A 114,555-nucleotide genomic window follows, 5' to 3' on the forward strand; every position below is an offset into this window, starting at 1 on the left:
CCCGGCCGCCACTGACATGGTCGACCGACGCGAGCCGGCGGGCGAGGTTGTACGGCTCGTTGTACGTCGACGACACGGTCGCGATGAGGCCGATCCTGCTGGTCGCCTGGGACAGCGCGGTCAGCAGTGTCAGCGGCTCGAGCTGACCCGGGGGCCGGAACTCGCCGGTGCCGATGAGGGCCGGGCCGTCCGCGAGGAACAGCGAGTCGAACTTGGCGCTCTCGGCCAGCTGTGCCAGCTCGATCCAGTGCCGTAGGTCGAAGTCCGCCCGGGGGTTGCTGTGCGGGAGCCGCCACGCCGCCTCGTGGTGGCCCGCCTCCATGAGGAAGGCGTTGAGGTGGAGCCGCCGCCGTCCCGCGCTCATGACGTGACCTTCAGCTTCGAGCTGTCGTAACCGGCCGGGAGGAGGTTGTCCGTGATCGACTTGACGTCGACCGTCTTGGTGATCTGGCCTGCCTCCAGGAAGGCGTCGGCGAGCTTCTGCTCCAGTTCGATGTCCGGCTGCTCCACCGGAGTCACCCGGTTCGAGTAGGCGGCCAGGGACGCCTTGGCGTCGGCCAGCGGGATGCCCTGCTCCTTCGAGAGCGCCTGCGCGTACTTGTCGGGGTTCTTGACGGCCCAGGCGAACTCTCGCGACAGCCTCTTCAGAACGTCCGTGAGAGCCGCACGCTTGGTCTTGTCCTTCAGTGACGTGTCACTGGCGACGTAGTAGCTGCTCGTCTGGTCGATCGGGGGTAGCCCCTTCACCAGGATCCGCGCGCCGTTCTTGACGGCGATCGCCGACTGGGGGTTCCAGATCGACCAGGCGTCCACCTTGCCGGTGTTGAACGCCGTGGCGCCGGCCGCCGGGTCGAGGAAGACCAGCTTCGCGTCCTTGGGCGTGAGACCGACGCTTTTCAGCGCGTTCAGGGCCAGACCGTGGGCCGAACTGCCCTGCGGGACAGCGATCCTCTTGCCCTTGAGGTCGGCGGCCGTCTTCAGCTTCGAGCCCTTCGGCACGATGATGTTCTCCACCGCCTGGTCGGGCGTGAGCGAGCGGTTGACGGCGACGACCTTGAAGCCGTACTCCTTCGCGGCGCCGGTGATCGGCGGTACGTCGCCGACGCTGCCGAGGTCGATGTCGCCCGAGGCCGCGGCCTGCACGAGCGGCGGGCCGTAGGTGAACCGGGCGAACTTCACCTTGTAGGGCGCGTTGTCGAACACGCCGGTGATCTTCGCCAGTTCCTGGCTGCCGTCACCGCCGTTGTCGCCGATGGTGAAGGTGTACTTGCTCCACTCGGGGTGCTTGGCGTCGCTTGCGTCGGCGGCGTTGCTCAGCGGCGCGGCGGTGTCCGACGATGATCCGCAGGCTGCGAGGGTGCCCGCCAGGGCGAGCGAGCCGACTGCGCCGATGAGTCTGGTGGTTCTCTTTCGCATGGGTTGTCGTGCTTTCTGTGCTGGGTGAGGGTGTTCGAGCAGGTCAGTGCTGGCCGGCGAGACCGAGGTCCGCCAGGAGCGTGGCGCGCAGTTCCTCGCGTGCGACGCTCGCCTCGCGGTCCGCGGCGGAGAGGTCCACCTGGTGCGAGGTGCCGATGCGGCCGTTGCTCATGACGACGATGCGGTCCGCCATGGCGATCGCTTCGTCGACGTCATGGGTGACGAGCAGCATGGCGGCGTGGTGCTTGGTCCGCAGCGCGCGTACGAGGTCGTGCATGCGCAGCCGGGTGATGGCGTCGAGGGCCGCGAACGGCTCGTCGAGCAGCACGAGTTCGGGCTCCGAGACCAGGGCCCGCGCGAGCGACACCCGCTGGGCCTCGCCGCCGGAGAGCTCCTTGGGCCATGCCTTCTCGCGGCCCGCGAGGCCGACCTCGGCGAGCACGTCACGGGCCCGCTGGTCCGCGTCGGGTCCGTGCAGGCCGAGCGTGACGTTGCGCAGGACGCGCTGCCACGGCAGCAGCCGGTCGGCCTGGAAGACGATCGCCCGCCGCGCCGGGACCTCCACGCGCCCGCCGTCGGGCCGGTCGAGGCCGGCGAGCAGCCGCAGAAGGGTGCTCTTGCCGCAGCCCGAAGGGCCGAGCAGGACCACCAACTCCTCGTCAGCGATGGTGAGGTCGAGGTGGTCGAGCACGACCCGGTCACCGAACCGACGGACCACCTGCTCGACGACGGCCCCGGTCTGACGGCGGGGCTCCGTCGCAATCGTGCTGCTCATGACGCCTCATAACTGGGTCGCCACCGCAGCAGCACCCGCTCGAGAGCCCGGACGAACTGGTCGGCGAGCAGACCGAGGAGCGAGTAGATCACCAGCCCCACGAAGACCTGGTTGGTCTGGAGATACGTCTGCCCCTGAGTGATGAGAAAGCCAAGTCCCTTGTCGGCGTTGACCGTTTCGGCGGCGACCAGGCCCAGGACGCTGTACGCGAGGGAGAACCGGAGGCCGACGAGGAACCCCGGCAGGGCTCCGGGCACCAGCACGCGCGTCACCAGTCGCCAGGTGCCCGCGCCCGTCGTGCGCGCCATCTCGATCAGCCGCTGGTCGACACCCCGGATCGCGGCGAACAGGTTGAGATACATGGGGACGCCGGCACCGAAGGAGATCAGCAGCACCTTCGTGAGCTCGTCGATACCGAACCACACGATCATCAGCGGCAGCACCGCGAGGAGGGGGATGGTGTTGAGCACCTGCACGACGCCGTTGAACAGGTACTCACCGCTGCGCAGCAGCCCACCGAGTACCCCCGTGACGATGCCCACTGTCAGACCGATCGCGAGACCGATGCCGGCCCGCTGCAGCGAGATGGCCACGTCCGGCCCGAGGACGCCCTGTTGCCAAAGATCGGCGGCGGAGTTCACGATCGACGTCGGCGCGGGGGCGTAGGTCTTCGACACCACTCCGGCCTGTGCGAGCGCCTCCCAGGCGAGGAGGATCGCGACCGGGGTCGTGTAGATGCCCAGCGGCCAGCGCAGGCGCTCGCGGAGTGTGCTGAGTGGCGCCCGGCGACGGGCGTCGCGCGGCAGGAACACCTCGCGTTCCCGCGCGCCCGTCGTCGCGGCGGCCGGCCCCTCGGTGACGGCAGGCGCCTTCAGGCTGAGCTCGGTCATGCCGCCACCGCCAGCACGCTGCTGTAGTGCGAGGCGTCGCCGACCAGTTGCTCGCTGCGGCGGCCGTCGACACCGGTCGGCACCTCTCCCGCGACAGTCACCCGGTTGAGGCGGCGCGGGTGGTCGTCGTAGTTGTCCACCGCGTAGTGCTGGGTGATCCGGTTGTCGAAGATCAGCAGCTGGTTCGGGGACCAGGTCCAGCTCAGGATGTTCTCCGGACGGGTCACGTACGACTGGAGGACCCGCAGCAGATCGGCCGAGTCGCTGCTCGACAGGCCGACGATCCGCTTGGCGAACCCGCCGATGAACAGCCCGCGTTCGCCAGTGAGCGGATGGACTCGCACGACCGGGTGCTCGGCCTCGTAGGGCGTCGAGACGAAGGCCCGGTCGTACTCCTGTCGCTGCGCCGTCGTGGCTGCGGAGCGGGCGTAGTCGTACTGGTTGGTGTGCACGACGCGCAGCGAGTCAGCGAGGGCGCGCAGCGGTTCGGGCAGGTCGCGGTAGGCCGTGGCCGCGTTCGCGATGAGCGTCTGGCCGCCGTACGGCGTGGTCACGATGGACCGGAGCGTGGTGAGCTGCGGCGGGTTGACCACGAAGGTGACGTCCGTGTGCCACTCGTTGGCCTTGGACGTCTCACTGTCGACGGCGAGGACATTGGTCGTGCCGTCGGCGGCCGGCACGTTGGGGTGGGCGGTGGTGAGTTCACCGAACCACCCGGCCACACGCTCCTGACCGGCGCTGTCGAGGTTCACGTGGTCGAACACGATCGCCTTGTGCTCGTTGAGGGCGTCACGCAGCGCCGTGACCGTCGAGTAATCGGGTGGCGCCGCGAGGTCGACCCCCTCGACGACCGCGCCGATGCGGCCGGTGAGCTTACGGATGGATACAGGCATGAGGGGATCCCTCCCGGACAGATGGGCACACCAAGGGGTGCCGGGGAACGGGGAGTCGAGTGAAGGGGGTTGGGTACTGCGCGGGGCTGATCGACCACGCGGAACACCGGACTGGGCCGGCCGGAGAGAAGACGCGTGGTCGCAGGACCGCTACAGCCGCGTTCTCAGCGACCGCGTCGGCGTGCGCGAACAGGCTCCCGGCTCATACGAGAAGGAGATGAGCGGAGAGGGGAGCCCTCAGGAGGTGGATACGACGATCCCTTGCCGCGTCAGCGACAACAAAACGCGCTGGAGACGTGCGCCAGATCGATGTGGCGCCGCCGAGTGAGGTCCACGCGCGGGTTCATAAGACGGGAGTTCAGCAGAGGTCCACCACGTCGGTCAATGGCTTTCCGGACAGGTCTTGCATTGCGGACACAAAGAACTTCTCCGCGTGTTCGTGGAGGTCGCACAGGCCGCGGCGCTTGCCCCTGACACCGGTTGGCGGCCATCGACGCCGAGATCGACCGCCTCACCGGCCTGCGCACCCGCCTCGCACGGCAGACGGGACGGACCTGAGCCTTGGTACGAGGCATTCTCGCGGCTCGATCCCACCGGGGGCCGGACTCACCAGCAGCCGTGGCCCAGGCCCGGCGCGACACGGCGGCATTCCAATGAGCCCCGCCCACCGAGGCCCCACACGACGGCGGGGCCTCGATACGGTTATGGCCTGCGGTGCGTCGGCACTACGCAGTGGGCGCCGCGCTGCCGGTGAGCGCTCGCAGGGTCAGCGTGGGGCGAGGAGCCGTCCCGCGTTCTGCAGGACGTACCGTGCCACGTTCGTGCCGAGCGTGATCCCCGCCTCGTCGGCCGACCTCGTGTGGATGCCGGAGAAGACCCGGGCGTCCACGTTCTCGTCCGAGAGCTGCTTCCAGATGGTGTAGGTCCGGGTCACCCCGGGCGCGGTGGGGCTGGTCAGGTCGAACGGGGCGGTACGGGGCCCGACCAGCACCGACAGCACGGTCTGTGCGGCGCCCGCGTAGGTGTTGTGACCGCTCGGATAGTCCGGATGTGCGGGCGTGGTGTGCAGCGGCGTCCAGTCCGGGTCGGGGTCGATGGTGCCGGTGCGGATCGCGGTGACGGGACGCCAGCGTTCGTAGGCGTACTTGCTGTCGGAGGTGGCGATCTGTGTGTCCACCAGCGCCACGTGGAAAAGCGCGACCAGCCGCGCCTGCCCGGCGATCCCCTGGTCCGTGCGCGAGAGCGCCACCCGCAGCGGCTCGGTGTAGAGGGTGAGGGAGGAGCCCAGCCAGAAGGTGGCCGTCTCGGTCTGGTGGGCGCTGCGCACCGCGCTGTCCGCGGCGCCGTACGCCCGCACCTCCGCGAGGTCGGCGGCGTAGCGCTCGGAGTCCAATGCGGGCGGCGGGCCGAGCCGGAACTGGCTCTGAGTTCTGAGCAGGAACGGCTTGGCCAGACGATTGCCGTACTGGGCCGCCGGTGCGTACGCGGGCGGCGTCGGCTGCCACACGCCCGGCGCCGCGGGCTTCACGGGATAGGGCGCGTTGACCGAGGCAGAGTCCAGGCCGTCGCCCTCCCTCGACTTCAGGACAAGATCGGCCTGCTTCTCCCCCGCCGCGACACCCCGCTCCTCAGCCGGGCCATCGGGGATGGCGTCGAGGGTCTCCTTGTACGTCGCGTCGAGCTGCTCCGCACGGCTCGGGACCAGCGTCACCAGCGCACGGTGTACGGCCCCGGCGAGCGCCGCCTCCTGATACGCGCCGCGCTCGACGCCCGTCGGTACGCTCCGGGTGGCCCTGGCGGCCGCGAGCCAACTGACGGCCCACGTACGGCTGTTGGTGATCTGGGTAGATGCCCCGGCCGTCGCGATGGTCTCGGCGGTGGCGTCGTACCAGGCGAGGGACGTGGACGTACGGCCGGCCGCCGAGGCCTGGGGAACGGCGACGGACGCGGTCAACAGCGCCGCCGCACCCAGGACTACGAGGGCGGGCCGCAATCTGGTCGAACTCACGTGATCTCCTTCGGTTGAGCCCACCTCGTGGGCGGCGGAGCGGAGTTCGGCGACAAAGGCGTCACGGTCCGCGTCCGGGGCACGGAAGCCGGAGATGTCGATGACGGGCAGGGCTGCGGATTGGGCCATGGGAGGTTCCTTCACGGCAGGGCGGACGCGCGCGCCTCACAACCAGGCCCGAGTGAGGGCTGGTTGCGGGCGAAGGAAAGCAGCAGGCAGAAAGAGAAGAGCGAGATCGCGAGCCGTCGAACGGCGATCAGCAACAGACCTGGTCGAACTGGTCGGCGCGGCGGCTCGCCCAGAACGGGTCGAGCAGCACCGTGCGTGCCGTGCCAGTGGTCTCCATGGCCGGATCAAAGCACACCCAAAAAGATGCGTCCACCATGCGTCCCAGCGGGCGAGACGCTCCAGCGCCCATGGTCGACCTTGACATTCACAGGGGCGGACGACACACGTTGAACGGGAAAGTTGCTGACAGGCGGAGGGTCTGATGCACGTACTGGGCGCGGCACCGCAAGGTGCGTGCACTGGTGCGCGGCTGATCACCCGGCGGCACGTCGACTACTGCCGCACCTCCTCCGCCGCTTCCGTACACACCTGACCGTTCCTAAAGACTGAGTGGGAGTGATACACCGGCACCACCCTGCGCGAGAACCTCGGCCTGCGCGCACCGTTCCTAAAGACTGAGCGGGAGTGAGTCCTGTTGCCAGGATTCATGCTCAGCCGAACGCTCCGAACGGTGTTGGGCGTTCTGGTTGCCCGCGTTCACTCCGCAGTCCGGCGGCACGGATCGTGTCCGTGGTCCGGGAACGGGAGGGCGGGGTCCCTCACGCCCACAGACACGCCGGTCGGCCTGGACGGTCCGATGCCCGTGCACATCGCTCTGGTGTGCACGGGGCGGTGCCGTCCGTCGCCGGATCGGGTGTCCTTGGGCGCGCCGTCCGATCGCCACGGCGGCAGCCTCGTGGCGAGTCGTCTTCCTGTGGTCGTGGGTGAGGGGTTTCTGCCAGTGCTGGGCGCCCCACTTCGAGGTGTAGGCCGGGTCGACCGCGATGGTGGCGATTCCGGTCTCGTCGGTCATGGAGGTCAGCCGGGCGCGGAGCCTGCCGGTGGGCATGCCGGAGATCAGCTGCCGGAACCGTTTGCGGCGGCCGTGTTTCTCGCGGGTCTTCTCCGCGCTGAAGTCGAGGTCCTCCACCGCGATGGCCTTCACGCCGCAGGTCCTGGCCCAGTGCAGCAGCCGGGTGAGGGCATGGCGGACCTGGGCGTCACGGTGCTGGGCGGTACCCGTAAGGTCGAAGAAGTAGCGGCGCGGGTGACCGATGGGGTTGCCGTGGACATCGAGGCGCCAGGCGGCCAGGTGGTCGGCGTTCATGTCGACGCCGATCACACCGGTGGCGAGGGCGGTGGCCATCGGGATGGTCCGGGCTGCCGGGATCTGCCAGGAGGCCGTCAGGTACCAGCGGCCACGGGCCACATCCAGGTGGATGCGGTAGGCCACCGCCCGGTTCGCCTCGACCCGGTCCGCCCACTCCTGGCCCCGGTGCGGGAAGCCGACCCGGCAGGCGAGCACGTACCGGCCGTGTGGCGCGTTGGCCAGCTCGGCGAGCGGAGCCGGGAGTTTGATGCTGACCTCGCCGTCCGGGCTGACACGGATCGTCTCGTTCCCGTACCGCTTCCCGGACTCGCCGTCGGCCTGCAGGAACCACCGCTCAGCTTCCCACCGCTGACGCCACTGGGCCTCGGTGAGCTGGGCTGCGGGCAGATGGTGCCGGGTGCGGGCCAGCTGTTTGCCGCCCCGCACCACGTGCACGATCCCGGCCTCACGGTCGGCCCGCTCGCGCTCCAACCGCTCCTCCAGCGCGTGCAGACGGCGGGACTTGGCGTGCCACTCCCGCTGACTGCGGTAGCCGCCCGGCGCCCTCTTCGAACCCTTCTCCCCCACCGGCAGCGACAGCCGGTGCGCGATCGTACGGACCCCCGCATCAAGAGACTGGATGTGGGCGAACTGGCAGCGGCGGGCGAGCGCCCACTGATCATGCGTGGCCTTGGTGATCGACCCGGCCCAGCGAGACGACGACACCGGCGTCAGACCCCGCTTACGGGCCGCCCACGTGTCCGCGGAGTGCTCCAGCCCATCCGCGCACCGCGCCCTCAGATCACCGGAGGCGAGCGAGCCGAGGTGCGCGCCCACCAGCGCGAGCACCTTCTCATCGGCGGGCGCGAGCTGCTTCAGCCGGGTGCGGACCGCCACCCCCGAGGGGCCGGGCACGACAAACGACTCCGCAAGCTCACGCAACCCGCCCACCCCACATCCCCCATGCAGCCGCTCGGAAACCCGCTCATCACAACCAACGAGCGCCACCCGGAAAGGTCACACATTCGACGGACGAACTCTGATTCCCCTCCCGGGACAGCATCACCCAGCCGCCGAACAGGACCCTCCGTGCTCACTCCCACACGTCAGAACGCACTCGTGCTCAGTTACACCCCAGCAGTTCTCAACCCCTCACCCACCGGTCCGCACCGGACCGACGACAGGCGGGCTGAGCCCCCGGGACGGCCCTTGTACACATGACTGACAAGAAGCTGTCACACACGGACCGGAATGCGGGTTGGACCGACGCCCGTTCTGAACTGACATGACTGTTGGAGTAGCGCTCAACGCGTCCGACGCGCCGAACCAGGTCGACGCCACCGTACAACTGGCTCAGGAGGCCGCGGAGTCCGGTCTCACGTCGGCCTGGTTCGGGCAGACCTTCGGCGCCGACTCGCCCCAGCTCGCGGCGATCGCCGGGCGAGCCGTACCCGGACTGCAGGTCGGCACCTCCGCGATCCCCGTCTTCGGCCGCCACCCGCTGTTGGTCTCCAGCCAGGCCCAGACCGCCCAGGCCGCGACCCACGGCCGCTATCACCTCGGTCTGGCTCTGGGCACGAAACTGCTGACGGAGACGGGCTTCGGCCTGCCTTTCGAACGACCCATCGCCCGGCTGCGCGAATTCCTCACCGCGCTGCGGCAGTTGACGGAGACCGGCACGGCCGACTTCCACGGTGAGCTGCTCACCGCGACCACCCCGATCCCTGCGCGGGTACCGGGTGCCGAGAGCGGTGTCCCCCTGCTGGTCGCCGCGATGGGGCCGCAGGCGCTGCGGGTCAGCGGCGAACTGGCCGACGGGATCCTGCCCTACCTGGCGGGACCGCGCGCTCTGGCGGACCACATCGTGCCCGCCCTGACCGCTGCCGCCGAGGCAGCCGGCCGCCCCGCGCCCAGGATCGTGGCCCTGGTGCCCGGCGTGGTCACGGACGACGTCGACGCGGTGCGGGCCAAGGCCACCGAGAACCTCGCGTTCTACGAACAGATCCCGTCCTACGCGCGGGTCATCGAACTCTCCGGTGGCCGGCGGGCCGCCGACCTGGCCGTGATCGGTGACGAGAAGACGGTCGAGGCCGAGGTGCGCCGTTACCGCGAAGCCGGCGTCACCGAGGTCGTGTTCTCGGGCACCGAGATCGCGGGAGAGGCCGACCGCCGACGCACCTGGCGGCTCCTCGGCGAAGTGGCCCGCTGAGCACGCCTGTCGAACCGATGGCCCGACCAGCCCCCTGAACCCGTGACGAAGGAGAACCCATGACCACCGAGGTCACCACAACAGACCTCCACGCCTTCACCGAGACCTGGCTGGAGTGGCACCGCGCCCAGGAGGCCCGGCTCGCCGCCCCGCACGGGTTCCTGGCGATCACCGGCCTGCACTGGCTCGAAGACCGGCCACAGCGCTTCCCGGACGCGCCCGGCGCGTGGCGCACCGGCCCCGAGGGCGTCGTCGTAGACCTCGACGACGGCGAGGAACTGGCCGTCGACGGGACGCCGGTGCGCGGTGAACACCGCTTCGGCGTACTTCCCGAGCGCGGCGGCGTCGACGCCGTCTGGGGAGACGCCGTCATCGAGGTCGCCAGGCGCGGCGGCCACGACATCGTGCGCCCCCGGCACCCGGACGCGCCGCTGCGCACGGCCTTCACCGGCACGCCCGCCTACGCCCCCGACCCGCGCTGGGCCGTGACGGGCCGTTACATCCCCTTCGACACACCGCGGCCGACCACCGTGGGCGCCGCGGTCGAGGGCCTTGAGCATGTCTACGACGCTCCGGGCAGGGTCGAGTTCGAGCTGGACGGGCGCCGGCTGTCGCTGACCGCGTTCCCGGGACATGGCCCGGGCCGGCTGATGGTGCTGTTCACCGACGCGACCTCCGGAGTCACCACCTACGCCGCCAACCGGAGCCTGGTCCTCGAACCGCCCGCCGCCGACGGCACGGTCGTCCTGGACTTCAACCGCGCCGGGAACCTGCCGTGCGCGTACACGGACCTGGCCACCTGCCCGCTGCCTCCGGCCGAGAACCGGCTGCCGGTGGCCATCGAGGCCGGTCAGAAGATCCCCCGCGAGCGCGGCGGCTCCTGAAGCCGGACGCACTCTCGCCCCGGACTCCTCTGAAAAGGCGTCCTTTTGCGCCATTGACGTACGACAAGACCGCTCCGTACGATCACGAACGGCATTGAGTGTCAGCGTCAAGCCCTGGCTCGCTGATCGGCAACCCTCCCACGCGGTGGGGTGCTCCAGGTGAAAGCCCGGCGGGATCACCGACGATCTCCGCAAGCGCGTGGCCCCGTGACCGGGGCCGGACATGTGGAGGACCGATATGCGGCACGGTGGTGACCTCAGCGCCCGCTTCGTCGGCGCCACCGTGTTCTCCCGGCTCTCGCGTCGGCGCCACATCGACCTCAAGCGCTCGACCAGCTGTCTCTGTCAGGCCTGACGAGCCTTCCCGCCGCTGGTCGCGGTACGGCATCTGCCGTCGCCGCACCCGCCTGCGCCTGCGCCTGATCTCCGTTTCCCCCTGATCCCCGTCTGCACAGCGCTCCCCGGCACCGGCGTCGCGCCGACCGGGGCCGCACACCCACGCACGGCCGTGCCCTGCACCACACCCGTGCCTGGTGACACGAGTAGGAGAAGCCCTCCGTGACTGCACTTGTCGATGTCAGAACCTCCCGGTGGGCGGCATTGACCGCCCTGGTGACCACCAGTGTTCTGCTGACCGCCTGCGGCTCCGGCGGCGGCGATTCCGGCAGCGGCACCGGACAGCCCAAGTCCGGCGGCACCCTGAGCTTCGCGGTGGGTTCGGACGCCGGCTGCGTGGATCCGCAGCAGGTCGCCAGCAACGAGACCATCTACTCGGTGCGCCAGATCGTGGACTCACTGACGGACCAGGATCCCAAGACCGGCAAGATCGTGCCGTGGCTGGCGAAGAGCTGGGACATCAGCTCCGACGCCACGACGTTCACCTTCCATCTGAGGTCGGGCGTCACCTTCAGCGACGGCTCGAAGCTGACCGCGCAGGTGGTCAAGGACAACTTCGACGCGGTGCCGGAACTCGGCGCCCTGGGGACGCTCGCCGAGGGCTATCTGAGCGGCGTCAAGAGCACCACGGTGGTCGACCCGCTCACCGTCAAGGTGACCTTCAGCCAGCCCAACGCCCAGTTCCTGCAGGCCACTTCGACCCACTCGCTGGGGATCGAGTCGTCGGCGAGCGTGAAGAAGACCCCGCAGCAGAAGTGCAGCGACGGGGTGATCGGGTCCGGGCCCTTCGTGCTGAAGCAGTACGTGCAGAACCAGTCGGTCACCCTGGCCAAGCGCGCGGGATACGCGTGGGGTTCCTCGCGGTGGAGCAAGAAGGGCGAGGCGTACCTGGACAAGCTGGTGTTCAAGGTCGTACCGGAGGCGGGTGTACGGGCGGGCAGTCTCCAGTCCGGTCAGGTGGACGCGATCAGCAGCGTCGGCAAGGCCAACGAGGCGGCCCTCAAGGGCGGTCAGGTCAGCCTCCAGCGACGGGCCAACCCCGGCGTCGTGTTCGGCCTCGGGCTCAACAACTCGCGGCCGCTCCTGCAGGACGCGAGGGTGCGCCAGGCGATCCTGTTGGCCGTCGACCGTCAGCAGATCGCCGACACCGTCTTCCCCACCGGCACCCAGGCGGCGACCAGCGTCCTCGCGCACACCACGCCCGACTACACCGACCTCGCGTCCGGTCTGACCTTCGACGCGGCCAAGGCCAAGTCCCTGCTGGATGTGGCGGGTTGGAAGACCGGCAGCGGCGGCATCCGCGCCAAGGACGGCAAGAAGCTGAGCCTGACCATCAAGTGGTTTCCCAACGCGGCCACCAACCAGCCCGCGCTGGAGCTGATCCAGCAACAGCTCAAGGCCGTCGGTGTTGACGTGGTCCTCAAGCAGCTCCAGGTCACACAGTTCGCCCCGACACTCCAGTCGGGTGACTACGACGCGGTGTGGGGGAACGTGACCCGTGCTGACCCGGACATCCTGCGCAGCTCCTTCTCCACCAAGCTGGCCAACTTCTACCGCGTGCCGGCGAGCTCCCTCGACACGGCGCTGTCCGAGCAGGCCGCAACCGTCGACGCAGCCAAGCGCAAGCAACTGGTCACCCAGGCCGAGCAGTTGCTGGTAAAGAACGCCTACTACGTGCCGGTCGTCGAGCTCCAGACCCAGCTGGGCGTGGCGAAGAAGGTGCACGACCTGAACTTCGACGCCTCAAGCCGGATCCAGCTGCACGACACCTGGATCGGGTAGCGCATGCGCCGCTATGTGATCAAACGACTCGCCCAGGCGGTCGGAGTGCTGTGGGCGGCGTACACCGTCTCGTTCCTGGTGCTGGACTATCTGCCGGGTGACCCGGTCACGGCGATGGCCAGTGCCGGAATGGACTCGGGGCAGGTCGACCCGCAGCAGATCGCCGCCCTGCGGCACGAGTACGGCTTCGACAAGCCGGTGCTGGCGCAGTACGCCGAGTACCTCGGCCGGGCGGTGCGCGGGGACTTCGGCGACTCGGTGTCCACCGGCCGCCCGGTCACCTCGACGCTGGCCGACGCGCTGCCGCAGACCTTGCAGTTGACCGGCGCGGCCCTGCTGCTCGCGGTGCTCCTCGGCGGCGGTCTGGCGGTGCTGGCGACCTACACCGCTCAGCGCTGGCTGCGGCAGCTGCTGCTGTCGCTGCCGCCGCTGGGGGTGTCCGTCCCGACGTTCTGGGTGGGGCTGCTGCTCGTCGAGACGTTCTCCTTCCGGCTGCACTGGTTCCCCGCGTTCGGCAACGACGGCTTCAAGGGGCTGGTGTTGCCGGCGCTGACTCTGGCGGTGCCGACCGGTGCGCAGATCGCCCAGGTGCTCGCCAAGAGCCTGCTCACCGCACTGGACCAGGCGTATGTGGAGACCGCGCGGGCCAAGGGTGCCGGCCGGTGGCGGGTCCATCTGCGGCACGCGCTGCGCAACGCGTCCCTGCCCGCGCTGACAGTCGTCGGCCTGCTGGTGGGGCAGCTGATCGCCGGTTCGGTCGTCGTCGAGACGGTGTTCTCCCGCGACGGCCTCGGCCGCGTCACCGCGGCGGCGGTCACGGCCCAGGACATCCCGCTGGTCCAAGGGGTGGTGGTGTTCGGGGCGCTGATCTTCGTGACGACGAACCTGGTCATCGACCTGGTCTATCCACTCCTCGACCCGCGGATCGTCGTGTCCTCGGGCAGAAGGGCGGCACTCGCATGAGCCAGAGCCTCGTCGACGACCCCACCGAGGCGGCACTGGGACTGGCCCGCCCGGTCGAGACGGGGCCAGGGCCGGAGCCGGGACGCCGCGTGGACGTACGGCGGCTGCTGCGCTTCGTGGTGCGCCGCCCGGGCCTGCTGCTGTCGGTGGCCGTCCTCGTGCTGGTGGTGCTGGCCTCGTTCCGGCCCGGCCTGTTCACCTCGCAGGACCCGCTGAAGGGCGTGCCGTCGCAGAACTTCCGCGCTCCGAGCGGCAGTCACTGGTTCGGCACCGACGAGCTGGGCCGCGATGTGTTCTCCCGGGTCGTCCACGGCGCCCAACTGTCCCTGAAGGCAACGCTGATCGCCGTGCTGGTCGCCTTCGTGGTCGGCGGGCTGCTCGGGGTGGTCGCCGGGTTCGTGGGCCGCTGGGTGGACGACGTGCTGATGCGCTTCGTCGACGTGCTGCTGTCCATCCCCGCGCTGTTCCTGTCCCTGGCCCTGGTCACCGCGCTCGGCTACGGCACGGTGAAGGTGGCGGTCGCGGTCGGCATCGCCAGCGTCGCCGCGTTCGCCCGGGTGGCGCGCTCGGAGGTGCTGCGGGTACGGCAGGCGGTGTTCGTGGAGGCGTCGCGCGCGAGCGGGGCCCGCTGGTACTCGGTGCTGGGCCGGCATGTGCTGCCCAACGCGGCGGGCCCGGTGATCGTCCTGGCCACCCTCGACTTCGGCTCCTCCATCCTGGCCGTGTCGGCCCTGAGCTTCCTCGGTTACGGCGCTCCCCCGCCGGCCCCGGAGTGGGGCACGTTGATCTCCGACGGCCGCAACTACCTCGCCAACGCCTGGTGGCTGACCGCGCTGCCCGGACTGGCGATCGCCACGACCGTACTGGCCACCAACCGCATCGCCCGGGCCCTGGACGGCGAATGGTCCCGGCAGCGATGACCGACGAACGCGAGAGGGGTGAGGATGTGACCACACCACTGCTGGAGATACGCGGCCTGTCGGTGTCGTACCGCACCCGGGGAGGCACGGTCGAGGCCGTCCGGGGCGTGGATCTCGACGTGTGGCCGGGACAGGTGACGGCGGTGGTCGGCGAGTCCGGCTCCGGCAAGAGCACGACCGCGCACGCGATCACCCGGCTCCTGTCGGCGAACGGCCGTATCGACGCGGGCACGGTCCGCTTCGGCCGGCACGACCTGGCCAGCCTGTCGGAGGCGGAACTGCGCACCGTACGGGGAGCGCGGATCGGACTGGTCCCGCAGGATCCAACGGTCTCCCTCAACCCGGTCAAGCGGATCGGCGACCAGGTCGCCGAGGTGCTGCGCATCCACGGTCTGGCAACTCGCCGATCGGCTCCCGCCGAGGCGGTCGCCGTGCTGGACCGGGCCGGGCTGCCCGACGCGGCCGTCCGGGCCCGGCAGTACCCGCACGAACTGTCCGGCGGCATGCGGCAACGCGCCCTGATCGCCATCGCCATCGCCGCCCAGCCCGAGCTGATCATCGCCGACGAACTCACCAGCGCGCTCGACGTCACCGTCCAGCGGGTCATCCTCGACCATCTCCAGCGCCTCACTGAGGAGTCGGGTACCGCGGTCCTGCTCGTCACCCACGACCTCGGGGTCGCCGCCGACCGGTCCCAGCGGCTGGTGGTGATGTCCCAGGGCAAGGTCGTCGAGGCGGGCCCCACCCGCGACATCCTGGCCGACCCGCAGGACGCCTACACCCGGCACCTGCTGGCCAGCGCCCCGAGCCTGACCACCGCCCGGCCCCGCACCCCGGCCGCCGTCCCCAAGCCGGATACGGCGCCCCTGGTCGAAGTCCGCAACCTGGTCAAGGAGTTCAGGCTGCCCCGCACCGGGGACGGGCCCCGTACCCTGCGCGCGGTCGACGACGTGAGCTTCACCCTTCACCGGGGCCAGACCCTCGCCCTGGTCGGCGAGTCGGGCTCGGGCAAGTCCACCACCGCCCGCCTGGTGCTCCGCCTCGCCGACGCGACCGCCGGACAGATCCTCTTCGACGGCACCGACGTCACCACTGCCAAGGGCGCCCAGGCCAGGCAGCTGCGCCGCCGCGCCCAGCTCGTCTACCAGAACCCCTACGCCTCGCTCGACCCCCGCTTCTCCATCGCCGAGGTGATCACCGAACCGCTGCGCGCCTTCAAGGTCGGCGACCGTACCTCGCGGCTCGCCCGGGCCCGCGAACTCCTCGACCGGGTGGCCCTGCCCGCCGCGACGCTGGAGCGCCGCCCGGCGGAACTGTCCGGCGGGCAGCGGCAGCGCGTGGCCATCGCCCGCGCCCTCGCCCTCTCCCCCGACCTGGTGGTCTGCGACGAGCCGGTCTCCGCGCTCGACGTGTCCGTGCAGGCCCAAGTCCTGGACCTACTCGCCGAGTTGCAGGCCGACACGGGGGTGGCATACCTGTTCATCTCCCACGACCTGGCCGTCGTACGGCAGATCGCGCACCAGGTCGCCGTCATGCGGGCCGGCCGCGTCGTCGAGACAGGCCCGCCGGAGGAACTGTTCACCCGCCCCCGCCACGAGTACACCCGCGAACTGCTCGCGGCGATTCCCGGAGGCCGCGTCCCCACCCCCGCCGCCGAGACCACCACGAGCTGAGGACCACGGTCGCATGAGCACACCCACCATCACCTCACTGGCCTTTCTCACCCCGGGCAACTTCGCCGACGACGACCCCTACACCGGCCTGGAGGAGACCCTCCAGCTGTTTGAATACGGCGAACGGCTCGGCTACGACGGTGCCTGGATCCGCCAGCGCCACCTCGAACACGGCGTCGGCTCGGCGGCGGTGTTCCTCGCCGCGGCCGGCCAGCGCACCGAGCGGATCGAGCTCGGCACCGCGGTCATCCCCATCGGCTACGAGAGCCCCTTCCGCCTCGCCGAGGACCTGGCACTTGCCGACGTACTGTCCCGGGGCCGCCTCCAGTCGGCTTCAGCACCGGCATGCCGCACGCCGAACTGAGCTGGGACAAAAGCCAACTTCCTCACCCTTGGCCGTCCAGCCGTCACCACGTGCGTTGACTTCGACTCGCACAAGTCTGCCTTTCGAAGACTGATCGAGGGTCCGAGTCGAGTCAGACGGATTCAAGTAGGGCCAACCGGCATGGAACTTGAACTTGAGAATGGGCAGGTCAGCTGATCAGAAACACACTCCAACGGGCGGAGCTGCATCCAGGTTGCGTGCCTCCTGCTCGGCCATCAGGCCGCGCGGGAGGCACGCTTTCGAGTGGCCGGCTTGTGGGCGGGGCACGCTGAGCGGCCGCCGTGGTGACGATCGGTTGACCGCTCATTCCGGAGGCGACCGAGCCTCCGACGGTTTCGCGAAGGCAGGCCACAGTGATCAACAGACGAGACGTATTGCGGGCAGGCACCCTCAGCGCCCTCGGCGCCGGGGCGGTGGCTCTGAAGGCGTCGCCCGATGCGGCTGCGGCAACCGAGGCAGCAAAGTCGGTCAGCCGTCGGGACTGGGAGCGGCTGGCTGCGTCACTCTCCCCCGGCGCCACCCTCTACCGGCCGCGAAACCCGGACTACCCTCCGCTGGCGATCCCGTTCAACCACCGGTACGCCGGGATCCACCCCGCCGGAATCGTCGCCTGCGCCACCACAAGGGACGTACGCGAGGCGATCCGCTGGGCCCGCGCGGTGGGGCTGCCCGCCGTGCCTCGCACCGGGCTGGGACACAACTACGCCGGCCACTCCACCACCACGGGCCTGCTGCTCAACATGAGCCGGATGAAGAGCATCGTGTCCACTCCGCAGCGGAGAGCCGCCCGTGCTCGGGCATACGGGCCGATCAAGGTCGTCCACGACGCGGGCACCGTCACCGTCGGGGCCGGGGTCACCAACGGCGACCTGCACCCGCTGCTCGAGGACCAGGGCACCTTCGTACCGACCGGCCGCTGCCCCTCGGTCGGGGTCGCGGGACTGGTGCTGGGCGGAGGTATCGGCTTCAGCGACAAGATGTTCGGCCTGACCTGCGACCGGCTGGTCGCCACGACCGTCGTGCTGGCGGACGGCCGGGTGGTCAAGGCCAGTGAGGATTCGGAGCCCGATCTGTTCTGGGCCTGCCGGGGCGGCGCGGGCAACAACTTCGGGGTGCACACCTCGTTCACGCTCCGGTACGAGCAGTTCCAGGGCAACGTGGGGTTCTACCACTTCCGCTGGAGCCTGGACTCCGTATTGCCGGTGTTGGCGACCACACAACAGATCGTCCAGGACACCTTGGACAACAAGCGGTTCCACTGCCGCCTCGGAATCGGCACCCACGGGCGAACCCGGGACCAGATCCGCACGAACGCCAACGTCAATGTGATCGGCCAGCACTACGGAACCATCGATGAGTTGCGGGCGATCCTCGCCCCGCTGCTTGCCATCGGCACAGCCGACGAGCGTGCCCGGAACCGCGCCGCCATCCGGGAGGTCACCCCGGCCCGGGCGACTACGCTGCTGAGCGCCACTACTCCCGTGGAGAAGTTCGCCTCCAAGTCAGGGATCCTGACCTCCCGGACACTCCTCACCGACGAGCAGGTCAGCGCCGCAGCCGAACAGCTGCTCGCCTGGCCGGGCAGCGGCAACGAGGAAGGAGCCGGGTTCGCGATGTTCGCGCTCGGCGGGGAGATCAACCAGGTGCCACCGGAGGCGACCGCGTTCGTGCACCGAGACAGCGCGTTCATCCTGGCCGCCGAGACCAACTGGGCGGACTACGACCACCCCGATGTCGCCGCCGTGAATCTGCGCTGGCTCCAGGACTTCTACGACGCCATCTTTGACGGCGCGCCCCCTGAGCGCTCGTACCAGAATTTTCCCGATCCAGAGCTGAAGGACTGGCGCCAGGCGTACTACGGTGCGAACTACCCCCGGCTGGTCCACGTGAAGCGGCAGTACGACCCGAGCGGCTTCTTCGACTACCCACAGGCAATCGGCTCCTGACGCTCTCCCCGGGCCCGCTTGGGGGATGCTCGATGCTCTCCCGGCGGCGGCCTCTTCGTCCCGGCGGCCCTCCCGGCTGATCTACCGGCCGAGCACCGACGCCCGACCGGACGGCCGCAAGAGCTTCGCCTGGACCGATTACCGCGACCCTGGTCCAGGCCGCGCACCAGCAGCTCGGCGGCCCGATCGTGCTGGTCTGACGGCGGCCGTGGCAAGCGGCTCTGATCCACTTGTTGTGGTGCCGGATCCCGGGTCGGACCCGCGGACCGGCCCGGCGGCGGTGACGACGGCCCTTGCCCGCCTTTCGCCCTGGCGCCACCCGGACGGGGGATGGCTCGTGCGCCACGCCGACCTCTGAGACCTGGTGGGCGCCGGCCGGGTGACCTGGCAGGTCAGCCGGGTCACCCGGCAGCTCGGTTCTCCGCCCGGACAGTCGACGACGCCCCGGTCGGCTTCGGCCTCCAGCGGGGACCGTCCACGTACTTGCTCTGGATCAAGCTCCCGCGGGAGTCTCCCGGCTTCGAGTTGACACCCGGGATCCAGGCGATAAAAGTACTAATTGTTCATGTTTGAGCACGTTTCGTATTCGAGAGTGCTTCCATTGCCGGTCCATCCACCTCAGCCCCGGTTATGTGCGGGCTGCCCTTCCTGCCTACATGCCGCAGGGAGTTGTTCCGCGATGCTGCCTCCAGCCTGCGCCCGGCGAGCCCGCGCCCACCCGGCCGGTTCTCGCTCATCCAGGAACACGAGCAACGGCCTGCCCGACATGCCCACGGCGTGGTGATGCGGCACACGTCGGCCGTAGCGGTCGGGCCTCGCGGCCACGGACGGCCGACGTGCCATAGCGGTCGGGCCTCCCGGCTCTCGCTTCACCCAGAAGGGAACAGACGCCCATGGACAACACCAAAACCGACCTCTGGAAGAACCGCGTGCGCTGGGAGACCTGTCTGCAGCTGGCGCGCGAGCTGCTTCTGGTCGGCCCCGAGCCGAAGAACGAGGACCTGAAGCTGCGCTTCCTCGACGTCCTCATCGACCGGGGGCTGGCTCCCGTACGGCCGCCCAGGCGGCCGAAGGAGGTACTGATCGTCGGGGCCGGGATTTCCGGTCTGGTGGCCGCGACGCTGCTCAAGCAGGCCGGCCACAAGGTCACGATTCTGGAGGCCAACGCCAGCCGGGTGGGCGGACGTATCAAGACCTTCCGCCGCCGGAAGGGCGAGAAACAGGGGCCGTTCACCGATCCGGCCCAGTACGCGGAGGCGGGAGCCATGCGGCTGCCCGACTTCCACCCCCTCACCCTGGCCCTGATCGACAAGCTCGGACTGAAGCGCCGGCTGTTCTACAACGTCGACGTCGACCCCCGTACGGGCTTCCAGAAGGCGCCCGTACCCCCGGTGGTCTACAAGTCCTTCGCCGGTCAGGAGTGGAGGTACGGACAGGACAGCCCCGACTTCCGGCAGCCCCACAAGCGGAACGACACCTGGATCCAGATGAACTCCGTCCAGGCCCGCCGGTCCGAGTACGCGGACGACCCCACGCTGATCAACGAGGGCTTCCACCTGACGGGGGACGAAGCACGGCTGACCACCAGCCAGATGATCAACGATGCTCTGGAAGAGGTCAGGGACTACTATTCCGACTCCGTGACCGGCCAGGACGGCACGCAGCAACGGGTGAACAAGCCGTTCAAGGAGTGGCTCGAAGGCTGGGCGAGGGTGGTCCACGACTTCGACGGCTGCTCGATGGGCGACTTCCTGCGCGACCACGCCGGTCTGAGCGACGAGGCCATCGAGGCCGCCGGCTCGATCGAGAACCTCACCTCGCGGCTCCACCTGTCGTTCTTCCACAGCTTCCTGGGCCGCAGCGACATCAACCCGAACGTCACCTACTGGGAGATCGAGGGCGGCACAGAGATGCTGCCCGACAAGCTCGCCGAAGGGCTTCAGGACGAGCTGGTGATGGGGCACCGGATGGTCCGCCTGGAGTACTGGGACCCGCGCCGGGACGGTGAGCGGCACGAAGACGTGGGCCCGGAGCCGGGGCGCACCGTCGCGATCCACACCGAGCCCGAGGACTCCCTGAGCGGACCGCCCCGGGTGTGGAGGGGTGACATGGCGATCGTCACGATCCCCTTCTCGAGCTTCCGCTTCGTCGAGGTGTCGCCGCCGTTCTCGTACAAGAAGCGGCGGGCCGTCATCGAGACGCACTACGACCAGGCGACGAAGGTGCTGCTGGAGTTCTCCAAGCGGTGGTGGGAGTTCACCGAGGAGGACTGGCGCCGGGAGCTGGAGTCCATCGATCCGGGCCTGTACGACTTCTACCAGCAGTCCGCCAAGGCCCCCGCGGAGCCCGCGGACGACCTGCCGTCCCAGCTGAGTTCACAGCCGACGGGGCTGCTCGGTGCCCACGGCAGCGTCCAGGAGCAGCTCATCGACCCCAGGCAGCTCGAGTACTACCGCCAGGAGCCGCTGCGCGGGGCACCGCTTCGGCCGACGACCAATGTGTTCGGGGGCGGTTCGACCACCGACAACCCCAACCGGTACATGTACTACCCCTCCCATCCGGTGCCGGGCAGCAAGGGCGGCGGGGTGGTCCTGGCCACCTACTCCTGGTCCGACGACGCGGCACGCTGGGACTCGATGGAGGACGCGCAGCGCTACGTCCACGCCCTGCGGAACCTGCAACTGGTCCACGGCCGCCGCATCGAGGTGTTCTACACGGGCGCCGGGCAGACCCAGAGCTGGCTGCGCAACCCGTACGCCTTCGGTGAGGCCGCGATCTACACGCCGCACCAGATGACCAGCTTCCACCTGGACGCCGTCAAGCCCGAAGGGCCGGTGTACTTCGCGGGCGAGCACACCTCGCTGAAGCACGCCTGGATCGAGGGCGCCGTGGAGACGGCGGTCCGCGCCGCCATCGAGGTGCACGAGAAGGCGTCGCCTCCGTCGTACACGGTGCCCGTGGAACGCGAGGCGGGACGCGAAGCGGTGGACGAGCGACAGCTCACGGAGGTGAAGGCACAGTGACGGAGCAGCCCTCGACATGGAACGTGGCGCGGTACCTGGCCACTCGACTCGAACAGCTCGGAATCGAGCACCTGTTCGGCGTACCCGGCAACCACCTGGGCCCGTTCCTGTCCATCATGAAGCAGCACAACCCGCAGGTGACGTGGGTGGGCACCCCGACCGAGGTCGGGGCCGGGTATGCGGCCGACGCCTATGCGCGGGCCCGCCACGCCGACGCCCCTGACGGCGGCTTCGGCGTCGGCGCCGTCGCCGTCACCTACAGCGTCGGAGCGTTCAACCTGCTCAACCCCATCGGGGGCGCCTACGTCGAGTATGTTCCGCTCATCGCGATCAACGCCTGCCCGACCTACGAGCAGTGGCTGAACTACCAGGCCATCGGCCTGCTCACCTCCCACATGAGCCAGCGCCGGGAGAGCAACCTCGACGTGTACCGCCAGGTCACGGTCGACGCGCAGGTGATCTCCAACCCGGGACTGGCCCCCGTGCAGATCGACAGCGCCATCGTCGCCTGCCTGTCCGAGCGCCGGCCGGTGTATCTGGAGGTCATGGAGGACGTCTGGGCCGCGGAATGCGATGCGCCCCAGGGCCATCTGACTCCCAGGCAGCGCCCGTTCACCCCCAAGAACCGGACCATGCTGGCCAAGGCGGTCGCCGCCGCCGTCGACCTCGTCAAACAGAAGGGGGGAGTACAGGGCTCGCCCATCCTGTGGGCGGGCGAGGAGATCGACCGGTTCCGTCTCTCCCAGCCCCTCACCGAGCTCGTGCAGGACACCGGGATGCCGTTCTGCACGACCGTCGGAGGCAAGTCCGTGGTCTCGGAGAACACCCCGGGATTCGTCGGCGTCTACAACGGCAAGGCCAGTGATCCGTACGTACGGGAGGTGTTCCAGCGGGCCAAGTGCCGCATCGGGCTGGGTACCTGGTCGACGTCGAAGAACCTCGGCGGCGAGCAGGACATCGGCGACGACTGGTGCGTGGCCGCCCGCGAAGGAGTGAGCGTCGGCGCCTCCTACTACCCCGACGTCCAGCTGGAACGGTTCATCCCGGCACTGCGCGAGGCGCTGGTGACCGAGTTCGGCCCGGGCGCCTTCGCCGCCGACTACTTCGCCCAGGCGCACGCCGAAGGGGCGCCGGTGCCCGAGAGCACGGACGCCTACCAGGCCCAGCTCAGCGCCACCGACATCCAGGCGGAGCTGACGTACGACAGCTTCTTCCAGCACATCAGCGGCTTCCTCGACAGCCAGGCGACGGGCACGGGCACTGAGGTCACCTCACCGTTCACCCTCCTGTCCGACGCGGCGTTCGCCCTCCTGGGCTCGATGAACCTGCACAGCGTCGAGCGCGCCGGATACCTGGCGCAGAACGCGTGGCTGTCCATCGGCTACTCGGTCGGCGCGGCCACCGGCGTCGCGATGGCCCGGAAGGCCGCGGGCAAACGGCCGATGGTGTTCGTCGGCGACGGCGCGTTCCAGGAGACGTGCCAGGAACTGTCCACACACACCCGGCACCGACTGAACTCGGTGATCTTCGTGCTGGACAACGAGGGCTTCTACGGCATCGAGCAGATGCTGGTCAACCCGTGCTATTACCAGCAGAAGCCGTCCGACGGCGCCGACTTCTACAACAATCTGCACCAGTGGCACTACGACCAGCTGGCCAAGGTCTTCGGCTCGACCAAGAGCCCGATGACCGGCATGACGGTCGCCACCCACACGGAACTGGAATCCGTACTGAAGCGCATCAGCGAGCCGAACGACTCGATCAACCAGGGACCGCTGCTGGTCCAGGTCCGCCTCAGCCGTCACGACTACCCCCGCGCCCTCGAGTACAAGATCAACGAGAACTGTCCCTGACGAGGCGCCGCACAGCTGACGGGCGCCTGTGCCAGAAGGCCAAGGCCTTCTGGCACAGGCGCCCGTAGCGTGTGGTTGCCGATGGCTACGCGGGGCGGATCACCACGCGTCGCAGGGCACCGCGATCTCAGAGGGCATCTGTTTGATCAACATCGATGAGTTTCGACGTCCCTCCGCTGACCCGGCGATGTCGAGGAGCTCGCGATAGCGAGGCATTTCGAGCCCCCCAGAAGTCGCAGGCATGACAGATGCGGGCGACTCGGCGGGAGAAGTTGCAGACATGACGAGCGGCGGACGAGTCGGGCTGTACGCCGGGGCGAATCACCGAAACGCTATGACCTGCGTAAACGTGCAAGGAGGGCGCTTCCGTGGCTACCTCGATGGCTACGTAAGGAGGCGCCCCCGCGCCGGAGCGGCCCGGACGGGGGCTTCGTCGTTCTCGGAGTTCAGACGGTCTGCTCGATGCACTCGAAGATGTCCGAGTCCGTCTCCTGCTGCCAGGTCGTCCGTCCAGCTTCTTGCCGATGACTCCCGAGTTCGGCCGGTCGGCCAGACCAAGCACCGTCTCCGCGTAGTGCGATAGCAGGCCCCCGTTCCTCGGGGAGGCGGGAACCGTCGAAGCGGAGCCAGCCGCCGTTGTGGGAGTGGCCGTCGAGGGAGTGCACCTTCTCGGCTTCGTCGAGGGCCCGGGCGCAGCCGTCGATGTCGCCCATGGCCGCGCACACCTGCAGATGCTGGGGCCACCGGCTCCATCGAGGCCGAGGGGCTCCACGCCTCCGAGGCATCCGACCACGACACCGAGGCGTACGTGAAGGGCGACCTCGACGCGGACACCCTTGTCGCCCGCGCGATCGCCCGCCACCGACAGACTTCGGAGCGGCGGGCAGGGTGAACGATCCGTACGCCATGCCCAACGGGATGCTGCGCAACAAGCTCGGCATCACCGACCATCAGCTGCTCGCGGCAGCGGAGGCGAACATCACCCGGGCGCGCCTCGTCATGCTCGCCGAACGCCCCCCTACCCGGCGCGTACGACCTCGGCCACCTCCAAGCGTTCCATGCCGCGATCTTCGGTGACATCTATCCGTGGGCAGGCGAGTTACGCAGCGTGAACATCGCCAAGCGCACACCGTTCTGTCCGGCGAGAAACCTGGTGCCCTACGCCGGAGAGGTCTTCGGTCGTCTCGCCTCCTCCGGTCATCTGCGGGATCTCCCCCGGCAGGAATTCGTCATCCAACTCGCCGCGCTGTACGGCGACATGAACGTCCTCCCTCCGTTCCGCGAGGGCAACGGCCGTGCCCAGCGGGCGTTTCTGGCCCAACTCGGCCACGATGTGGGATACGACCTGAACTGGTCGGGCATAGGCCCCCAGCGCAACGAGGACGCCTCGGTGAAGAGCTTCCTCGGTGACAACAATCTGTTGGAGCAGCTACTCGACGAGCTGGTCACCGCGAGTTGACGCCCGTCACTCCGGCTGCCGCGCAAGGTGAGTTCGCGGAAGGTCGCGACCCACGCCGCGTGATGGAGCTACGGCTTCAGGAGACGGTGCGCCGGGGCGGGTTCCTCGCCCTGACCGTCAGGGCCATCGAACTGCCCAGCACGGCACAGCGCCTCGCCACCCACTTCGACGTGCTGCCGGTCGACGTGGACGAGCTGTTCCTGACCGCCCTGCGCGTGCTGGCCGACGAGCAGCAGGTGAAGTGGGAAGCCCTGCTGAAGGCGGACGCCAAATTCGCCACCACGGGCCGGATCAGCGCCGCGCTGGCTTCGTACACCCGGCTCGCCGCCGAGCGCGTCGCCGCCCGGTGCACGACACTCGCCACGAAGGCGGGCCCTCGTACGGTGCTCCTGGCGCACCGGGCCTCGCTCGCAGCCCGCTACTGGGAACCGCTACGCGATCCCGTACCGGATCCAAGACGCCAAGAAGGCCGAGACCCGGGCGCGCCGGATCGAAAAGTACGTGGCGAAGGGTGAGAAGCTGCACCCGTAGTCACGGAGAGGGACCGTGGCCGTGTGCTGCCCTGACTCCCGGCGCCTGCGGCCCCGGCAGCAGCCACCAACCGCCGTCGCTGCGTAACGAAACCCTCGCCGGGTAGGCGCGCGGCCAGATTGGTCACTGGCCATGTCCACACCCGGCCAAAGATCATTACGGGACGGCCCTTCGTCTGGTCGCGTCAGCCAGCAAAGAACTCCGGATTGCGCTGGACAAGCGACGCGAGTGACAGCTTGAGCACCATCGCGGCGTCCCTCACCTCCCGCCAGGTTTCCCCATTGTTGACCTCTGCTCGCGTATAGGAACGGGGATCCTCGTCGATGACGTCGGCGAGTGACAGAATGCGACGGAAAATCGCCTCCTCCTCATCGCGAAGGTCACCGCTCTCTTTCATGTCCTCAATGAGACCTTCATAGCCCTGCAGATCTTCGAACAACTCCCCGAGTGCAGCCAGCGGGTCAGGGAAGTTGCGCCACTCCAGATAACGGACCTGGAAAGCGGGTTCCGCCGACATCACATCGAGCAGTCGCATCAGGTTCAAAAACCTCTGCACGGTCAGACTGTACATGGCACTTCCTCGTCGTCTGTCAATAAGCCGCACGGCAGCGAAGGACCGCAACAGCCCCGGCCCGCCGGGGCATTCTAATGCCCCGGCGGGCACGGGCCCACATCACGCGCACCTAGGTTCAGGCGCAGTTTCCGGACGTCGGATTACATATTGATCCGTCATCGTTTACGCCGATGTACTCGGAGTATCCGGGCTCCGATTGCTGCGGGAACAGCCAGGAATTCTGGATCTGCACGGCATTCCAGAACCCGTACTTGTACGCCAGGACACCGAAGTCCGCCGCCTGCAGTACGCCAAGCGCTCCAGATGCCATGTTGATACGCGGCTTCGGGATGGACGGCGAAGACCTCTGGATCGTCCCCAGGTTCTTCTCGAGTGGATCACTCTCGACCCATACCCTTGAATCCGGAGCGCTCAGATGTTCCGAACGGCCGCCACCCACCTGGTTGACTCGCCATCCGGTACCGTGGCGTCCCCCGGGCTGCCACTTGATCATCCCGTTTCCGATGACCTCCTTTTCGCCGCCAGTTCGGGTCTTCTTCGTTATGTACTGCTGGAACTTGAAGCCGGTTTGACGCTGCCCCTTGGTGGGAGCTTCGATTTTCCACCCGTCAGACAACACTCCGTCCCAGCGGGAAAAGAATTCCTCCGGCGTCATTCCCTTGAGCATGTCCGGATTGTTCAGGACGCTCTGGAGCGAGAAGCTCCCCTTCGCCGGAATCTGCGAGTCTGTAAGGGCTGCCATGGGCGGGTGCCAATCTGTGGCGCCCCCATTGACGCAGACCAGGAGAATCAGAGGACAGCTCGAGGTGGACCCGCCGGTGCTGCCCGAGTCGCTGGAGCTGGAGGAGGTGTGGGATGTGTCGAGCCAGTCACAGACGTCGCGTGGGCAGTGCCCGTCGAGTTCTATGAAACTCGTGGGGTTGCCACCGCCGAAGGCGTATCGATTGCCCGTGAATGGGTCCGCGCCGAGGTCCATGTCTGCCAGCGCCCCGACGTACATGTCCCGAGTCGTAAAGCGGTTCAGGCCGGGGTTGTAGTCGCGGAAACCCATGTCGTAGGTGCCGGACTGGGCGTCCCAGCGTTTGGCGTTGTAGCGGTAGGGGTTGTAGGCCTCCTTCGTCGGATCGGCGGCGTCGGGCTTGTCGACGCCGGTGAACTCGGAGGTGTCGTCGGAGCCGTAGGCGGTGTAGCCGTATGTCGCCTTCGTGTCGCCGTTCTTGTCGGTCAGCGTTTCGACGTCGGTGTGACTGTCGTAGCCGTAGTAGCCGTCCTCGGTCGTGCCGTCGCTGTTGTGCTTGACCTGCGACAGGCGCTCGCCCCACGGGCTGTACTGGTACGACTTGGTCAGCGTGCCGGCGACCTTCTCGTCCAGGACCTCGTTCGAAAGGCCCAGGTACTCGAAGTCCGTCGTCTTGCCGTCCGCGGTCTTCGAGGTGGTGCGGTCGAGCGGGTCGAAGGTGTACGTGGTGGTCTTCATCGCACCCGAGGAGTCCATCTTCTGGGACTCGACGATGTGGTCGAAGCCGTCGTACACGCTCCGGGAGATTATTTTTCCGTCGGACGCCGACGTCACCGATTCCTGGCGGCCGAACGGGTCGTAGTTGTACTTGGCAGTGGCGCCACCGACAGTGGCGCTCAGCAGCCGGTTGCGGTCGTAGTTGTAGGTGGTTGTGGTGTTGTTGACCGTCTGGCTGATGACGTTGGCGTTGTCGTCGTGGACGTACTTCTCCGTGTTCGAGCCGTTGCCTGACTTCACCGCCTCCTTCAGCCGGTCGGCCGGGTCGTAGGTGTAGTCCGTCGTCGAGGAGAGGTACGCCGAGTGGTCGTCGGCGTTCATCTTCTTCGCCACGTCCTGCGCCTTGTTGCCGTTGGGGTCGTAGGCGTAGGTGTGCGAGTCGACGAGTGTGCCGTTGGGCTTCTTCTCCGTTGTCGACTTCAGCGCCGCGTCCAGGTAGTACGTGTAGTCGACCGTGTTGCCGTTGGCCTTGGTCTCCTGGAGTTTCTGGCCGCGGTCGGTGTACGTGTAGGACGTAACCTTCGGTGACGCGTCCGTGGCGCTCTTGCCGACCGAGACCGTCTTCACCAGCTCACGCAGGTCGTACGTGTACTTGGAGAACTGGTCCGGGTGTGTGACCGTGTCCGGCTGGCCGTCCGCGTCGTAGGTGTACGACGTGGACTTCTTCTCCGTGCCGGACAGCGACTCGGTCACCTTCTGGATCTGGTTGAGGCCCGTGTAGGTGATCGCGTACGCGTCGATCTTGGCGGTCGACGAGGTGTCGTCGATCGACGTGAGGTTGCCGTTGAGGTCGTAGGAGTAGGCGAAGTTTGCTTTCTCCGTGTCAGCCGGGTCGCCGCTGGTGTCCCGGACGAGCTTCACACCGTCCGCGACGACCACGCCGCCGCTGTTCTGGAACAGCTGCAGTTTGGCCGCGTTGCCCTGCTTGAAGGAGTAGGAGCCCAGCGAGACCCAGGTGCTCTGGTTCGCGGTGGCGTTCTGGTCGATCGTCTTGTCGACCGTCCCGGTCGCATGGGTGAGCGTGTACTTCGCCGTCGTCGCGGCGCCCGTCACCTTCGGGAACTTCACATACGCCGTGTATGTGCCGTCCTTGGGGATGTTGAGCGTCCACGTGAAGGCGTCGGTGCCCGTGCCCGCGGTGTGGGTCTCGTGGTTGTAGCCCTGCTGGCCGGCGATGTCGCCCTTGGTCCAGGTGCCGGTCTTGGCGGTGTTCTGGGTGTCCGAGTTGTCCACCAGGACGACCGACTTGCCCACCGGGACACCGTCGTCCGACCGGGACTTCAGCGAGCCGTCAGGGTAGAACGACCACGTCATCGTGCGGTCCGAGGAGCCGCCCGCCGAGGTCAGGGTCCGCTTGGTCTGCTGACCCAGGTCGTTGTAGTCGTAGGTCGTCGCGATGTCCCACGGGTCCGTCGACGACTTCACCCAGCCGTTGTCGAAATAGCTGTAGGTGGTGTCGTTGCGGACCGTCTCGCCGTCCGACGGCGGCAGCGAGGTCTTCGCCACCCGGCCCACCTTGTCGTAGGTGGTCTCCGTGTAGACGTTGGGGTTGTTGTAGCGGGTGTCCGCCGGGTCGTACGGCTGGTACTGCTTGACCGGGCGGTTCAGCGCGTCGTACTCGGTACGGGCGGTGAAGGCGGTGGTCGTACCGGCCGCGACGGCACGCGGGGTGATCACCTTGGTGGTGTTGCCGACCTGGTCGTACTCGTACTTCGTCGTGCGGTACGTGATGGTCGACGTGCCGTCGCGCGGGGCCTTGACCTCGGTCTGCTTGCCGCGCTCGTCGTAGGTGATGAGCGTGGTGTTGTTCTCGGCGTCCGTGGCCGAGGTGACCAGGCCGTCCTTGTCGTAGCCCTTCTTCGTCGTCTTGCCGGCCGCATCCGTGACGACCGTGACCCGGTGGTCCAGGTCGTAGTCGGTCTTGGCGGTGTAGTCGGTCGTGTCGGCCGTCGCGTTCTTCTTCGGGTCGATGACCTTGGTGACGTTGCCGACGTTGTCGTACTCGTACGAGACCTTGTCGGTGTTCGCGTTGACCACGGACGTGAGCTGGTAGATCTCGTCGTAGTTGTTCGTCGTGACGTAGTCGGTCGCATCCGTCGTCGTCGCCGTGCCCTTGGGCTCGGTCGTCGTCTTCAGGTCGCCAGCCTTGTCGTACGTGTACGACGTGGTGCGCGGGGCGGTCTGGTTGTTCGCCGGGGCGGTCGCCGAACTGACCTCGTCCGCGTTGTCGTACACCGCTGTGGAGACCGCGCCGTTCGGCGACGTCGACTTGGTGACGTTGTCGTTGGCGTCGTACTCCGGTGCCGGAGTGGTGATCACGACGCCTGTGTCCTTGGGCACGGCGTTGACCAGCGGACGGCCGAAGGTGTCGTACGTCTGCGTGGTGACCTTCTGGTTGGCGTCGGTGACCTGGGTGACCTGGCCGCGCTCGTCGTAGGCGAACGTCGTCGCGTTCGACTTGGCGTCGGTGATCGTGTTCGGGTAACCGGTCGGTTGGAAGCCGCTGTACGTCGTCGGATTGCCGTTGGCGTCCGTTGCCTTGATCAGCTCACCGTACGCGTCGTAGTCGTACTTCGTGGTGTAGTCGTCCGGCACCGTCGTGGTCGCGATGCCCTTCGGGTCCGTGACCGTCTTGACGTTGCCGAAGCTGTCGTACCCGAACTGCCAGACGCGGCCCCCAGGCGACGTCTTGCGGAACAGATCCGCCGAGTAGCCGTCCGCCCGCGTCTGGTACTCGTACTTCGCCGCGTTCGCCGGCCACTTGGTGGTGTCGGAGACGCAGGTGGCCGTCTGGTCCGGCACGCCCGACTTGTTGTTCTCCGCGTCGCGCTGCCAAAGCGGGTAGCCCGTCTTCTGGTCGTAGCAGTACGCGGTCTTGGCGCCGTTGTCCTCCTCCAGGTAGGTGACGTTGTTGTCGGCGTCCCAGCTCATCTTCGTGGTCTGGGACTTGGCGTTGGTCGTCTGGACCGGGCGGCCGAAGTCGTCCAGGACGTACTTCGTGGCGTGCGACTCGGCGTCGGTCACCGTGGTGTCGGTGAACTTGGTGTTCGCCGTGTCGGCCGTGTACGCGAAGCCCGTGTCACCGCCGAGACGATCGGTGATCGTCTTCGTCCACCAGTGGTACTTCGGATCGTCACCTGTCTGCGGCGCGTAGTACACCAGCTTGGTGTCGTGGCCCCGCGGGTCGGTGGCCGTCACCAGCTTGACGTTCTTGTTGCCCTGGGTGGCGTCGTAGGTGAACTTGAAGACCTTCGGCTGGGACGAGCCGTCACCGTCGGTGAACCGGCCCAGCAGACCCTGGACCGTGTAGGAGAAGGCGACCTTGCGACCGGAGATGTCCGTGATGGACTTCACGTGGTCGTAGATGTCCGGGTCGGTCAGGTTGGTGCCGGTGACCTTGGCGCCCGTGCCGTCAATGTAGTCGTACGACGCGTCGCCCTTCTTGTAGTAGTCGACCGTCAGCGACTGACGCCCGGCCGGGTCGGTGATGTAGGCGAGGAACTTCGCCGCCTTGCCCTGGGTCTTGTGCTGCTCGTAGGTATAGGTCTGCGTGTTGCCGTTCTTGTCGACGGCGGACGTCAGATAACCGTCGCAGCCGAAGTAGAACCGCGTGCCGTCCGGGCGCAGCAGCGTCCACGCGTCCGGCACCGGGTCCTTGTCCGGCGTGCAGTCCAGTCCCGCCTTCATGGTGATGCGGTAGTGCACGCCCGCCGGGGCCTTCCAGCTTCCGTCGGCCTGTTTGGTGAAGACGTGGGTGGTGCCGTCACCGTCGGGCAGACGGATCTCCGTCGCGTTCGCAACCGGGTTGGGGTGGAAGTCCAGTGCCGCACCGAGCCGGATGGGCCCGCTCAGCTGTGCCGACCAGCCCGCACCCGCGCCGCCTGTTGTGTTGTCGGTGTCCAGCGAGTTGTACGCGAACCGCGCGAACGTTGTCAGCCCACGCCCTGGGTTGCTGAACGCGTTGTACGACCACACGGTGTTGCCGGAGGCGAGGTTGTTCATCACCGTCGAGCCGGCGCCCGTGTTCTTACCTGTGTAGCTGTAGAACTTCTCCAGGCCCAGCGCGTTGGAGGTGGGGTCTTCCACCGCCACGTTCTGCTTCAGCGGCTGGATCGAAGTGTTCGTCGCCGACAGCCAGCTGCCGTCGGAGACCTTCTTGACGTCCCAGCCCAGCACGTATTGGGTGCGCTTGCTGCCCGAGTCCGAGTTGATCGGTGTGTTGACCTGCGCCTGTATGGTCGCCGACTGGCCCGGGTTCAGCGCCGGGATCGCCGTGGAGGCCTGGTTGCCGCCGGTCGTCACGTCCGTGCCGTCCGGGAGCTTCCAGGTGTACGACAGGACCCGCTCACCGCTCGCCCAGGCGCTCGATGTGGTGTTGGTGACCGTGAAGTTGACCGTGTACGTCGAGTTGGGGGTCATGCGGGCCGGGGTGGTCGGCGCGTAGTACGTGTCGTCCGTGGTGGAGTCGACGTAGATGACCCGCAGCAGCGGGCCGAGCTGCGGGTCGGCGGCCTCCGAGGCCAGGAACAGGGTGCGCTCCTGGGGACCGGTGGAGGTCTCGTCCTTCAGCTTGACCAGCGCGCCGTGGTTGGACGTCGGGGTCTTGGTCCAGCCCTGGGTCAGGGACGTGGCGTCCCACCAGTGGCGGCCCACCTCCGACACCGAACCGACGGTGTCCGAGACCGTGCCGGAGTAGTCACCGCCCGCCGTGGTCCACGCGGTGGTGGAGGTGGCGTTGTTCCAGGTGGCCTGCGTTTCGTTGAAGTCCTTGTTCAGGCCGTGGAGTTCGTAGATGGCGCCGTTGGTGCCGGTGGTGGTCTCCGCGCCCCACATGAACAGGCGCGACTCCAGCACCGTGGCGGTGGTCGGGATGGCGGCGGTGTCGAACTTCATCGCCGCACGGGCCTTGCCGTAGGTGGTGGAGTTGTTGCCCACCTCCAGCCACTTCTGGCCGACGCCGAACGAGGCGATGGTGTCCTCGTTCGTGGTCGGCTGCCCGGAGGACAACGTCGTGTCCGTCACCCCGGTGGTGCCCTGGACCAGCCGCATGGTGCGGCCCGCCTTCGGGACGCCGACGATGCGGGTCGGTGAGCCCAACAGCTGGCCGTCCTTGGTCTTCACCGCCAGCTGGTAGTAGTACGACCGGCCGATCTCCACCGAGGAGGAGTCCGGGGTCGGGGTCGCGGTGGTGTCCGTGTACGCCGTGACCGCCTTGTCGACCGGCGCCACCAGGGTGGCCGCGGACGGCGTGAACACCTGCTGCGTGGAGCGGTGCAGCTGGTACTCGGCGATGTCCAGACCGCTGTCACCGGTGGTGTTGGAGTACGCCTTCCACGACAGCTCCGGACCCGTGCCGTGCACCACAGTCGGCGAGTTCAGCGTCGTGCCGACCTTGCCGTAGGTGACCGTCAGGCGCGGGATGGTCGACGTCTCGCCACCGTAGTCGCCGTCACCGGACTCGTAGCGCGGGCCGCCGGTCGGGGCGGTGGACGACTCGTCCGTGGCCTTCAGGATGAAGCCGTTGTTGGCGTTGGTGCCGCTGACCCACTGCTGGACGGTGTCGGTCACCGGGAACTTGTGCCACTGGTTGTACTCGCCGGTGTTCTTCACGATCGACGCCGGGTTCACCCAGCGCACCGCGTCCGCGACGACCGCGGTGGACGTCGAGGCCGGGCCGTCGCCCAGGACGACCTTGCCCGTCGTACCGGCGGAGAAGTTGATCTGCGAGCCGCCGTTCAGGGACGACCACACGCCGCCCGTGCCCGACTGCTGGTTGACCGTGTAGGTGGCCGTGGGGTCCTTGGACGTGACCGTGTACGGCGCGTTCGACGCCCGGTCCGCGCCCGCCACGTAGTGCGCGTCCACCCGGTACGAAGCCGTCTCCGGGAGCTTCGGCTGCCAGGTGTAGGCGTCCCCGGCCACCGAGTCCTTGTTGGAGCGGTAGTCGGAGCCGATCCCGGACGAGGACGACGTCGTCGGCCAGGTGCCGACGGACGCCGTGGTGCCCGTGTCCCCGTCGTCCACCTGCACGCTGGTGCCGGACAGCTCACCGACGTACGAGCTGGTGCTGTTCCAGGTCGCCGACGTCTCGTCCCACGCCCCGGTCGCCCGGTAGGCGCCGATGGTGACATCGTTGGCGTTGGTGGTGTGCGCCTGGTCGAAGTACATCTCCAGGCGCGCCGAGTCGACCTTCGTGCCCGAGGGGATCTCACTCAGCGGGAACTTGATCAGCGAGCGGGCGATGCCCGTGTCGGTCTTGCCCGCCGACAGCTTCCAGGTGGTGTTGAAGTTCGTCGACGCCTGGTCCGAGAGGACCATCGTGTCCTGGGAGTCGGTCGGCGAGGGCGCGATGGTGATCGTCGGGTCGATGACCACCGGGTACTGGCGCCCCTTGGCCGCCAGCCACTTCGCGTCCGGAGCGACCGTCAGCTTCCAGGACGTGCCGTCCCGGGTGAGCTTCTGAGTGACCTTGGTGCTGTAGGTCTTCCCGAAGACCGACTTGTCGGCCTTCTTCGCGTCCGTCATGTACGGTGCGGGGATGACGAGTTCGGGCGTGTGCGGCAGTTCGCCGTACAGGGCGATCGAGCCGTCCTTGCGGGCCTTCGGGGTGAGGCCGTCGGTGTCCAGCGTGAAGGTGAACTTCAGCGGGGAGTCCGGGCGCTTCGCGAGGGTGATGTTCTCCTTCACCCGGCCCGGACCGACGGCGTACTGCAGGTCGGCGCCCTGTGCCGCGTCCTTGTACGTGACGGTCGAGCCCTTGGCCGTCGGCTTCAGGTCGCGGCTCGCGCCGTCCAGGCCCAGGGTAACCGAGCGACCGTCCGGCGACTGGAAGCGGACCAGCCTGTCACTGTCCCCGCCGAACCAACTGCGGCCGTTGTTCGTCGTGTTGGCGAACTCGTAGCCCTTGGTCTCCGACTCCCGGACCGAGGTGTCGATGGACTTCCAGGACTTGGTCTTCGTGTCCCGGTAGGAGGTCGGCAGCGCGGAGAGCTCCGCCTCGACGCGGCCGTCGGAGAGCTCCCAGAAGCGAGCGGTCGAAGTGCGCCTGCTCTTCAACTCCTTGACCCGGTGGGCTTTCGGAGCGTTCTTCCCCTTCGGCAGTTTCTGCCGGTCGGCCACCCCCAGTTCATCATGTGATGGGGGTTTGTCCAATTCCCTGCTACTGTCCGAGTCGTCATCCGCGAACCAGCTCTTGACGGTGTCGACAATCCCTTTTCCGCCACCGTCATCGGCGGACGCGGCATAGGCGGCCTGGGGCAGCGCGGTACTCGTCACCGCAGCCACCACAAGGCACGCCATAAACCTGCCCAGTCTGGGTCTCACGCCAAACCTTTCCTCGTACGTCACGGACCAAACATGCCGCCCCAAACCGGCCTCACCTGCATAGAGGAGAGGCCACAGGCAGCGGCCCGGATTCTTATTCATTCCGGTGACGTGGTGTCAAGTGTCAAGACTTAGCGGACAGTTGACCTCAAACAGGGGCAGCCGAGTGTCCGATATTTCCGCTCGCTGGCCATCGACGAACGGCATCGTGTATAAGCACCCGACGGACAATGTTCTGAATGTCGAGGGGGTTCGCCTATGAGCACCAAAACCCAGGAACTCGAAGCGGCGGAAACGGATATCGAAAAACTGAGAAAACCGACCGGCGACCACACCGCGCTCCTCATCGCCGGCGCCGCCCTGGCCGCCTGCGGCGGCCTCGTCCTCTACGGCGTGCTCAACCCGGGCGAGGGCGACAAAAAACCGGAACACCGCACCCCCACCGCCGCGGTGACGTACGAAGTGACAGGCAAGGGCACCGCCGACATCACCTACCAGGCCCGCAGCACTTCAGGAGAGGCCGTCGTCGTCACGGCGGCCACCCTGCCATGGCGCAAGACGGTCAACGTCCCGCTCGGCAAGGACCCGGTCGTCAGCATCGTCCTCGGCGAGAAGGGCGGCCAGGCCCGCTGCGCCCTAGCCATCCGCGGCAAGCACGTCCAAAGCGCCACCGCCACCGGCACGTTCGGCCGCGCCACCTGCTCGGGCACCCTGCCCCGAACGTGAGCAGTCCCGTTGGGGCGACTTGCTCCTGACGGCCCCCTTTATGGCTTTGGTTGACGCTGGTTTGGCCACGTTACAACCCAGGGCCGGTTCCACGTGGCATCTCCCAGGCCGTGCGGCACGCGTCCGCACGGTCCCGCCGCCGCGCCATGACACGCGGCGAGCCTCGCCACCGTGGCCACCTCACCCGACCCGCCCCCTCTGCAAGGGGCTCAGCGTGCGCGCTGTCCCCCGCCAGGTCCTGATCGCCACCGCCACCCTCGGTGTGCTGGCGGTGACGTCCGCCTGTGGCGGGCCCGACGACCGACAGGCGGCGGCCGCGGACTCGGTCGAGGTGCCCCCAACGCCGGAGGGGAGGCTTACCGGTGCCTCCGGCTCCGCGTCGCCCAGTGCCTCCGCATCCGTCAGTCCGTCCGCCTCACACCACGGTTCGGCGTCGGACCCGGCGTCCACCTCCGCGTCGGTCGGTGCCGCGAAGGAGACCAGCGGCTCGGACAGCGCCGCAGGGAGCGGATCCGGCGGCGCGGACGCGGCCCCCGCCGCGCCCGACTTCCCGGTGCCGGTCGAGGTGGGCGACGCCACCCAGCTGATCACCGTGAAGGCCAGCGGCTCCTAGGCCACCGTCACCGCCTGGGCCAAGCAATCCTCAGGCTGGAAGGCGCAGTTCAGCACCGCCGCGGCCCGCGTCGGGTCCAACGGGGCGACCCGCCGGCAGGCCACCTACACCACCCCCACCGGCACCTACACGATCACCGAGGGCTTCGGCGTCGAGGCGGGCGGCACCGCCATGCCGTACCACGTCGTCACGGGCGACGACTGGTGGGTGGAGGACCCCGAGTCGAAGTTCTACAACTCCATGCACGGCGAGCAGGTAGCGGACTTCCCGCTCACCGAGGCCGGCGACCGCGGCAGCGAGCACCTGGTCAACTACCCCACGCAGTACGCCAAGGCGCTCGTCATCAACTTCAACCGGTGGCCCGCCACTCCCGGCCGCGGCGCCGGTATCTTCCTCCACGTCAACGGCAGCGGTGCCACGGCGGGCTGCGTCTCCGTGCCCCGGGCCACCATGGACCGGATCATGGGCTGGATCACCCCGTCCGCCCACCCCCGCATCGCCATCGGCTGACCCGCATCCCCGGGACCTGCCACCGCGCTGGGCATCACGGCGGGACGCATGGGGCTGCTGAACCGGGTGCGGGCGATGCCCGGCCCGTCGTACGACACACCCCGCACGTCGACGACCCGGTGCGTCTCCCCGTCGGGCCCGGGTGCGAACCGCGGCTGTCACTCTCTCCGTGATCAGGCCGGGGCAGCCTCTCAACTGGACCGGGAGATGCGGGCATTGCGAGCGCTCCCGCGCGATTGCGGGCGAGCGTCTTCGGCGTTCGCGGGCCATCTGGCGGTCTTCGCCTGTGGCCCGGCGGTTCTCGTACATCGATATCTCGTCTCGGGAGCCGGACGGGGGCATGGTTCGCCGATGAGGGTCGGAGCTCGCTGCGTCGCAGTGGACATGCAGATCGCGGCAGCAGAGTGCGAGGGGAACGACGGACACGGTGCGGCGCGCGGTGTAGATGGGCGGGGGTTGCCGGGGCGGACCTTGGTGGTTCTGGTGCGGCCGGCGGACTCGTGGTGGCCGGGGCAGACACCCGCCCAGGAGGCGAGATGTTTGGCGGAGGTGAACCGGCTCATGTCGCCGCCGGTCTCCGCGATGATCACCTCGGCGACTGCCTGGTTGAGCCCGGGGATGGTGTCGAGCAGGTCGAGGGCTGGGCGAAAGGGGGCCATCGCCTCCTCGATCCGCGCGGTGAGCCGGTCGATCGCACACTGGTCCAGATAAGCCGGGCCAGGAACGCGTGCCTTCCGCAGGGTCTCAGCCGATGCGGGCCTCTGATGCACTTCCCGATGCCGGGCATCAATCGTGTGAGCCCGCGCCAGCAACGGATCCTCGACTACGTTCCGGCGCCTACTTTTCCCGGTACCGCTCCCCCCTCCCAGGTCGTCAGCAGCCTCCACGATCCGGTCAACCGGCCGGTGCACCAAAAGCTCCACCGACAACAGCAGCGCCACCGGAGGCCACCCCGCGACCAGCACCGGCTTCCATGCCAGAGCCGGCGCCGCCGCGATGTTCGCGGCCAGCGAGACCACGATCCCCAGCAGAAACGCCGACCACACGGAGCCCCGCGCCCGGCGTGAGCTGGATCCAGGGGGCTTCAGCAGGCCGACCGTGGCCAGGAGCAGGAGGCCGTCCACGGACAGCGGCCACAACGACGCGCTGATCTCGTCCGCCCCACCCTGCAGCGCGAACTCCCGCTGGTGAACATACGACGCGTAGGCAGCGACCCCGGCCACGATCAGAGCGCAGAGAGGCCGGATCCACGCATCCAGATCGAAACCCCGGCTCCCCGCAGTTCCCTCCTGAGGCCCGGTGACATCACTCATCGAGTCCACCGCCCGGCACCCCGTCCCAGTGCACAACGCGTGCACACTTCCACGGGAACTCCCAGGAACTCCCAGGTAGAAGCGGGATGTGCCCAGACACGACAAAGGGCCCCGACCGGGCCATAAGACCAGGTCAGAGCCCCGATGGCAGACGAGTCGGGCTGTACGCCGGGTTCTGTCGCCCAGTCGCCTCGCGGCGGCCGGGGAGACGGCCATCCATCTAGGGCCGGCGTTGCCGCCGGCCTCGTGCGGTCTACCCGCGGACTCGGGCGGGCAGCCCTCGAACGTCCGCGCAGAGCCGCTTTTTACGGCGGCTCCTTTTGACCTTGCTCCGGGTGGGGTTTACCTAGCTGCCCAGGTCGCCCTGGGCACTGGTGGTCTCTTACACCACCGTTTCACCCTTACCGAGGGCCTTGCGGTCCCCGGCGGTTTGTTTTCTGTGGCACTTTCCCGCGGGTCACCCCGGGTGGCCGTTAGCCATCACCCTGCCCTGTGGAGCCCGGACGTTCCTCGGGAAGCCCCTTGAGGGACTTCACGCGGCCGTCCGCCCGACTCGTCTGCCGTGTCGACCATGTTACCGGGCGGGTGCCGGGGGACGGACCAGAGGCCGTCGCCAGTACCGAGCCCGCCAGGATCAGCGTGAACGCCGCCACGATGCCCGCCGTCAGCCGCTCGTCCAGGAAGATCGCGCCCGCTGCCACCGCTACCGCCGGATTGACGTAGGTGAAGACCGTCGCCCTGGTCGGGCCCGCCTCCTTGATCAGCTCCAGGAAGGCCACGAAGGCGACCGCGGTGCAGACCGCACCCAGGGCGGCCAGCGCGGCCAGGACCTCGCCGGAGGGCAGCTCGGCCGGCCAGGTCACGGCCGCCGCGGGGGCGTAGACCAGGGCCGCGAGGACCAGGCAGGGGGCGATGAGCTGGAGAGTCGGGATGTTCTTCAGGTAGCGCGCGGCGATCAGGGGGGCCGTTGCGTAGCCGATCACCGTCACCAACACCTCGGCCAGGGAGCGGGCATCCCCGCCCGTCAGGTGCGGGACCGTGAGGACTCCGACGCCGGCCAGGCCCAGGCCCAGGCCGGTCATCCGGCGTATCCCCAAGCGCTCCGTGTCGCCGAAGGAGCGGGCCAGGGCCACTCCTACGATCGGGACGCCGGCGATGAGGAGGCCCGCCGTGGAGCTGGACAGGTGGCGTTCCGCGTCGGTCAGGGTCCACCAGGGGCCGATGATCTCGATGCACGCGAAGGCCAGCATCGGGCGCCAGTGGGTCCGAACGGTGGCGGGCAGGCCGCCCTGCCGTATCGCGAAGGGCATCAGCAGTACGGCGCCCAGCGCGCAGCGGGTGAACACCACCATCGATGGGGAGAGCGGGGCGTCCACCGCCACCTTGATCAGCAGGTAGGGGATGCCCCAGACCACTCCCATCAGGGAGAACAAGAACCAGCCGCGTGCAGTCATGCGGCCATGTTCGCCACGTCAGCGGCGGCCGTCTTGAACGCTGTTGCGGTACGCCGCCGGGGTGACCCCGAGGACCCGCCGGAACCAGCGGGTCAGGTGCGCCTGGTCGGCGAAGCCCACCAGGCTCGCGACCTCGGCCGGCTTCAGTCCGGAGTCCAGCAGTCCGCGGGCCCGGTGCACCCGGTGCTGCGCCAGCCAGGCGTACGGGGGTATCCCCATCGTCGTACGGAAGGCTCGGAGGAGTTGGTAGCGGGACAGGCCCAGCTCGTCGGCGAGAAGGGCGAGGGAGGGGGGCTCCAGGAGCTCGTCGGCGAGGCGGTCGCGTACCGCGTGGGCGATGTGGGCGGCACCGGGAACCGTGTCGCTTGCCGCGCGGGCCGTGGAGTGGCGGCGGGCGAGGGCCGTCAGTAGCCACGGGAGGCGGGACTCGGCCTCCAACGGGTCGGGGCAGGCGCTGAGTTCGGTGTGGGCGCGGCGGAGCGCGGTGGCGAGTTCGGGGTCGTCGAGGAGCGGCTCGCGGAAGTACGGGAGGCCGCCGCCGAGGCTGCCTTCGGTGAGGAGGGCGGGGTCGGGGTACAGGGCGCGGTAGGCGTAGCCGCCGTCGGAGGCTGCGGGGCGGCCGGTGTGCATTTCGCCGGGGGCCAGTACGACGATGGAGCCCGGGCCGGGGCGGAGGTGGTCGCCCCGGTAGTCGATGACCTCGGAGCCGCCGACGCAGACGCCGATGGTGAACTGCTCGTGCGTGTGCGAGGCGTAGACGTGTCGGTCGAAGCGGGCGGTGAGCAGGTCGAGCGGGGGGCCGCAGCGGCCGAGGCGTGCCCTGGTCCACAGTGCCTGTTCTCTTACGCCCACCTCGCACCCCCTTCTGCTCTGAGGGTGTAACGCCGGGCGGCTCAGAGAAAATCCGTCGTTTCCAGCTCGAAGGCGAAGGGGTCGGGGAGGGCAAGGGGTTTACCGAAGGGGAGGGTGCAGTGCTGGCGGTAGTCGTCCTTCTCCGGATCGCTGAAGAGCGTGACCTGGGAGGTGTCGCGGTCGGCCAGCAGGTAGAGAGGGATGCCGCCGCGGGCGTAGCAGCGGCGTTTGGCCTCGCGGTCGGCCTGGGGCTTGGTGGACGTCACCTCCAATACCATGGCGACGCCGTCGCAGGGCATCCAGGGATCGGCGCCCCGGTAGAGCCTCAGCTCCCTGGGCGCGAAGGTACCGTCGGGGATCACATGGTTCTTGGGGCAGCCGCCTCCACTCGGTAGCTTCAGCCCCTTGTTCCCGGAGAACTGCATACGGATTCGCGACTTCCTGATCACCTCGTCCACGATCAGGCCGATGTAGTCCTCGTGATCCCCGTCCGGCGGCGGCGTCACAACGATCTCCCCTTCGATCAGCTCCGCCCGGAAGCCCTCCGGGGTGTCCAAGGCGAGGAACCCCTCCAGCAGGACCTCTTCCTGCGTGAGCGGCTCATGGGCCATGGCAGTCATGTCACGCCCCTCCTTCGGTCGCTCGCCAGACTGGGGCATCGGCTGATCACCTGTCCGTGAGATCGGGAACCGTTCCCTCGATCGTGGCACAGGACCGCCGCCCACGTCAGGCACCGGCCCGCGTCCTTGACCCTGCCGCAGCGTCAGCGTTTGTACTGGTCCCATGCGGATCGGAGAACTCGCCGCGGCCGTGGGCGTCACGACGCGGACCGTGCGGCACTACCACCACCTGGGCCTGCTGCCGGAGCCCGAGCGGCTCGGCAACGGCTATCGGGACTACACGCTGCGGCATGCCGTCGTGCTCGCCCGGATCCGGCGGCTGACCGAACTGGGGCTGGGGCTCGCAGAGGTGCGGGACGTGCTCGCCGAGGACGCGGGGAAGGATCTCGTGGAGGTGCTCACCGAGCTCGACGAGGACCTTGCTCGGCAGGAGGCGGCGATCCGGGAGCAGCGAGCCCGGCTGCGCGGTCTCATCCAGCAGGGCTCGCTGCCCGCCGAAGGCCCTGTCTCGCCCGAGCTCGCTGCGCTGTTCAGCGCGGTGGGGCAGGTGTCCGACTCGCCCATGGCCGCCAAGGACCGCGAGATCCTCGCGCTGATCGACACCTCGGCGACTCCGGAGGCGCGGGAGCAGCTGATCGGGCTGGTCGGCAGCGCCTTCGCCACCCCGGACGGGGCCGAGCGGGCGCATGCCGCCTACGCGCTGCTCGACGCGCTCGCCGACGCCGACCCGGCCGACCCACGAGTGGACGAGGCCGCCCGCGCCCTCGCCGACTGCCTGCCCCGCGAACTGATGCCGACGGCCGGCATCGATCCGGACGACAGTTTCCTGCGCGCCCTTTACGCGGACTTCGCGCCCGCGCAGGCCGAGGCGATCCGACGGACGCTCCGGATCCTGACCGAGGGGGAGAAAGAGGGGGACAAAAGATGAGGACCGCGCGCGTGCTCGTCCTGCACGAGCTGCGCATGCTCGCGAGTCTTGCCCTGTGGGCGGCGAGAAGAACCCACGGCACCGCTGACGGCGGGCGGGCCTTCGGGTACGCCCGCGGGCAGGGCGCGACGATGTTCGGGTTCGCGTTCGTGTGCGTGGTCGAGACGCTGACGATGTCCGTGCTGCTGCGTGACTACCCGGCCGTGCACCGGGTGGTGCTGGTACTGGACGTGTACACCGTCTTCTTCGTCGTCGCGCTGCACGCCGCGAACGTGGTCCGTCCGCATGTGCTGGAGGCCGGCTCGTTGCGGATCCGCCGGGCCGTGCATGTGGATCTACGCATACCGCTGGAGAAGATCTCGGTGGTACGCCGTGAGCTGCGGGCCACCCCCCAGCGCGCCGACGGCGAACTCGACCTCGCCGTGGGCGCGCAGACCTCCGTCACGCTCGCACTCCGCGAGCCTGTACCGCACTTGACCTTCCTCGGCCGGAACCGCGACATCCACCTCGTCCGCTTCCACGCCGACGAAGCCGATGACCTCGTGCGAGCGATCAGGCAGGCGCGAAGAGCACTTTCGTGCCCTGGGCGCCCGCTCCCGGATCCGCCTGCGTGAGCCGTACCCGCAGCCGCTCCCCCAGCGGCAGCGGGGCTCCGTCGCCCTCGATGCGGGCGATGATCGCCGGGGACTCCAACTGCACGGTTCCGATGGTGGGTTGGTGCTCCTCGATGTCCACCACGCAGCCGTCGAACACCTCCCCCACCCGGTCCTTGAGCAGCGCGGCCTCGACGATGTCGACGCACCCGCGCTCTACGGCCCCTGCGCGCCGACCCCCGTCGGCCATCTCCTTGCGCAGCACGTCGAGCGAGGCGAGCACCCAGCCGGGCGGGGCGTGGCCGGCAACGGTCGCCAGGCAGATCTCCGACGTGTACCGGTCGACGAGGCGGCGCAAGGGGGCCGTGCAGTGGGCGTAGGGGGCGGCGACGGCGGCGTGCGTGGTGATGTCCGGCAGCGCACCGTCCCGGAAGGGTGTGTAGCCGGCGCCGCGCAGGAGGGTCGTGCACTCCTGGAGGAAGGCGGCGTGGTGCGGGCTGTCCGGGTCCAGGGAGCGGACGAGCTGGGCGTACGAGACGTGGTGCGGCCAGTCGATGTGCAGGGCGTGGGCGGTGCGGCGGAGGCGGCCGACGGCGCCGTCGGGGGCGGCGGGGAGGGTGCGGAGGATTCCCGTGCCGTTCGCGATCATCAGGTCCGCCGCCGCCATCCCGGTGAGCAGGGAGATCTGCGCGTTCCAGCCGTCGGCGGGGAGCGGGGCGCGGAACGTCAGCTCGTACGTGTGGTCCCGGTCGACGATCTCCTGCTCGGGCACGTTGAGCGAGATCCCGCCGCGCGCGACCTCCAGCGCCTCCCTGAGCTCGCCGATCTCCTTGAGGAGCGCGAGCGGCTCCTCGGCCGTGCCGGAGTCGATCCGCTTCTGTACGCCCGCGTAGTCGAGCTTGGCCCGGCTGCGGACGAGGGCCCGGCGGACGTCGACGGCGAGCGTACGGCCGTCCGCGTCGAGGTCGATCGTCCACAGCGCGGCCGGGCGGACCTGGCCGGGGAGGAGGCTGGCGGCGCCCTCGCCGAGCACGGGCGGGTGCAGCGGCACGTTCTCGTCGGGGAAGTAGAGCGTGGTCACCCGACGGTGGGCCTCCGCGTCCAGGGCACCGCCTGGTACGACGAAGGCGGCGACGTCGGCGATGGCGTACCGGACGCGGTAGCCGGTGCCCTGCCGGGACAGGTGCATCGCCTGGTCCAGGTCGATGGAGGCGGGCGGGTCGATGGTGAACAGGGGGAGGTCGGTGGCGTCGTACGAAGGCAGGGCGGGTGCCTTCGCCGACTGCTCGGCCTCGGCGAGCACCTCGGGCGGGAAGCTCTCGGGCACGCCGAGCTCGGTGCGCAGTGCGGTGAGGGCGGCCCGGAGGGGGGCTTCGGGGGCGCCGGACACGCGGATGTGGCGGCGGGGCATACAGCGAGCGTAGGGCGATGGTCGCCTGGTGGCACGCCGTACGCTGTCTCGGAGCTCAACCGAAGGAGATCGATCCCGTGCTTGTCCTGCTGCCGCCCTCCGAAGGCAAGGCGTCCTCCGGCCGCGGCGCCCCCTTGAAGCTGGAGTCGCTGTCGCTGCCGGGGCTCACCGAGGCCCGTGCGGCCGTGCTCGACGAGCTGGTCGAGCTGTGTGTCGGCGACGAGGACAAGGCGTGCGCGGTGCTCGGGCTGAGCGAGGGGCTGCGGGGCGAGGTCGCGAAGAACGCGGAGCTGCGGACGGCGGGGGCGCGGCCCGCCGGGGAGATCTACACGGGTGTGCTGTACGACGCGCTCGGCCTGGCGTCCCTGGACGCTGCCGCGAAGAGGCGCGCCGCGCGATCGTTGCTCGTCTTCTCCGGGCTGTGGGGCGCGGTTCGCGTGACCGACCGTATCCCTTCGTACCGCTGCTCGATGGGCGTGAGGCTGCCGGGGATCGGGGCGCTGGGCGCGCACTGGCGTACGCCGATGGCGTCGGCGCTTCCCGAGGCGGCCGGGGGCGGGCTGGTGCTGGACCTGCGGTCCTCGGCGTATGCGGCCGCGTGGAAGCCGAAGGGCGAGGTCGCCGGGCGGACGGCGACGGTACGGGTGCTGCACGCGCCGACCCGGAAGGTCGTCAGCCACTTCAACAAGGCGACGAAGGGCCGGATCGTCCGGAGTCTGTTGTCGGCCGGGATCGCGCCCAAGGGTCCGGCGGAGCTGGTGACGGCGCTGCGGGACCTCGGGTACGAGGTGGAGGCGGTGGCGCCCGCCAAGGCGGGGACGGCTTGGGCGCTGGATGTGCTGGTGGACGAGGTTCACTGAGCCGCTCCAAGATGTATTGCAGCATGTGCAACGAGCTTTGCGCATGCTGCATGACGAGGGCAGGATGAGGCCATGGCCCCCTCGCTCCTGGACCTTGCCCCCGTCGTGCCCGTCGTCGTCATCGAGGACGCCTCCGACGCCGTGCCGCTCGCCCGGGCGCTGGTCGCCGGCGGGCTGCCCGCGATCGAGGTGACGCTGCGGACGCCCGCCGGGCTGGACGCGATCCGGGCGATCGCCGGGGAGGTACCGGACGCGGTGGTCGGCGCGGGGACGGTGCTGACGCCGGAGCAGGTGACGGAGTCGGTGGCGGCGGGGGCGCGTTTTCTGGTCAGCCCGGGCTGGACGGACGTACTGCTGGAGGCGATGCGCACGTCCGGGGTGCCGTTTCTGCCGGGGGTGTCGACCACGTCCGAGGTGGTGGCGCTGTTGGAGCGTGGCGTGCGGGAGATGAAGTTCTTCCCGGCGCAGGCGGCGGGCGGGACGGCGTATCTGCGGTCGCTGGCGGGGCCGTTGCCGCAGGCCCGGTTCTGTCCGACGGGCGGGATCGGTCCGGCCAACGCGCCCGAGTACCTGGCGCTTCCCAACGTGGGCTGTGTGGGCGGTACGTGGATGCTCCCGGACGACGCGATCGCCGACCGGGACTGGGCCCGGATCGAGGCGCTGGCCCGCGCGGCGGCGGGCCTCCGCGTCAGCGCAGGTGGGACGTGTCGTTGAGGAGCCGGACGCTGGCGTTGCCGTCGGCGTAGTACGCCACCGCCGACAGGGAGGCCGCCGACAGTTCCATGCGGAACAGGGACTCGGGCGGGGCGCCGAGGGCGAGCCGTACGAACGTCTTGATCGGCGTGACGTGGGTCACCAGCAGGACCGTGCGGCCCGCGTACGCCGCGACGAGCTTGTCCCGGGTGGCGGCGATCCGGGTGGCGGTGGCCGCGAAGCTCTCGCCGCCGCCGGTGGGTTCGGCCTCCGGGTCGGCCAGCCACTTGGTCAGGTCGTCCGGGAAGCGCTCGCGCACCTCGCCGAAGGTGAGGCCCTCCCAGGCACCGAAGTCGGTCTCGCGCAGCCCGTCCTCGACGGTCACCTCGAGGCCGAGGCGTGCGGCGACCGCGGCCGCGGTCTCCCGGGTGCGGGTGAGGGGCGAGACGACGATGTCCTGAATCGTGCCGCGCCGGGCGAGCGCCGCGGCGACCCTCTCGGCCTGCTCCCGCCCGACGTCGGAGAGGGACGGATCGCTGCCGCCGCTGCCGGAGAACCGCTTCTGGGGGGTCAGGGGCGTCTCCCCGTGCCTCAGGAGAACGAAGGTCGCGGGCGCTCCCATGTCGGCCGCCCCCCACCCCGGCGACGCCACGGCCCGCGCGGCGCGCACATCGGCGTCGGCCTTCGCGGCTCCGCCGCCGACAGACTCCGCCGTAGGCTCCGCCGCTCCGCGGCGGGAAGAACCGGGCGTAGGAGAAGAAGAAGGAGAAGAAGAAGCCTCAGCGGACGCCGCCGTCCCGACCGCAGTGGACGCCGCCGTCCCAGCCGCAGCGGTCGCCGCCGCCCCACCCACGCCGGTCGCCGCCGTGTCCCGCCCGCCCGCCATGGCCGCACGCGCACGCGCCGCACCCGCAGCCGCGTCCCCCGGCGGGCCCGTCGGCTCAGGAGCCGCCGCACGCGCCGCCCTCGCCGCGCGCGCGTCCAGCTCGGCCGTGGATGCCGCGGCCGACCACTGCTCCCCCCGCTTGCCCGCGTCCATCGCCTCGTTGGCCAGCCGGTCCGCGTGCTTGTTCTGCTCCCGGGGGATCCACTCGTACGTCACCTGGGAAGCCGGAAACACCTGCGCCGCCTCCGCCGCCAGTGGCTTCATGCCGGGGTGCTTGATCTTCCAGCGGCCGGACATCTGCTCGACGACGAGCTTGGAGTCCATGCGGACGTGGATCCGGGCGGTCGGGTCGAGTTCGTGGGCGGCACGGAGGCCCGCCACGAGGCCGCGGTACTCGGCCACGTTGTTCGTGGTGATGCCGAGGTACTCGGCCGCCTCGGCGAGGGTCTCCCCCGTCGCCGCGTCGACCACCACGGATCCGTAGCCCGCGGGCCCCGGGTTGCCCCGTGACCCGCCGTCCGCCTCGACGATGAACTCCCGCACGCCCAAAGCCCCTTACCGAATTACCGTGGCCCTAGAGACCCGACTCGGACGTCCGCACCAGGATGCGGCCGCAGTTCTCGCAGCGGACGACCGTGTCGGGCGCCGCCGCACGGACCTCGTTGAAGTCGGTGATCGCCAGCTCCTGGCGGCAGCCCTGGCAGGTGCGCTGGTACAGCTTGGCCGCGCCGACGCCGCCCTGCTGGGCGCGCAGCTTGTCGTAGAGCTTCAGGAGATCCGCGGGGATGGAGCCGGCGATGACCTCGCGCTCCTTCGTCGCCGTCGCCGCCTCGGCGTCGAGGGACTCGAAGGCCGCGTCCCGGCGGGCGGTGGCGTCGTCGATCTTCGACTCGACGGAGGCGACCCGCTCGGTCAGCTCGGCGGCCCGCTCCTGCGCGGACTCCCGGCGCTCCATGATTTCGAGGACGACGTCCTCCAGGTCGCCCTGGCGCTTGGCGAGGGAGACGATCTCCCGCTGGAGGTTCTCCAGGTCCTTCGGCGAGGTGACCGCGCCGGAGTCCAGGCGCTGCTGGTCGCGGGAGGCGCGCTGGCGCACCTGGTCCACGTCCTGCTCGGCCTTGATCTGCTCGCGGGCGGTGTCGCTCTCCTCGGTCTGCGCGGCGACGAGGAGGTCGCGCAGCTGGGTCAGGTCCTTGGTCAGCGACTCGATCTCGGCGTGCTCGGGCAGCGACCTCCGCTTGTGCGCGAGCTGCTGGAGACGGACGTCGAGGTCCTGGAGGTCGAGCAGGCGAATCTGGTCGGCGGGCGCGGCGTTCAGTTGGGGGCTCCCAGTGTTTCGGTGGAAGAAGAGGGGGCGCGCGAAGCGCTCGTTGGAGGGGTGGTGGCGGGCGACGGGTGGGCGGGCGCCGCGTGGGCGGTCCAGGGGTCGGTGACCGTCTTGGAGACGTGGACGCGGAGGTCCCATCCCTTGCGGTCGGAAATCTCGTCGAGCTGGGCGGCGGCCAGCTCGCACCAGGGCCATTCGGTGGCCCAGTGCGCCGCGTCGAGCAGCGCGAGGGGACTGTGGGCGTGATCCGCCATGAACTCGGACGCCGGGTGGTGGCGCAGGTCCGCGGTGAGGAAGGCGTCGACGCCGGCCGCGCGGACGTCGTCGAACAGGCTGTCGCCGGAGCCGCCGCTCACGGCGACCGTGCGGACCACGGCCTCGGGGTCGCCGGCCACGCGGATGCCCTGCGCGGTCGCGGGCAGGCGTTCGGCGGCGCGGGCGGCGAAGTCCCGCAAGGACAGCGGGTGGTCGAGTTCGCAGATCCGGCCGAGGCCCCGGCGGCCGTCGGGGTCGGTGGGGTCCGGCACCAGGGGGCGTACGACGCGAAGGTCGAGCGCGCCGGCGAGGGCGTCGGAGACGCCCGGGTCCGCCTTGTCCGCGTTGGTGTGGGCGACGTGCAGCGCGATGTCGTTCTTGATCAGCGTGTGCACGACGCGGCCCTTGAAGGTGGAGGCCGCGACCGTCGTCGTGCCGCGCAGATAGAGGGGGTGGTGGGTGACCAGCAGGTCGGCGCCCAGCTTCAGCGCCTCGTCGACGATCCCCTGGACCGGGTCGACGGCGAAGAGGACCCGCGTGACCTCCTGGTCGGGGTCGCCCACGACGGTGCCGACCGCGTCCCAGGACTCGGCCCGCGCGGCGGGCCACAGGTTCTCCAGCGCGGTGATGACTTCAGACAGACGGGGCACGGGGAAAGGCTACCTGGCTGTTCTCCCCTGCTGAACCGGCGACCGCACCAGCGACGGCACCGGACACCGCACCAGGCAGGCACCGGGCACCGGGCCGGACACCGGGCCGCGTCTCGCCGCTCGCCCCGCCAGCACAGTCGCCCCGGATTCCTCAGGAGAATCGTTCCTGGGCCATCCCTTTGTGTGAAGTGACCGCCTGCCGGTCCCACGTTCGTGCGTATAAAAACTAGCTTCGTCGCTGGAGGTGACCAGACGATGACGGTCTGTGCGATCGAGCCCGCGGCGGACGACTCGGATGGTGCCGCGCGGCCGGAGTGCACCATCACGGCGGACGGCGCCTATGCGGCCCGCCTCACGCTGGACGGCGACTCCTGGTACCCGGAGCGCTGGACGCTGGACGGCCCCGAACCGTACGCGGTGCCGCTGCCCGGCAACCAGCCCGAGGAGCCCGGCACCGAGGTGCAGCCGATGGGCGACGGACGGGTCCTCATCCGGCGGTCGGCGGACGGACGGCATTTCTTCTCGCTGCTGTACCCGACCGACCCCGGCACCGGCGAGCTGCCGCTGGGCGCGGTGGAGTGCCCGGGCGAGGGCACCCGTCTGCGGCTGCTGCCCCCCGCGCCGGGGGGCGACAAGGCGTACGCCCTCGCCGTGGCCCGGCACTCCAGCGCGGTGTGGCTGGTGGCGGGCGGCGCCTTCGGTCCCGAGCACCTCGCCGAGATCCCGGGGCGCTGTGCGGGCGGGGTGTGGCTGGACGCTGCGGGACGGATGCTGGCCCTTGACCGGGAGGTCGGCGGCCGGACGAAGGCCGTCGTGGTCGACCTGGAGCGCGGCGGCGAGGTCTCGCCGCTGCTCCAGATCGCCGCGGACAGCGACGACCGGCTGCTGCTCGCCGACCCGGACAGCGGACTGCTGCTGATCCGCTCCGATGCGCCCTCCCCGGGGCAGGACCGGCTGGGCTGGGGGGTGCTGGGCAGCACGCTTCCGGTGCGCTTCCCGGAGTGCCTGCGGGTGCCCGACTGCACGGTCACGCCGTTCGCGATCCAGCCCGGGCAGATGCTGATGCCGGAGAGCTGCGCGGTGGCGCTGCGGCTCGACGGTCAGGTCGGCAGCTGGGTCGGCGTGTGGCGGCCCGCCCAGCGCCGGATGGACCATCTCCCGGCACCCGAGGGGTGGTTGGCGGGGGCGGGCCGGTGGACCGGGGACGGGGTGCTCCACCTGCCGTACTCGACGGCCGAGGCGCCGTGCGGGGTGGCGCGGGTGACGGCGCCCTCGGGGGACGCGGGGGACGCGGGGGACGCGGGGGCGGCGGGCCCGGTCCGGGACGGAACGGCTACGGGGCCCGGGTCGGACACGGCGTCGGACGAGCCGGAGGAACCGGACCCGGATCCTGCGGCCCTCGGCGCGCCCCGTCCTGTGCCGCTTCAGGAAGCGCCGTTGGGGCGTCTTGTAACGAAGTAGTGGCGGTTCGCGTGGCCGCCTGGATTCGGGCCGCGGGCGCCCGGTTAAACTCGCCCGGCTGTGAGCAAAAGATCATGTTGACGGGGTGAGTTCCTTCCGATGAGTGACGCCAGCAAGAACCAGCACACTGCCGACGTCCAGGAGTCCACCGGCCACGGCCGGCACCGGGGTCCGGTCTCGGTACAGCACGACAGCGAAACGGCTCAGACGGTCCCCCGCGGCCGTCACCGCAAGCCGGTCGAGCAGACCGAGTCGGCAGCCTGAGCTACGACCTGAACGACGTACGGCCCCGCCCCTCGCGTGAACGTGAAGGGGCGGGGCCGTTCCGCGTCTACTCCCGTTTCAGGCCCAGCACTTCGGCCGCCGCGAACGTCTCCCCGTCCGGCCGTTCCGTGTAGTGCGGCGTGAGCAGCGCGTCCAACTCGTCGTACGTGAAAGTCTCCTGCTTGCTGTCGAACTTCGCGGCCACACGCGGTCGTTCGACGATCGCCACCATGCCGCCGTGTACGACGATCAGCTGGCCGTTGACCCGGGCGGCAGCAGGCGAGGCCAAGTACCCGACGAGCGGGGCGACATGCTCGGGGGCGAGCGGGTCCAGGGCGTCGGCGGGGCGCTCGAGACCGGCGAAGACGTCCTCGGTCATCCGGGTGCGGGCGCGCGGGCAGATGGCGTTGGCGGTGACGCCGTACTTGGCGAGTGCGAGGGCCGTCGACGTGGTGAGACCGACGATTCCCCCTTTCGCCGCCGCGTAGTTGGGCTGTCCGGCGGATCCCGCGAGGAACGCCTCCGACGACGTGTTCACGATCCGCCCGTACACCGGCCGACCGGCCGCCTTGGACCGCTCGCGCCAGTGCACGGCCGCGAAGTGGGTGGTGTTGAAGTGGCCCTTGAGGTGGACGCGGATCACCGCGTCCCACTCGTCCTCGGTCATGGAGAAGATCATGCGGTCGCGCAGGATGCCGGCGTTGTTGACCAGGATGTCCAGTCGGCCGAACTCGCCGGTCGCCGACTCGACCAGTTCCCCGGCCTGTCGGAAGTCGGAGACGTCCCCGGTGTGGGCGAGCGCCCTGCCGCCCGCCGCGCGGATCTCGGCGGCGACCTCCTCGGCGGGACCGGCCGACGCCTCGCCCGAGCCGTCCCGGCCGGGCTGCCCGTAGTCGTTGACGACGACGGCCGCGCCGAGCCGGGCCAGTTCCAGCGCCTCGGCCCGGCCGAGGCCGCGACCCGCGCCGGTGACGATCGCGGAGAGTCCCTCGAGAGGCAGTGGCATCAGGGGGCCTCAGATCTCGATGCAGGTGCGGAGGGCCGTCCCCGTCCGCATCTGGTCGAGTGCCTCGTTGATCTCGCTCAGCGGCACCCGGTGGGTGATCAGGCCGTCCAGGTCGACGCGGCCGGCCCGCCACAGGGCGATGGTCCGCTCGTAGGAACGCAGGACGTCCCCGCCGCCGTACATGGACGGCAGGATCCGCTTCTCGTCGAAGAACAGCTCGAACATGTTGAGCTGGAGGAAGTCGTCCATGGCGCCCGCGCCGACGACGACCAGGGTGCCACCGCGCCGGGTCGTGTCGTACGCCGTGCGGGCGGTGGCGGAACGGCCGACGACCTCGAAGACGTAGTCGAAGCCCTCACCGGCGGTGACCTGCTGTTTGGCGTCGGCCAGCTCGTCGGGCGAGACGGCCCTGGTCGCGCCGAACTTGAGCGCGGACTCGCGGCGCGAGGCGACCGGGTCGACCGCGACGATCTCGGCGGCGCCCTTGAGGCGCGCGCCCTGGATGGCGGAGATGCCGACCCCGCCGCAGCCGATGACGGCGACCGACGAACCGGCCTCCACGTCCGCGGTGTTGAGGGCGGCGCCCAGGCCCGTGGTCACCCCGCAGCCGATGAGCGCGGCGATGTCGAAGGGAACGTCGTCGGGTATCGGCACCGCGCAGCCGGCGTCGACCACGACCTCCTCGGCGAAGGTGCCGGTACCGGCGAAGCCGAAGAGATCACCGCCGGGGCGCCGGAAGTTGGGGGTGCCCGCGTTCATGAACCCGGCCAGGCACAGTTCGGTCTGGCCGCGCTTGCAGGCGGGACAGACGCCGCAGGCGGGCAGCCAGCAGACGACGACCCGGTCGCCGGGCTTCAAGTGGCTGACACCCTCGCCCACTTCGAGGATCTCCCCCGCGCCCTCGTGCCCGGGCACGAACGGCGCCGGCTGCGGCAGTACGCCGCCCATCGCGGACAGGTCCGAGTGGCACAGCCCGGTGGCCCGCACCCGGATCCTCGCCCTGCCGGGGCCGAAACCCACCGCCTCGACGTCGTCGAGGACCTCCAGCTTGTCCTGGCCGATCTCGTGCAGTACGGCTGCGCGCATGGTGCGGCTCCCCTCAAAGCTGGCTGACTCAGGAGTGGCTGACTCAGGAGTGTTGGACGATGGTGTCGGCGAGGACGGGCGCGTCATCCCGCTCGACGGCACTCACGGCCACGCGGATCTCGCCGTCCCGTCGCCACATGCGGATCCGCAGCGTCTCCCCCGGGTACACGACCCCGGCGAACCGGGTGGCGTACCCGCGCACCCGGGTCACGTCCCCGCCCAGGAGCGTGTCGACGACCGCCTTGAGCGTGATGCCGTAGGTGCACAGTCCGTGCAGGATGGGCCGTTCGAACCCGGCGACCTTGGCGAACTCCGGGTCGGCGTGCAGCGGGTTCCAGTCGCCGGAGAGGCGGTAGAGGAGGGCCTGGTCCTCGCGGATCGGCCGCTCGACGATCCGGTCGGGCTCGCCGTCGACCGGTTCGGTGGGGGTCCCCCCGCTCGAGCGGAGCCGAGAGTGGGGGAGGGCGGAGGGGCCGCGGTCGCCGCCCCAGCCGCCTTCCCCTCGTACGAAGATCTGGGCGTCGTTGGTCCACAGCGGGCCGTGGGCGTCGGCGACCTCGGTGCGCATCACCAGGACGGCCGCCTTGCCCTTGTCGTACACGGCGGCGATGCGGGAGGTCGCGGTGGCCCTGCCCTCGACGGGGAGGGGGCGGTGGATCTCCAGGCTCTGGCCGCCGTGCAGGACACGGGCCAGGTCGACCTCGACGCCGGGCATGGACAGACCGCTGATCACCCCGGGCGAGCCGGCACCCGCGACGGTGGCGAAGCTCGGCAGGACGTGCAGCCGGGACTCCAGGGTGTAGCGCAGTTCGTCGGGGTCCGTGGCGGGGCTGTGCTTGTCAGGATTCGCGGCCGCGCCGATGCCGAGGTGGTAGAGCTGGACGTCCTTGGCATTCCAGGCGATCTCGCCGGAACGAGGCTCGGCCGCCAGGGCCTTGGCTGCGTCGATGGGCATGGGGCTCCCTGCTCCTGAGGGCTCAGAGACCTCGGTACGGCCGTCCGCACCGTCGGCCGCACCGAGGTCGACACGGGGCCGACCTAGAACGCGTTCCAGTCCGGCGACCCCTGTATAGCCCAGCGGTCGGCACTTGTGAAGGCTCCTGACGGGGTGTCAGGTCGGGGATCGGCGAGGGGATCGGCGAGCGGTATCCATGACATTTGTCCTGCCACGGTCCGTACAAGCGCATCTGCCGGGCGGGCCGTCCGGTGCGTAGCGTCGTGGTCATGCCTGACAACAAGGTCCGACGCAAGGCAGAGTGCAAGGCCGCCCGGAAGGCCGGCCTGGTTTCCGAGCACCGAGGCCCGGCCCCCAGCGGCTTCACCCTGCTGCCCTGGCTGCTGCTGGGAATGGGCTCCCTCTCCAACCTCTTCCAGGGCGAGGCCTCGAACCCCTGGATCGGCGGCCTCGGTCTGCTCACCTTCAACTCCCTCTACGTCTACGTGGCGTTCCGCGCGTTCCTGAAGGAGACACGGGAGGCCACCTCGACGCGGGTGGCGCTGGTGCTGATGGGCCTGGTGACCTGCGCTCTGGCCATCGGGTACGGCGGCAACTGGCTGCTGTTCTTCCCCCTGCTCGGCCTCGCGACGGGCGCCGTCGTGCGGATGCCGCAGCTGCGCTGGGCCGGCGCGGTCGTGGCCGTACTCGCCGGCGCGGTGTCCGTCACCCGCGAGGGCTGGGGCGGCCTCGACACCGCGTACGCGACCTGGATCTCGACGATGGTGACGGCGGCGATCCTCTCCCTCTCCGAAGCCGTACGGGAGCTGACCGCGGCCCGCGAGCAGCTGGCCCGGCGTGCCGTCGAGGAGGAGCGGCTGCGCTTCTCCCGCGATCTGCACGACCTGCTCGGGCACACCATGTCGGTGATCGTGGTGAAGGCGGAGGCGGCCCGCCGGCTGGCCGACCGCGACCTGACGGCGGCGCTGGACCAGATCACCGACATCGAGTCCGTCGGCCGGCAGGCGCTGACCGAGATCCGCGAGGCGGTGACCGGCTACCGCGAGGGCAGCCTCGGTACCGAACTCGACCGGGCCCGCTCGGTGCTGCCGGCCGCGGGCATCGAACCCGTGGTCCTCCGCTGCGGCCCGCCCCTCGCCGCCCAGACCGAGGTGCTGCTGGGCTGGGTGGTCCGCGAGGCGGTGACCAACGCCGTACGGCACAGCGGGGCGACGCGGTGCGAGATCGCCGTGGAGAGCACGCCGGAACGGGCTCGCCTGCGCATCACGGACGACGGCCGCGGGTCGTCCGCCTCCGTCTCCGTGTCCGCCTCAGGGGAACCACTCGCCGCCGCCCCGCGGATCGGCGGCACGGGGCTGAAGGGGCTGAGGGAGCGGCTCGCTGCGGCGGGCGGGTCGTTGGAGGCGGGTCCTGGTCCGGGTTCGGGTTCGGGTTCGGGGGCGGGGGCGCGGGGCGGGTTCGTGGTGACGGCGGAACTGCCGGTGGGTTCGGCGGTACTGCGGGTGGGTTCGGCGGTACCGCCGGTGGATTCGGCGGTACCGCCGGTGGATTCGGCGGTACCGCCGGTGGATTCGGCGGTACCGCCGGTGGATTCGGCGGTACCGCCGGTGGATTCGGCGGAGTTGACGGGGACGGTCGGCGAGGGGCGTACGTCGGCCCCATGACCGTCCGGCGCGGCGGGCGCCTCATCCCTGAGCCGGTAGAACCGCCGCAGGTCGCGGTCGACATACAGCCGCTGCCGCCGTGCAGGTCCCGGCCGCCCCCCGAGCCCTACCCTTAGGTGGTGAACGAGATGCCGCGCGACCACCGGGCCGCCAGATCCATCAGGGTCCTGCTCGCCGAGGACCAGGGGATGCTGCGCGGGGCACTCGCCCTTTTGCTCGGGATGGAGGCGGACATCGAGGTCGTGGCCCAGGTGGCGGCCGGTGACGCCATCGTGGACGCGGCTCTGACGCACCGCCCCGACGTGGCCCTCCTCGACATCGAACTGCCCGGGATGAGCGGCCTGGACGCCGCCGCCCGACTCCGCGACGAGGCACCCGACTGCCGCGTGCTGATCCTCACCACCTTCGGCCGGCCCGGCTACCTTCGCCGGGCCATGGAGGCCGGAGCCGCGGGCTTCCTCGTCAAGGACGGCCCTGTGGAGGACCTCGCCGCCGCGATCCGCCGCGTACTGACCGGCGAGACCGTCATCGACCCGGCGCTCGCCGCGGCCGCACTCAGCGCAGGCCCCAACCCCCTCACGGCCCGCGAGTGCGACGTCCTCAACGCCTCGACGGACGGCGCGACGGTCGCCGACATCGCCACCAAGCTCCACCTCTCGGAGTCCACGGTCCGCAACTACCTCTCCTCCGCCATCGGCAAGACAGGCACCCGCAACCGCACGGAGGCGCTGCGGGAGGCCCGGCAGCAGGGGTGGCTGTAGGGGTCGCTCCAGGACCCCGATCAGGTCGGGTCGAGGGTCTTACTCCCGTTCGACTCCCGTCTGAACAACGCCGTCCAAAGAAAGTCCTCCCCGAAGTACGGGGACTCGGCCGGTTCGTCGTGCATGCGGCGGAGTTCGACCTCCGTGAGTTCCGAGAAGATCCGGCGCAGGGACTCGGGCGTGTAGGCGAGACCGCCCTGCAGACCCGCCTGACGGTAGAAGTCGGCGTCGGACAGCTCCGATCCCATTCCTCCGGCCGCGAAGCAGGTGAGGGCGAAGTGGCCGCCGGGCGCCAGGATCCGGTCGAGGAGGTCCAGGTAACTGACACGCCGGTGCGGCGGCAGGTGGTGGAAGCAGCCGGAGTCGTACACGAGGTCGTACGGTCCCGCCAGTTCCGTACCGGCGAGGGCGAAGGCGTCCCCGCGGTGGAACCGGGCTCCGGCCCCCGCCTCGCGAGCCCGCTCCTGCGCCCGGGCGATGGCCGCCGACGACAGGTCCACGGCGTCCACCTCGAAGCCGCGCGCCGCGAGGTGAAGCGTGTTGCGGCCGAGACCACACCCCAGGTCGAGGGCGCGGCCGCTGGGGAGGAGGCCACGGTCGAGGTACGACACCAGGTTCTCGTCCGGCTTCGACACGAAGAACGGCACTGGCCTGGACGGGTCCGCGTAGAAACCGTCCCACCAGGATGCGCCCCGGTCCGTCCACCGGTCGGCGTCCGGTGCGAACAGTCCGTCCAGGAGCCTGAGTACGTCGTCAACGGTGCGAATGTTCCGGTCCATCCGGGCCCCCTTCCGAGTCCGGGGATCGTAGCTTCGGGCAGGCGGAAAGCCCAGGTGAGCGGGTGCGGGTGGGGGTTCGGTGGATGCCGTCAGCCGGTGTGTGCGGGGCCGGCGCGGGAGCCCATGGGCCGCCACTCCAGGGTCGGGGGGAAATGCCTGCGGCACCCTGTGCGAGGGCCTACAGGCACCGTTCCCGGTGACGCCGACGGAAGCTTTTCCCGGCTCCCCGCCCTCGCCTCCCCTCCCCCTACTTCGTCACCTTCACCGACTTGAAGGCCGTGCCCTCGGGCGCTAGGCACGCGAACCAGCCGTCCGGGGAGCCCTCGGCCGACCTGATGCCCTGCGGGAGCACGTTGTCGACATGGGTGTTCGCCGCGACCCTGTGCAGGTCGGTGCTCGTGCCGTCCTTCCAGTAGCAGGTGACCTGTTGGGCGGTCTTGGCGATCCGGCCGATCACGAGGCGCGAGTCCTTCGAGCCGGGCTTCAGCCCGATGGCGCCGGCGTCCAGGTCCGTGCCCGCCTGGGTGCCCCCCTTGGGCACCGCGTTCTCCATCACGACCGCACTCTCCTCGCCGTAGCTGCGGTTCACGAAGTAGGCGCTCTTGCCGACCAGGTCGGAGGCCGTGCTTACGTCCGGGGGCCACTCCTTGTACTCGCTCATCGCGGTCAACTGCGCCTGTGCCTGCGCCTCGTCGCGCGGCGCGTCCCACACGTCGACGAAGACCCGCCAGTCCCTTCCGCCCTCGATCCCGGTCGCCAGTTCGGTGCGGTGCGGCTTGTACTCGAACGTGTCCGGCAGTCGCGTCGTCGGCTGCGTGGCCGCCGGCTGCCCGCCGTGGCCGTCCCCGCCCGCCAGCCCCGCGAGGGCCATCGTCCCCGTCGACCCGACGATCGCCACGGCCGCCGCCGTCGCCACCGCCCAGCGCCGCGCCCTGCGCCGTCTGCCGCCGCGGATCATCGCCTGAGTGGGGGCTATGCCGACCTCGACCCCGTCCGCGGCGTCGGCCAGCAGGAGGGTGATGTCCCTGTCCGTCATGTCGTGGCCCGCTTCCCGGTTCGCGCTCATCACTTACGCCCTCCCCCGCTCGTCACCATGTCCGCCAGTCCCGGTATGGCGCGGAGCTTCGCGATCCCCTTGGCGCCGTTGCTCTTCACCGCGCCGACGGAACAGCCCATGGCCTGAGCCGTCTGTGTCTCGGTGAGGTCCTCCCAGTACCGCAGGACCACCGCCTCCCGCTGCCGCGCCGGCAGTTGGGCCAGCGCCTTCAGCAAGGCGTTGCGGTCGTCGGCCTGGGCGATGCGGTCACCGGTGTCGGCCACCTCGCGCACCAGGCCCGAATCGTCCTTCGGCGCCAGGAACTCCCGCAGTCTTCTGCGGTGTTTGCGCGCGTGGGCGTTGATCATCACGCGCCGTACATACGCCTCCGGGTCGTCCGCCGAGCCGACCCTGCGCCAGGCCACATAGACCTTCTCGAGCGTCGACTGGACCAGGTCCTCCGCGGCGTGCTGCTCCCCCGTGAGGAGAAATGCCGTCCCCATCAGCCGTGGCCAGCGGCCGATGACGAAGCTCTGGAACTCCGTGTCCCGAGCCTGCTTGCGATCCCCCATGGGCACCTCCTAGATGTCTGAAGGAGTCCATGGGCGGTCGGAACCGTTGCCTCACTTCGCGGGAATTCTCCGCGGCAGCCACACCCACATCAGCACCGCACCAGCGAGCAGCACCCCGGTCCCCGTACGAAACACCAGCGCGTACCCCTCCGTCAGCGCCCCCGGCGTAGCGCTCCCCGCCGTGCGCGCCGCCGCGATCGTCGACATGACGGCGAGCCCCAGTGAACCGCCCATGGTGCGCGAGGTGTTGATCAGCCCCGACACCAGCCCGGCCTCTCCCGGCGCGGCCCCCGACGTGGCGAGCGCGGCGAGCGGGGTCGCCGTCAGCCCGGCGCCCAGCATCATCAGGATCCCGGGGAACATGATCTCGGTCAGGTACGCCCCCTCGGGCGTCATCGCCGACTGCCAGCCGAAGCCCACCGCCGCCACCACCGTCCCGAGCGTGGCGACGTTGCGCGCGCCGAGCACCGGCATGAAGCGGGGCGCCGCCTTGGAGCCGAGGAGCACGGCGAGGGAGCTCGGCACCAGCGCCAGGCCGGCCTCCAGGGGCGTGTAGCCGAGCACGTTCTGCGTGTACAGCGTCATGAAGAACCACATGCAGAACATCGCGGAGCCGCACAGGAACATCGCGGCGTTCGCCGACGACACGGCCCGCACCCGGAACAGTCCGAGCGGAATCAGCGGGGCCGCCGTACGCGCCTCGACGACCAGGAAGAGCGCGATCAGGGCAAGGCCGGCGGCCAGCGGCACGACCGTAACCGGCGCCGTCCACCCCTCGCCCTCCGTCTGCGAGATCCCGTACGCGAGGGTGGCGAGCCCCGCCGTGACCAGCACCGCGCCCGGCAGGTCGAGCCGCCGCCCGTCCCCGTTCCGGCTCTCCGCCAACCACCTCGTGGCTCCGGCGAGCACCACCGCCCCGACGGGCACGTTGATCAGCAGAACCCACCGCCACGACAGCCCGTCCACGAGCGCCCCGCCGACGAGCCCGCCCGCGGCCCCGCCGCCCGCGCCCACCGCCGTCCAGGTCGCGATGGCCCGCGCCCGCGCCGCCCCCTCCGGCACGGCGGACGTGAGGATGGTGAGCGTCGACGGCGCGAGCACCGCCGCCCCCAGCCCCTGCACGGCCCGCGCCACCAGCAGCTCCGGACCCTCCTGCGCGAGCCCGCCGCCCAACGAGGCCAGCGTGAACAGGGCGAGCCCGACCAGGAACATCCGCTTGCGCCCGTACAGGTCCCCGGCCCGCCCGCCGAGCAGCATGAACCCGGCGAAGGCGATGACGTAGGCGTTGACGACCCACTGGAGCCCCTGCTCGCTCAGCCCCAGGTCGGTCCGCATCGACGGCAGTGCCACGTTCACGACGGACACGTCGAGCACGACCAGGAACTGTCCGGCACACGCGAGCGCCACGACCAGCCAGGTCGGCGGCGCGATGCGGCGGCGGGACATGCGGGTGACGTCAGCGGCTCCGAGCATGCCTGTCATGTTCTCAACCGGCAGACGGTCCTTGCATCGGGATTTCGACCTAGGCCCCGCCGCGCAGGCCGTCCATCCGAGCCCCCTTCCTCAAGACCGGGGCTACTTCCCCAAGAGAAGATAAAGAAATCGTTAGTGAGCCAAAGCACCGGAATAGTTGCCCAGGCGGACGGGGTTCACTGTGCACGTATCCCGCGTACGCACCCGCCACATATCCGCACGGAACCACCTGACTCGCCGGCCCGGAGGCCCCACCCCATGACGCACACGTCGACCGACCAGCCCGTACGCAGAGCGAGCGGGGCCGTCGTCCCGGTGCTCGCCTTCGCCGGCATCGTGGTCGCGGTGATGCAGACCCTGCTCGTCCCGGTCATCAAGGACCTGCCGCAGCTGCTGGACACCCAGCCGAGCAACGCCACCTGGGTGCTGACCTCGACCCTGCTCTCCGGCGCCGTCGCCACGCCGATCATGGGCCGCCTCGGCGACCTCTACGGCAAGCGGCGCATGCTGATCTTCAGCCTCTCGGTGATGGTGGTCGGCGCCCTGGTGAGCGCCCTCACCAGCGAGCTGCTCACGATGATCGCGGGCCGTACGCTCCAGGGCTTCGCGATGGGTGCCATACCGCTCGGCATCGGCCTGATGCGCGACATGCTGCCCCGCGAGAAGCTCGGCTCGGCGATGGCCCTGATGAGCTCCTCGATCGGCGTCGGCGGCGGCCTCGCCCTGCCCGCCGCGGCCCTGGTCGCGCAGCACGCCGACTGGCACGTCCTCTTCTACGGCGCCGCCGGCGTCGGCGCCCTGGCCATCGCGCTCACCCTCCTCGTCGTACCCGAGTCGCCGCTGCGCGCCAAGGGCACCTTCGACGTCCTGGGCGCGATCGGCCTCTCCGCCGGCCTCGTCCTCTTCCTCCTGCCGATCACCAAGGGCAGCGACTGGGGCTGGACGTCCGCGACCACGCTCGGCCTGTTCGGCGCGTCCGCCGTCGTACTCCTCCTGTGGGGCGTGATGGAGCTGCGCGTCAAGGCTCCCCTGGTGGACCTGCGCACCACGGCCCGCCCGGCGGTGCTCTTCACCAACCTCGCCTCGATCATGGTCGGCGTCTCGTTCTACGTCGTCTCGCTGGTCCTTCCCCAGCTCCTCCAGCTGCCCAAGTCCACCGGCTACGGCCTCGGCCAGTCCATGGTCGTCGCCGGCCTGCTCGTGGCACCGCTCGGCCTGACCATGATGGTCACGGCCCCCGTCTACGCCCGACTGTCCGCCAAGTACGGCCCCAAGGTCACCCTGATCCTCGGCATGCTGATCATCGCGATCGGCTACGGCGCCGGCCTCGGCCTGATGAGCGCCGCCTGGCAGAGCCTCGTCATCGCGGTCGTCCTCGGCGCGGGCATCGGTCTCGCCTACTCCTCCCTGCCCGCGCTGATCGTCGGCGCGGTCCCGGCCTCGGAGACGGGCGCGGCGAACGGCCTGAACACCCTGATGCGTTCCATCGGTACGTCGGTCTCCAGCGCCGTCATCGGCATGGTCCTCGCCAACACCGCGAACGACGTGAACGGTGTCGCGATCCCGACCATGCACGGCTTCCGCGTCTCCTTCCTGATCGCGACGGGCGCGGTGGCGATCGGCCTCCTGATGGCCCTTCTCCTGCCCCGCAACCGCCCGGCGACCAAGCCGCAGCTGCGCGCGAGCAGCGAGGAGGACGCGGTGCTCGAGCGCGCCGAGGAGGTCCTGCGCGGCTTCCGGGGCCGGGTCCTGGACGCCACGGGCACTCCCGTGGCCCGCGCCAAGGTCACCCTGATCGACCACCGCGGCCGCCAGGCGGGCGCGACCCTCTCCTCCGGGGACGGCACCTACACCCTCGCCGTCCCCGCCCAGGGCGCCTACGTCCTGGCCGCCCGCGCCACCGGCCACGGCCCGCTGGCCTCGGCCGCGACCCACGCGGGCGACGACCGGCCGGTGGACCTGGACCTGGCGCTGCCGGGCGAGAAGGTCGTCACCCCCTGACGCCCCGACCCGGTGAACAAGCTAGACATCTCCGACGCACCCTGACGCATCCCCGCCGTACCCCCTGGTCGCCCGCCGACCAGGGGGTACGGCAGCATGGGGCGCCCAGAGACTCGTACGACCGGAAGGCCCCGCCCATGACCGCGGCACCCAAGCCCGAGATCCTGGCCGCCTTCGAGGCCGCGAAGGGGTTCATGCCCGCCGGTGAGGGCCTCGCCCTGTACGCGGCGGCCGTCCAGGCGGGGAGTCTCGGGCTGCCGCTCCTCGAGGTCGGAACGTACTGCGGGCGCTCCACGATCCTGCTCGCCGACGCGGCCCGCGAGGCCGGGGTCGTCGCGCTGACGGTCGACCACCACCGGGGCAGCGAGGAGCAGCAGCCGGGCTGGCAGTACCACGACCCGGAGACGGTTGACGCGGAGATCGGCCTGATGGACACCCTGCCGACCTTCCGCCGCACGCTGCACCGCGCCGGACTGGAGGAGCACGTCGTGGCCCTGGTCGGCCGCTCGCCGCAGGTCGCGAAGGTCTGGGGCACCCCCCTCGGGCTGGTGTTCATCGACGGCGGCCACACCGACGAGCACGCGAACGCCGACTATGAGGGCTGGGCGCCCCATGTCGCCGAGGGCGGCCTGCTCGTCATCCACGACGTGTTCCCGGACCCGGCCGACGAGTTCACCGGCCAGGCCCCGTACCGCGTGTACCTGCGGGCCCTCGCCTCCGGCGCCTTCAGGGAGGTCTCGGCGACGGACTCGCTGCGGGTACTGCGGCGGACGGGCGCCGGGATCTGATCCCTCGGCCGCGGCACGTCGCGGGGTCGCGCGGGGCTCCCCGCGGAGCACGTGGCGGGACCGTAAGGTGACTGTCGTGTCGTACGTAGGCCCGGACTTCGAACCTTCCCAGCCCCGCCGCCCCAGGCGCGGCCCCGTGACCGTCGCGGTCGCCGCGCTCGTGCCGGGCGCGTTGCTCGGATGGGTGGCGTACGAGGCGGTGGGCGGATCCGACGGAGGATCGGCGGGGGCGGTCGGCACGCCCGCGTCGTCGAGCGCCTTGGCCTCCCCGAAGACATCCGCGCCGACGACCTCCGCCGCCGACGACGCCAAGCAGCCGAGCCCGAACCCGGCCTCCACCGCCTCGGCACCCGCCGCCTCCGCGCCCGCCGCCTCCGGCCCCCTCAAGGGCAAGGTGATCGTCATCGACCCCGGCCACAATCCGGGCAACTTCCAGCACACGGCCGAGATCAACCGCAAGGTGAACATCGGCACGAGCTGGAAGGAGTGCGACACGACGGGCACGTCCACCAACTCCGGGTACCAAGAAGCCAAGTTCAGCCTCGACGTCGCCCACCGGATGCGCACACTGCTCCAAGAGCAGGGCGCCACGGTGAAGCTGACCCAGGACGGCGACCGGCCCTACGGCCCCTGCGTGGACGAGCGTGCCCGGATCGGCAACACCGCGCGCGCGGACGCCGTCGTCTCGGTCCACGCGGACGGTTCGGCGGCCGGCAACCGCGGCTTCCACGTCATCCTGCCGGGCAGCGTGCACGCGGGCGCCGCCGACACCCGCCCGATCGTCGCCCCCTCCCGTCAGCTCGGCGAGCGCATCGCGGGCAACTTCGTACGCGTCACGGGCAGCGCGCCCTCCAACTACATCGGCGACGGCACCGGACTCGACACCCGCACGGACCTGGGCGGTCTCAATCTGTCAACGGTTCCCAAGGTGTTCATCGAGTGCGGCAACATGCGCGATAGCAAGGACGCGGCGCTGCTGACCAGTGGTGCCTGGCGGCAGAAGGCGGCGCAAGGGATCTCTGAGGGATTGGTGAGTTTCTTGCGCGGGTAGCGATCAGCGTGCTGATCCGGGCGGACACCCTGTTCGAGCGGACGATAGTGTCGTCCCTACGATGAGGGGCCACCCCCGCGCTTCACACCAGGGCCTGACGGCGACATGGTGACAGCGACGCCTCTACCGACGACGAGACGACCTACGAAGGACCCTGAAGTGAATATCCGCTCCCTCACTCGAGGCGACGGCGTGGTGATCGGAGCAGCGGTGTTGCTGTTCATCGCGTCGTTCCTCGACACGTACTCCAGCGAAAGCGGTGGCGGCGACATCCCCAACGCCTGGGAAAACCTCGGCCTGGTGATGAGCCTGTACATCGGTGGCATCGTCGGGGCGGCCCTGATCGTCGTCGCCCGCGCGCTTCCGCAGCCGCGCAAGGTCGTCGGTCTCGACCTGGGGCAGCTGGGTGTCGCACTGGCGATCTTCGCCGCGTGGACCTCGTTCTGGACGATCATCGATCCGCTGGGCGCGTTCAGCGACAGTTTCGACGGAGCGGACATCGGCGCCGGTGTCGGTCTCATCCTCGGCCTGATCGGTGCGCTGCTGCTGGCCGGTGGCGCCGTCGCCACCCCCCTGGTCCCCGCCCTCCAGGCCGCCCTCATCCCGGCCCCCAAGCCGGCCGCCCCCCAGCCCTACGGCGCCCAGCCCCAGGGCGGTTACGGCTACCCCGGCGCCCAGCAGCCGCCGTACGGCGGTCAGCCGCAGCCGGGCCAGGCCTTCGGCGCGCAGCCGCAGCCCCAGCCTCAGCAGGCGCAGCCCCAGCCGTCGGCTCCGGAGTTCTCGCCGTTCTGGTTCGCCGTGCCGGTGCCGCGGCCGCTGTTCGGGGAGGACGGCTCGCCGACGCCGATCGCCGAACTCGCGCCCGGTACCTGGTACCTGGCGGTGGAGCAGCGCGGCGGTGCGCTGGTCGCGCAGACGCAGGACGGCCGTCGTGGCGTGCTGCAGGACACGTCGGGGATCCAGCGCGGCTGATTCCCGCTCTTCGACGTACGGCCTCTCGCCCCTTCCGGGCGGGGGGCCGTTGTCGTACAGTCGCCCCCTCGGCTGACGACTCGTCAGGAGGCAGGTATGCGGCTCGGGCTCGCCCTCGGATACTGGGGCCGCGGCCCCGACCCGGATCATGTCCCGCTCGCGCAGGAGGCGGAGCGGCTCGGCTACGACTCCGTGTGGACGGCCGAGTCGTGGGGCTCGGACGTGTTCACCCCGCTCACCTGGATCGCCGCGCAGACCTCCCGGATCAGACTCGGCACGGCGGTGGCCCAGATGGCGGCCCGCTCCCCCACCACGACCGCCATGCACGCCCTCACCCTGGACCACCTCTCCGGTGGCCGCATGATGCTCGGGCTCGGGCTGTCCGGCCCGCAGGTCGTCGAGGGCTGGTACGGCCGCCCGTTCCCGAAGTCGCCGCTGACCGCGACCCGCGAGTACGTCGACGTCGTACGCCAGGTCCTCAGGCGACAGGCGCCGGTCGAGCTGGACGGCCGCTTCCACTCCCACCCCTACCGGGGCGCCGACGGCACCGGTCTCGGCAAGGCGCTCAAGCCCATCACCCACCCGCTCCGCTCCCGACTGCCCGTCCTGCTGGGCGCCGAGGGGCCGAAGAACGTGGCGCAGACCATCCGGATCGCGGACGGCTGGCTGCCGCTGTACTGGTCTCCGAGCCGGCCCGAGGTGTACGGGGAGGCGGTGGGCGAACTGCCCGACGGCTTCCTCGTCGCGCCCATGGCACAGGTGAAGGTCTGTGACGACGTGGCCCAAGGCCTCCTCCCCGTCAAGGCGATGCTCGGCTTCTACATCGGCGGCATGGGACACGCGGCCCGCAACTTCCACGCCGAGCTGATGGCACGCATGGGGTACGAGGAGCAGGCCCGACGGATCCAGGAACTGTTCCTGGCCGGCCGCCGGGAGGAGGCCGTGCTCGCCGTGCCGGACGCGTTCGCCGACGAGATCTCCCTCGTCGGACCGCGCGAACGCATCGCGGAACGGCTGGAGTTGTGGCGCAAGGGCCCGGTGACGGACCTGCTGGCGCTGGCACCGGACCGGCACACGCTGCGGGTACTGGCCGAACTCAACACCTGACCGGCTGCGCATGTTGAGGTTTCACCGACGATTGAGCGGCAACCCGATGGGCATGTCCCCTCGATATCGCAACGGTGCCAATCAGGCCGGCACGATCATCGCAGTCGTCGCCGACGTCATGGCCCTCATCCTGGGCCTGTGGATCCTGATGTACCTGCTGGACGCGAACCGCGCGAACGACTTCGTGCAGTTCATCCATGACGTCGCCCGCTGGCTCGCCGGCTGGTCCCACGACCTGTTCACCTTCGACGAAGCCTGGGCCAGGGTGGTCGCGGGCTACGGCCTCGCAGCGGTCGTCTACCTCTTCGTCGGCCACGCCATCGCCAACCGCGTACACCGGCACTGACCCGGCCTGAACTCAGTCGCAGCAGTCCGCGTCGAGGCCCCTCGGCAGGCGGTCGCCGGCGAATACCGTGCAGGTCGCCTCGTGGCCGCCTAGGGCGGAGACCGCGAGGAGGAGGGAGCCGGCCGTCCAGGTGGTCAGTTCCCGTGGCCAGACGGCCTTGTCCTTGAAGACGTAACCCGTCCAGTACAGGCCGGACTCCGCGTCCCGCAGGTGCTGTATCGACTGGAGGATCTCCAGCGCGCGGTCGGACTCGCCCATCACCCAGAGTGTGAGGGCGAGTTCGGCCGACTCGCCGCCCGTGACCCACGGGTTGGGCACGACGCAGCGCACCCCGAGGCCGGGCACGACGAAGCGCTCCCAGTCCGCCTCCAGACGGGACTTGGCCTCCGCGCCGGTGAGCGCGCCGCCCAGCACCGGGTAGTACCAGTCCATCGAGTAGCGGTCCTTGTCGAGGAACCGCTCCGGATGGCGGCGGATCGCGTGCCGCAGCGCCCCCACCGCCAACTCCCAGTCCGGCTGCGGCTCTTCGCGCTGCTCGGCGATCGCGAGCGCGCAGCGCAGCGCGTGGTGGATCGAGGAGGAGCCGGTCAGCAGCGCGTCCGCGGTCTGCGTGCCGTCGTCCTCACGCTTCCAGCCGATCTGCCCGCCCGGCTGCTGCAGTTGGAGGACGAACTCCATCGCCGCGTAGACCGTCGGCCACATGCTGTCGAGGAACGTGTCGTCGCCGGTGGAGAGGTAGTGGTGCCAGACGCCGACGGCTATGTAGGCGACGAAGTTCGTCTCCCGGCCCTTGTCGGGGACGTCGTCGAAGGCCCCGTCGGCGTACGCCGCGTACCAGGAGCCGTCCTCGTTCTGGTGTCGCGCCAGCCACCTGTACGCCCGCTCGGCGGCCTCGTGCTCGCCCGCCGCGTCCAGGGCCATCGCGGCTTCGACATGGTCCCAGGGGTCCAGGTGGTGTCCGCGGAACCACGGGATCGCCCCGTCCTCCCGCTGCACGGCGAGGATGCCGGCGACGGTCGCGGCGGCCTCCTCGGCGGTGAGGACCCCGGGCAGGACGAGGTGTTCTGTCCGGGAGGTGGTCACTTGGTGGCCGCCTCGGCTTCGGTCTTGACGCCGGTCTCGGCTTCGCGTGCTGCTGCGGTCCCTGCCTCGGTCCCTGCCCCGATCCCTGCTTCGGGCTCGGAGAGACGTGGCAGGTGCGGCTTCGTCGCGTACGCCACGAAGCTCTTGCCGATCAGCGGGTTCAGCGCCTGCTCGGCGACCCGGGTCGCGAGCGGCTTCTTCATGATGTCCCAGACCAGCAGCTTGTGGTACGCCCGCACCGGCAGCGCCTTGTCGTTGTCGACGCCGAACGCGCACTTCAGCCACCAGTACGGCGAGTGCAGCGCGTGGGCGTGGTGGGTGCCGTACGGCTTCAGACCGGCCTCGCGGATCCTCGCCAGCAACTCGTCCGCGCGGTAGATGCGGATGTGCCCGCCCTCGACCTCGTGGTAGGCCTCGGACAGCGTCCAGCAGACCTTCTCGGGGCCGTAGCGCGGCACGGTGATCGCGATCCGGCCGCCGGGCTTCAACACCCGTACCATCTCGGCGAGTACGCCCTTGTCGTCCGGGATGTGTTCCATCACCTCGGAGATGATGACGACGTCGAAGGACTCGTCGGGGAAGGGCAGCGCCAGGGCGTCGCCCTCCATCGCCGTCGCGGTGGCGCCCTCCGGGGCCTCCCCCGCCTCCTTCATCGCCGCGAACCACTTGGCGACCTCGCGGATTTCCTCGGCGTTCTGGTCGAGTGCCACGACCCGGGCGCCCCGGCGATAGCACTCGAACGCGTGCCGGCCGGCACCGCAGCCGAGGTCCAGGACACGGTCGCCCGGGGCGAGCGGGAACCGGGAGAAGTCGACGGTCAGCACGTGGCCCTGCTTTCGCGATCGGATTCGACGTCGGCAACTTCTGGGGCCGCGGAGCGGCCGGGAGGCGTGGTCGTGGAGCGGATCCGAGCGGCGGCTTCACCGGCGGCGGGTGCGGCCAGGGCCTCTCGGTAGCGGGCCACCGTGCCCTCGGCGGCTCGGGCCCAGGTGAAGCGGGCCAGTACGCGCTCGCGGCCGGCCGCGCCGAGCCGGGCGCGCAGTTCCGGGTCGGACAGGAGACGGCTCAGGCCGGCCGCCAACGCCCCGGAGTCTCCTGGATGTACGGCGAGGCAGGTCTCTCCGTCCCGGCCGGCGACCTCGGGGATCGCGCCGCCGGTCGTGGCCAGCAGCGGCGTTCCGGTGGCCATCGCTTCTGCGGCCGGGAGGGAGAAGCCCTCGTACAGCGACGGCACGCACGCGACCTCCGCCGAGCGCACCAGGTCGACGAGTTCGGCGTCCGAGATGCCCTTGACGAAGTCGACGGCGCCTTCGAGGCCGTACCGCTCGACGGCCCGGGCGACGGGCCCTTCCTCGGGCCGCTTGCCGACGACGACGAGGTGGGCGTCCGGGCGCTCGGTGCGTACCTTCGCCAGCGCCTCGACGAGGAAGACCAGGCCCTTGAGCGGCACGTCGGCGCTGGACGTCGTCACGATCCGGCCCGGCACGACGGGCACCGAGGGGTCCGGCGAGAACAGGTCCGTGTCGGCGCCGATGTGGACGACATGGATGCGGTCGTCGCGTACCCCGAGTTGGTCGACTATCTCCCGGCGGGACGTGCCGGAGACGGTGAGGACGGACGGCAGACGGCGCGCCACTCGCTTCTGCATGCGCGTGAAGCCGTACCAGCGCCGTACGGAGAACCTGCGCCGCAGGCCCTGTGCCGCGTCCAGCTCCAACTGGCGGTCCACGGTGATGGGGTGGTGGATCGTGGTGATCAGCGGGGCGCCGACGTCGCCCACCAGGCCGTAGCCGAGCGTCTGGTTGTCGTGGACGACGTCGAACTCGCCGCGCCGGGCGCGCAGATGGCGGCGGGCGCGGAGGGAGAAGGTGAGCGGCTCGGGAAAGCCACCGGTCCACATCGTCGCGACTTCGAGGGCGTCGACCCAGTCGCGGTACTCACCGAGCTTCGGGGTGCGGAAGGGGTCGGGGTGGCGGTAGAGATCGAGGCTGGGCAACTCGGTGAGGCTCAGCCTGTCGTCGTGGCCCTCGTCGAGGACGGGGTAGGGCTGGGAGCCGATGACCTCGACGGTGTGGCCGAGGCGGGCCAGTTCGCGGGAGAGGTGCCGTACGTAGACGCCCTGACCCCCGCAGAACGGGTTCCCTTTGTAGGTGAGGAGTGCGATGCGGAGCGGTCGCTCGCCGTCAGCGGCCGGTCCCTCGGAGGACCCTGCCTGACTGGCCTCAGCGGTCACTCTGGGCCCCCTTCTGCCTGCACTGTCCCGCGAGATTACGCCGGGACGCTAATCTAGAACAAGTTTCAGACTTGATCGTTCAAGAGGCTCTGAATCTACCGGCAGGTAGGGGCACCGTGAGCAGTGGATCAGGTGATTCACGCCACGACCGGCGCTCCTGCCATGCTGTGCGATCACTTGCCTTCACCGACTGTCACGGAGCGGGACCCATGCCTGCGGAAGCCAAGGTGAACCAGATGGCCCAGGTGGATGCCAGTACCCCGCGGTCCGACTCGCCGCCGCTCACCGAACGGCAGGAGGCGCGCCGTCGGCGCATCCTGCACGCGAGCGCGCAACTGGCCAGCCGGGGCGGTTTCGACGCGGTCCAGATGCGGGAGGTCGCGGAGTCCTCGCAGGTGGCGCTCGGCACGCTCTACCGCTACTTCCCCTCGAAGATCCATCTGCTGGTCGCCACGATGCAGGACCAGTTGGAGCACATGCACGGCACACTGCGCAAGAAGCCGCCGACGGGCGAGACGGCGGCGGAGCGGGTGGCGGAGACGTTGATGCGGGCCTTCAGGGCGCTGCAGCGGGAGCCGCATCTGGCGGACGCGATGGTCCGCGCGCTGACGTTCGCGGACCGCAGTGTGAGTCCCGAGGTCGACCAGGTGTCCCGACAGACCACGGTGATCGTCCTGGACGCGATGGGGCTGGAAAATCCGACGCCGGAACAGCTGTCCGCGGTCCGTGTCATCGAGCACACCTGGCACTCGGCCCTGATCACCTGGCTGTCGGGCCGTGCCTCGATCGCCCAGGTGAAGATCGACATCGAGACGGTGTGCCGCCTGATCGACCTGACGGACCCGGAGCGCGAGAGCCGGGCCTAGACAGGCCCCAGGCACGCGAAGAACCTACGAGACGGGTTCCCTTCGCCGGTATTACCCGGATCAGGTGCTGGGGGTCGCCTTCCGGCCCGACCACTGCCTTCCGGCCTCTCAGCCCGACCGTCGACGTCGGCCACTGGCGGATGCCGAAGCGTCTCGCCAAAGTCGGCTACTCCGGTCGAACTCCCTCACTCGTCCCGTAGGCCACTTCCCAGAATAGAACATTCACGCAGGGACAAAACCCCCTGAACCATGATTTTTTTAGCGCGGTCGGCGACTCTCGTACGCGGCCACTGTTCCTCCGTACGCGGCCGCTATTCCTCCGGAGGGAACACCGGCTCCCCGCTCCCCAGCAGCGAGATCATGATCGCCTCGACCGGGCAGCCCTCCGCCGCCGCGAGGATCTTCTCGTTGGCGTCGGTCTCGGGGTCGACGGGGTGGGACTGGCGGCCCGTGTCGAGGCGGAAGCCGTCCGGGGCGTGGTGGACGCACTGCGCCGAGCCGATGCACAGGGAGCGGTCGACCTCGATCTGCCAGCGGTCGCCCGCCCCCATGCTCGAATTCACTCGCGCGGGAGGTATCCCCACCCTCTCAGCCCTCCCAGCCCGCCGGCAGGTGGATCATCTTGTGTTCCAGGTACTCGCCGTAGCCCTCCGGGCCGAACTCCCGCCCCAGTCCGGAGTTCTTGTAGCCGCCGAAGGGGCCGAGCATGTCGAGGCTGAAGGTGTTGACCGAGTAGGTGCCGGTACGGACCTGGCGGGCGATCTCGATGCCGTGCCCGACGTCGGCCGTCCACACGCTGCCGCTCAGCCCGTAGTCGGAGTCGTTGGCGATCTTCAGCGCCTCGGACTCGTCGCCGTACGGGAGGAGGCAGACGACCGGGCCGAAGATCTCCTCTCGGGCGATGCGCATGGAGTTGTCGACGTCGCCGAAGAGGGTCGGTTCGACGTACCAGCCGCGGTCCTGGCCGGGCGGGCGTCCGCCGCCGGTGAGGATCTTCGCGCCCTCCTCCTGGCCGATGCGGATGTAGTCGAGGTTGCGCTGCTGCTGCCGCCTCGCCACCAGCGGGCCCACCTGGGTCGCCGGGTCCAGCGGGTCGCCGACCACCAGTGCGCCGGCCGCCGCCGCGAAGGCCTCGGCGAACTCGTCGTAGCGCGCACGCGGCAGCAGGACGCGGGTCTGGGCCACGCACGCCTGCCCGTTGTTCATCCAGGCCGCCGGGACGATTCCCGCCACCGCCGTCTCCACGTCCGCGTCCGGCAGCACCACCGCCGCCGACTTGCCGCCCAGCTCCAGTGTCACGCGGGTGAGATTGCGCGCTGCCACCTCCATCACGCGCTTGCCGGCCGCCACCGAGCCGGTGAAGGAGACCTTGTCCACGCCGGGGTGTCCGACCAGGTACTCACTGACCTCGCGGTCCGCCGGCAGGATGGACAGGACGCCCTCCGGCAGTCCGGCCTCGCGCGCGATGTCGGCGAGGATGTACGCGTCGAGAGGCGACTCCGGCGACGGCTTCAGCACCACCGTGCAGCCGGTGAGCAGCGCGGGTGCGAGCTTGGCGGCGGCCACGAACTGCGGGACGTTCCAGGGGACCACGGCCGCGACGACCCCGACCGGCTCGCGCCGCACGAGGATCCTGCCGAGCACTCCGTCGCGCGTCTCCTCGTACGTGAAGTTCCGCGCGACCGTGATCGCCGCGTCCCACACCATCATCGCGCCGAGTGCCTGCGCGAGGACGCTCCAGGAGTACGGCGACCCGTTCTCGGACGAGATCACGCGGGCGATCTCCTCGTGCCGTACGGCGATCGCGTCCTTGATCCGACCGACCACCTCGATCCGCTCGTCCAGGCTCGTCCGCGGCCAGGGCCCCTCGTCGAAGGCCTTCCGCGCCGCGGCGACCGCCCGGTCCACGTCGGCCGCCGAGGCGTGCGGCACGCGTCCGATGACCTCCTCGGTGTGCGGCGAGATGACCTCGATGACGTCCTTGCCCAGGGGGTCGGTCAACTCCCCGCCGATGAACAGCTGTCCGTGTTCCACGAGCTCGGTCATGGCGACTGCCTCCCCGGAGCGACTGCGTCTGACGGTTCATCAGATACGGCCACTGATACCAGTTCCACCGGGAGGAGTCCACGGGCGGGACGCCGGAGGTCGTCGGGCGGGGCATCGGACGAGATGGTCGACCCGGGCTCCCATCGAAACGCGTTCTAGTTATAGTGACCGGAACGCGGCGATTGGGGAACCATGACGCAGGTGTACGACCACGGCGGCGGCGTCCGATCCCTCCAGGTCCCCATCCCGGACAACCCCCTCGGCCACACCCTCGTGTACGTCGTCGACACCGACCGCGGACCGGTGCTGATCGACACCGGCTGGGACGACCCGGCCTCCTGGGACACCCTCGCCGAGGGACTGACGGCGTGCGGCACCTCGCCGGACGCCATCCACGGTGTCGTGATCACCCATCACCACCCCGACCACCACGGCCTGTCCGGCCGGGTGCGGGAGGCGTCCGGCGCCTGGATCGCGATGCACGAGGCGGACGGCGCGATCGTGCGGCGGGCCCGCTCGACGCGCCCCGAACGCTGGCTCGCCTACATGACCGCCAAACTCGAAGCCGCCGGCGCTCCCGAGGAGCACGTGGCGCCGATGCGCACCGCCCGCCCCCGCTCCGTCCCCGGCCTGACCCCCGCCCTGCCCGACCGCGAGATCGTCCCCGGCGAACTCCTCACCCTCCCCGGCCGCCGGCTGCGCGCGATCTGGACGCCGGGGCACACCCCCGGCCACGTCTGCCTGCACCTGGAGGAGGACCATCCGGCCCAACTCCCGGGCTACGGCCGCCTGTTCTCCGGCGACCACCTGCTCCCCGAGATCACCCCGCACATCGGCCTGTACGAGGACCCGGACGACGCCACCGTCACCGATCCGCTCGGCGACTACCTCGACTCCCTGGAACGCGTCGGCCGCCTCGCCCCCGCCGAGGTCCTCCCGGCCCACCAGCACGCGTTCACCGACGCGGCTTCCCGCGTACGCGAGTTGCTCACCCACCACGAGGACCGCCTCACCGGCCTGCTGACCCTCCTGACCGAACCCCTCACGCCCTGGCAGCTCGCCGAACGCATGGAGTGGAACCGCCCCTGGGCCGACATCCCCTACGGCTCACGCAACATCGCCGTCTCGGAGGCCGAGGCCCATCTGCGGCGGCTGGTGAAACTGGGGCGGGCGGAGGCGGTGACGGGGAGCGAGCCGGTGACGTACATGGCCGTGTAAAACGGTCGCGCCGCCTGCCTCACCACTGATACCAACGGCCCCATGGACCCCTTGGACGCCTTGGACCCCATCGACCGCCTCCTCGCCGAGCGCGCCTGCGAGCGCCTGGTCATCGACTTCGCCCGCCGACTCGACCTCGGCGAACCGGGCTCCGTCGCCGAGCTGTTCACCGAGGACGGCAGCTGGGAGTGGCCGGCCGGCGGCCGCCTGATCAACGGCCGGGAGGCACTGCGCCAGTACTTCGGCTCCCGGCCCGCCGACCGCCTCTCCCGCCGCCTGATGTCCAACATCCTGGTGACGGTGACCTCCCCGGACACGGCGACGGCGACCTCGTACTTCTCGACGTACCGCATCGACGGCCACGACGGCGGCACGGATCCGGTCCCGTCCGGCCCGCCGGTCCAGGTCGGCCACTACGAGGATTCCTTCCACCGCCGCCCCGACGGCACGTGGCTGCTCTCCGCCCGAGCCCTTCACCTCCCCTTCGGCAGCCCCACCCCGCGCATGCGTTCGATAATCTGAGCCGTCCATGAAATGGGGGGACTTGTGAGAAGAACGTTCACCGTGGTGACGGCTGCGCTGGCTTGCGTGGCGGCCGGGGGCGCCGTGGCCGGCTGCTCGGGGAGTTCCGCCGCCAAGGAGCCGTCCGCCGAGCAGTTGCTCGACGACGCGAACGACACGATGAAGGCGCTCAAGTCGGTGACCGTGGACGGCAGGACCACCACCGTGGCCACCGGAGAAGGCTTCTCCAGCCGTCTGACGACCGACCTCAAGGGCACCTGCACATCCAGTCGGACCTGGACCAACGGTGCCCGCCTCGAACAGATCCGGATCGGCGACGCGGACTACGTCCGACCGAATCGCACCTACCTGGAGCGGGCGGGCAAGGACGTGGCCGACAAGGGGGAACAGGAGCGCTGGGTCAAATCCCCCGCCAAGGAGACGGCGTTGGAAACGGAGGAGGCCGGACTCTCCAACTGCACCCGGCCGTTCTCCTCCTTCGGCAAAGCGACGAAGGGCGAACCGACCGAGGTCGAGGGCAGGCCGGCGATCGCGCTGGTGGTGACCGACGAGGCGGACAAGGGCGGCACGTACACGTTCTACGTCGCCACCAAGGGCAAGCCGTATCTCCTCAAGGTCGTCTACAAGGGCACCGAGTATCACAGCACCACCGCGTTCAGCGCCTTCGACGAACCCCTGGGTGTGCGACCTCCGGCCGACAAGGACGTGCTGGACGCGACCGGCCTGTCCGGCGACTAGGACGCGACCGAGCGAATCAACTCCTCTGCCTCGCCCAGGAGTTCGAGCTCCTGTGGGCTCATCGTCCGGTTGGCCGCGCGTCGCCTCCGGGCCTGCGCCAGGCCGGCCTCGGTGAGGGGGGACGGGTCGGCGAGCAGGGCGGTGAGCATCGTGCGGGCGGGGACGGCGAGCGGTTCGTCGGACACGGCGACCTGGGCGAGGATCATCGCGGAGACGCCCCAGTCCAGGCCCGGGTCGCCCTCCTCCGCGTCGGTCCAGTCGATGACCCGGGGGCCGTCCGCGGTGAGGATGACGTTGTCCGGATGGAGGTCGAGGTGGAGGACCCGGGCGGCCGGCGAGTGCCGGGCGGGAACGGTGTGCAACTGCCGTAGGAGACGGGCGAGGACGTCCCCCGCCTCGCCCGCGTCGACCTGCCCGGCGCCGAACGCCTCCAGCATCGTCGGCCCGTAGAGCCGCTCCATCACCAGCTCGGTGCGTGAGGAGCCGGCCGTGCGGACCCGCGGCACCGGATAGCCGTGGCCGCGCACGAACTCCATCACCGCGCCCTCGGCCGTCGCGTCCCCGCGCCCCTCCCTGCTGCGGCGCACCACCCACGCCTCGTCGATCTCGTACACGTCGTTGGCCCGCCCGGAGCCGAGCAGTCTCCCCGTCGGATGCATGCGCCGAACATACCTCCGCCGCACAGGCGGCCTCAGGGTGTAGCAGTGCGCGAGCACCGGACGTTTGCCCCCGCCCGTGTTCCCACCGCTCGTTCTCAGGGATGTACTTCTTGGAGCTACGCCACCAAAAACGCTCATGGACCTTCGTCAACTGGCCGACTACAACCGCTGGATGATCGTCCCGGTGGCCAAGCCACCACCGGCACACATGGTGATGAGCGCGAACTCCTTGTCCACGCGCTCCAGCTCATGCAGCGCGGTCGTGACGAGCCGGGCCCCGGTCGCCCCGACGGGGTGCCCGAGTGCGATCGCGCCGCCGTTGACGTTGACCTTCTCCAGGTCCTGCTCGAAGACCTGGGACCAGCTCAACACCACTGACGCGAACGCCTCGTTGATCTCGACGAGGTCGATGTCCTTCAGGGACATGCCGGCCTTGCCCAGCACGGCCCGCGTCGCGTCGATCGGCCCGTCCAGGTGGAAGTGCGGGTCGGCACCCACCAGGGCCTGGGCGACGATGCGCGCCCGGGGCCGCAGCTTCAGCGCCCGCGCCATCCGCTTCGACGCCCACATGATCGCGGCCGAACCGTCGCTGATCTGCGACGAGTTGCCCGCCGTGTGCACGGCCGTCGGCATGATCGGCTTCAGGCCTGCCAGCGCCTCCATCGATGTGTCGCGCAGTCCCTCGTCCCGGTCGACCAGCCGCCACATGCCCTGCCCGGACCGCTGCTCGTCCTCGGTCGTCGGCACCTGCACGGCGAACGTCTCCCGCTTGAACCGCTCCTCGGACCACGCCACCGCGGCCCGTTCCTGCGAGATCAGGCCCAGCGAGTCGACGTTCTCGCGCGTGAGATCACGATGGCGGGCGATCCGCTCCGCCGCCTCGAACTGGTTCGGCAGGTCCACGTTCCACTCGTCGGGGAACGGTTTTCCCGGCCCGTGCTTCGACCCGGACCCCAGTGGCACCCTGGACATCGACTCGACGCCGCACGAGATCCCGACGTCGATGACCCCCGCCGCGATCATGTTGGCCACCATGTGCGAGGCCTGCTGCGAGGACCCGCACTGCGCGTCGACCGTCGTCGCCGCCGTCTCGTACGGCAGCCCGACCGCGAGCCAGGCCGTGCGCGCGGGGTTCATGGACTGTTCGCCGGCGTGGGTGACCGTACCGCCGACGATCTGTTCGACGCAGTCGGCGGGGATGCCGGTGCGGCCGAGGAGTTCACGGTAGGTCTCGCCCAGGAGGTAGGCGGGGTGCAGGTTGGCGAGCGCTCCGCCGCGCCTGCCGATGGGGGTGCGTACGGCCTCGACGATCACGGGTTCCGCGGCCATGGGGAGTTCCTCTCCTCCGATACCCGCGCGGCGCAGGGGCGTCCCGGCCCGGCCCGCCACGCGGAACTAGTACGTGTTCTAGTTCCACCTGCAGTCTGCTGACCGGTCGCCCACCACCGCAAGGGGCGTGCAGTCAATTCGGGGTGCCGTGCCCCTTGCTACTTCTAGAACCCGTTACTACGTTCACGGCGACCTCATTCCTGATGGGCCGTCAGAAGCGGCGCGGTCCAAACCCTCAGCCGGAGTCGCCCATGCCCTGTCCAGCTCTCCCCGACGGGTTCGACTTCACCGACCCCGATCTGCTGCAACACCGCGTCCCCCTCCCGGAGTTCGCCGAGCTGCGCCGGGCCGAACCGGTTCACTGGGTCCCCCAGACCTCGAACCTCGCCGGCTTCCAGGACGAGGGGTACTGGGCCGTCACCCGGCACGCGGACGTCAAGTACGTCTCCACGCACCCGGAGCTCTTCTCCTCCTACCTCAACACGGCGATCATCCGCTTCAATGAGCACATCGAGCGCGACGCGATCGACGCCCAGCGGCTGATCCTGCTCAACATGGACCCGCCCGAGCACACGAGGGTCCGCCAGATCGTGCAGCGAGTTTTCACGCCGAGGGCCATCCGCGCACTGGAGGACAACCTGCGCACCCGCGCTCTCGCGATCGCGGCGAACGCACGCGCCCGCACCGGGTCCTTCGACTTCGTCACCGAAGTTGCCTGCGAACTGCCCCTCCAGGCGATAGCCGAGCTCATCGGCATCCCGCAGGACGACCGGGCCAAGATCTTCGACTGGTCGAACAAGATGATCTCGTACGACGATCCCGAGTACGCGATCACCGAGGAGGTCGGCGCCGAGTCGGCCACCGAGCTCATCGCCTACGCGATGAACATGGCCGCCGACCGCAAGCAGTGCCCGGCCAAGGACATCGTGACGACACTGGTTTCCGCCGAGGACGAGGGCAACCTCAACTCGGACGAGTTCGGCTTCTTCGTGCTGATGCTGGCCGTCGCGGGCAACGAGACCACCCGCAACGCCATCACCCACGGCATGCACGCCTTCCTCACGCACCCCGAGCAGTGGGAGCTGTACAAGGCGGAGCGTCCGGCGACCGCCGCCGAGGAGATCGTCCGCTGGGCCACCCCGGTCAACTCCTTCCAGCGCACCGCCACCCAGGACACCGAACTCGGCGGCAAGCAGATCAGGAAGGGCGACCGCGTCGGCCTCTTCTACGCCTCCGCCAACCACGACCCCGACGTCTTCGAGAACCCGGACGCCTTCGACATCACCCGCGACCCGAACCCCCACCTCGGCTTCGGCGGCGGAGGCCCGCACTACTGCCTCGGCAAGTCCCTGGCCGTCCTCGAGATCAACCTCATCTTCAACGCGATCGCCGACGCCATGCCGACCCTGAAACCGGTCGGCGACCCACGCCGGCTGCGCTCCGCATGGATCAACGGTGTGAAGGAACTCCAGGTCAGCACGGGCTGACCGGCGACACTCGGGCCGACGGCTTCCCGGCGCCGTCGGCCCGTCCCCGCGCCGGTTCAGCTCGGAGCCGGGCCCTCAGCCCCTTCACCCACACGGGTTCGGCTCGGCGCCGGGCCCTCAGCCCCTTCACCCACGCCGGTTCGGCGGGGAGCCGGGTCGTCCTTCAGGTCCTTCACTCGCGCCGGCTCGCCGCTGACGGCGGTGGTCGTCGTCAACCGCGCCCGCGGCCCCTGGAAGAGATACGCCAGCCCGAACCCCCCGACCACGACCACCGCACCGCCCGCCGCGTCCAGCACCCAGTGGTTGCCGGTCACCACGATCGCCGTGACCGTGAAGAGCGGGTGCAGCAGGCCCAGGGCCTTCATCCACCATCTCGGCGCGATGATCGCGATGGCGAGCCCGCACCACAGGGACCAGCCGAAGTGGAGGGACGGCATCGCCGCGTACTGGTTGGTGAGGGCGGTCAGCGTCCCGTAGTCCGGCTTGGAGAAGTCCTGGACGCCGTGCACGGTGTCGATGATGCCGAGGCCCGGCATCAGGCGCGGCGGGGCGAGCGGGTAGAGCCAGAAGCCGACGAGGGCGAGCAGGGTGGCGAAGCCGAGGGAGGAGCGGGCCCAGCGGTAGTCGACGGGGCGGCGCCAGTACAGGACGGCGAGGACGCTCAGCGGGACGACGAAGTGGAACGACTCGTAATAGAAGTCGAAGAAGTTGCGGATCCAGTCGACCCTGACGACCGCGTGGTTGGCCCAGTGCTCGATGTCGATGTGGAGCCAGCGCTCCATGTCGTGAATCTGGTGGCCGTGCTCCTCGGCCCGCGCCCGGCCGGCCGAGTTGGAGCCACCGGTCGCCGCGAGTCTGACCCGCTGGTAGGCGGCGTACGTGACGCGGATCAGCAGCAGTTCCAGCAGGAGGTTCGGGCGGCTGAGGACCCGGCGCAGGAAGGGCAGGAGCGGGACTTTTTTGAAGCGTGCCGGGACGGGCTCGGCGTAGTGCGTCGGGATCGGTGACCGGTAGTGCGGCGAGGTGCGCGACAGGAACGGGATGACGGTGGCCGCGGCCACGGCCGCGAGCAGCACCACGTTGTCGCGCAGGGCGAACAGCGCCGACATGTTCGGCAGCATCATCTTCGCGGGCAGCGTCATCACCAGGACGACGGCGACCGGCCACACGTACCGGTCGGAGGCCCGCTCGCCGACCCGGCCGACGACCGCGAGCAGCACCCACAGCAGCTGGTGCTGCCAGGTGGTCGGCGAGACGGCGATCGCGGCGCAGCCGGTGATCGCGACGGCGAGCAGGAGCTGTCCGTCGCGGGCGTAGCGCACGGCCCGGCGCACGCCGAGGGCGGCGACCGCCACGCCCAGCAGCAGGAACAGGGTGATCTCCAGCGGGCCGGACAGGCCCAGGCGGAGCAGGAACCCGTGCAGGGACTGGTTGGCGAGGTCGTCGGCCTTGCCGCCGAGACCGACGCCGGCCATGTGGTGCACCCAGTAGGTGTACGAGTCGTGCGGCATCGCCGCCCAGGCGAGCGCCGTGCATCCGGCGAACGTCACGCCGCCGGCCAGCGCGGCCTGGCGGCGGCCGGTGAACCACAGAAGCGGGGCGAACAGCAGGACCGTGGGCTGCAGGGCGGCCGCGAAGCCGATGAGCAGGCCGCTGGCGCGCTGGCCGCGTACGGCGAAGCAGCCGAGCAGCACCAGCAGGACCGGGACGATGCTGGTCTGGCCGAGCCAGAGGGTGTTGCGCACCGGCAGTGACAGCATGAGCAGGCTGATGGCGACCGGCGCGGCGAGCAGCGAGGTGCGGCGGCTGACCGGCTGGGGCAGGGCGCGGGCGGCGACCAGGCCGAGCGCGACGACCAGCAGCAGCGTGCCGAAGGTCCAGCCCCAGCCGAGGGCCTGCTCGGCGGCTCTGGTGAGGGGCTTCATGACCAGTCCGCCGAAAGGGGTACCGGTGAAGCGCGTCGAGTCGTACAGCGAGCCCTTCACATGCAGGACGCCGTCGGGACCGACCCAGGTCTCCAGATCCGTCAGCCGCTCCCCCCGGGGTGTACTGAGGACGACGGCCACCTGTCGTACGGCGAGGACCGCGGCGACCAGCCACAGGCCGAGCCGGGCCACGCGCAGCCGTGCCTGGGCAGCCGTAGCCGTGCCGGCGGCTGTCGCTCCGAAAGCTTCCGCCGGTCGCCCACTGTGCTCCGCATTCGCCACGCCTCGTCGGCCTCCCGCCCGTTGGTCCCACGCGTCCCGTGCGTCGGATCGCTCAGCGAACCCTATGGGGGCTCGCATCGCCCCCGGAGAGAGACGCGGGCAACCCCTGCTCCACCTGACGTCCACTCTCCTTTTGTCCGGATGACGATAGTGCGCGGGAGGCACACTTTCCTCCGCAGGACGCAAGAAGGATCACAGCGCGACCTCCGAACATCCGCTCCGGGGCCGGGGTACGGGCCTGTCCACACGGCATTCATGTGCCGGCCGCGGCCGCGATCGGCGGCGTGGCCGTGTGGTTCATGGCGGAGTCGGCCGGACGGCCGCTGCCGGGCTCGGCGCCTTCGATGGAGCGACGCCGGCCCGCCTGTGGGCCGATCGGCTGAAACCCGCCCGTATGAAGTCCCTGACAGTGAACCGACGCGCGACTATATTCGTTAGCACATCTAGTTAGCAGTTCTAACGAGCCCTATGAAAGGCACAGGTGCATGAGCGAGTCGCAGCGCTGGGACGACGTCGACGACTACTTCACCACCCACCTCGCGCGGAACGACGAGGCTCTGGAAGCGGCCCTGCGCGACAGCGAGGCGGCCGGGCTGCCGCCGGTCAACGTCACGGCACCCCAGGGCAAGTTCCTCCAGCTCCTCGCCGAGATCCAGGGCGCCCGCACCATCCTCGAGATCGGCACCCTCGGCGGCTACAGCACCATCTGGCTGGCCCGCGCGCTGCCTGCCGACGGCCGCCTGATCTCCCTGGAGTACAGCCCCCGGCACGCCGAGATCGCCACCCGCAACATCGCCCGCGCGGGCCTCGACAAGCTGGTCGAGGTGCGGGTGGGCGCGGCCCTGGACTCGCTGCCCCAGCTGGCCGACGAGAACCCGGCCCCCTTCGACCTGGTCTTCATCGACGCCGACAAGAGCAACAACCCGCACTACGTGGAGTGGGCGCTCAGGCTGACCAGCGCGGGCAGCCTGATCGTCGTCGACAACGTGGTGCGGGACGGCCGGGTCGCCGATGCCCACAGCACCGCCCCGGACGTCCAGGGCACCCGGACCGCCATCGAGCTGATCGGAAAGCACCCGCGGCTCAGCGGTACGGCGATCCAGACGGTGGGCGGCAAGGGCTACGACGGATTCGCGCTGGCCCGCGTCCTCGCCTGAACCCTGCCCCTCACACCTCTGGCCCTCACACCTCTGTCCCTCACACCTCGTGGTAGAAGCCGATGTTGACGCTGCGAGGGGCGGTGCGGTCCTGGACGACGATCTCGCCGCTGCCGCCCCTGGGCAGCGGCACGGTCCCGCCGTAGGCGAGCGGCTGCGCGTACTCGCCGACCGTGAGGCGGACCTCGGAGGACGGGTCGGGCTGCGAGCCCTGCAGCCAGGTCAGGTGCCAGGTGCCGTCGGGGCCGCAGAGGAACTCCAGGTGGACCCGGGAGACGAACAGCCAGTCGTCGGGGGTCGCCAGACGGCACACGGACTTGTCCCGGCCCACCCGCAGCACGGCGCCCGGCTCGCTGGGCGATTCGGCCATGAGCATGCCGGCCGTGGCACCCTCCTCCGCCGGGGAGACGGCGGCCATGGTGAGTTCGAGCACGTGCGCTCCTCCTGAAGTTCCTTACACAGCCGCCGCATGATAGATCGCCCGACCCGGGCCCGTCCGGCAGAATGGGCTCATGACCGAGCGAAAACCACCCGGAGTTCCGTTCGAGTCCTGGGTCGACAAACAGATCCGCGATGCCGAGCGCCGCGGCGAGTTCGCCCAACTCCCGGGCGCGGGCAAGCCGTTGCCGGAGGGCACCGACACGTCGTACGACGAACTGTGGTGGATCAGACAGAAGATGGCCCGCGAGGGCCTCGCCGTGCTGCCACCGACGCTCGCGCTGCGCAAGGAAGCCGAGGACGCCCTCGCGGCGGCGTATGCGGCACCTTCGGAGCGGATCGTCCGGAAGATCATCACGGACGTCAACGTCAAGATCAGCGACATGATGTTCAAACCGCCGCCCGGTCCCCCGCTGGGCATGAAGCCGTACGACGTCGAGGACGTCGTACGGCAGTGGCGGGAGCGCCGGGCGGCTCAGGCATGAAGGACCTGGAGGGACTGAAGCGTCCGCAGGGACCCGAAGGTCCCGCGGCCTGACGGCCTGACGGCCTCAGATACGCAGCAGGCGTTCCGCCAGTTCGCGGTAGTCCCGCAGGGCCAGACGCAGTTGTTCGGTGTCGGTGGACGTCGTGGGCTTCCCCTCGGTGCCGCTGTCGGTGGACTGCCAGGAGTTGCGCAGGGTACGGCGCCGCTGCGTGACCGCGTCGGTGAAGCGGGCGGCGGCCTCCTCCAGCACGTGGTCGGCCTCCTCGACGGCCGACTTCGGCCCGTCCACGAACCCGGCGACCGCCTGCTGCAGACGCAGGGAGAGCTTGTCGCTCTCGTCCTGCGGGAGGAGGTGGCTGCCGTGGCCGCTCCGGCTCTGCTCTGAACCGTGGCTGCCGTGGCTCTGCTCGGAGCCGGTGACCAGCGGTGCCGAGTCGGAGGAGGTTCCGGAGGGACCGTGGCCGGCGGGGGTGCCCGCCGGGGCGGGGGTACGTGGGGTGCCCGCCGCGCCCGGGACGCTGTCACGGCCCGCGGCGGTCTCGCCGCCGAGCCCGCCGGCTCCGGAAGCGCCGCCCGGCGCCTCCTCGCGCCCCCGGCCGGTGTCCGCCGGCACGTTGCCCGGTACCTTCTCGCCGGTCACCGGGTCGCGGCTGGGTGCCGCCGCCGGAACCGTCGACCGCCCCCTGGGCATTCCGTCGCGCGGGGCGCCCTCGGCGCCCGGGCCGCTCGTCGCATCCGTCATGTCATTCAACTCCCCTTCGCATGACGCCTGGTGAATCCCCACGGCTGGTGGTGGGTGCGGCCGTGCTCCGCACCGCCTTCCGACCTCTCGACGGCCTTCCGGGACTCCTCCCGGTGCCGGGTCGGGCGTACCAGGTCCTCGAACAGGGCCCGCGCCTCGACCATGGCCTCGCGCATCTCCTCGGTGCCGGACCGGCCGTCGCCGTTCTGCGCCCCGCTTCCGGCCGCCGTGGCGACGCGGTGCACACGCCGGTAACCGTGCACATGATGTGCGTGGTGCACGGACAGCGCGTCGAGCTGTTCGTCGTACTGCGCGCCGTCCGGGAAGCCCCGGGCGCCGGCCAGCTCGGCGAGCAGCCGGTCCGCCTCGGCCACGGCCTCCCGCGGCGAGTCGACGAACCGCTCCTGGGCGGCCGTCCAGCGGGCCTCGTACTGCTCGCGCTGTGCGGGTTCCAGCGGCCGCACGCGCAGCGATCCGTGCCGCTCCACGCGCTCGGCGAGCTCGTGCTCGGCGGCCTTGGCGTCCCCGTCGTGCCGGGCCACGGCCCGGTCGTACTCGGGCCCGAAGCGCCGCTTCAGGTTCTGGCCGCCGGGCCCGCGCCGGGCCCGCAGGGACAGGACGGCCGCGACGATCACGATGGCCGCCACGATCACGATCAGAGCGATGATCACGCCTGTGGACATGAGTGCCTTCCGGGTTCTCGACCCAACCGGCCCTCCGTACGGGCCGGTTCCCCGACCGGGTAGCCCGGGCGGCCCCGCTCAAACGGTCCGCGCATGCGCGGCGACGCCGTGTCGATGCGGCACAGGCCCGATCGACCCACAGATCCCCGAGTGCCCCGCCCACCCCAGCAGAGAGCCACGGCCCACCAAGTCCCACTGTCCCCACGCGCCGGCCGCGAGGGAGCCGTAGGGGCGCGGGGGGGGGGGGGGGGGGGGGGGGGGGGGGGGCGGCGGCGCGGGGGCCCGCGGGGGGGGGGGCGCGGCGACACCGGCCGGCCCCCCCCCCCCCGCCCGCCCCGCCCCCCCCCCCCCCCCCCCCCCCCCCCCCCGGGCGCGGGCGCCCCGAAGGCGACCGAGCCATCCAGCACAGCGCCCCGAAGGCGACCGAGCCATCAAAGGGGCGCTCAGGTGAGGCGGGTCACCGCCCGCTCATCATGCGGCCGTTCCGACTCCGAGCCGCACAGTTCGGTGTTCAGCTCCTTGATCAGATGGATCAGGTCGGTCGGCCGGTCCGGTCCCCACCAGTCGCCGAGGAGCTCGGCGAGAGACTCCTCGCGGGCCTGGGCGAGCCGGTCGGCGACCTCGCGGCCCTCGTCGGTCAGGGCGAGGTCGAGGCCCTGCCGGAGCGCGAGGTGGCGCTCCTCGACCTGGCGGGCGGCCTCGATGACGACGGTCAGCGGGAGCGTGGTGCGCTCGGCGAGGATGGCCGGCTCGACACTGCCGTACTTCTTGATCCGCAGCAGCAGCCAGCTCGCCGCGGGCAGCAGGTCGTAGCCCGCCCGCTCGGTGATCGTCCGGTAGATCTCGCGTCGGCCCTCCCGCGTGCCGAGCACGGACAGCGCCCGGCACACCTCGTCGTACGACGACCGCTCCACCGGGTTGCTGGCGAGCGTCTCCGTGACGTCCGGTGCCGTGACAGAGCCGCGCAGCCGGTCCTCCTTCAGGAACCAGGCCAGTACGAAGCCGACGAGGGCGACGGGAGCGGCGTAAAGGAAGACGTCGGTGATGGACGAGGCGTACGCGTGCACGGCGGAGGGTCGCAGCGCGGCCGGGAGGGCGGCGATGCCGCGCGGGTCGGACTCCAGCGCGCCCACGGAGACGCCGGGCGGGAGCTGGGTGCCGCTGAAGGCGTCGGCCAGTTTGTCGCCGAGACGGTTCGCGAAGACCGTGCCGAAGATGGCGACGCCGAAGGAGGCCCCGATGGACCGGAAGAAGGTCGCGCCGGAGGTGGCGACGCCGAGATCCTCGTACGAGACCGCGTTCTGCACGATCAGGACCAGGACCTGCATGACCAGGCCGAGCCCCAGGCCGAAGACGAAGAAGAAGCCGCTCATCTGGCCCGTCGAGCTGTTCTCGTCCAGCTGGTGCAGGAGGAGCAGGCCGAGGGCGGTGATGCCGGTGCCCGCGACCGGGAAGACCTTCCAGCGGCCGGTGCGGCTGACGATCTGCCCGGAGAGGGTCGACGACAGCAGCAGGCCGAGCACCATCGGCAGCATGTGCACGCCGGACATGGTGGGACTGACGCCCTGGACGACCTGGAGGAAGGTCGGCAGGTAGGTCATCGCGCCGAACATCGCGAAGCCGACGATGAAGCTGATGACCGCGGCCAGCGTGAAGGTGCGGATCCGGAAGAGCTTCAGCGGGAGGACGGGTTCCGGCGCCCTCCGTTCGGCGGCCACGAACGCGACGGCGAGTACGACGCCCAGGACGGCCAGTCCGACGATCTGCGGCGAGCCCCAGTCCCACGTCGTGCCGCCCAGCGACGCCACCAGCACCAGGCAGGTGGCCACGGAGGCGATGAGGAACGTACCGAGGTAGTCGATGACGTGCGGTGTGGACTTGCGCGGGATGCGCAGCACGGTCGCGATCACGGCGAGCGCGACGACGCCGATCGGCAGGTTGACGTAGAACACCCAGCGCCAGCTCAGGTGCTCGGTGAACAGCCCGCCCAGCAGCGGGCCGAGGACGCTGGTCGCGCCGAAGACGGCACCGAACAGCCCCTGGTAGCGGCCGCGTTCGCGCGGTGGGACGAGGTCGCCGACGATCGCCATCGACAGCACCATCAGTCCGCCGCCGCCGAGGCCCTGGAGCGCCCGGAACGCGATGAGCTGGGACATGTCCTGCGCCGCGCCACACAGCGCCGAGCCGATCAGGAAGATCACGATCGCGATCTGGAACAGCCTCTTTCGGCCGTATTGGTCACCGAGCTTGCCCCACAGCGGGGTGGCCGCGGTCGACGCCAGCAGGTACGCCGTGACCACCCAGGACAGGTGCTCCATACCGCCGAGTTCGCTGACGATCGTGGGCAGCGCGGTCGACACGATCGTCTGGTCCAGGGCGGCCAGCAGCATCCCGAGAAGCAGGGCGCCGATCGAGACGAGGACATTGCCGGTCACGTGCTCGTCACGTGCGTCTCGGGTCTGCCCCTTCACTGCGTGAACATCCCCGGCCATGAAAACCTCCCGAGGTTCTCGTTCGAAGTTCCATCGTGATCGGTGTGACCACTTATGGCCTGTTGAGTCCTGCCGGAAAGCGTCCGGAAGCCGTTGCGGAAGCCGCTGTTCCGGGGGCTCGTGAGTGATGGTGTGGAGGAGGTCTGGATAATCTCTGGAGTTCGCGAGGGGAAGACGCGAGGGGAGGGACGAACGCGTGGACGAGTCGAGAGGGCACCTTTGCCCGGAATGTGATGCCCCCAGGGGCGCCGACAACACGCCGTCCTGCGCCTGCACCCAAAGGGCCTCCGACGCCCTGCGCGACGCCCGCACGGCCGAGGCGGCCGCGGCGGAGGACTTCGACCCCCTGCGCATACGGCCGTACGTCGAGCTGGAGGAGGCGGCGGGTGCGACGGACGCGTCCGGGACTCCTGACGCGCCTGACGCGCAGGGCATGCCGGGCGGGTCTGGTATGCCTGGCGCATCCGACACGCCGGACATACCTGACGTGCCTGAAGTCGAGGCCACCATGGCACTGCGCCCGGTCACCCCGGACACGACCGCATCCGGTACCGGCGCATCCGCCGAGGACGCCACCGTCATACTCCCCGCCGTCGACGCGGCCTCCGGGCTCCCGACCCCCTTGGCGCACCCGCCCGGCTACCCCGGCCCAACCGACCTGCACCTGTTGGAGGCGGCCGACGGCGAGGGGAAGCTGAGCCGACGCCGACGGCGTACCGTCCTGCTCGGTGTCGGCTCAGCCGTCGTGTCGGTCGTGGCGGCGGCCGGGATCGCGAGCGGGCTGTTGGCGTACGAGACGCCGTCGCGGGACGGCGCACCCCCGCAGGACGTACGGGCGGCCGTGCCGGACACCTCACCGAGCTCGGCGTCCACGTCCCCGTCCACGCGGACCACGTCCGCCGCGCCGACGTCCGCCTCTCCGTCCGCGTCCGCCAGTCCCAGCCCGTCGCCCACCTCGTCGCCGTCGCCCTCCCCGTCGAGCGCCTCGCCGAGCCCGTCCCGGTCGGCCGAGCCGACGCAGTCCCCGACGAGCACCGACGACGCCTCGGGCTCCGGGGACGAGTCCGAGGCCGATCGCAGCAGCAGCCCCGTCCTGCGCCGCGGCGACCAGGGCCCCGAGGTCACCGAACTCCAGCAGCGCCTGCGCCAGCTGTACCTCTACAACGGCGCGATCGACGGGAACTTCACCACCCAGGTCGAGGACGCGCTGCGCAACTACCAGTGGTCCCGGGGCGTAGGCACCGACAACCTCGGTGTGTACGACCACGAGACCCGGGCGAAGCTGGAGTCGGAGACGACGGAGCCGTGACGGGCTCCGGCGCCTTACCGACGTACCCGGGAAACGGGACGGGGCTCAGCCGAGGAACGCCAGAAAACCGCCGAGCGGTTCTCGTACGGCGTCCGCCGCCATCCAGCCCGGACGCCCCACCCGACCTACGCTCCCAACCGTCCGGCTCTCACCCGACGTGAAGCCTGATCGTCCCGTCCCCCACAGCCTCCACCCGCACCTCCGTCAGGTCCCGCACCAGGGCGTCCGGCCCGTGGAGGCCGGCCCGCGGACCGACGCCGACGACCCGCATCCCGGCGGCGCGGCCGGCCTGGATCCCGGCGCCGGAGTCCTCGAAGACGACGCAGTCGGCCGGGGCGACGCCCAGTTCGGCGGCGCCCTTGAGGAATCCCTCGGGGTCGGGCTTGCTCGCGCCGACGGACTCGGCGGTGATGCGGACGTCGGGCAGGCGGAGGCCCCCGGCGGCCATGCGCGCGGTGGACAGCGCGACGTCGGCGGAGGTGACCAGGGCGTGCGGCAGTCCGTGCAGCGAGGCGAGGAACCGGGAGGCGCCCGGGATCGCGACGACGCCGTCCATGTCGGCGGTCTCCTCGGCGAGCATGCGCGCGTTGTCGGCGTGGTTCTGCTCCATGGGGCGGCCGGGCAGCAGCAGCGCCATGGAGGCGTGGCCCTGGCGGCCGTGCACGACCTTCATGACCTCGTCCCCGGCCAGCCCCTGTCGGTCGGCCCAGCGCCGCCAGATGCGTTCGACGACGGCGTCGGAATTGACCAGGGTGCCGTCCATGTCCAGCAGGAGGGCGCGGGCGGTGAGCACGGCGGTGGCCGTCATCGGCAGCTCCAGACGCGGGGCGGGGGGCGTGTGGGTGAGCCCCGGGGAACAAGGCGGCCCCGCCCGCCGGTCAGGGAAAACGGGCGGGAGCCACTTTGTTCCTCCACGGTACAAAACTGAACCGGCTCACGCCACCGTCTCCCGCAACAGTTCACTCACCGTTCAGCTCAGGACTCAGTTCACGGTCAGCTCGCGTGGCGGCCTCACCCGGCCACGGCCTCCCAAAGAGACCACGCCCCGAGCCCGAGCATCAGCAGTGCCGCGACCTTGGTGATCAGCCGCAGCGGAACCCGCTTCATCAGGGCCTTTCCGCCGACAATGCCGAGTCCGGCCACCGCCCACAGCGCGAGCACCGCGCCGAGGCCGACGGAGAGCGGGTCGTCGTACCGAGCCGCGAGGTTCGCCGTCATGATCTGCGTGAGGTCGCCGAACTCCGCGACCAGGATGAGCATGAAGCCGGCCCCGGCGACCTTCCAGAAGGACTGGTTCTCCGGCCTGCGGACCTCCGCGTCACCATCGGCCCCGTCCTTCGTCATCAGCAGCACGGCCGCGCCGCCGAGGAAGAGCACACCGGTCAGGGCGTGCACGATCTGCTGCGGCAGGAGCGTCAGCACTGTGCCCGCCGCGACGGCGAGCGCGACATGCAGCGCGAACGCGGCGGCGACGCCGGCGAAAACGTAGGAGGCGCGATAGCGGGTGCCGAGGACGAGGCCGGCGAGCGCGGTCTTGTCCGGCAGTTCGGCGAGGAAGACGACGCCGAAGACGAGCGCCGTCACGGTGAAGCTGATCAAGGGTCCTCAATCGGTCGGGCTGCCCCACCGAGAGTGACCACCGCTTCGCGACACCTCGGCACGGCAGCGCACTGGTCACCCGTGCCGTACGGCACGGGCGTGCACTGCTTGCCGAAGGTCTCGCCGGCCGATCCGCAAAGGATCCGCCTCCGGGCGCCGGCTCAGACTGGCTGAGCAGTATGTCGACGGTCCGGCGAAGAGCTACTCCCCTTCTGCGCCATCCATAGTACGTGACTCATGCACCGACCCTCAGGGCCGCGCGAACCGCACCCCCAGAGCCGGCCGAACGAACCTCGGGTCCCCGCGAACCGCACTCCCAAAGCCGCGCGAACCGACTCTCAAAGCCGCATGAACCGACCCTCAGAGCCGAAAGTCCCGTCGCGGGCATAGACGTGTCATGCACACGTCATTAGCTTCTTACCCGACGCACATCCCCCCGCAACACGGCGTCGCGAGCATTCCCTCGCTCGCACTCCAACACCCCCACACCCCCTGGGAGTTCGCATGTCGAAGTTCTACGCGCGTCGACGCGTCAGCATACTCGCCGCGCTCGCCGCTCTCACAGCCTCCGTCTCCCTTTTCAACGGCCCGACCGCCTCCGCCGCCCTCCCCACCCCGGTCAGCGCCGCCACCGCCCGCACCTACCTCGCCTCGCTCACCGTGGCGACGGAGGACCGTACCGGCTACAGCCGCGACCTGTTCAACCACTGGATCACCATCAGTGGCACCTGCAACACCCGTGAGACCGTCCTCAAGCGTGACGGCTCGAACGTCGTCACCGACTCCGCCTGCGCCTCCACCAGCGGCAGTTGGTACTCCCCGTACGACGGCGCCACCTGGACCGTCGCCTCCGACCTGGACATCGACCACCTGGTGCCGCTGGCCGAGGCCTGGGACTCCGGCGCCGACAGCTGGACCAGCACCCAGCGCCAGAACTTCGCCAACGACCTCACCCGTCCCCAGCTGATCGCCGTCACGGACAACGTCAACCAGGCGAAGAGCGACCAGGACCCGGCCACCTGGATGCCCTCGGTCACTTCGTACCGCTGCACCTACGTCCGCGCCTGGGTGCAGGTGAAGTACTACTACGACCTCTCGGTCGACTCGGCCGAGAAGAGCGCGCTCACGAACTACCTCTCGAGCTGCTGATCCCGCGAGCCCGAAAGCTCCGCAGGAAGAGCTCCACGGGGATCGACAAAGGATCGACAACCGTGATCTGCGGAACCTCCCCCTTCCCCTCCGTCGTTCCGTACCGTACGGGGCGACGGAGGAGGGTGATCACGTGGCGGGACTGCGCCTTGGGCCACTGCTGAGGTACGCCGACGACTCGTGCGCGACCGTCTGGGTCGAGGCGAGCCGCCCGTGCACCGCCGAGGTGCGCTGCGCGGACGGCGCCCGCGGGGAGGCCCGCACCTTCCAGGTCGAGGGCCACCACTACGCCCTCGTTCCGGTCACCGGCCTCGCTCCCGACACGACACGGGCGTACGAGGTGTTCCTCGACGGCACGCGCGTGTGGCCCTTGCCCGACTCCCCGTTCCCGCCCTCGGTCATCCACACGTCTGACGACAACAACGGTGTCCGTGTCGCCTTCGGCTCCTGCCGGTGGGCCTCGCCTCCGGCCGGCGAGAAGGACCCGTTCGGCCCGGACGCCCTGGACACGCTCTCGGCCCGGATCGCGGGCGATCCCGAGGGCGAACGCCCGGACGTGCTCCTGCTGTTGGGCGACCAGGTCTACGCCGACGAGACCTCCCCCGCGACCCGCCGCTGGCTGGCCGCCCGCCGCGACCTGAGCGACCCGCCGGGCAACGAGGTCGCGGACTACGAGGAGTACACCCGCCTCTACTACGAGTCCTGGCTCGACCCCGAGGTGCGCTGGCTGCTGTCCACCGTGCCCAGTTGCATGATCTTCGACGACCATGACGTCATCGACGACTGGAACACCTCCGCCGCCTGGCTGGAGGACATGCGGGCCACCGGCTGGTGGCAGGAGCGGCTGCTGAGCGGCCTGATGTCGTACTGGGTGCACCAGCACCTGGGGAACCTGTCCCCGGCCGAACTGGCCGCCGACCCGCTGTACGCGGCGGTGCGCGACACCCCCGACGGCACCGACGTCCTGCGCGCCTTCGCCGCCCGGGCCGACACCGACCCCGCCTCGGTGCGCTGGAGCTACCGCCGCGACTTCGGCCGCGTCCGCCTGCTGATGGTGGACACCCGAGCGGCTCGCGTCCTCGACGAGGAGCGCCGCGCGATGCTCGACCCCGGCCAGGCGCAGTGGCTGCGCGAACAGGCGCTGGACGCGCCGGGATCGTACGACCATCTCCTCGTCGGCACCTCCCTGCCCTGGCTGCTGCCGCACCTGGTGCACGACGCCGAGGCGTGGAACGCGGCGCTGTGCCGGGGCGAGAAGGGCGCCCGCTGGGCCCGCTTCGGGGAGGACCTGCGGCGCAGGGCCGACCTGGAGCACTGGGCGGCCTTCCCGGCGTCCTTCGCCGCGCTGTCGGAACTGTTCGCCGAGGCCGGTTCGGGACCCGAGGCGCCGGCGACGATCCTCGTCCTGTCCGGGGACGTGCACCACGCGTACGTGGCCGAGCCGCAGTGGCGTGCCGAGTCCCCCGACGCCCGGGTCCTCCAACTGACCTGCTCCCCCGTCCACAACTCCATCCCCCTCTCGATACGGCTCGGCTTCCGCTTCGGCTGGAGCGCCCTGGCCCGTGCCCTCGGCCGCCGCTTCACCCGGCACGCCGGCGTCCCGCACCCGCCGGTCAGCTGGCGCAAGAAGGGCGGCCCTTGGTTCGGCAACCAGCTCATGACCCTGACCCTGCGCGGCCGTTCGGCCCACCTGCGGCTGGAGCAGGCGCGCGAGGTGCGGGGTGGAAACCCGCGGCTGGCGACCGTCACGGAGTCCGAACTCGCCCGGTAATCAACGGCTTCCGACCGTTTGTTGTGGCGTGGCCAATGATGCTCGTGATGCATCCCACAGTCTGTGCACCCTGGTCTCGGCCCCCTCGGTTCCCGACGGCATGATGAGGCGGACCGTCCGCTTCCAGTGGTCGCGACCTAGCGCCCCACACGCCCGGGAGTCCCCCTCTTGTCCGCACCGACCGAGGACCACACGCCCGTCTCCGTCGCCCTGGTCGGCGCCGGACCACGCGGCACCAGCGTTCTGGAACGCCTCTGCGCCTCGGCGCCGGAACTCCTCGCGCCAGGCGCCCAATTGACGGTCCATGTCGTCGATCCGGCGCCGCCCGGCCCCGGCCGGGTCTGGCGGACCACGCAGTCGCCCGAGCTGCTGATGAACACGGTGTCCTCGCAGGTGACCCTGTTCACCGACGAGAGCGTGGACTGCTCGGGACCGATCCGGCCGGGCCCGAGCCTGCACGAGTGGGCGGGCGGCGCGCTCGGGCCCGACGCGTATCCGACCCGGGCCCAGTACGGCCGGTACCTGGAGTGGGTGTTCGCGCGGACGGTGCGCGAGGCACCGCCCGGGGTGCGCGTGGAGACGCACGCGGCGCGCGCGGTACGCCTCGACGACGCTCCCGACGGCCTCCAGGTCCTCACCCTCGAAGACGGCCGCACCCTGTCCGGCCTGTCCGCCGTCGTCCTGGCGCAGGGCCATCTGCCGGTGGTCGCGGACACGACCGTACGGCGGCTCGCGGCGTACGCCGAGCAGCACGGCCTGCGCCACATACCGCCCGCCAACCCGGCCGACGTCGACCTGTCCCCCGTCTCCCCCGGCGAACCGGTGCTGTTGCGCGGTCTGGGCCTCAACTTCTTCGACCACACGGCCCTGTTGACGAGCGGCCGCGGCGGGCGCTTCGTACCCGGCCGTCGCGGCCTGCGGTACATACCCTCCGGCCGCGAGCCGCGCCTGTACGCCGGTTCGCGGCGCGGTGTCCCGTACCAGGCCCGCGGCGACAACGCGAAGGGTCCCTACGGCCGCCATCTCCCGCTCGTCCTCACCGACGACGTGATCGCCCGTTTCCGCAAGCGCGCCGACTCCGGTGAGGCGCCGGACTTCCTCGCGGAGATATGGCCGCTGGTGGCGAAGGAGGTGGAGACGGTCTACTACGAAGCGCTGGTCGGGGCCATGGAGTTCGGCATCACGGCGTTCGCGGCGACGGAGTTCGCGACCACGGAGGGCGGGCCCTCGGAGGGCGGGGCCTCTCAGTCCCCGGCCCCGGACTTCAGGGACCGTTTCCTGGCCACCGCGCACGGCAGCCATCAAGAGGCCGCTGTACTCGAGGAGTTCGGGGTCGCGCGGGCCGACCGCTGGTCCTGGGACCGGATGTCCCGCCCGTACGCGGGACGGTCCTTCCCCGACCCCGGCGGCTGGCGGGACTGGCTGCTCGCCCACCTCCGCGAGGACGCCGACCAGGCCGCCCTCGGCAATGTCTCCGGCCCGCTGAAGGCCGCCCAGGACGTGCTGCGCGACATACGCAACGAGCTGCGCCAGATCGTCGACCACGGCGGGCTCGCGGGCGCCTCCCGCCGGGACCACCTGGACCGCTGGTACACCCCGCTCAACGCCTTCCTGTCCATCGGCCCGCCCCGGCGCCGCATCGAGGAGCTGGCCGCGCTGGTGGAGGCGGGCGTGGTGGAGGTGCTCGGGCCGCGCCTGGAGGTGCGCGAGGAGGACGGGGCGTGGGTGGCGTGCTCCCCGGAGGTGCCGGGGTCCGCGGTACGTGTGACGACCCTCATAGAGGCGCGGCTACCGGAACCGGATCTGCGACGCACGGCCGACGACCTGCTGGCCCGGCTGCTGAAGACCGGACAGTGCCGGCCCCACATCGTGGACGGTTACGAGACCGGGGGGCTGGACGTGACACAGCGGCCGCACCGTCTGATCGACCGTCAAGGTCGGCCGCACGCAAGGCGGTTGGCCTTCGGGGTGCCCACGGAGGGCGTGCACTGGGTGACCGCGGCGGGCGCCCGCCCGGGTGTGGATTCGGTCACGCTTTCGGACGCGGATGCGGTGGCGAGAGCGGCTCTACGTGCGGCTGCGGCCGAAACGGAAGGCCAAACGGAGGTAAACCAGTGGCCAAATGTTGAACTTGCAAGCATTGATTAGGCGCACCTAGCCTGGGCCACTCACTCGGTTCTGTCCCCCAGACCGGTCCTTCCCCACCGGACCGGCCCGACCGAAGGAGTCCCCCACATGACCGCACGTCTCAACAGCGCCCAGCCATACGCCCTCGGTCTGTTCCGCATCGTCGTCGGCCTGCTCTTCGCCTGCCACGGCGCCTCCTCGCTCTTCGGCGTCCTCGGCGGCGCCGACGGCAGCGGCGGCACGGTCGAGACCGGCGCCTGGCCCAACTGGTACGCGGCCGTGATCGAACTCGTCGGCGGCTCGCTCGTCCTGCTCGGCCTGGGCACGCGGGCCGCCGCGTTCGTCTCCTCGGGCGCGATGGCCTACGCCTACTTCAAGGTCCACCAGCCCAATGCCCTGTGGCCCATGGAGAACAGCGGCGAGGGCGCGGCGATGTTCTGCTGGGCCTTCCTGCTGCTGGTCTTCACCGGTTCCGGCGCCTTCGGCCTGGACCGGCTGCTGACCAGGCGCTCCACGGCGGCGGAGAACCCGGCCACGGAGCAGACGCCGGTGGCGGCCTGATCTTCGGCGGCTCGGTGCACGACGGCGCCCGTTCCCGCGTGGCTCACGCGGGAACGGGCGCCGTTTCCGTCGCTACCGGACACCAGCCCGGACCGGCCCCGGAGAGCGGCAGCCGGGTGAACATGCCGTGCCGAACACACGAGCCCCCGGTGAATGTCCTGTCAGCCCCCAGGCGTACGCTGTATGGCTGTTATGACGGGGGATCACGGGGAGTTCGCGGTGCTGGAAAGCATGGAGAGTGTGGGGCTGCTGACCGGCGGCCCATGGATCTACGCGGTGATCGCCGCATCCGTCCTCCTGGACGTGTTCCTGCCGGTCCTGCCGAGCGGCGTCCTCGTCATCACGGCCGCCACCGCGGCGGCCGGCGCGGCGACCGGCCAGGTCTCGCCGCACGAGGTGCCCGACATCCTCGCCCTCATCTTCTGCGCCACGACCGCGTCCGTACTGGGCGACCTCGTGGCCTACCGCCTGGCCTGGCGCGGCGGGGCCCGCCTGGACCGCGCGATCGCCCGCTCCCGCCGGCTGACCGGCGCGCAGGAACGTCTCGGCGCCGCCCTCGCCCGCGGCGGCGGCACCCTGGTCGTCCTCGCCCGCTTCGCCCCGGCCGGCCGCTCCGTCGTCTCCCTCGGCGCCGGCGCCGCCCACCGCCGCGTCCGCGACTTCCTCCCCTGGTCCGCCCTCGCCGGCCTCTCCTGGGCCGCCTACAGCGTCGCCCTCGGCTACTACGGCGCCCAATGGCTCGGTACCACCTGGCTCGCAACGGGAGTGTCGGCACTGGCGCTGTTCGGAGCGGGTGCAGCCGCGGCATTCGTCATGCGCCGCCAGCCGGCACCGGCACCGTAGCGACGACGACTGACACCGCCGGCCTGCACGCACCCCCCTGGCTACCGCAGCCGCAGCTGCGGGCAGTCGTGCCGCCACACGCAGCTGCGGGGCAGTCGTGCCGCCGGGGCGGCACGGGTGGGCGCAGCGGCACCCCGCAGCGCCGGGCTGCGCAGCCACCCGCCCGCACCAACCCCGGCGCGCACGCCCGGAGCGGCCGGCATCCCGAAGCGCCGGCTGCGCATCCAACCTCCGACAGCAACGCAGGCCCCCACACGGAACGCCGCCCCGCCCTACCCAGCCCTCTGCGCAGCGGCCCCCCGCACCTCCAACCCGGCCAACAACTCCGCCGTGGCCTCGGCGATCACCTCCACGGCCCGGTCGAACACCTCCCGGTTGTGCGCGGCGGGGGCGCGGAACCCGGAGACCTTGCGGACGTACTGCAGGGCGGCGGCGCGGATCTCCTCCTCCGTCGCCTCCTCGGGCAGCACGGGCGGACGAAGCGTCTTGATACTGCGGCACATACCTCCAGTCTGGCCCCCGCCGGGGAATACCGCCGGGCCTCCGCCCGATTCCACCCACCACGCCCACCGCGAACGTGCCGCCTGCGATGATCACTCCGAGGCGGCCACCGTCCCCGGGGCCGACCGATGAGAGGAACCCCGCATCATGGCGTATGAAAAACCGACCGTGGCCGTTCTGGGCCCCGGCGGCACCGGCGGCCTGCTCGCCGCCCTCCTGTCCCGCGCCGGCCACCGCGTGATCTGCCTGGCCGGCCAGGACACGGCACAGACCCTCCGTACGGCCGGAATCCGCGTCCGCAGCGAGAGGTTCGGCGACTTCACAGCCACCGTCGAGGCGGACACGACGCTGCGCGAGCCGGTCGACGTCTGCCTGGTCGCGGTCAAGCACACAGCCCTCGACGCCGCCCTCGACCGCGTCCCGCCCACCGCCCTCGGCGACGGTCTGGTCGTACCGATCCTGAACGGCGTCGAACACCCCGCGACCCTTCGCGCCCGCTACCGCCCCGACCGCGTGGCCCCCGCCGTCATCCGCGTGGAGTCGACGCGTGTGGCACCGGGCGTGATCGAGCACGGCAGCCCCTTCGCCGAGATCGACCTCACCGGCGAAGGCGTCCCGCGTGAGCGCCTCGACACACTGGCCCAGGCACTCACGTCCGCCGGCCCGACCACCCGCGTACTGCCGGACGAGTCGGCAGCGCTCTGGGCGAAGATGTCGTTCCTCGCACCCTTCGCGCTGCTGACCACCCGTCACGCGCTCCCGCTGGGTGAGGTACGCACCAAGTACCGCGAGGAGTTGACGGCCCTGGTGGAGGAGACCGCCAAGGTCAGCGCCGCCTGCGGCGGACCGGCGGACCCGGCCCAGGCACTCGCCCGCTACGACAGCTTCCCGACCGGGATGAAGTCGTCGATGCAGCGCGACGCCGAGGCGGGCCGCCCCCTCGAACTGGACGCGATCGGCGGGGCGTTGCTGCGCGCGGCCGAGCGCCACGGGGTGACGGTGCCCGTAACGGCCCGTCTGGTACGTGAGTTGAGGGACGCCGGGCACTGACGCGCCCCCGCCTCGTGTCGCGGCCGGTGTCGGCGGGACGCACTAAGGTGATCGCCGTTGGGAATGAAGTGAACGGGGGACACCAATGCGAAACTCCCATATATCCCTGCGCTCAAGGGGATTGCTGCTCGCGGCCGCCGCGGTCGTCGGCGGCACGCTGACGGCCTGCGGCTCGGGCGACGACTCCAAGGCCGCCGCCGACGACACTCCGTCGGCGGCGGCCGCGAGCAAGTCGGCCGCCGCGTCCCGGCCCGTGTACGACCCGCCGGCGAAGTTCGACACGACCGGCGCTCCGATGCCCGAGGGGCTGACCGACAACCGCACAGACCTCCAGCACAGGGTCATCAGGAGCCTCCCGGTGACCCTGCACGGGGGCACCGCCTACGCCGCCGCGTTCGATCACGTGCAGGCGGTCGACACCGCCACCGGGGACATCACGGCGACCATCGAGCCCGAGGGCACGGCAGCGGTCGAGGGCACCGGCATCACGCACGACGCCGGGCCGCCCGCCCTGGTGACCACCGGCGACAAGTCGACTCTGCTGACCCCGTTCCTGGTCCGGCAGGCCGGCACGGGAACGCAGGCCGCCCACCAGGCGGTCGAGATGGCCGTCAGCGACGCGGACACCGCCAAGGTGCTGTGGCGGATGACCCTGCGACTGCCGGAGTGGGGCGACGACACGCTCACCGCCCTGACCGTCCACGCCGTCGGCGCCGACGGGAACATCGGGGTCGTCACGGCCCACGACTCCTACGACAACGCCGCCACGTACGGGATCGACCTGGTCTCCCACCGCCAGGTCTGGTCCCAGGACGGGTTCGCCGCCGCGGGGATCGCCGACGGCACCGCGGTCGGCTCGGGCGGGAACCGGACCGGCGAAGGGCGAGCCCTCGGCTACGACGCCGCCACGGGCAAGCGCCTCTGGCAGGGTGCGGAGAACATCGACCCGGACGTGACCACGGCGGGCCCGCACTACGCCGTCGCCCGCGCCAAGGACTTCAAGACCGACGAGCAGACCCTCCTCCTCGTCGACCCCGCCACCGGCGCCACCAAGCACCGACTGCCCGCCGAACTCGGCGAGTCCACCTGCGGTTACGACGAGAAGAGCACCATCGTCTGCCACGGCGAGAGCACGCAGACGGACGAGCCGGTCGCCTACGGCCTGGACGCCACCAGCGGCAAGGTCCTCTGGAAGCTCCCCGACGCGCAGAGCGACCGCATCGCCCCCGAGGTCACCTCGGCCTGGCACGGCCGGGTCTACGGCGAGACGGAGAACGGCCCGGTCACCCTGGACGCCCGCACGGGCGAGGACGCCCCGACCAGCCCCGGCATCGCCCCGGTCCTGGTCAACGGCTCGGCGGCCCTCGCCCTGAAGCAGGTGGACGGCTGGAAGTACAACCTGTTCGTGTACGCCGCCACCGGCTGAGCGAACACACCGGGGCGGCCGGTTCTCGCCGCCCCGGTGACCTTCTCCCTGCCTGCCGCGGAGCTTGCCCTTGCCCGGACATCCACCACCCGGCCCCGCCCGGTCCGGATGCGCGCACACATCCGCGAGCTCCCTCACCGCCACCCCTGACCACCAGCACTCCGTGCTGATCAAACTTCGATGTCGCAGGACAGTGAGCACACACTCGTTCGCATGAACCACCCCAAGGAGCTCGCCACCCAAAATCGAACAGGCGTACCATTGCGCCGTGGCTACGACCTATGACTTTCCGAGTGACCTCCTTGCCGGTCAGGAGGAGCTGCATCAGGTCCGGGCCGAGCTGTCGGCCCTGCTCAAGCGGCTTCCTTGGTCGGTCGAGCCCTTGGACGGCTTCAGTGACTCGGGCGGCTGGCGCAAGGTGGAGCGCCCCGCATCCCCCGGCTGGACGGCCGACGAACAGGCCACGGTGGAGAAGCTCCGCCGACGGGAGCACGAACTCGCGGTCTTCGTGAGCGGCCACCGCTTCTGGGCGGAGGTCGCGGCGGCGGAGCGGGTGGATGCCCGTATGAGGCTGAAGCACGCGCACGAGGGTCCGGCGGGCCCAGGGAAGCCGGTGGAAGAGAGGTTCTGAACAGAAGCAGACCCCGGCCAGGATCGGCCGGGGTCTCATGCTGGTGTGGGCGCGGACGGTTTCGAACCGCCGACATCCTGCTTGTAAGGCAGGCGCTCTACCCCTGAGCTACGCACCCGAGACGAGTCGACAGCCTACATTGCCCGAGGCACTGTCCCGCAAACCGTATCGGTGCGGGGATCTTCATACGGACCTGTGCAGCGATCTGTGTAGGGGCCACCTCCGGGGGTTATCCCCACCCGGAATCCGGGAGCGGCCCGGATGCCCGCGCGGGCCCCGGATCCGTACGGTCGAAGAGTGTCGGAGCAGCGGCTTCGGCGCTCGTCCCAGGGGGAGATCGTCATGGCCCGTACCGTTCCCGTCCGTGCCCTCGCCGTGGCCGGTGCCGTCGCGGCGCTCGTCGCCGGTGCCACCGCCTGCGGCGCCTCCGCGGGGGACGACAAGGATCCCGACCAGCGGTCCTTCGCCCTGCGGGGCGACACTCTCACGATCGACTCCGACGACTCCGCGCTGGAGATCGTCGCCGCCGACGCGCACAAGGCGGGCACGGTCGAGGTCACCCGCTGGTTCCAGGGCACGGTCGCCCTCGGCAAGGACCCCCAGGTGACCTGGTCCATGAAGGACGACCGGCTGAAGCTGCGGCTGAAGTGCACGGGCGTCGTCGCCGACTGCGCGGCCAAGCACCGGATCGAGGTGCCGCGGGGTATCACGGTGAACGTCGTGGACGGGGACGGCAGCGTGCGCGCGCGGGGCTTCGAGGACGCGCTGAACATCCGTACCGGCGACGGCTCCGTGCGCGTCACCGATTCCAGCGGCCCGCTGGAGCTGCGTACGGGCGACGGCTCGGTGCGCGCCGAGGTGTCCTCCCGCGAGGTGCGCGCCCAGACCGGTGACGGCTCGGTCCACCTCGAACTGGGCGCCGTACCGGACCTGGTGGAGTCCCGCACCGGCGACGGGTCCGTGACGATCGCGCTGCCCGACGCCACCTACCGGGTGACGAGCAGGACGGGCGACGGCGCGGAGGACATATCGGTGCCGCGGGACGAGTCCAGCTCCCATGTGGTGTCCGCGCAGACCGGCGACGGCAAAGTAACGGTCCGCACGGCGAACTGACCGGCCCGTGTGTTCGTCCTCTACCGGTGGGAGAATGACAGCGGGCCAGGACGAATCACAGCACGGGAGAGGGATGTGACGGCGACACCTTCGCAGCCGTACTCGCCGTTGGTGCCGCGCGCACGCCACCCTGTGCGTCACGGGCTGCGGGACACCCTCGCCCTGCTCGGACTGCCCCTCGTGGTCGCGCTCGCCCTGCCCACCGCCTTCGCGAGCGGCGGGGGCAGCGGCACCCGGCGCTGGTTCGGCGGGCGGGCGGAGAGCCAGCGGGCGGAGGCGCAGGCCGCGAAGGACGCCGCCGCGGCCGCGTTCTACGAGCTGGACACCGCCCAGCGGGACCTGCGGATCTCGATAGAGACCATCACGGCCGTCGACGACTCCCCCGCCGCCCGACGCGCGGTCGCCGACTTCCAGGCGATCAGCGCCCGCATCGACGAGGCCAGCTTCCAGTACATCAACGCCGTCGACGCGCACGACCTCGACCGGGACGACCTGGAGGCCTCGGCGGCCGCGCAGGCCCGCACCGCACTCGGCCAGGCCAAGGACGAACTGGGCCGGGTCAAGCAGGACCTGGACCGGTTCACGGCCGGCCTCGGGCCGCTGCTCGGCAAGGCCGAGACCCAGCTGGCCCGCCTCGCCCCCTCCGTCGAGCGCGCCCGACAGGGCCTGCTGGCCGCGTCCAACGCGCTCGACGCCGTACGGGAATCGGGGCTGAAGGCGGACGACCTGGCCGCCCGGCTCGCCGCCCTCGGGCCCGAGCTGACCAAGCTGAACCAGGGCGCCGGGGCGCACGGCGTCCCACAGACCCTGGAGCGCGCCGAACGCGTGGCGCGGGAGGCCGAGTCGGTCCGGGTCGAAGCCGAGCGGCTGCCGGAGCTGGCCGCGGAGATCGACCACCGGCTGGTCTCCCTGCGTACCCGTGCCCAGGCCCTCACCACTCGCGCCGGGCAGGTCGACCCGGTCCTGAGCGAGCTGCGGCGGCGCTTCGTGGCCGCCTGCTGGCAGGATCTGCAGCACGTGCCGGACCATGCGGCGGAGAACGTGGCGCAGGCCGAGCTGAAGCTGCGCGAGGCCCGTGCCGCCCGCGACGAGCAGCGGTGGCCGGACGCGACCGCCCTGCTGTCGACGGTCCGGGCGCTGCTGAACACGACCGACGAGTCCGTCTCCGCCGCCGGGGACCGGCTGCGCCGGCTGAACGCCGTGCAGAAGGATCCGCAGCATGAGATCGACCGCACCCGTTTCTCCATCCGCGACGCCCAGCGCCTGGCCATGGCCGGCCGCCACACCCCCGACCCTCGCCACGCGCGTCCCCTGGACGACGCGGTCGCCCGCCTCGACCACGCGATCGGCACGCTGGAGGGCCGCCACCCCGACTACTGGCACTTCCTCACCGAGACGGAGGCGGTGCGGCAGTCGGTGGCGCGGGTCGTGAGCCAGATCAGGGACGAGCGCGGGTCCGGGCACTGACTCGCCCTGCGACGTCGGGTGGACGCCGGTAACTCGTCCCTGCGACATCGGGTGGACGCCGGTTAACCTGTGCGCATGCCTCGCTACGAGTACCGCTGCCGCACCTGCGGCGACACCTTCGAACTGAGCCGTCCGATGGCGGAGTCCTCCGCCCCCGCCGACTGCCCCGCGGGCCACGACGACACGGTGAAGCTCCTGTCGACAGTGGCGGTCGGCGGCTCGGCCGCCTCGCCCGCCCCGGCACCCCGGTCGGGCGGCGGTGGCGGGGGCGGTTGCTGCGGTGGGGGCTGCTGCGGCTGACCGCGTACGGCTACTGCGGCTGACCGCATTCAGCGGTGTACGGCTGCCCCGGCGGCCAGAGTCAGGACCACCGGGGCAGGGCCGCCGCAGGCAGGCCCGGGACGTGAGCGCCAACTCGTGGCCTCAAGGCTCCCAGCCGCGCCCCGTCCCCCGCTCAGGCCCTTCAGGCCCCTCAGACCGCCCCTTGCCGCGCCCCCCGCAGAAACTCCCGCAGGATCCGCTCCCCGGCCAGCACGCCCCGCTCCGGCAGCGCGCTGATCATCGGGGCGCTCCAGCCGGCGTCGGCCAGCTCGCCGTGGCCCGGGCGCCAGCCCCGGTCCGCCGCCAGGAGCAGGTCGGCGTCGAGGAGGGAGTCGCCGGCGGCGAGGGTGAGTTCGGCGCCGGTGCGGCGGGCGACCTCGCGCATGGCCGCGCTCTTGGTGAGCGGCTTCGGGACGGCGTAGATCTTGCGGCCCTGGAGGGAGACCGTCCAGCCGCGGTTCTCCGCCCAGACGGCGAGCTCCTTCACCCATTCCTCGGGGAGCAGTTCGCGCTCGACGACGAGGTACGCGAAGAGGTCCTCGGCGATGCGGTGCTTGCGTACCCAGAGCGGGTCGGCCGTCGTCATCAGGTGCTCGCGCACCTCGTCGAGCGGCGCGCACTCGTCGGCCAGCCGGGCCGTGACCCGCGCGTGCCAGTCGGGGTCGGAGACGCCGTCCACCAGGAGGTGCCCGCCGTTGGCGCAGATCGCGTAAGTGGGCGGCGGGCCGGGCAGGTTGATGCGCTGGTACTGCTTGCGGGTCCGGGTCGTCGTCGGGACGAAGAGCGCCGCGTCCCCGAGCTCGGCGAGCAGGGCGGCCGATGTCTCCGTCATGTACGACAGCGGCTTGCTCTCGTGCACCTCGACGCACAGCAGCCGGGGCGCCCGCGCGTCCGGCATGGTCAGCGCGAGGGCCGCCGCGGAGTAGATGAGCGTACGGTCGAGGTCACTCGCCACCAGCACCGGCATCAGACCGTCACCGCCCTGCCGTCGGCACCCGTCGCGCCCCGCGTGTACTTGGGGTGGATCAACCCCACGCAGGTGTATGGAAGTTCGGCGACCTCTTCCACCGGGACACCTCTCTGTTCGGCCAGCAGACGCACATGGTCGAGGTCGGCGCCCGCCCCGGCCCGCGCGAGGATCTTCCAGGGCACCCGGCGCAGCAGCACCCGGGTGGTCTCGCCGACGCCGGGCTTGACGAGGTTCACGTCGTGGATGCCGTACTCCTCGCTGATCCGCTCGACGGCCGCCCAGCCCTCCCAGGTCGGGGCGCGGTCGCCGGACAGCAGCTCCTTGGCCTGCGCGTCCACGGCGTCCACGACCTCGGGGAAGCGGGCGGCGACCGCGTCCAGGAAGGCCACCGACACGTCGGCGCCGGCGAGTTCGCGGTAGAACTTCGCGCCGTGGAAGTCGTTCGGGCCGACGAGGTCGGCGCGCAGGACGGTTCGCGAAATGAGGCCGGACACAGTGGAGTTGAGGCACGCGGACGGGATCAGGAAGTCCTCGCGGGTGCCGTACGTCCGCACGCACGAGCCCGGGTCGGCGAGCACCGCGATCTCCGGGTCGAAGCCGGCCGCGCCGCCGCCCGCCTCGAACTCCTTGACGGCGTCGGCGAGTTCGCGGGTGATGGCGCCCTTGCCGGTCCAGCCGTCGACGAAGACGACGTCGGCCGGGTCGTGGTGGGCGGCCAGCCAGCGCAGCGCGTTGGCGTCGATGCCGCGGCCGCGCACGATGGACACGGCGTAGTGCGGCAGCTCGAGGTCGTGCCGGTACTGGGCCCAGCGGCGCATCAGCACACCGATCGGCGTGCCCGCGCGGGCGAGCGAGACGAGTACCGGCCGGGGCGACCGCTCGGCGAGCACGAGCTCGGTGACCGCGCCCACCGCCAGCGCCAGCCGCCCCGCGGACGCCTCCAGCGCCGTGTGGAACAGCTCCTGGTACTGCTCGCTGGGCTGGTACTCCACCGGCAGCGACTCGGCGTAGTGTGCGCCGCCGCTCTGGATGGCCTCCTCGCGCTCCTCGGTCGGCGCCTCCAGCGTCACGTCCGAGAGGTCCTGGAGCAGCCAGCCGACCTCCTCGGGCGGGTACGAGGAGAAGGCGGGGCCACGGAGGGGCTCGGGCAGCATGGCGGGCCTTTCAGGGACATACAGAGGCTCGGGGACGTACGAGGGGACGACCGCGAGGACCACGTGCGGGGTGTGGGCGGCCAGCCGGTGCAAGAGGCCGTCGGGTGCGTGCAGTTCGGGGGTGTCGGCGGCCGAGTCGACGACGGCTATGACGGTGTCGAAGCCGCCGCCCGCCACGTTGTAGGCGTAGCGCTCGCCGGGGCCGTCGGCCGGGTCGTCGTGGGCGGGGAAGACGAGGCGGCTGCGGATGGCGTAGCCGGGGTCGTCGACCGCGAGGACGGGTGAGCGGGTGGTGGTGGAGTAGCGCACCTCGGCGTCCGCGACCTGCTCCAGCTCGCGGGCCAGCCGCAGCGGCGCGTACATCAGCTCCTCGAAGCCGAGGACGAGTACGCGCCGGGCCGTCGCGGGCAGCGCCTCGGCCAGCCGGGCGGCCATGGCGGGCAGCGCGCCCTCCAGACGTATTCGGTGCTGCGGAGTGAACCCGTGCCGCCCGCCGTCGGGCACTCCCCGGGGCCAGCGCAGGTCGACGCGGGCGATGCGGCCGTACGACCGCGAGGCGGTGGCGGCCGACTCGGACGCGTCAGCGGTCGCATGTGCGGACGGCTCGGACACGCTCCCGCGCCCGGGAGGCTCGGGCGCGGCACCATGCGTAGCCCACGGCTCGCGCGCGGCACCATGCGCAGCCGACGGCTCGGGCGCGGCACCGGCCGCCGCCTCGTGCCGGGTCACCAGCTCCTGCCCCTTCTCCAGCACCCCTTCCGGGAGCCGTACGGTCCCCGAGGCAGCCGCCACCAGGTCCACCCGGGCGCCGATCTCCCGTGCGAATTCCTCCAGACGGCCGGCGTCTGCCGCCGAGCGCATGTCGACGAGGGCGACCACCACATACCGTCCGCGCGGATAGCGTTCGTGCAGGTCGCGGATGGTGTTGAGGACCGTGTTCCCGGTGGAGAACTCGTCGTCGACCAGGACCAGCGGCCCGTTACCGACCAACAGCGCCGGGTCCTCCGGCAGCAGCAGGTGGGAGGTGGCGTGCGAGTGGGACTCCTCGAAGCCGCCGGCCGGGGCAAGGCCCTGGACGGGGCGGCGGGTGGAGTGCAGGTAGGGGGCGAGGCCCAGGCCGTCGGCGACCGAGTGGCCGAGGCCTGTGGCGGTCTCCGCGTAGCCGAGGACGACCGCGCGGCGGGCCTCGTCGGTGCCGAGCAGGTCGCGGACGCGGCGGCCGAGGGCGAAGCCGTGCCCGTAGACGACGGACGGCGACTGCGGGACGTGCTTGCCGAGCACGTTCGACACCAGCAGGTGCGCCCGCTTGGGGTTGCGGCGCAGTGCCAGTCCCAGCAGGTCGGTCAGCTCGTCGTCGCCCACCAGTTCGACACCGAGTCGCTCGGCGACCCAGCTGCCGGACCAGACGGCGTTGTTCACTGCGTGGTTCATGCGTCCCTTGTTGTTAAGCGATGTCACTCGGGGATTCCGGCCGCAAGCAGCTCGACGAAGCCGATGTCCTCGTTCGCCACACCGAACACCTCGGCGCGCAGCAGGGTCCGCTCGGCCCAGGCGCGATGCGGCTTCACTTCATTCATTTTGTTCGTGTACGCCGACTTCAGCACACCGCCGCCACCGCGTTCGGGGCGCAGGATGTCCTGAGCGTCACTGAACTCCTCGTGGCTGACCACGGAGAGTGCGTGCACGGGCAGCACGTGGGAGGGGTGGATGCAGGTCTTGCCCTGCAGGCCGTTGGCCTGGTCGAGGGTGATCTCGCGCAGCAGACCGTCCATGGCGTGCTCGATGAGCGCCTCGCGCAGCTCCTCGGCCTGGCCCTCCAGGAAGGGGCTGCGGCGCAGCTGCGGCTTGAACATGCGCTCCTGGACGCGGAAGTACTCCCACACCGGCCCGGTCACCGTGAATCCGGTGCCGTCGGCCCGGCCCATCATGTTCACCACGTCGGCGATCACGGAGGCGACGACCTGGACGTCGTAGGCGGTCATGTCGGGCGCTCTGCGCAGGCCGTACGAGGAGCAGAAGTCGGTGACGCCCAGGCGCAGCGCCAGGACGCGCTCGCGGTACTTGTCGACCGCGCGGGAGATGCCCTCCAGGGTCTCCACCCGCGACTCCCGGTACAGCAGCTCGGGCGACTCGAGGACGGGCATCGCGAAGAGCCGCCGCCCGCTCGCCGTCTCGGCGGTCGCCAGCGCCTCCAGGAACGGGATGCCGCGCTCCTCGGTGAACTTCGGCAGCACGAACCCGGACAGCAGCCGGGCGGCGGGGCCCAGACGTCGTACGAGGTCGGGGATCTGCTCGGCCGTGCGGACCCGGATGAACAGCAGCGGCAGGTCCATGCCGTCGTGTGCGGCGAGGTCGGTGAACTGTCGTACGAGGTTCTCCTCGGCGTCCGCGACGTCCTCGTCGCCGATCGAGTCCTCCAGGCACAGCACCATCGAGACCACGCCGCGTCCGGTCTGCTTGACGATGTCGTCGGCGAGCCGAGGCCGGGTGGCCGGACTGTAGAGCGTGGCACCCAGGGCCACGGAGAGCAGCCGGGCCGAGGAGTCCGCGCCGAACTCGCACGGCTCCTGGTGGAAGAGGCGCTGCCGCACCTCAGGGGCGATGTGCCCGAAATGACGCATAGAACTCCCCCGTGGACGCTGATGGACTCCTGCGGGCTGTCCACAGGTGGCCGGTAATAGTACGTAGGGATCCATGTCATAGGTTCCCGCACGGCATGAATTTCAGGTAACGCGAACACGCACAGCCAAACACAGCCGCCCCCATGGATCTGCGACCCCGCGTTGTCGTGAGCAGGACCGAGAGGGCAGGATGACCGCATGACGCACGCGATGCTGAAGGGGTCGAACGTCCCGCTCGAAGCCACCACGGTACGCGCCGTGCTGCGCTGGGCGCCCGGGCAGGGGAGCCCGGTCGTCGACGCGTCGGCGCTGCTCCTCGGCCCCGACGGTCGTGTGCGATCCGACGAGGACTTCGTCTTCTACAACCAGCCCCGCCATCCCTCCGGAAAGGTCTGGCTGCTCGGCAAGAAACGCGTCGCCGAGGGCCCCACGGATACGATCCAGACAGATCTGGCCGGTGTCGAGTCCGATGTCAGCCGGATTCTGCTGGTCGCTTCCGCGGACGACGTCACCTTCGACCGCGTACAGGGCCTGCGCATCCTGCTGTACGACGCCACCGAGGCCGACGGCGAGCCGCTGGCCCACTTCGACATCAAGCCGGAGACCGGCGAGGAGACCGCGCTGATCTGCGGCGAGCTGTACCGCCGCGGGGAGGGCTGGAAGTTCCGCGCCCTGGGCGAGGGCTATTCCAACGGCCTCCAGGGCCTCGCCACCGACTTCGGCATCGCGGTGGACGAGTCGGACCAGCAGGAGACGCCCGACGAGCCCGTGGCCCAGTCGGCACCGGAAGTCTCCCAGCCGCTGCCCCCGGAACAGTCCACGATGGTCCCGACCCAGCCGGCCTACGGCTACCCCCTGCAGCCCGCCGCCACGGTCCAGCCGGCGTACGGCTATCCACAACCGGTGACGGCGGTCGCTGCCCATGAGTTCCGGCTGCCGCCCCAGGGCCCCCAGTTCATCGGGCGCTAGGGCAACGCCCCCAGGGGCGGGGCCGCATCGGTATGCGGCTCCGCCGCGTGGGCGCGACCAGCCCGGCGAGCTCGCACGCGCCACTCAACACAAGACCCCGAGCTGCTGGGCGACCATCACCGCTCAGCCTTCGCCTTATAGCCCCGCCCCCACTGCAACCCCCACCCGTACAACCGGTCCAGCTCCGCCTGGAATCCGTAGACGAACTTCACCTCACGCCGGACCACCAGCTCCCCCTTCACGTTCTCGATCAGCACCACCGCACACGACCGGGCCTGTGGATGGCGCTCGTCGAGGCCTATCTCGATCCGCGGACCGTTGCTCGGATACAGCGTGACGATCGCGTGGGTACGGTCGAACGCCGGTGTCTGGTCGTAGATGTACACGAACACCAGCAGCCGCTTTATCTCGTCCCGGTGGTCGAGGTTGACGTACATCGTCTCGCCGGACGCCGACCCGAAGCGGTCGTCCCCGCTGAGCTTCACGTACGGCGCCCCGTTGATCTCCCCGAGGTAGCCCCCGAGCGGCTGCACAACCCCCTTCGTGCCGTCCTGGAGCTCGTACAGGCACCCCAGGTCGAGGTCGACGTTGACCATGCTCTGGCTGTGCCCGAGGACCTCCGGCGGCCTGAGCGCCCTGAAGGGGTGCCGCAGCAGACTCTCCCGCTGCGAGCCGCCGAGGTCGGACGTCCGCATCCGCCAGGCCAGGTTGACGCGCAGGTGCCCGGTGGCGGCGCCCTGCTTGGTGAGGGACACCTGGCTGTGCCTTTTGGTCAGCTCGATGGAATTGGTCGCCGCGTTGCCCGAGTCGAACTCGGACTCGCGCCCGCGCCGGAGCCCGTCGAAGAAACCCATTCCCGCCCCACCTTCACGTCAAAGACCGGCGGGGCGGCACCGAGGAGTCGCCTCGACGCCGCCCCGCACAGAGCGTTCCTCACCCCGAGGGGTGTCACACCCCGGACGAGACCTCAGTCTTGTCGTCCGAGCCCGCTTTTCCCTCGGCCGCTGCCAGTGCCTTGTTGCGGCGCACGGAGGACCAGAAGGACCATCCGATCAGGAACACACCGATGAAACCGGTGATGAGCTCGCTGATCTGGTACTGGATGGTGACCAGAAGGATCACGGCGAGGGCGCCGATCGCGTAGTGCGCGCCGTGCTCCAGGTAGACGTAGTCGTCGAGGGTGCCCTGGCGGACCAGGTACACGGTCAACGACCGGACGTACATCGCGCCGATGCCCAGACCCAGCGCCATCAGGACGATGTCGTTGGTGATGGCGAAGGCGCCGATCACGCCGTCGAAGGAGAACGACGCGTCCAGGACCTCAAGGTAGAGGAACATGAAGAACGCGGCCTTGCCGGCCAGGACGACCGCCGAGCGTGGCTTGCCCTGCCGTTCGGCTGCTTCCTCCTGCTCGTGTTCGCGCTCCTCCTCCTCTTCGAGCCGGTCCTCGAAGTAGCCCGAGAGGCCACCCACGATCATGTAGGTGATCAGGCCCGCGATGCCGGCGAGGAGGACGGTCTCCCCCTTGTCGGCATGCGCGCCGCCGTGCTGGTGGGCGTGGGTGGCGAAGGTCATCGCGGAGATGAGCAGCACGATCAGGGCGATGCAGACCGACAGCATGTCGACCTTGCCGAGCTTGGCGAGCGGCCGCTCCAGCCAGCCCAGCCACTTGATGTCACGGTCCTCGAAGATGAAGTCGAGGAAGATCATGAGCAGGAACATGCCACCGAAGGCGGCGATCGACGGGTGCGCGTCGGTCACCAGCTGCTGGTAGCGGTCCTTGTCGGTGAGAGCGAGGTCGACGGCTTCGATGGGCCCCATCGAGGCGCTGACGGCGACGATGACGACGGGGAAGACCAGCCGCATGCCGAAGACGGCGATGAGAACGCCGACGGTGAGGAAGATCTTCTGCCAGAAGGCACTCATCTTCTTCAGGATTCCGGCGTTGACCACTGCGTTGTCGAAGGACAGCGAGATCTCGAGGACGGAGAGGATCGCCACGATACCGAAGCCGGTCCACCCCCCGTAGAAGACCGCCGCGACGAGGCCGACCGCGGTGACCGCGAACGACCAGCCGAAGGTTTTCAGAACCACTGGCTACCCAATCCTGTAAGTACGGGTCACTACCTCGCCGTACTCGGCTTTACGAAACGTTGACTCCGAAGTCTAGAGCGATGCCCCGCAGGCCCGACGCGTACCCCTGCCCCACGGCCCGGAACTTCCATTCGCCCTGGTAACGGTAGAGCTCGCCGAAGATCATCGCTGTCTCGGTGGAGGCGTCCTCGCTGAGGTCGTAGCGGGCGAGTTCCTGGCCGTCCGCCTGGTTGACCACGCGGATGAAGGCGTTGCTGACCTGGCCGAAGGTCTGGCCCCGGTTGTCGGCGTCATGGATCGACACCGGGAAGACGATCTTGTCGCACTGCGGCGGCACCTTGGAGAGGTCGACCAGGATCGACTCGTCGTCGCCCTCGCCCTCACCGGTGAGGTTGTCACCGGTGTGCTCGACCGAGCCGTCCATGCTCTTGAGCTGGTTGTAGAAGATGAAGTACTCGTCGCCCAGCACCCGCCCGTTGTTGCACATCAGCGCGCTGGCATCGAGGTCGAAGGGCGCGCCGGTGGTGGAGCGCGCGTCCCAGCCGAGCCCGACCATCACCTGGGTGAGGTTGGGTGCGGCCTTGGACAGGGAGACATTGCCTCCCTTGGCGAGCGTGACGCCCATGTTGCTGGTCCCTCCCCGAGATGTTCCTTCTCTGCTGTCCTGCACGTCCGGCGCCGCACGCAAACGGTGCGGCACCGGACGTTGAGACCCGAGGGCCGGTCAGACGTTGACGCCGAAGTCCTGGGCGATGCCGCGCAGGCCCGAGGCGTAGCCCTGGCCGATGGCGCGGAACTTCCACTCGGGGCCGTTGCGGTAGAGCTCGCCGAAGACCATGGCGGTCTCGGTGGAGGCGTCCTCGGACAGGTCGTACCGGGCGATCTCGGCGCCGCCCGCCTGGTTCACGACGCGGATGAACGCGTTGCGGACCTGGCCGAAGGACTGCTGGCGGTTCTCGGCGTCATAGATCGACACCGGGAAGACGATCTTGTCGACATCGGCCGGGACAGTGGCGAGGTTGACCTTGATCTGCTCGTCGTCGCCCTCGCCCTCACCGGTGAGGTTGTCACCGGTGTGCTCGACCGAGCCGTCCGGGCTCTTGAGGTTGTTGAAGAAGATGAAGTGCGCGTCGCTGGCGACCTTCCCGGACGCGTCCAGCAGCAGTGCGCTGGCGTCCAGGTCGAAGTCGGTGCCGGTGGTGGTGCGGATGTCCCACCCCAGACCGACGATGACCGCGGTCATGCCCGGGGCTTCCTTGGTCAGCGATACGTTGCCGCCCTTGCTGAGGCTGACTCCCACGAGTCCTCCATTGGTGTCCAGGGGCTGGGAGCCCCGCCGTGCGTTCGATGTCGGATCAACGATCCGATCCTAGTGACGGGTTCCCGCACCACGCATGGCATGGAGCCGAAGAATCACAGGGTGTCGAGCGCCTTGACGTACTCGTTCAGGTCACGTGCGTCCGGGAGGGCGTTGACGACGGTCCAGCGCACGAGGCCCTCCTTGTCGATGACGAAGGTGCCGCGCACCGCGCAGCCCTTGTCCTCGGCGAATACGCCGTACGCGCGGGAGACCTCGCCGTGCGGCCAGAAGTCGCTGAGCAGCGGGTAGTCCAGCCCCTCCTGCTCGGCGAAGACGCGCAGGGTGTGGATGGAGTCGTTCGAGACGGCGAGCAGCTGGGTGTCGCGGTCGGAGAACTGCGGCAGGTGGTCGCGCAGCTCGCACAGCTCGCCGGTGCACACGCCCGTGAAGGCGAAGGGGTAGAAGAGCAGTACGACGTTCTTGCTGCCGCGGAAGTCGGACAGCTTCACGGTCGCGCCGTGGTTGTCCTTGAGCTCGAAGTCGGGGGCCTTTTCGCCGACCTGGATCGCCATCGCCTCGGATGTCCCTTCGTGGGCTGTTCGGGTGAGAACACCCTACGCAGCGATCACCGAGGGCCTTCGGACGGGCTGGGGGTCTCGGCCACTGCCGAGTGCGATCCAGCCCGTCCGGCGCTGCGGGCTACTTCTTGGACTTCGCGGCCTTCGGCGTCACCAGCCGGCTGCCGCTCCAGTCCTTGCCGACGCTGACGCTCTTGGACGCGGACAGCCCTGCCGTGGTCGCGGCTTCAGAGATGTCGCTCGGCTCCACGTAGCCGTCCCGGCCGGTCTTCGGGGTCAGCAGCAGGATCGAACCGCCCTCTTCGATGTACGTGATGGCATCCACCAGTACATCGGTCAGGTCGCCGTCCTCGTCGCGGAACCACAGCACAACGGCGTCGGCGACGTCGTCGTATTCCTCGTCCACGAGGTCTGTGCCGATGACTTCCTCAATGGCCTCGCGGAGTTCCTGGTCTACGTCGTCGTCGTAGCCGATCTCCTGGACCACCTGCTCGGGCTGGAACCCCAGCCTGACGGCAGGGTTCGTCCGCTCCTCCGCGTGGTCCGCGGTCGCGCTCACGGGTTGCCTCCTGATCATGTCTTGGTGAATGTCTAGCCACGCGCGTGCGCGAAGCATTGGCCGTAGTCCACACGGGCGGGACGGATCGCGCAAGTACCCGGCCGTTCGGACCGCCGAAACGGTGACGATACCGGCCGTGTCGCCGCAACCTACGGCACACCACCCAGGATGGAGGTGACGCAACCCACACCCATGTGCCCTGTTTGTGCGTTTGGGAACCCTCCTTGAGTGCGCCCGTGCCTACCAGGCTCTGATTACCTCACAGTAGAGATGACGTTTGCGACGCCGAGGTACACGATGGGGAACGGTGCAGGCATGGAAACCCCGAGAAAACCCTCGCAAAGCAGCCCTCTGACAGGTAAGGAACAGCGTGGCTTCCGGATCCGATCGCAATCCGATCATCATTGGCGGCCTTCCGAGTCAGGTTCCTGACTTCGATCCCGAGGAGACCCAGGAGTGGCTCGACTCCCTCGACGCCGCCGTGGACGAGCGGGGCCGGGAGCGGGCCCGCTACCTGATGCTCCGGCTCATCGAGCGCGCCCGCGAGAAGCGCGTGGCCGTGCCCGAGATGCGCAGCACGGACTACGTCAACACCATCCCGACCAGGGCTGAGCCGTTCTTCCCGGGCAACGAGGAGATCGAGCGCCGGATCCTGAACGCGACCCGGTGGAACGCCGCGGTGATGGTCTCGCGCGCCCAGCGGCCCGGCATCGGCGTCGGCGGCCACATCGCCACCTTCGCCTCCTCGGCCTCGCTGTACGACGTCGGCTTCAACCACTTCTTCCGCGGCAAGGACGAGGGCGACGGCGGCGACCAGGTCTTCTTCCAGGGGCACGCCTCCCCGGGCATCTACGCCCGCGCGTACATGCTGGACCGGCTCAGCGAGCAGCACCTGGACGGTTTCCGCCAGGAGAAGTCGAAGGCGCCGTACGGCCTGTCCAGCTACCCCCATCCGCGGCTGATGCCGGACTTCTGGGAGTTCCCGACCGTGTCGATGGGCCTCGGCCCGATCGGCGCGATCTTCCAGGCCCGGATGAACCGCTACATGCACGCGCGCGAGATCGCGGACACCTCGAAGTCGCATGTGTGGGCGTTCCTGGGTGACGGCGAGATGGACGAGCCCGAGTCGCTCGGCCAGCTGTCCATCGCCGCCCGCGAGGGCCTGGACAACCTCACCTTCGTCGTCAACTGCAACCTCCAGCGGCTCGACGGGCCGGTGCGCGGCAACGGCAAGATCATCCAGGAGCTGGAGTCGATCTTCCGCGGTGCCGGCTGGAACGTGATCAAGCTGGTGTGGGACCGCACCTGGGACCCGCTGCTGGCGCAGGACCGCGACGGCGTCCTGGTCAACAAGATGAACACCACGCCGGACGGGCAGTTCCAGACGTACGCCACCGAGACCGGCGCCTACATCCGCGACCACTTCTTCGGCGACGACCACCGGCTGCGCGCGATGGTCGAGAACATGACCGACGACCAGATCCTGCACCTGGGCCGCGGCGGTCACGACCACCGGAAGATCTTCGCGGCGTACCAGGCGGCCGTGGAGCACAAGGGCCAGCCGACCGTGATCCTCGCCAAGACGATCAAGGGCTGGACGCTGGGCCCGAACTTCGAGGGCCGCAACGCCACGCACCAGATGAAGAAGCTGACGGTCGCCGACCTCAAGGGCTTCCGCGACCGGCTGCACCTGCCGATCTCCGACCAGGAACTGGAGTCGGGCCCGCCGCCCTACTACCACCCGGGCCGGGACTCGGAGGAGATCCAGTACATGCACGACCGCCGGCGCGGCCTCGGCGGCTACGTCCCGACGCGCGTCGTGCGCGCGCAGCCGCTCGCGCTGCCGGACGACAAGACGTACGCGACCGTGAGGAAGGGCTCGGGCCAGCAGTCCATCGCGACGACCATGGCCTTCGTCCGTCTCCTCAAGGACCTCATGCGGGACAAGGAGATCGGCAAGCGGTTCGTGCTGATCGCGCCGGACGAGTACCGCACCTTCGGTATGGACTCGTTCTTCCCGAGCGCGAAGATCTACAACCCGCTCGGCCAGCAGTACGAGGCCGTGGACCGCGACCTGCTGCTCGCGTACAAGGAGTCGCCGACCGGGCAGATGCTGCACGACGGCATCTCCGAGGCGGGCTGCACGGCCTCGCTGATCGCCGCGGGCTCGGCGTACGCCACGCACGGCGAGCCGCTCATCCCGGTGTACGTCTTCTACTCGATGTTCGGTTTCCAGCGCACCGGCGACCAGTTCTGGCAGATGTCG

General features: G+C 70.2%; 98 protein-coding genes, 1 tRNA gene, 1 other RNA gene, 6 pseudogenes and 2 riboswitches (2 of these 108 cut by a window edge). Of the genes and pseudogenes, 53 read left to right on the plus strand and 53 right to left on the minus strand.

Features of this window, described 5'->3' with window-relative positions:
* The 7 genes from ACFYO2_RS03110 to ACFYO2_RS03140 all read right to left on the minus strand — a co-directional run.
* Positions 1–364, minus strand: the 5' end (the start) of a protein-coding gene (locus tag ACFYO2_RS03110; protein ID WP_388343213.1) for an LLM class flavin-dependent oxidoreductase. It extends 965 nt beyond the left edge of the window; only the first 364 of its 1,329 coding nucleotides appear in the window; it begins with the start codon at positions 362–364; its stop codon lies beyond the left edge, outside the window.
* A complete protein-coding gene (locus tag ACFYO2_RS03115) occupies positions 361–1,416 on the minus strand; it encodes an aliphatic sulfonate ABC transporter substrate-binding protein (protein ID WP_388343216.1) in 1,056 nt (351 codons plus the stop codon). The genes ACFYO2_RS03110 and ACFYO2_RS03115 overlap by 4 nt, the downstream gene beginning before the upstream one ends.
* A 43-nt stretch (positions 1,417–1,459) precedes the next feature.
* Positions 1,460–2,191 carry an ABC transporter ATP-binding protein gene (locus tag ACFYO2_RS03120; RefSeq protein WP_388343219.1) on the minus strand — a complete coding sequence of 244 codons (732 nt, stop codon included), beginning with the start codon at positions 2,189–2,191 and terminating at the stop codon, positions 1,460–1,462.
* A complete protein-coding gene (locus ACFYO2_RS03125) occupies positions 2,188–3,081 on the minus strand; it encodes an ABC transporter permease (RefSeq protein WP_388343221.1) in 894 nt (297 codons plus the stop codon). Before ACFYO2_RS03125 ends, ACFYO2_RS03120 begins: the two co-directional genes overlap by 4 nt.
* Positions 3,078–3,974, minus strand: coding sequence for a TauD/TfdA dioxygenase family protein (locus ACFYO2_RS03130; RefSeq protein ID WP_388343223.1), 897 nt, complete (start codon positions 3,972–3,974; stop codon positions 3,078–3,080). The genes ACFYO2_RS03125 and ACFYO2_RS03130 overlap by 4 nt, the downstream gene beginning before the upstream one ends.
* Before the next feature lie 766 nt (positions 3,975–4,740).
* A complete protein-coding gene (locus ACFYO2_RS03135) occupies positions 4,741–6,111 on the minus strand; it encodes a phosphatase PAP2 family protein (protein WP_388343226.1) in 1,371 nt (456 codons plus the stop codon).
* 547 nt (positions 6,112–6,658) lie between these two features.
* Entirely contained in the window at positions 6,659–8,254 is a 1,596-nt protein-coding gene (locus tag ACFYO2_RS03140; RefSeq protein WP_388343229.1) for an IS200/IS605 family accessory protein TnpB-related protein, read from the minus strand.
* Between the two features lie 370 nt (positions 8,255–8,624).
* Here ACFYO2_RS03140 and ACFYO2_RS03145 point away from each other — a divergent pair, with 370 nt between their 5' ends.
* The 12 genes and pseudogenes from ACFYO2_RS03145 to ACFYO2_RS03200 all read left to right on the plus strand — a co-directional run bounded on the left by ACFYO2_RS03145 (position 8,625) and on the right by ACFYO2_RS03200 (position 23,373).
* Positions 8,625–9,548, plus strand: coding sequence for an LLM class F420-dependent oxidoreductase (locus tag ACFYO2_RS03145; protein WP_388343231.1), 924 nt, complete (start codon positions 8,625–8,627; stop codon positions 9,546–9,548).
* Positions 9,549–9,607: 59 nt separating this feature from the next.
* Entirely contained in the window at positions 9,608–10,432 is an 825-nt protein-coding gene (locus ACFYO2_RS03150) for a DUF1684 domain-containing protein (protein ID WP_388343234.1), read from the plus strand.
* Between the two features lie 90 nt (positions 10,433–10,522).
* Positions 10,523–10,636, plus strand: a riboswitch (SAM riboswitch).
* A gap of 34 nt (positions 10,637–10,670) precedes the next feature.
* A complete protein-coding gene (locus ACFYO2_RS03155; protein WP_351224973.1) occupies positions 10,671–10,787 on the plus strand; it encodes a putative leader peptide in 117 nt (38 codons plus the stop codon).
* Positions 10,788–10,990: 203 nt separating this feature from the next.
* The gene (locus ACFYO2_RS03160; RefSeq protein ID WP_388343237.1) at positions 10,991–12,610 is read left to right on the plus strand and encodes an ABC transporter substrate-binding protein; all 1,620 of its coding nucleotides are present in this window, start codon (positions 10,991–10,993) and stop codon (positions 12,608–12,610) included.
* A 3-nt stretch (positions 12,611–12,613) separates the two neighbouring features.
* Entirely contained in the window at positions 12,614–13,573 is a 960-nt protein-coding gene (locus ACFYO2_RS03165; protein ID WP_388343240.1) for an ABC transporter permease, read from the plus strand.
* Complete coding sequence (locus ACFYO2_RS03170) at positions 13,570–14,493, plus strand: ABC transporter permease (RefSeq protein WP_388343243.1); 924 nt, start codon at positions 13,570–13,572, stop codon at positions 14,491–14,493. Before ACFYO2_RS03165 ends, ACFYO2_RS03170 begins: the two co-directional genes overlap by 4 nt.
* The gene (locus ACFYO2_RS03175) at positions 14,475–16,166 is read left to right on the plus strand and encodes a dipeptide ABC transporter ATP-binding protein (protein WP_388343246.1); all 1,692 of its coding nucleotides are present in this window, start codon (positions 14,475–14,477) and stop codon (positions 16,164–16,166) included. The genes ACFYO2_RS03170 and ACFYO2_RS03175 overlap by 19 nt, the downstream gene beginning before the upstream one ends.
* Before the next feature lie 13 nt (positions 16,167–16,179).
* The gene (locus ACFYO2_RS03180) at positions 16,180–16,530 is read left to right on the plus strand and encodes an LLM class flavin-dependent oxidoreductase (RefSeq protein WP_388343249.1); all 351 of its coding nucleotides are present in this window, start codon (positions 16,180–16,182) and stop codon (positions 16,528–16,530) included.
* Positions 16,531–16,904: 374 nt separating this feature from the next.
* On the plus strand, positions 16,905–18,497 hold the full coding sequence (locus tag ACFYO2_RS03185; RefSeq protein ID WP_388343252.1) for an FAD-binding oxidoreductase: 1,593 nt from the start codon (positions 16,905–16,907) through the stop codon (positions 18,495–18,497).
* A 25-nt stretch (positions 18,498–18,522) separates the two neighbouring features.
* A pseudogene (locus tag ACFYO2_RS03190) lies at positions 18,523–18,694 on the plus strand (DDE endonuclease); the annotation flags it as partial.
* Between the two features lie 696 nt (positions 18,695–19,390).
* Positions 19,391–21,520 carry a flavin monoamine oxidase family protein gene (locus tag ACFYO2_RS03195; protein WP_388343255.1) on the plus strand — a complete coding sequence of 710 codons (2,130 nt, stop codon included), beginning with the start codon at positions 19,391–19,393 and terminating at the stop codon, positions 21,518–21,520.
* A complete protein-coding gene (locus ACFYO2_RS03200) occupies positions 21,517–23,373 on the plus strand; it encodes an alpha-keto acid decarboxylase family protein (RefSeq protein ID WP_388343258.1) in 1,857 nt (618 codons plus the stop codon). Before ACFYO2_RS03195 ends, ACFYO2_RS03200 begins: the two co-directional genes overlap by 4 nt.
* 446 nt (positions 23,374–23,819) lie before the next feature.
* On the opposite strand, the gene ACFYO2_RS03205 is transcribed toward ACFYO2_RS03200, so the two are convergent.
* Positions 23,820–24,086, minus strand: coding sequence for a hypothetical protein (locus tag ACFYO2_RS03205; RefSeq protein ID WP_388343261.1), 267 nt, complete (start codon positions 24,084–24,086; stop codon positions 23,820–23,822).
* Positions 24,087–24,124: 38 nt separating this feature from the next.
* Between ACFYO2_RS03205 and ACFYO2_RS03210 the strand changes: the two genes are divergently transcribed.
* The 3 genes and pseudogenes from ACFYO2_RS03210 to ACFYO2_RS03220 form a co-directional block, all read left to right on the plus strand.
* Positions 24,125–24,265, plus strand: coding sequence for a hypothetical protein (locus ACFYO2_RS03210; RefSeq protein ID WP_388343967.1), 141 nt, complete (start codon positions 24,125–24,127; stop codon positions 24,263–24,265).
* A gap of 186 nt (positions 24,266–24,451) precedes the next feature.
* On the plus strand, positions 24,452–24,832 hold the full coding sequence (locus ACFYO2_RS03215; protein WP_388343970.1) for a Fic/DOC family protein: 381 nt from the start codon (positions 24,452–24,454) through the stop codon (positions 24,830–24,832).
* A 426-nt stretch (positions 24,833–25,258) separates the two neighbouring features.
* Positions 25,259–25,363: pseudogene (locus ACFYO2_RS03220) on the plus strand (YdeI/OmpD-associated family protein); the annotation flags it as partial.
* Between the two features lie 184 nt (positions 25,364–25,547).
* Here ACFYO2_RS03220 and ACFYO2_RS03225 read toward each other — a convergent pair.
* Entirely contained in the window at positions 25,548–25,934 is a 387-nt protein-coding gene (locus ACFYO2_RS03225; protein WP_388343264.1) for a hypothetical protein, read from the minus strand.
* 118 nt (positions 25,935–26,052) lie between these two features.
* Entirely contained in the window at positions 26,053–34,752 is an 8,700-nt protein-coding gene (locus ACFYO2_RS03230) for a DNRLRE domain-containing protein (protein ID WP_388343973.1), read from the minus strand.
* A 282-nt stretch (positions 34,753–35,034) separates the two neighbouring features.
* Between ACFYO2_RS03230 and ACFYO2_RS03235 the strand changes: the two genes are divergently transcribed.
* The 3 genes and pseudogenes from ACFYO2_RS03235 to ACFYO2_RS03245 form a co-directional block, all read left to right on the plus strand.
* A complete protein-coding gene (locus ACFYO2_RS03235; protein ID WP_388343267.1) occupies positions 35,035–35,502 on the plus strand; it encodes a hypothetical protein in 468 nt (155 codons plus the stop codon).
* A gap of 214 nt (positions 35,503–35,716) precedes the next feature.
* Positions 35,717–36,115 (plus strand): hypothetical protein, encoded by a 399-nt coding sequence (locus ACFYO2_RS03240; RefSeq protein ID WP_388343271.1) that lies wholly within the window; start codon positions 35,717–35,719, stop codon positions 36,113–36,115.
* 123 nt (positions 36,116–36,238) lie between these two features.
* Positions 36,239–36,625: pseudogene (locus tag ACFYO2_RS03245) on the plus strand (L,D-transpeptidase family protein); the annotation flags it as partial.
* A 455-nt stretch (positions 36,626–37,080) separates the two neighbouring features.
* Here the strand turns inward: ACFYO2_RS03245 and ACFYO2_RS03250 are convergent.
* From ACFYO2_RS03250 to ACFYO2_RS03275, 6 genes and pseudogenes are all read right to left on the minus strand, one after another.
* A pseudogene (locus ACFYO2_RS03250) lies at positions 37,081–37,317 on the minus strand (transposase); the annotation flags it as partial.
* A 252-nt stretch (positions 37,318–37,569) separates the two neighbouring features.
* Positions 37,570–37,938: pseudogene (locus ACFYO2_RS03255) on the minus strand (DUF2637 domain-containing protein); the annotation flags it as partial.
* A gap of 148 nt (positions 37,939–38,086) precedes the next feature.
* Positions 38,087–38,494: RNase P RNA component class A (gene rnpB, locus ACFYO2_RS03260), an RNA gene on the minus strand.
* 115 nt (positions 38,495–38,609) lie between these two features.
* Positions 38,610–39,392: pseudogene (locus ACFYO2_RS03265) on the minus strand (DMT family transporter); the annotation flags it as partial.
* A gap of 18 nt (positions 39,393–39,410) precedes the next feature.
* Positions 39,411–40,244 carry an AraC family transcriptional regulator gene (locus ACFYO2_RS03270; RefSeq protein ID WP_388343273.1) on the minus strand — a complete coding sequence of 278 codons (834 nt, stop codon included), beginning with the start codon at positions 40,242–40,244 and terminating at the stop codon, positions 39,411–39,413.
* A gap of 41 nt (positions 40,245–40,285) precedes the next feature.
* Positions 40,286–40,864, minus strand: coding sequence for a Uma2 family endonuclease (locus ACFYO2_RS03275; RefSeq protein ID WP_388343276.1), 579 nt, complete (start codon positions 40,862–40,864; stop codon positions 40,286–40,288).
* A gap of 163 nt (positions 40,865–41,027) precedes the next feature.
* Here ACFYO2_RS03275 and ACFYO2_RS03280 point away from each other — a divergent pair, with 163 nt between their 5' ends.
* Together ACFYO2_RS03280 and ACFYO2_RS03285 are read left to right on the plus strand one after the other, a co-directional pair.
* The gene (locus ACFYO2_RS03280) at positions 41,028–41,792 is read left to right on the plus strand and encodes a MerR family transcriptional regulator (protein ID WP_388343279.1); all 765 of its coding nucleotides are present in this window, start codon (positions 41,028–41,030) and stop codon (positions 41,790–41,792) included.
* Positions 41,789–42,406 carry a hypothetical protein gene (locus ACFYO2_RS03285; protein ID WP_388343282.1) on the plus strand — a complete coding sequence of 206 codons (618 nt, stop codon included), beginning with the start codon at positions 41,789–41,791 and terminating at the stop codon, positions 42,404–42,406. The genes ACFYO2_RS03280 and ACFYO2_RS03285 overlap by 4 nt, the downstream gene beginning before the upstream one ends.
* Here the strand turns inward: ACFYO2_RS03285 and ACFYO2_RS03290 are convergent.
* Positions 42,345–43,796, minus strand: a complete 1,452-nt coding sequence (locus ACFYO2_RS03290) for an RNB domain-containing ribonuclease (protein WP_388343285.1) — start codon at positions 43,794–43,796, stop codon at positions 42,345–42,347. The genes ACFYO2_RS03285 and ACFYO2_RS03290 overlap by 62 nt on opposite strands.
* A 77-nt stretch (positions 43,797–43,873) precedes the next feature.
* Between ACFYO2_RS03290 and yaaA the strand changes: the two genes are divergently transcribed.
* Together yaaA and ACFYO2_RS03300 are read left to right on the plus strand one after the other, a co-directional pair.
* Positions 43,874–44,656, plus strand: a complete 783-nt coding sequence (yaaA, locus tag ACFYO2_RS03295) for a peroxide stress protein YaaA (RefSeq protein ID WP_388343288.1) — start codon at positions 43,874–43,876, stop codon at positions 44,654–44,656.
* Between the two features lie 72 nt (positions 44,657–44,728).
* Positions 44,729–45,370 (plus strand): bifunctional 4-hydroxy-2-oxoglutarate aldolase/2-dehydro-3-deoxy-phosphogluconate aldolase, encoded by a 642-nt coding sequence (locus ACFYO2_RS03300; protein ID WP_388343291.1) that lies wholly within the window; start codon positions 44,729–44,731, stop codon positions 45,368–45,370.
* On the opposite strand, the gene ACFYO2_RS03305 is transcribed toward ACFYO2_RS03300, so the two are convergent.
* Genes ACFYO2_RS03305 through ACFYO2_RS03315 form a run of 3 tightly spaced genes read right to left on the minus strand, consistent with a single transcriptional unit; the run spans position 45,345 to position 48,467 of the window.
* Positions 45,345–46,778: a bifunctional RNase H/acid phosphatase gene (locus ACFYO2_RS03305; protein WP_388343294.1), complete on the minus strand. Its 1,434-nt coding sequence runs from the start codon at positions 46,776–46,778 to the stop codon at positions 45,345–45,347. The two genes, ACFYO2_RS03300 and ACFYO2_RS03305, sit on opposite strands and share 26 nt — an antisense overlap.
* A gap of 31 nt (positions 46,779–46,809) precedes the next feature.
* Positions 46,810–47,553, minus strand: a complete 744-nt coding sequence (locus ACFYO2_RS03310) for a zinc ribbon domain-containing protein (protein WP_388343975.1) — start codon at positions 47,551–47,553, stop codon at positions 46,810–46,812.
* Positions 47,550–48,467, minus strand: a complete 918-nt coding sequence (locus tag ACFYO2_RS03315; protein ID WP_388343297.1) for a Nif3-like dinuclear metal center hexameric protein — start codon at positions 48,465–48,467, stop codon at positions 47,550–47,552. Before ACFYO2_RS03315 ends, ACFYO2_RS03310 begins: the two co-directional genes overlap by 4 nt.
* A gap of 255 nt (positions 48,468–48,722) precedes the next feature.
* Here ACFYO2_RS03315 and ACFYO2_RS03320 point away from each other — a divergent pair, with 255 nt between their 5' ends.
* Both ACFYO2_RS03320 and ACFYO2_RS03325 read left to right on the plus strand, forming a co-directional pair.
* Positions 48,723–49,928: a hypothetical protein gene (locus ACFYO2_RS03320; protein WP_388343300.1), complete on the plus strand. Its 1,206-nt coding sequence runs from the start codon at positions 48,723–48,725 to the stop codon at positions 49,926–49,928.
* A 99-nt stretch (positions 49,929–50,027) separates the two neighbouring features.
* A complete protein-coding gene (locus ACFYO2_RS03325) occupies positions 50,028–50,192 on the plus strand; it encodes a hypothetical protein (RefSeq protein ID WP_388343303.1) in 165 nt (54 codons plus the stop codon).
* A gap of 67 nt (positions 50,193–50,259) precedes the next feature.
* On the opposite strand, the gene ACFYO2_RS03330 is transcribed toward ACFYO2_RS03325, so the two are convergent.
* From ACFYO2_RS03330 to ACFYO2_RS03340, 3 genes are read right to left on the minus strand one after another with little or no spacing between them, the layout of a single operon-like run.
* On the minus strand, positions 50,260–51,198 hold the full coding sequence (locus ACFYO2_RS03330) for a 3-oxoacyl-ACP reductase (protein WP_388343305.1): 939 nt from the start codon (positions 51,196–51,198) through the stop codon (positions 50,260–50,262).
* A gap of 9 nt (positions 51,199–51,207) precedes the next feature.
* On the minus strand, positions 51,208–52,284 hold the full coding sequence (locus ACFYO2_RS03335) for a Zn-dependent alcohol dehydrogenase (RefSeq protein WP_388343308.1): 1,077 nt from the start codon (positions 52,282–52,284) through the stop codon (positions 51,208–51,210).
* Positions 52,285–52,327: 43 nt separating this feature from the next.
* The gene (locus ACFYO2_RS03340) at positions 52,328–53,239 is read right to left on the minus strand and encodes a MaoC/PaaZ C-terminal domain-containing protein (RefSeq protein WP_388343311.1); all 912 of its coding nucleotides are present in this window, start codon (positions 53,237–53,239) and stop codon (positions 52,328–52,330) included.
* A gap of 269 nt (positions 53,240–53,508) precedes the next feature.
* Here ACFYO2_RS03340 and ACFYO2_RS03345 point away from each other — a divergent pair, with 269 nt between their 5' ends.
* Positions 53,509–54,903 (plus strand): histidine kinase, encoded by a 1,395-nt coding sequence (locus tag ACFYO2_RS03345; RefSeq protein ID WP_388343314.1) that lies wholly within the window; start codon positions 53,509–53,511, stop codon positions 54,901–54,903.
* Positions 54,904–55,031: 128 nt separating this feature from the next.
* Positions 55,032–55,664 carry a response regulator gene (locus tag ACFYO2_RS03350; RefSeq protein WP_388343977.1) on the plus strand — a complete coding sequence of 211 codons (633 nt, stop codon included), beginning with the start codon at positions 55,032–55,034 and terminating at the stop codon, positions 55,662–55,664.
* Between the two features lie 20 nt (positions 55,665–55,684).
* Here ACFYO2_RS03350 and ACFYO2_RS03355 read toward each other — a convergent pair whose 3' ends face one another.
* From ACFYO2_RS03355 to ACFYO2_RS03370, 4 genes are all read right to left on the minus strand, one after another.
* On the minus strand, positions 55,685–56,443 hold the full coding sequence (locus ACFYO2_RS03355) for a class I SAM-dependent methyltransferase (RefSeq protein WP_388343316.1): 759 nt from the start codon (positions 56,441–56,443) through the stop codon (positions 55,685–55,687).
* 247 nt (positions 56,444–56,690) lie between these two features.
* On the minus strand, positions 56,691–57,509 hold the full coding sequence (locus tag ACFYO2_RS03360; RefSeq protein WP_388343319.1) for a hypothetical protein: 819 nt from the start codon (positions 57,507–57,509) through the stop codon (positions 56,691–56,693).
* Positions 57,509–58,051, minus strand: coding sequence for a SigE family RNA polymerase sigma factor (locus ACFYO2_RS03365; protein ID WP_388343321.1), 543 nt, complete (start codon positions 58,049–58,051; stop codon positions 57,509–57,511). Before ACFYO2_RS03365 ends, ACFYO2_RS03360 begins: the two co-directional genes overlap by 1 nt.
* Before the next feature lie 51 nt (positions 58,052–58,102).
* Positions 58,103–59,524 carry an MFS transporter gene (locus tag ACFYO2_RS03370; RefSeq protein ID WP_388343323.1) on the minus strand — a complete coding sequence of 474 codons (1,422 nt, stop codon included), beginning with the start codon at positions 59,522–59,524 and terminating at the stop codon, positions 58,103–58,105.
* Between the two features lie 258 nt (positions 59,525–59,782).
* Between ACFYO2_RS03370 and ACFYO2_RS03375 the strand changes: the two genes are divergently transcribed.
* The 6 genes from ACFYO2_RS03375 (at position 59,783) to ACFYO2_RS03400 (ending at position 65,789) form a co-directional block, all read left to right on the plus strand.
* Complete coding sequence (locus ACFYO2_RS03375; RefSeq protein WP_388343326.1) at positions 59,783–61,525, plus strand: MFS transporter; 1,743 nt, start codon at positions 59,783–59,785, stop codon at positions 61,523–61,525.
* Positions 61,526–61,662: 137 nt separating this feature from the next.
* On the plus strand, positions 61,663–62,313 hold the full coding sequence (locus ACFYO2_RS03380; protein WP_388343329.1) for a class I SAM-dependent methyltransferase: 651 nt from the start codon (positions 61,663–61,665) through the stop codon (positions 62,311–62,313).
* Between the two features lie 76 nt (positions 62,314–62,389).
* Entirely contained in the window at positions 62,390–63,364 is a 975-nt protein-coding gene (locus tag ACFYO2_RS03385; protein ID WP_388343331.1) for an N-acetylmuramoyl-L-alanine amidase, read from the plus strand.
* Between the two features lie 159 nt (positions 63,365–63,523).
* Positions 63,524–64,336, plus strand: coding sequence for a hypothetical protein (locus ACFYO2_RS03390; protein WP_388343333.1), 813 nt, complete (start codon positions 63,524–63,526; stop codon positions 64,334–64,336).
* A gap of 96 nt (positions 64,337–64,432) precedes the next feature.
* Positions 64,433–65,443, plus strand: a complete 1,011-nt coding sequence (locus ACFYO2_RS03395) for an LLM class F420-dependent oxidoreductase (protein WP_388343335.1) — start codon at positions 64,433–64,435, stop codon at positions 65,441–65,443.
* 52 nt (positions 65,444–65,495) lie between these two features.
* Positions 65,496–65,789: a hypothetical protein gene (locus tag ACFYO2_RS03400; RefSeq protein ID WP_030040281.1), complete on the plus strand. Its 294-nt coding sequence runs from the start codon at positions 65,496–65,498 to the stop codon at positions 65,787–65,789.
* A 12-nt stretch (positions 65,790–65,801) separates the two neighbouring features.
* Here ACFYO2_RS03400 and ACFYO2_RS03405 read toward each other — a convergent pair whose 3' ends face one another.
* From ACFYO2_RS03405 to ACFYO2_RS03415, 3 genes are read right to left on the minus strand one after another with little or no spacing between them, the layout of a single operon-like run.
* Complete coding sequence (locus ACFYO2_RS03405) at positions 65,802–66,872, minus strand: prenyltransferase/squalene oxidase repeat-containing protein (protein ID WP_388343338.1); 1,071 nt, start codon at positions 66,870–66,872, stop codon at positions 65,802–65,804.
* Entirely contained in the window at positions 66,869–67,696 is an 828-nt protein-coding gene (locus tag ACFYO2_RS03410; protein WP_388343340.1) for a methyltransferase domain-containing protein, read from the minus strand. Before ACFYO2_RS03410 ends, ACFYO2_RS03405 begins: the two co-directional genes overlap by 4 nt.
* Positions 67,690–69,105 carry a glycosyltransferase family 4 protein gene (locus tag ACFYO2_RS03415; RefSeq protein WP_388343343.1) on the minus strand — a complete coding sequence of 472 codons (1,416 nt, stop codon included), beginning with the start codon at positions 69,103–69,105 and terminating at the stop codon, positions 67,690–67,692. The genes ACFYO2_RS03410 and ACFYO2_RS03415 overlap by 7 nt, the downstream gene beginning before the upstream one ends.
* Positions 69,106–69,314: 209 nt before the next feature.
* Between ACFYO2_RS03415 and ACFYO2_RS03420 the strand changes: the two genes are divergently transcribed.
* Positions 69,315–69,971, plus strand: coding sequence for a TetR family transcriptional regulator (locus ACFYO2_RS03420; RefSeq protein WP_388343346.1), 657 nt, complete (start codon positions 69,315–69,317; stop codon positions 69,969–69,971).
* Between the two features lie 20 nt (positions 69,972–69,991).
* Positions 69,992–70,168: riboswitch (TPP riboswitch) on the minus strand.
* Between the two features lie 114 nt (positions 70,169–70,282).
* Here the strand turns inward: ACFYO2_RS03420 and ACFYO2_RS03425 are convergent.
* Positions 70,283–70,522, minus strand: coding sequence for a ferredoxin (locus tag ACFYO2_RS03425; RefSeq protein WP_388343348.1), 240 nt, complete (start codon positions 70,520–70,522; stop codon positions 70,283–70,285).
* 37 nt (positions 70,523–70,559) lie between these two features.
* Positions 70,560–72,017 (minus strand): aldehyde dehydrogenase, encoded by a 1,458-nt coding sequence (locus tag ACFYO2_RS03430; protein ID WP_388343350.1) that lies wholly within the window; start codon positions 72,015–72,017, stop codon positions 70,560–70,562.
* 192 nt (positions 72,018–72,209) lie between these two features.
* Between ACFYO2_RS03430 and ACFYO2_RS03435 the strand changes: the two genes are divergently transcribed.
* From ACFYO2_RS03435 to ACFYO2_RS03445, 3 genes are read left to right on the plus strand one after another with little or no spacing between them, the layout of a single operon-like run.
* Entirely contained in the window at positions 72,210–73,235 is a 1,026-nt protein-coding gene (locus ACFYO2_RS03435; protein ID WP_388343352.1) for an MBL fold metallo-hydrolase, read from the plus strand.
* A gap of 42 nt (positions 73,236–73,277) precedes the next feature.
* Entirely contained in the window at positions 73,278–73,757 is a 480-nt protein-coding gene (locus tag ACFYO2_RS03440) for a nuclear transport factor 2 family protein (protein WP_388343355.1), read from the plus strand.
* A 24-nt stretch (positions 73,758–73,781) separates the two neighbouring features.
* Positions 73,782–74,495, plus strand: coding sequence for a hypothetical protein (locus tag ACFYO2_RS03445; protein ID WP_388343357.1), 714 nt, complete (start codon positions 73,782–73,784; stop codon positions 74,493–74,495).
* Here ACFYO2_RS03445 and ACFYO2_RS03450 read toward each other — a convergent pair.
* Complete coding sequence (locus tag ACFYO2_RS03450; RefSeq protein ID WP_388343359.1) at positions 74,492–75,154, minus strand: phosphotransferase; 663 nt, start codon at positions 75,152–75,154, stop codon at positions 74,492–74,494. The genes ACFYO2_RS03445 and ACFYO2_RS03450 overlap by 4 nt on opposite strands.
* A 159-nt stretch (positions 75,155–75,313) precedes the next feature.
* On the minus strand, positions 75,314–76,483 hold the full coding sequence (locus tag ACFYO2_RS03455) for a steroid 3-ketoacyl-CoA thiolase (protein ID WP_388343361.1): 1,170 nt from the start codon (positions 76,481–76,483) through the stop codon (positions 75,314–75,316).
* Positions 76,484–76,734: 251 nt separating this feature from the next.
* On the opposite strand from ACFYO2_RS03455, the gene ACFYO2_RS03460 reads away from it, so the two are divergent.
* Positions 76,735–77,970, plus strand: coding sequence for a cytochrome P450 (locus ACFYO2_RS03460; protein WP_388343363.1), 1,236 nt, complete (start codon positions 76,735–76,737; stop codon positions 77,968–77,970).
* A gap of 56 nt (positions 77,971–78,026) precedes the next feature.
* Here ACFYO2_RS03460 and ACFYO2_RS03465 read toward each other — a convergent pair whose 3' ends face one another.
* Positions 78,027–80,177, minus strand: a complete 2,151-nt coding sequence (locus tag ACFYO2_RS03465; RefSeq protein WP_388343365.1) for a bifunctional glycosyltransferase 87/phosphatase PAP2 family protein — start codon at positions 80,175–80,177, stop codon at positions 78,027–78,029.
* Positions 80,178–80,662: 485 nt separating this feature from the next.
* On the opposite strand from ACFYO2_RS03465, the gene ACFYO2_RS03470 reads away from it, so the two are divergent.
* A complete protein-coding gene (locus ACFYO2_RS03470; RefSeq protein ID WP_388343367.1) occupies positions 80,663–81,334 on the plus strand; it encodes an O-methyltransferase in 672 nt (223 codons plus the stop codon).
* A 40-nt stretch (positions 81,335–81,374) separates the two neighbouring features.
* On the opposite strand, the gene ACFYO2_RS03475 is transcribed toward ACFYO2_RS03470, so the two are convergent.
* The gene (locus tag ACFYO2_RS03475) at positions 81,375–81,767 is read right to left on the minus strand and encodes an FHA domain-containing protein (RefSeq protein ID WP_388343370.1); all 393 of its coding nucleotides are present in this window, start codon (positions 81,765–81,767) and stop codon (positions 81,375–81,377) included.
* Between the two features lie 79 nt (positions 81,768–81,846).
* Between ACFYO2_RS03475 and ACFYO2_RS03480 the strand changes: the two genes are divergently transcribed.
* Entirely contained in the window at positions 81,847–82,257 is a 411-nt protein-coding gene (locus ACFYO2_RS03480; protein WP_388343372.1) for a DUF1992 domain-containing protein, read from the plus strand.
* A gap of 66 nt (positions 82,258–82,323) precedes the next feature.
* Here the strand turns inward: ACFYO2_RS03480 and ACFYO2_RS03485 are convergent, their stop codons facing one another.
* The 3 genes from ACFYO2_RS03485 to ACFYO2_RS03495 form a co-directional block, all read right to left on the minus strand.
* Complete coding sequence (locus ACFYO2_RS03485) at positions 82,324–83,001, minus strand: hypothetical protein (protein WP_388343374.1); 678 nt, start codon at positions 82,999–83,001, stop codon at positions 82,324–82,326.
* Between the two features lie 5 nt (positions 83,002–83,006).
* A complete protein-coding gene (locus ACFYO2_RS03490; RefSeq protein WP_388343376.1) occupies positions 83,007–83,684 on the minus strand; it encodes a hypothetical protein in 678 nt (225 codons plus the stop codon).
* A gap of 443 nt (positions 83,685–84,127) precedes the next feature.
* Entirely contained in the window at positions 84,128–86,176 is a 2,049-nt protein-coding gene (locus ACFYO2_RS03495) for a DHA2 family efflux MFS transporter permease subunit (protein WP_388343379.1), read from the minus strand.
* A 196-nt stretch (positions 86,177–86,372) separates the two neighbouring features.
* Between ACFYO2_RS03495 and ACFYO2_RS03500 the strand changes: the two genes are divergently transcribed.
* Positions 86,373–87,485: a peptidoglycan-binding protein gene (locus tag ACFYO2_RS03500; protein WP_388343383.1), complete on the plus strand. Its 1,113-nt coding sequence runs from the start codon at positions 86,373–86,375 to the stop codon at positions 87,483–87,485.
* 148 nt (positions 87,486–87,633) lie between these two features.
* On the opposite strand, the gene ACFYO2_RS03505 is transcribed toward ACFYO2_RS03500, so the two are convergent.
* Both ACFYO2_RS03505 and ACFYO2_RS03510 read right to left on the minus strand, forming a co-directional pair.
* The gene (locus tag ACFYO2_RS03505; RefSeq protein ID WP_388343385.1) at positions 87,634–88,293 is read right to left on the minus strand and encodes an HAD family hydrolase; all 660 of its coding nucleotides are present in this window, start codon (positions 88,291–88,293) and stop codon (positions 87,634–87,636) included.
* Positions 88,294–88,496: 203 nt separating this feature from the next.
* A complete protein-coding gene (locus ACFYO2_RS03510; RefSeq protein WP_388343388.1) occupies positions 88,497–89,084 on the minus strand; it encodes a TMEM165/GDT1 family protein in 588 nt (195 codons plus the stop codon).
* Between the two features lie 504 nt (positions 89,085–89,588).
* Between ACFYO2_RS03510 and ACFYO2_RS03515 the strand changes: the two genes are divergently transcribed.
* The 5 genes from ACFYO2_RS03515 to ACFYO2_RS03535 all read left to right on the plus strand — a co-directional run bounded on the left by ACFYO2_RS03515 (position 89,589) and on the right by ACFYO2_RS03535 (position 95,535).
* Complete coding sequence (locus tag ACFYO2_RS03515) at positions 89,589–90,233, plus strand: HNH endonuclease family protein (RefSeq protein ID WP_388343391.1); 645 nt, start codon at positions 89,589–89,591, stop codon at positions 90,231–90,233.
* Positions 90,234–90,366: 133 nt separating this feature from the next.
* Positions 90,367–92,004: an alkaline phosphatase D family protein gene (locus ACFYO2_RS03520; protein ID WP_388343393.1), complete on the plus strand. Its 1,638-nt coding sequence runs from the start codon at positions 90,367–90,369 to the stop codon at positions 92,002–92,004.
* Between the two features lie 168 nt (positions 92,005–92,172).
* On the plus strand, positions 92,173–94,152 hold the full coding sequence (locus ACFYO2_RS03525) for an FAD/NAD(P)-binding protein (protein ID WP_388343396.1): 1,980 nt from the start codon (positions 92,173–92,175) through the stop codon (positions 94,150–94,152).
* An 87-nt stretch (positions 94,153–94,239) separates the two neighbouring features.
* Positions 94,240–94,692 (plus strand): DoxX family protein, encoded by a 453-nt coding sequence (locus ACFYO2_RS03530; RefSeq protein ID WP_388343399.1) that lies wholly within the window; start codon positions 94,240–94,242, stop codon positions 94,690–94,692.
* A 231-nt stretch (positions 94,693–94,923) separates the two neighbouring features.
* Positions 94,924–95,535 (plus strand): DedA family protein, encoded by a 612-nt coding sequence (locus tag ACFYO2_RS03535; protein WP_388343979.1) that lies wholly within the window; start codon positions 94,924–94,926, stop codon positions 95,533–95,535.
* A 41-nt stretch (positions 95,536–95,576) separates the two neighbouring features.
* Here the strand turns inward: ACFYO2_RS03535 and ACFYO2_RS03540 are convergent, their stop codons facing one another.
* Both ACFYO2_RS03540 and ACFYO2_RS03545 read right to left on the minus strand, forming a co-directional pair.
* Positions 95,577–95,759, minus strand: a complete 183-nt coding sequence (locus ACFYO2_RS03540; protein ID WP_388343402.1) for a hypothetical protein — start codon at positions 95,757–95,759, stop codon at positions 95,577–95,579.
* A 48-nt stretch (positions 95,760–95,807) separates the two neighbouring features.
* Positions 95,808–96,038 (minus strand): DUF2277 domain-containing protein, encoded by a 231-nt coding sequence (locus ACFYO2_RS03545; RefSeq protein ID WP_388343405.1) that lies wholly within the window; start codon positions 96,036–96,038, stop codon positions 95,808–95,810.
* A gap of 145 nt (positions 96,039–96,183) precedes the next feature.
* Between ACFYO2_RS03545 and ACFYO2_RS03550 the strand changes: the two genes are divergently transcribed.
* From ACFYO2_RS03550 to ACFYO2_RS03560, 3 genes are all read left to right on the plus strand, one after another.
* On the plus strand, positions 96,184–97,086 hold the full coding sequence (locus tag ACFYO2_RS03550) for a ketopantoate reductase family protein (protein ID WP_388343407.1): 903 nt from the start codon (positions 96,184–96,186) through the stop codon (positions 97,084–97,086).
* Between the two features lie 85 nt (positions 97,087–97,171).
* A complete protein-coding gene (locus ACFYO2_RS03555) occupies positions 97,172–98,512 on the plus strand; it encodes a PQQ-binding-like beta-propeller repeat protein (protein ID WP_388343410.1) in 1,341 nt (446 codons plus the stop codon).
* Between the two features lie 268 nt (positions 98,513–98,780).
* Positions 98,781–99,143 carry a hypothetical protein gene (locus ACFYO2_RS03560; RefSeq protein WP_388343413.1) on the plus strand — a complete coding sequence of 121 codons (363 nt, stop codon included), beginning with the start codon at positions 98,781–98,783 and terminating at the stop codon, positions 99,141–99,143.
* A 46-nt stretch (positions 99,144–99,189) separates the two neighbouring features.
* Here the strand turns inward: ACFYO2_RS03560 and ACFYO2_RS03565 are convergent.
* A tRNA-Val gene (locus tag ACFYO2_RS03565) sits at positions 99,190–99,261 on the minus strand.
* A 224-nt stretch (positions 99,262–99,485) separates the two neighbouring features.
* Here ACFYO2_RS03565 and ACFYO2_RS03570 point away from each other — a divergent pair.
* From ACFYO2_RS03570 to ACFYO2_RS03580, 3 genes are all read left to right on the plus strand, one after another.
* Positions 99,486–100,256: a DUF4097 family beta strand repeat-containing protein gene (locus ACFYO2_RS03570; protein WP_388343415.1), complete on the plus strand. Its 771-nt coding sequence runs from the start codon at positions 99,486–99,488 to the stop codon at positions 100,254–100,256.
* A 75-nt stretch (positions 100,257–100,331) separates the two neighbouring features.
* Positions 100,332–101,723, plus strand: coding sequence for a hypothetical protein (locus ACFYO2_RS03575; protein ID WP_388343418.1), 1,392 nt, complete (start codon positions 100,332–100,334; stop codon positions 101,721–101,723).
* A gap of 75 nt (positions 101,724–101,798) precedes the next feature.
* The gene (locus tag ACFYO2_RS03580; RefSeq protein WP_388343419.1) at positions 101,799–102,023 is read left to right on the plus strand and encodes a zinc ribbon domain-containing protein; all 225 of its coding nucleotides are present in this window, start codon (positions 101,799–101,801) and stop codon (positions 102,021–102,023) included.
* Between the two features lie 172 nt (positions 102,024–102,195).
* Here the strand turns inward: ACFYO2_RS03580 and ACFYO2_RS03585 are convergent, their stop codons facing one another.
* Genes ACFYO2_RS03585 through ACFYO2_RS03595 form a run of 3 tightly spaced genes read right to left on the minus strand, consistent with a single transcriptional unit; the run spans position 102,196 to position 106,789 of the window.
* Positions 102,196–103,011 carry an HAD family hydrolase gene (locus ACFYO2_RS03585; protein WP_388343422.1) on the minus strand — a complete coding sequence of 272 codons (816 nt, stop codon included), beginning with the start codon at positions 103,009–103,011 and terminating at the stop codon, positions 102,196–102,198.
* Positions 103,011–105,599: a phosphoribosyltransferase gene (locus ACFYO2_RS03590; protein ID WP_388343424.1), complete on the minus strand. Its 2,589-nt coding sequence runs from the start codon at positions 105,597–105,599 to the stop codon at positions 103,011–103,013. Before ACFYO2_RS03590 ends, ACFYO2_RS03585 begins: the two co-directional genes overlap by 1 nt.
* A gap of 23 nt (positions 105,600–105,622) precedes the next feature.
* Complete coding sequence (locus ACFYO2_RS03595; RefSeq protein ID WP_388343426.1) at positions 105,623–106,789, minus strand: HpcH/HpaI aldolase/citrate lyase family protein; 1,167 nt, start codon at positions 106,787–106,789, stop codon at positions 105,623–105,625.
* Positions 106,790–106,987: 198 nt separating this feature from the next.
* Here ACFYO2_RS03595 and ACFYO2_RS03600 point away from each other — a divergent pair, with 198 nt between their 5' ends.
* Positions 106,988–107,758, plus strand: coding sequence for a TerD family protein (locus ACFYO2_RS03600; protein ID WP_388343429.1), 771 nt, complete (start codon positions 106,988–106,990; stop codon positions 107,756–107,758).
* A 116-nt stretch (positions 107,759–107,874) separates the two neighbouring features.
* Here ACFYO2_RS03600 and ACFYO2_RS03605 read toward each other — a convergent pair whose 3' ends face one another.
* The 6 genes from ACFYO2_RS03605 to ACFYO2_RS03630 form a co-directional block, all read right to left on the minus strand.
* On the minus strand, positions 107,875–108,612 hold the full coding sequence (locus tag ACFYO2_RS03605; protein ID WP_388343432.1) for a Tellurium resistance: 738 nt from the start codon (positions 108,610–108,612) through the stop codon (positions 107,875–107,877).
* A 94-nt stretch (positions 108,613–108,706) separates the two neighbouring features.
* Positions 108,707–109,852 carry a DUF475 domain-containing protein gene (locus ACFYO2_RS03610; RefSeq protein WP_388343434.1) on the minus strand — a complete coding sequence of 382 codons (1,146 nt, stop codon included), beginning with the start codon at positions 109,850–109,852 and terminating at the stop codon, positions 108,707–108,709.
* Positions 109,853–109,901: 49 nt separating this feature from the next.
* On the minus strand, positions 109,902–110,477 hold the full coding sequence (locus ACFYO2_RS03615; RefSeq protein WP_388343436.1) for a TerD family protein: 576 nt from the start codon (positions 110,475–110,477) through the stop codon (positions 109,902–109,904).
* A 99-nt stretch (positions 110,478–110,576) separates the two neighbouring features.
* A complete protein-coding gene (locus ACFYO2_RS03620) occupies positions 110,577–111,152 on the minus strand; it encodes a calcium homeostasis/redox stress adaptation protein (protein ID WP_388343438.1) in 576 nt (191 codons plus the stop codon).
* Between the two features lie 113 nt (positions 111,153–111,265).
* A complete protein-coding gene (locus ACFYO2_RS03625) occupies positions 111,266–111,724 on the minus strand; it encodes a peroxiredoxin (RefSeq protein WP_388343441.1) in 459 nt (152 codons plus the stop codon).
* 127 nt (positions 111,725–111,851) lie between these two features.
* Positions 111,852–112,289 (minus strand): DUF3052 domain-containing protein, encoded by a 438-nt coding sequence (locus ACFYO2_RS03630; RefSeq protein ID WP_217240558.1) that lies wholly within the window; start codon positions 112,287–112,289, stop codon positions 111,852–111,854.
* A 370-nt stretch (positions 112,290–112,659) separates the two neighbouring features.
* Here ACFYO2_RS03630 and aceE point away from each other — a divergent pair, with 370 nt between their 5' ends.
* Positions 112,660–114,555: the 5' portion of a pyruvate dehydrogenase (acetyl-transferring), homodimeric type gene (gene aceE / locus ACFYO2_RS03635; RefSeq protein WP_388343444.1), read on the plus strand. 852 nt of this gene lie beyond the right edge of the window; 1,896 of the gene's 2,748 nt are visible here — the first part of the coding sequence; its start codon is at positions 112,660–112,662; the stop codon falls past the right edge of the window.

Source organism: Streptomyces sp. NPDC006602, assembly GCF_042870385.1.
Classification (GTDB): Bacteria; Actinomycetota; Actinomycetes; order Streptomycetales; family Streptomycetaceae; genus Streptomyces.

Coding starts and splice junctions, on each gene's coding strand:
- ACFYO2_RS03115 (WP_388343216.1), bottom strand. CDS start 1,416: ATGCGAAAGAGAACCACCAGACTCATCGGCGCAGTCGGCTCGCTCGCC.
- ACFYO2_RS03120 (WP_388343219.1), bottom strand. CDS start 2,191: ATGAGCAGCACGATTGCGACGGAGCCCCGCCGTCAGACCGGGGCCGTC.
- ACFYO2_RS03125 (WP_388343221.1), bottom strand. CDS start 3,081: ATGACCGAGCTCAGCCTGAAGGCGCCTGCCGTCACCGAGGGGCCGGCC.
- ACFYO2_RS03130 (WP_388343223.1), bottom strand. CDS start 3,974: ATGCCTGTATCCATCCGTAAGCTCACCGGCCGCATCGGCGCGGTCGTC.
- ACFYO2_RS03135 (WP_388343226.1), bottom strand. CDS start 6,111: ATGGCCCAATCCGCAGCCCTGCCCGTCATCGACATCTCCGGCTTCCGT.
- ACFYO2_RS03145 (WP_388343231.1), top strand. CDS start 8,625: ATGACTGTTGGAGTAGCGCTCAACGCGTCCGACGCGCCGAACCAGGTC.
- ACFYO2_RS03150 (WP_388343234.1), top strand. CDS start 9,608: ATGACCACCGAGGTCACCACAACAGACCTCCACGCCTTCACCGAGACC.
- ACFYO2_RS03155 (WP_351224973.1), top strand. CDS start 10,671: ATGCGGCACGGTGGTGACCTCAGCGCCCGCTTCGTCGGCGCCACCGTG.
- ACFYO2_RS03165 (WP_388343240.1), top strand. CDS start 12,614: ATGCGCCGCTATGTGATCAAACGACTCGCCCAGGCGGTCGGAGTGCTG.
- ACFYO2_RS03170 (WP_388343243.1), top strand. CDS start 13,570: ATGAGCCAGAGCCTCGTCGACGACCCCACCGAGGCGGCACTGGGACTG.
- ACFYO2_RS03175 (WP_388343246.1), top strand. CDS start 14,475: ATGGTCCCGGCAGCGATGACCGACGAACGCGAGAGGGGTGAGGATGTG.
- ACFYO2_RS03180 (WP_388343249.1), top strand. CDS start 16,180: ATGAGCACACCCACCATCACCTCACTGGCCTTTCTCACCCCGGGCAAC.
- ACFYO2_RS03195 (WP_388343255.1), top strand. CDS start 19,391: ATGGACAACACCAAAACCGACCTCTGGAAGAACCGCGTGCGCTGGGAG.
- ACFYO2_RS03205 (WP_388343261.1), bottom strand. CDS start 24,086: ATGGGCGACATCGACGGCTGCGCCCGGGCCCTCGACGAAGCCGAGAAG.
- ACFYO2_RS03225 (WP_388343264.1), bottom strand. CDS start 25,934: ATGTACAGTCTGACCGTGCAGAGGTTTTTGAACCTGATGCGACTGCTC.
- ACFYO2_RS03230 (WP_388343973.1), bottom strand. CDS start 34,752: ATGGCGTGCCTTGTGGTGGCTGCGGTGACGAGTACCGCGCTGCCCCAG.
- ACFYO2_RS03235 (WP_388343267.1), top strand. CDS start 35,035: ATGAGCACCAAAACCCAGGAACTCGAAGCGGCGGAAACGGATATCGAA.
- ACFYO2_RS03275 (WP_388343276.1), bottom strand. CDS start 40,864: ATGACTGCCATGGCCCATGAGCCGCTCACGCAGGAAGAGGTCCTGCTG.
- ACFYO2_RS03280 (WP_388343279.1), top strand. CDS start 41,028: ATGCGGATCGGAGAACTCGCCGCGGCCGTGGGCGTCACGACGCGGACC.
- ACFYO2_RS03285 (WP_388343282.1), top strand. CDS start 41,789: ATGAGGACCGCGCGCGTGCTCGTCCTGCACGAGCTGCGCATGCTCGCG.
- ACFYO2_RS03290 (WP_388343285.1), bottom strand. CDS start 43,796: ATGCCCCGCCGCCACATCCGCGTGTCCGGCGCCCCCGAAGCCCCCCTC.
- ACFYO2_RS03300 (WP_388343291.1), top strand. CDS start 44,729: ATGGCCCCCTCGCTCCTGGACCTTGCCCCCGTCGTGCCCGTCGTCGTC.
- ACFYO2_RS03320 (WP_388343300.1), top strand. CDS start 48,723: ATGACGGTCTGTGCGATCGAGCCCGCGGCGGACGACTCGGATGGTGCC.
- ACFYO2_RS03325 (WP_388343303.1), top strand. CDS start 50,028: ATGAGTGACGCCAGCAAGAACCAGCACACTGCCGACGTCCAGGAGTCC.
- ACFYO2_RS03330 (WP_388343305.1), bottom strand. CDS start 51,198: ATGCCACTGCCTCTCGAGGGACTCTCCGCGATCGTCACCGGCGCGGGT.
- ACFYO2_RS03335 (WP_388343308.1), bottom strand. CDS start 52,284: ATGCGCGCAGCCGTACTGCACGAGATCGGCCAGGACAAGCTGGAGGTC.
- ACFYO2_RS03340 (WP_388343311.1), bottom strand. CDS start 53,239: ATGCCCATCGACGCAGCCAAGGCCCTGGCGGCCGAGCCTCGTTCCGGC.
- ACFYO2_RS03345 (WP_388343314.1), top strand. CDS start 53,509: ATGCCTGACAACAAGGTCCGACGCAAGGCAGAGTGCAAGGCCGCCCGG.
- ACFYO2_RS03350 (WP_388343977.1), top strand. CDS start 55,032: ATGCCGCGCGACCACCGGGCCGCCAGATCCATCAGGGTCCTGCTCGCC.
- ACFYO2_RS03355 (WP_388343316.1), bottom strand. CDS start 56,443: ATGGACCGGAACATTCGCACCGTTGACGACGTACTCAGGCTCCTGGAC.
- ACFYO2_RS03360 (WP_388343319.1), bottom strand. CDS start 57,509: ATGAGCGCGAACCGGGAAGCGGGCCACGACATGACGGACAGGGACATC.
- ACFYO2_RS03365 (WP_388343321.1), bottom strand. CDS start 58,051: ATGGGGGATCGCAAGCAGGCTCGGGACACGGAGTTCCAGAGCTTCGTC.
- ACFYO2_RS03370 (WP_388343323.1), bottom strand. CDS start 59,524: ATGCTCGGAGCCGCTGACGTCACCCGCATGTCCCGCCGCCGCATCGCG.
- ACFYO2_RS03375 (WP_388343326.1), top strand. CDS start 59,783: ATGACGCACACGTCGACCGACCAGCCCGTACGCAGAGCGAGCGGGGCC.
- ACFYO2_RS03380 (WP_388343329.1), top strand. CDS start 61,663: ATGACCGCGGCACCCAAGCCCGAGATCCTGGCCGCCTTCGAGGCCGCG.
- ACFYO2_RS03395 (WP_388343335.1), top strand. CDS start 64,433: ATGCGGCTCGGGCTCGCCCTCGGATACTGGGGCCGCGGCCCCGACCCG.
- ACFYO2_RS03400 (WP_030040281.1), top strand. CDS start 65,496: ATGTCCCCTCGATATCGCAACGGTGCCAATCAGGCCGGCACGATCATC.
- ACFYO2_RS03420 (WP_388343346.1), top strand. CDS start 69,315: ATGCCTGCGGAAGCCAAGGTGAACCAGATGGCCCAGGTGGATGCCAGT.
- ACFYO2_RS03425 (WP_388343348.1), bottom strand. CDS start 70,522: ATGGGGGCGGGCGACCGCTGGCAGATCGAGGTCGACCGCTCCCTGTGC.
- ACFYO2_RS03430 (WP_388343350.1), bottom strand. CDS start 72,017: ATGACCGAGCTCGTGGAACACGGACAGCTGTTCATCGGCGGGGAGTTG.
- ACFYO2_RS03435 (WP_388343352.1), top strand. CDS start 72,210: ATGACGCAGGTGTACGACCACGGCGGCGGCGTCCGATCCCTCCAGGTC.
- ACFYO2_RS03440 (WP_388343355.1), top strand. CDS start 73,278: ATGGACCCCTTGGACGCCTTGGACCCCATCGACCGCCTCCTCGCCGAG.
- ACFYO2_RS03450 (WP_388343359.1), bottom strand. CDS start 75,154: ATGCATCCGACGGGGAGACTGCTCGGCTCCGGGCGGGCCAACGACGTG.
- ACFYO2_RS03455 (WP_388343361.1), bottom strand. CDS start 76,483: ATGGCCGCGGAACCCGTGATCGTCGAGGCCGTACGCACCCCCATCGGC.
- ACFYO2_RS03460 (WP_388343363.1), top strand. CDS start 76,735: ATGCCCTGTCCAGCTCTCCCCGACGGGTTCGACTTCACCGACCCCGAT.
- ACFYO2_RS03470 (WP_388343367.1), top strand. CDS start 80,663: ATGAGCGAGTCGCAGCGCTGGGACGACGTCGACGACTACTTCACCACC.
- ACFYO2_RS03480 (WP_388343372.1), top strand. CDS start 81,847: ATGACCGAGCGAAAACCACCCGGAGTTCCGTTCGAGTCCTGGGTCGAC.
- ACFYO2_RS03485 (WP_388343374.1), bottom strand. CDS start 83,001: ATGACGGATGCGACGAGCGGCCCGGGCGCCGAGGGCGCCCCGCGCGAC.
- ACFYO2_RS03490 (WP_388343376.1), bottom strand. CDS start 83,684: ATGTCCACAGGCGTGATCATCGCTCTGATCGTGATCGTGGCGGCCATC.
- ACFYO2_RS03495 (WP_388343379.1), bottom strand. CDS start 86,176: ATGGCCGGGGATGTTCACGCAGTGAAGGGGCAGACCCGAGACGCACGT.
- ACFYO2_RS03505 (WP_388343385.1), bottom strand. CDS start 88,293: ATGACGGCCACCGCCGTGCTCACCGCCCGCGCCCTCCTGCTGGACATG.
- ACFYO2_RS03515 (WP_388343391.1), top strand. CDS start 89,589: ATGTCGAAGTTCTACGCGCGTCGACGCGTCAGCATACTCGCCGCGCTC.
- ACFYO2_RS03530 (WP_388343399.1), top strand. CDS start 94,240: ATGACCGCACGTCTCAACAGCGCCCAGCCATACGCCCTCGGTCTGTTC.
- ACFYO2_RS03535 (WP_388343979.1), top strand. CDS start 94,924: ATGGAGAGTGTGGGGCTGCTGACCGGCGGCCCATGGATCTACGCGGTG.
- ACFYO2_RS03540 (WP_388343402.1), bottom strand. CDS start 95,759: ATGCGCAGCCGGCGCTTCGGGATGCCGGCCGCTCCGGGCGTGCGCGCC.
- ACFYO2_RS03545 (WP_388343405.1), bottom strand. CDS start 96,038: ATGTGCCGCAGTATCAAGACGCTTCGTCCGCCCGTGCTGCCCGAGGAG.
- ACFYO2_RS03550 (WP_388343407.1), top strand. CDS start 96,184: ATGGCGTATGAAAAACCGACCGTGGCCGTTCTGGGCCCCGGCGGCACC.
- ACFYO2_RS03555 (WP_388343410.1), top strand. CDS start 97,172: ATGCGAAACTCCCATATATCCCTGCGCTCAAGGGGATTGCTGCTCGCG.
- ACFYO2_RS03570 (WP_388343415.1), top strand. CDS start 99,486: ATGGCCCGTACCGTTCCCGTCCGTGCCCTCGCCGTGGCCGGTGCCGTC.
- ACFYO2_RS03580 (WP_388343419.1), top strand. CDS start 101,799: ATGCCTCGCTACGAGTACCGCTGCCGCACCTGCGGCGACACCTTCGAA.
- ACFYO2_RS03585 (WP_388343422.1), bottom strand. CDS start 103,011: ATGCCGGTGCTGGTGGCGAGTGACCTCGACCGTACGCTCATCTACTCC.
- ACFYO2_RS03590 (WP_388343424.1), bottom strand. CDS start 105,599: ATGAACCACGCAGTGAACAACGCCGTCTGGTCCGGCAGCTGGGTCGCC.
- ACFYO2_RS03595 (WP_388343426.1), bottom strand. CDS start 106,789: ATGCGTCATTTCGGGCACATCGCCCCTGAGGTGCGGCAGCGCCTCTTC.
- ACFYO2_RS03600 (WP_388343429.1), top strand. CDS start 106,988: ATGACGCACGCGATGCTGAAGGGGTCGAACGTCCCGCTCGAAGCCACC.
- ACFYO2_RS03605 (WP_388343432.1), bottom strand. CDS start 108,612: ATGGGTTTCTTCGACGGGCTCCGGCGCGGGCGCGAGTCCGAGTTCGAC.
- ACFYO2_RS03615 (WP_388343436.1), bottom strand. CDS start 110,477: ATGGGCGTCACGCTCGCCAAGGGAGGCAATGTCTCCCTGTCCAAGGCC.
- ACFYO2_RS03625 (WP_388343441.1), bottom strand. CDS start 111,724: ATGGCGATCCAGGTCGGCGAAAAGGCCCCCGACTTCGAGCTCAAGGAC.